The organism is Pseudomonas sp. GL_093, assembly GCF_057837605.1.
This window is the reverse complement of record NZ_CM174448.1, coordinates 6,902,436-7,015,217: the sequence shown is the minus strand read 5'-3', so window position 1 is coordinate 7,015,217 and position 112,782 is coordinate 6,902,436. Positions and strand designations below refer to the sequence as shown.

General features: G+C 59.1%; 103 protein-coding genes (2 of these 103 running past the window's edge). 56 read left to right on the top strand and 47 right to left on the bottom strand.

The genetic code is table 11. The features are described from left to right. The 8 genes from AC3IUE_RS32425 to glmS form a co-directional block, all read left to right on the top strand. Positions 1-339, top strand: the 3' portion of a protein-coding gene (locus AC3IUE_RS32425; protein ID WP_033059683.1) for a F0F1 ATP synthase subunit delta. The gene continues 198 nt to the left of window position 1, outside the view; 339 of the gene's 537 nt are visible here — the last part of the coding sequence; the start codon falls outside the window, past its left edge; the stop codon is at positions 337-339. 21 nt (positions 340-360) lie between these two features. Then, positions 361-1,905 carry a F0F1 ATP synthase subunit alpha gene (gene atpA / locus AC3IUE_RS32420; protein ID WP_033059681.1) on the top strand — a complete coding sequence of 515 codons (1,545 nt, stop codon included), beginning with the start codon at positions 361-363 and terminating at the stop codon, positions 1,903-1,905. 50 nt (positions 1,906-1,955) lie between these two features. Beyond that, complete coding sequence (atpG, locus tag AC3IUE_RS32415; RefSeq protein ID WP_033059680.1) at positions 1,956-2,816, top strand: F0F1 ATP synthase subunit gamma; 861 nt, start codon at positions 1,956-1,958, stop codon at positions 2,814-2,816. Positions 2,817-2,843: 27 nt separating this feature from the next. Beyond that, positions 2,844-4,223, top strand: a complete 1,380-nt coding sequence (gene atpD, locus AC3IUE_RS32410) for a F0F1 ATP synthase subunit beta (protein WP_056738513.1) — start codon at positions 2,844-2,846, stop codon at positions 4,221-4,223. 45 nt (positions 4,224-4,268) lie between these two features. Next, positions 4,269-4,694, top strand: a complete 426-nt coding sequence (locus AC3IUE_RS32405) for a F0F1 ATP synthase subunit epsilon (protein WP_008155716.1) — start codon at positions 4,269-4,271, stop codon at positions 4,692-4,694. A 116-nt stretch (positions 4,695-4,810) separates the two neighbouring features. Next, positions 4,811-6,178, top strand: coding sequence for a bifunctional UDP-N-acetylglucosamine diphosphorylase/glucosamine-1-phosphate N-acetyltransferase GlmU (gene glmU / locus AC3IUE_RS32400; RefSeq protein ID WP_056738515.1), 1,368 nt, complete (start codon positions 4,811-4,813; stop codon positions 6,176-6,178). 200 nt (positions 6,179-6,378) lie between these two features. Beyond that, the gene (locus tag AC3IUE_RS32395; protein ID WP_415758534.1) at positions 6,379-7,155 is read left to right on the top strand and encodes a DeoR/GlpR family DNA-binding transcription regulator; all 777 of its coding nucleotides are present in this window, start codon (positions 6,379-6,381) and stop codon (positions 7,153-7,155) included. A 1-nt stretch (position 7,156) separates the two neighbouring features. After that, entirely contained in the window at positions 7,157-8,989 is a 1,833-nt protein-coding gene (gene glmS / locus AC3IUE_RS32390) for a glutamine--fructose-6-phosphate transaminase (isomerizing) (protein WP_489264815.1), read from the top strand. Positions 8,990-9,190: 201 nt separating this feature from the next. Here glmS and AC3IUE_RS32385 read toward each other — a convergent pair whose 3' ends face one another. The 8 genes from AC3IUE_RS32385 to AC3IUE_RS32350 all read right to left on the bottom strand — a co-directional run bounded on the left by AC3IUE_RS32385 (position 9,191) and on the right by AC3IUE_RS32350 (position 16,083). Next, positions 9,191-10,369 carry a spermidine synthase gene (locus AC3IUE_RS32385; RefSeq protein WP_489264813.1) on the bottom strand — a complete coding sequence of 393 codons (1,179 nt, stop codon included), beginning with the start codon at positions 10,367-10,369 and terminating at the stop codon, positions 9,191-9,193. Positions 10,370-10,417: 48 nt separating this feature from the next. Beyond that, positions 10,418-11,794 (bottom strand): MFS transporter, encoded by a 1,377-nt coding sequence (locus tag AC3IUE_RS32380; protein WP_489264811.1) that lies wholly within the window; start codon positions 11,792-11,794, stop codon positions 10,418-10,420. Next, positions 11,769-12,896 carry a molybdopterin-synthase adenylyltransferase MoeB gene (moeB, locus tag AC3IUE_RS32375; RefSeq protein ID WP_489264809.1) on the bottom strand — a complete coding sequence of 376 codons (1,128 nt, stop codon included), beginning with the start codon at positions 12,894-12,896 and terminating at the stop codon, positions 11,769-11,771. The genes AC3IUE_RS32380 and moeB overlap by 26 nt, the downstream gene beginning before the upstream one ends. Before the next feature lies 1 nt (position 12,897). Further along, positions 12,898-13,170 (bottom strand): MoaD/ThiS family protein, encoded by a 273-nt coding sequence (locus AC3IUE_RS32370; protein WP_489264807.1) that lies wholly within the window; start codon positions 13,168-13,170, stop codon positions 12,898-12,900. 3 nt (positions 13,171-13,173) lie between these two features. Next, entirely contained in the window at positions 13,174-13,890 is a 717-nt protein-coding gene (locus tag AC3IUE_RS32365) for a hypothetical protein (RefSeq protein WP_489264805.1), read from the bottom strand. A 60-nt stretch (positions 13,891-13,950) separates the two neighbouring features. Beyond that, entirely contained in the window at positions 13,951-14,619 is a 669-nt protein-coding gene (locus tag AC3IUE_RS32360; protein WP_489264803.1) for a TfuA-like protein, read from the bottom strand. Further along, positions 14,600-15,817: a YcaO-like family protein gene (locus AC3IUE_RS32355; RefSeq protein WP_489264801.1), complete on the bottom strand. Its 1,218-nt coding sequence runs from the start codon at positions 15,815-15,817 to the stop codon at positions 14,600-14,602. Before AC3IUE_RS32355 ends, AC3IUE_RS32360 begins: the two co-directional genes overlap by 20 nt. An 89-nt stretch (positions 15,818-15,906) precedes the next feature. Further along, positions 15,907-16,083 (bottom strand): hypothetical protein, encoded by a 177-nt coding sequence (locus tag AC3IUE_RS32350; protein ID WP_489264799.1) that lies wholly within the window; start codon positions 16,081-16,083, stop codon positions 15,907-15,909. A 730-nt stretch (positions 16,084-16,813) separates the two neighbouring features. On the opposite strand from AC3IUE_RS32350, the gene AC3IUE_RS32345 reads away from it, so the two are divergent. The 5 genes from AC3IUE_RS32345 to AC3IUE_RS32325 all read left to right on the top strand — a co-directional run bounded on the left by AC3IUE_RS32345 (position 16,814) and on the right by AC3IUE_RS32325 (position 24,050). Further along, positions 16,814-17,716: a LysR family transcriptional regulator gene (locus AC3IUE_RS32345; protein WP_489264797.1), complete on the top strand. Its 903-nt coding sequence runs from the start codon at positions 16,814-16,816 to the stop codon at positions 17,714-17,716. A gap of 131 nt (positions 17,717-17,847) precedes the next feature. Further along, complete coding sequence (locus tag AC3IUE_RS32340) at positions 17,848-18,474, top strand: glutathione S-transferase family protein (RefSeq protein WP_489264795.1); 627 nt, start codon at positions 17,848-17,850, stop codon at positions 18,472-18,474. A gap of 63 nt (positions 18,475-18,537) precedes the next feature. Further along, on the top strand, positions 18,538-20,568 hold the full coding sequence (locus tag AC3IUE_RS32335) for a 2Fe-2S iron-sulfur cluster-binding protein (RefSeq protein WP_489264793.1): 2,031 nt from the start codon (positions 18,538-18,540) through the stop codon (positions 20,566-20,568). A gap of 184 nt (positions 20,569-20,752) precedes the next feature. Next, positions 20,753-21,949, top strand: a complete 1,197-nt coding sequence (locus tag AC3IUE_RS32330; protein ID WP_489264791.1) for a DUF3142 domain-containing protein — start codon at positions 20,753-20,755, stop codon at positions 21,947-21,949. Further along, the gene (locus AC3IUE_RS32325) at positions 21,936-24,050 is read left to right on the top strand and encodes a hypothetical protein (protein WP_489264789.1); all 2,115 of its coding nucleotides are present in this window, start codon (positions 21,936-21,938) and stop codon (positions 24,048-24,050) included. Before AC3IUE_RS32330 ends, AC3IUE_RS32325 begins: the two co-directional genes overlap by 14 nt. 3 nt (positions 24,051-24,053) lie before the next feature. Here the strand turns inward: AC3IUE_RS32325 and AC3IUE_RS32320 are convergent, their stop codons facing one another. Then, on the bottom strand, positions 24,054-24,683 hold the full coding sequence (locus tag AC3IUE_RS32320) for a LysE family translocator (RefSeq protein ID WP_156400782.1): 630 nt from the start codon (positions 24,681-24,683) through the stop codon (positions 24,054-24,056). Between the two features lie 145 nt (positions 24,684-24,828). On the opposite strand from AC3IUE_RS32320, the gene AC3IUE_RS32315 reads away from it, so the two are divergent. After that, positions 24,829-25,302: an Lrp/AsnC family transcriptional regulator gene (locus AC3IUE_RS32315; protein WP_046044944.1), complete on the top strand. Its 474-nt coding sequence runs from the start codon at positions 24,829-24,831 to the stop codon at positions 25,300-25,302. Positions 25,303-25,416: 114 nt separating this feature from the next. On the opposite strand, the gene lpdA is transcribed toward AC3IUE_RS32315, so the two are convergent. Further along, entirely contained in the window at positions 25,417-26,817 is a 1,401-nt protein-coding gene (lpdA, locus tag AC3IUE_RS32310; protein ID WP_489264786.1) for a dihydrolipoyl dehydrogenase, read from the bottom strand. Between the two features lie 216 nt (positions 26,818-27,033). Here lpdA and hflK (AC3IUE_RS32305) point away from each other — a divergent pair, with 216 nt between their 5' ends. The 5 genes from hflK (AC3IUE_RS32305) (at position 27,034) to cfaB (ending at position 34,397) form a co-directional block, all read left to right on the top strand. Beyond that, positions 27,034-28,992 (top strand): protease modulator HflK, encoded by a 1,959-nt coding sequence (gene hflK, locus AC3IUE_RS32305; protein WP_489269006.1) that lies wholly within the window; start codon positions 27,034-27,036, stop codon positions 28,990-28,992. Then, entirely contained in the window at positions 28,989-30,023 is a 1,035-nt protein-coding gene (gene hflC / locus AC3IUE_RS32300) for a protease modulator HflC (protein WP_056738533.1), read from the top strand. The genes hflK (AC3IUE_RS32305) and hflC overlap by 4 nt, the downstream gene beginning before the upstream one ends. Further along, positions 30,020-31,078 carry a protease modulator HflK gene (gene hflK, locus AC3IUE_RS32295; RefSeq protein WP_489264784.1) on the top strand — a complete coding sequence of 353 codons (1,059 nt, stop codon included), beginning with the start codon at positions 30,020-30,022 and terminating at the stop codon, positions 31,076-31,078. The genes hflC and hflK (AC3IUE_RS32295) overlap by 4 nt, the downstream gene beginning before the upstream one ends. Further along, positions 31,075-32,985, top strand: a complete 1,911-nt coding sequence (locus AC3IUE_RS32290; RefSeq protein WP_223431338.1) for a cation-translocating P-type ATPase — start codon at positions 31,075-31,077, stop codon at positions 32,983-32,985. The genes hflK (AC3IUE_RS32295) and AC3IUE_RS32290 overlap by 4 nt, the downstream gene beginning before the upstream one ends. 227 nt (positions 32,986-33,212) lie before the next feature. Next, positions 33,213-34,397 (top strand): C17 cyclopropane fatty acid synthase CfaB, encoded by a 1,185-nt coding sequence (gene cfaB, locus AC3IUE_RS32285; RefSeq protein ID WP_489264781.1) that lies wholly within the window; start codon positions 33,213-33,215, stop codon positions 34,395-34,397. On the opposite strand, the gene cls is transcribed toward cfaB, so the two are convergent. Beyond that, the gene (cls, locus tag AC3IUE_RS32280) at positions 34,394-35,833 is read right to left on the bottom strand and encodes a cardiolipin synthase (RefSeq protein ID WP_489264779.1); all 1,440 of its coding nucleotides are present in this window, start codon (positions 35,831-35,833) and stop codon (positions 34,394-34,396) included. The two genes, cfaB and cls, sit on opposite strands and share 4 nt — an antisense overlap. A gap of 131 nt (positions 35,834-35,964) precedes the next feature. Here cls and AC3IUE_RS32275 point away from each other — a divergent pair, with 131 nt between their 5' ends. Then, positions 35,965-36,486 carry a DUF3617 domain-containing protein gene (locus AC3IUE_RS32275; RefSeq protein ID WP_462000287.1) on the top strand — a complete coding sequence of 174 codons (522 nt, stop codon included), beginning with the start codon at positions 35,965-35,967 and terminating at the stop codon, positions 36,484-36,486. Between the two features lie 24 nt (positions 36,487-36,510). Here AC3IUE_RS32275 and AC3IUE_RS32270 read toward each other — a convergent pair whose 3' ends face one another. Genes AC3IUE_RS32270 through folE2 form a run of 7 tightly spaced genes read right to left on the bottom strand, consistent with a single transcriptional unit; the run spans position 36,511 to position 42,621 of the window. After that, positions 36,511-37,392 carry a His/Gly/Thr/Pro-type tRNA ligase C-terminal domain-containing protein gene (locus AC3IUE_RS32270; protein WP_489264777.1) on the bottom strand — a complete coding sequence of 294 codons (882 nt, stop codon included), beginning with the start codon at positions 37,390-37,392 and terminating at the stop codon, positions 36,511-36,513. 17 nt (positions 37,393-37,409) lie between these two features. Then, positions 37,410-38,747 carry a dihydroorotase gene (locus tag AC3IUE_RS32265; protein WP_489264775.1) on the bottom strand — a complete coding sequence of 446 codons (1,338 nt, stop codon included), beginning with the start codon at positions 38,745-38,747 and terminating at the stop codon, positions 37,410-37,412. A 2-nt stretch (positions 38,748-38,749) separates the two neighbouring features. Further along, positions 38,750-39,310, bottom strand: a complete 561-nt coding sequence (locus tag AC3IUE_RS32260; protein WP_489264773.1) for a gamma carbonic anhydrase family protein — start codon at positions 39,308-39,310, stop codon at positions 38,750-38,752. Further along, entirely contained in the window at positions 39,307-40,182 is an 876-nt protein-coding gene (locus AC3IUE_RS32255) for a metal ABC transporter substrate-binding protein (RefSeq protein WP_489264771.1), read from the bottom strand. Before AC3IUE_RS32255 ends, AC3IUE_RS32260 begins: the two co-directional genes overlap by 4 nt. An 11-nt stretch (positions 40,183-40,193) precedes the next feature. Further along, complete coding sequence (locus tag AC3IUE_RS32250) at positions 40,194-41,060, bottom strand: metal ABC transporter permease (protein ID WP_489264769.1); 867 nt, start codon at positions 41,058-41,060, stop codon at positions 40,194-40,196. Next, positions 41,060-41,728, bottom strand: coding sequence for a metal ABC transporter ATP-binding protein (locus AC3IUE_RS32245; protein ID WP_489264767.1), 669 nt, complete (start codon positions 41,726-41,728; stop codon positions 41,060-41,062). The genes AC3IUE_RS32250 and AC3IUE_RS32245 overlap by 1 nt, the downstream gene beginning before the upstream one ends. Beyond that, positions 41,725-42,621 (bottom strand): GTP cyclohydrolase FolE2, encoded by an 897-nt coding sequence (folE2, locus tag AC3IUE_RS32240; RefSeq protein WP_489264765.1) that lies wholly within the window; start codon positions 42,619-42,621, stop codon positions 41,725-41,727. The genes AC3IUE_RS32245 and folE2 overlap by 4 nt, the downstream gene beginning before the upstream one ends. Positions 42,622-42,707: 86 nt before the next feature. On the opposite strand from folE2, the gene AC3IUE_RS32235 reads away from it, so the two are divergent. Next, positions 42,708-43,904 (top strand): N-acetylmuramoyl-L-alanine amidase, encoded by a 1,197-nt coding sequence (locus AC3IUE_RS32235; RefSeq protein ID WP_489264763.1) that lies wholly within the window; start codon positions 42,708-42,710, stop codon positions 43,902-43,904. Here the strand turns inward: AC3IUE_RS32235 and AC3IUE_RS32230 are convergent. Further along, entirely contained in the window at positions 43,901-44,278 is a 378-nt protein-coding gene (locus AC3IUE_RS32230) for a glutamine synthetase (RefSeq protein ID WP_489264761.1), read from the bottom strand. The two genes, AC3IUE_RS32235 and AC3IUE_RS32230, sit on opposite strands and share 4 nt — an antisense overlap. A 143-nt stretch (positions 44,279-44,421) precedes the next feature. On the opposite strand from AC3IUE_RS32230, the gene zigA reads away from it, so the two are divergent. Beyond that, positions 44,422-45,630 carry a zinc metallochaperone GTPase ZigA gene (zigA, locus tag AC3IUE_RS32225; RefSeq protein ID WP_489264759.1) on the top strand — a complete coding sequence of 403 codons (1,209 nt, stop codon included), beginning with the start codon at positions 44,422-44,424 and terminating at the stop codon, positions 45,628-45,630. Beyond that, entirely contained in the window at positions 45,630-46,280 is a 651-nt protein-coding gene (locus AC3IUE_RS32220; RefSeq protein ID WP_489264757.1) for a DUF1826 domain-containing protein, read from the top strand. Before zigA ends, AC3IUE_RS32220 begins: the two co-directional genes overlap by 1 nt. A 4-nt stretch (positions 46,281-46,284) precedes the next feature. Here the strand turns inward: AC3IUE_RS32220 and AC3IUE_RS32215 are convergent, their stop codons facing one another. Continuing rightward, a complete protein-coding gene (locus AC3IUE_RS32215; RefSeq protein ID WP_489264755.1) occupies positions 46,285-46,641 on the bottom strand; it encodes an NADH:ubiquinone oxidoreductase in 357 nt (118 codons plus the stop codon). A gap of 27 nt (positions 46,642-46,668) precedes the next feature. On the opposite strand from AC3IUE_RS32215, the gene AC3IUE_RS32210 reads away from it, so the two are divergent. Next, complete coding sequence (locus tag AC3IUE_RS32210; protein ID WP_489264753.1) at positions 46,669-47,640, top strand: CobW family GTP-binding protein; 972 nt, start codon at positions 46,669-46,671, stop codon at positions 47,638-47,640. 1 nt (position 47,641) lies between these two features. Here AC3IUE_RS32210 and AC3IUE_RS32205 read toward each other — a convergent pair whose 3' ends face one another. Beyond that, complete coding sequence (locus AC3IUE_RS32205) at positions 47,642-48,055, bottom strand: DUF3301 domain-containing protein (RefSeq protein ID WP_462000277.1); 414 nt, start codon at positions 48,053-48,055, stop codon at positions 47,642-47,644. 120 nt (positions 48,056-48,175) lie between these two features. Between AC3IUE_RS32205 and pdxY the strand changes: the two genes are divergently transcribed. Further along, positions 48,176-49,048: a pyridoxal kinase PdxY gene (gene pdxY / locus AC3IUE_RS32200; protein WP_033059627.1), complete on the top strand. Its 873-nt coding sequence runs from the start codon at positions 48,176-48,178 to the stop codon at positions 49,046-49,048. A 99-nt stretch (positions 49,049-49,147) separates the two neighbouring features. Here pdxY and AC3IUE_RS32195 read toward each other — a convergent pair whose 3' ends face one another. Next, complete coding sequence (locus tag AC3IUE_RS32195) at positions 49,148-49,630, bottom strand: acyl-CoA thioesterase (protein ID WP_489264751.1); 483 nt, start codon at positions 49,628-49,630, stop codon at positions 49,148-49,150. 205 nt (positions 49,631-49,835) lie between these two features. Here AC3IUE_RS32195 and AC3IUE_RS32190 point away from each other — a divergent pair, with 205 nt between their 5' ends. Continuing rightward, positions 49,836-51,599, top strand: a complete 1,764-nt coding sequence (locus AC3IUE_RS32190; protein ID WP_489264749.1) for a cation:proton antiporter — start codon at positions 49,836-49,838, stop codon at positions 51,597-51,599. 151 nt (positions 51,600-51,750) lie between these two features. Here the strand turns inward: AC3IUE_RS32190 and AC3IUE_RS32185 are convergent, their stop codons facing one another. From AC3IUE_RS32185 to uvrD, 4 genes are all read right to left on the bottom strand, one after another. After that, positions 51,751-52,158, bottom strand: coding sequence for an SMI1/KNR4 family protein (locus AC3IUE_RS32185; RefSeq protein ID WP_008156656.1), 408 nt, complete (start codon positions 52,156-52,158; stop codon positions 51,751-51,753). 136 nt (positions 52,159-52,294) lie between these two features. Next, positions 52,295-53,170, bottom strand: a complete 876-nt coding sequence (locus AC3IUE_RS32180) for a Tim44 domain-containing protein (protein ID WP_056738576.1) — start codon at positions 53,168-53,170, stop codon at positions 52,295-52,297. 179 nt (positions 53,171-53,349) lie between these two features. Then, positions 53,350-53,790, bottom strand: coding sequence for an EamA family transporter (locus tag AC3IUE_RS32175; RefSeq protein WP_046053914.1), 441 nt, complete (start codon positions 53,788-53,790; stop codon positions 53,350-53,352). 160 nt (positions 53,791-53,950) lie between these two features. After that, on the bottom strand, positions 53,951-56,134 hold the full coding sequence (uvrD, locus tag AC3IUE_RS32170; RefSeq protein ID WP_046044969.1) for a DNA helicase II: 2,184 nt from the start codon (positions 56,132-56,134) through the stop codon (positions 53,951-53,953). Positions 56,135-56,392: 258 nt separating this feature from the next. On the opposite strand from uvrD, the gene AC3IUE_RS32165 reads away from it, so the two are divergent. The 3 genes from AC3IUE_RS32165 (at position 56,393) to AC3IUE_RS32155 (ending at position 60,840) form a co-directional block, all read left to right on the top strand. Then, positions 56,393-59,266, top strand: a complete 2,874-nt coding sequence (locus AC3IUE_RS32165) for an EAL domain-containing protein (protein ID WP_489264746.1) — start codon at positions 56,393-56,395, stop codon at positions 59,264-59,266. Between the two features lie 270 nt (positions 59,267-59,536). Beyond that, positions 59,537-60,403 carry a transcriptional regulator HexR gene (hexR, locus tag AC3IUE_RS32160; RefSeq protein ID WP_008156648.1) on the top strand — a complete coding sequence of 289 codons (867 nt, stop codon included), beginning with the start codon at positions 59,537-59,539 and terminating at the stop codon, positions 60,401-60,403. A 227-nt stretch (positions 60,404-60,630) separates the two neighbouring features. After that, entirely contained in the window at positions 60,631-60,840 is a 210-nt protein-coding gene (locus AC3IUE_RS32155; RefSeq protein ID WP_046044971.1) for a PA3496 family putative envelope integrity protein, read from the top strand. Here the strand turns inward: AC3IUE_RS32155 and AC3IUE_RS32150 are convergent. After that, the gene (locus AC3IUE_RS32150; protein ID WP_046044972.1) at positions 60,782-61,744 is read right to left on the bottom strand and encodes a LysR family transcriptional regulator; all 963 of its coding nucleotides are present in this window, start codon (positions 61,742-61,744) and stop codon (positions 60,782-60,784) included. The two genes, AC3IUE_RS32155 and AC3IUE_RS32150, sit on opposite strands and share 59 nt — an antisense overlap. A gap of 190 nt (positions 61,745-61,934) precedes the next feature. Between AC3IUE_RS32150 and AC3IUE_RS32145 the strand changes: the two genes are divergently transcribed. Further along, the gene (locus tag AC3IUE_RS32145) at positions 61,935-63,350 is read left to right on the top strand and encodes an acetyl-CoA carboxylase biotin carboxylase subunit (protein WP_008156643.1); all 1,416 of its coding nucleotides are present in this window, start codon (positions 61,935-61,937) and stop codon (positions 63,348-63,350) included. An 11-nt stretch (positions 63,351-63,361) separates the two neighbouring features. After that, positions 63,362-65,170, top strand: coding sequence for a sodium-extruding oxaloacetate decarboxylase subunit alpha (gene oadA, locus AC3IUE_RS32140; protein ID WP_489264742.1), 1,809 nt, complete (start codon positions 63,362-63,364; stop codon positions 65,168-65,170). A gap of 77 nt (positions 65,171-65,247) precedes the next feature. Here oadA and AC3IUE_RS32135 read toward each other — a convergent pair whose 3' ends face one another. Then, positions 65,248-67,593, bottom strand: a complete 2,346-nt coding sequence (locus AC3IUE_RS32135; RefSeq protein ID WP_489264740.1) for an autotransporter outer membrane beta-barrel domain-containing protein — start codon at positions 67,591-67,593, stop codon at positions 65,248-65,250. 426 nt (positions 67,594-68,019) lie between these two features. On the opposite strand from AC3IUE_RS32135, the gene AC3IUE_RS32130 reads away from it, so the two are divergent. The 3 genes from AC3IUE_RS32130 to AC3IUE_RS32120 all read left to right on the top strand — a co-directional run bounded on the left by AC3IUE_RS32130 (position 68,020) and on the right by AC3IUE_RS32120 (position 70,308). Continuing rightward, complete coding sequence (locus AC3IUE_RS32130; protein ID WP_489264738.1) at positions 68,020-69,372, top strand: HipA domain-containing protein; 1,353 nt, start codon at positions 68,020-68,022, stop codon at positions 69,370-69,372. After that, on the top strand, positions 69,369-69,647 hold the full coding sequence (locus tag AC3IUE_RS32125; RefSeq protein ID WP_095126854.1) for a helix-turn-helix domain-containing protein: 279 nt from the start codon (positions 69,369-69,371) through the stop codon (positions 69,645-69,647). The genes AC3IUE_RS32130 and AC3IUE_RS32125 overlap by 4 nt, the downstream gene beginning before the upstream one ends. A 391-nt stretch (positions 69,648-70,038) precedes the next feature. Then, the gene (locus tag AC3IUE_RS32120) at positions 70,039-70,308 is read left to right on the top strand and encodes a hypothetical protein (RefSeq protein ID WP_046044975.1); all 270 of its coding nucleotides are present in this window, start codon (positions 70,039-70,041) and stop codon (positions 70,306-70,308) included. Between the two features lie 72 nt (positions 70,309-70,380). On the opposite strand, the gene AC3IUE_RS32115 is transcribed toward AC3IUE_RS32120, so the two are convergent. Beyond that, on the bottom strand, positions 70,381-71,217 hold the full coding sequence (locus AC3IUE_RS32115) for an amino acid ABC transporter permease (RefSeq protein WP_046044976.1): 837 nt from the start codon (positions 71,215-71,217) through the stop codon (positions 70,381-70,383). Next, on the bottom strand, positions 71,214-72,035 hold the full coding sequence (locus AC3IUE_RS32110; RefSeq protein WP_489264735.1) for an ABC transporter substrate-binding protein: 822 nt from the start codon (positions 72,033-72,035) through the stop codon (positions 71,214-71,216). Before AC3IUE_RS32110 ends, AC3IUE_RS32115 begins: the two co-directional genes overlap by 4 nt. A 112-nt stretch (positions 72,036-72,147) precedes the next feature. On the opposite strand from AC3IUE_RS32110, the gene AC3IUE_RS32105 reads away from it, so the two are divergent. Further along, positions 72,148-73,047, top strand: coding sequence for a homocysteine S-methyltransferase family protein (locus AC3IUE_RS32105; protein ID WP_489264733.1), 900 nt, complete (start codon positions 72,148-72,150; stop codon positions 73,045-73,047). Positions 73,048-73,182: 135 nt separating this feature from the next. Here the strand turns inward: AC3IUE_RS32105 and AC3IUE_RS32100 are convergent, their stop codons facing one another. Genes AC3IUE_RS32100 through AC3IUE_RS32090 form a run of 3 tightly spaced genes read right to left on the bottom strand, consistent with a single transcriptional unit; the run spans position 73,183 to position 74,951 of the window. After that, positions 73,183-73,854, bottom strand: coding sequence for a GNAT family N-acetyltransferase (locus AC3IUE_RS32100; RefSeq protein ID WP_489264731.1), 672 nt, complete (start codon positions 73,852-73,854; stop codon positions 73,183-73,185). Between the two features lie 17 nt (positions 73,855-73,871). Further along, entirely contained in the window at positions 73,872-74,318 is a 447-nt protein-coding gene (locus AC3IUE_RS32095; protein ID WP_489264729.1) for a GNAT family N-acetyltransferase, read from the bottom strand. A 9-nt stretch (positions 74,319-74,327) separates the two neighbouring features. Next, a complete protein-coding gene (locus AC3IUE_RS32090) occupies positions 74,328-74,951 on the bottom strand; it encodes an FMN-binding negative transcriptional regulator (protein ID WP_489264727.1) in 624 nt (207 codons plus the stop codon). Positions 74,952-75,041: 90 nt separating this feature from the next. Here AC3IUE_RS32090 and pdxR point away from each other — a divergent pair, with 90 nt between their 5' ends. Beyond that, positions 75,042-76,592 (top strand): MocR-like pyridoxine biosynthesis transcription factor PdxR, encoded by a 1,551-nt coding sequence (gene pdxR, locus AC3IUE_RS32085; protein WP_489264725.1) that lies wholly within the window; start codon positions 75,042-75,044, stop codon positions 76,590-76,592. Between the two features lie 15 nt (positions 76,593-76,607). Here pdxR and AC3IUE_RS32080 read toward each other — a convergent pair whose 3' ends face one another. The 6 genes from AC3IUE_RS32080 to aspA all read right to left on the bottom strand — a co-directional run bounded on the left by AC3IUE_RS32080 (position 76,608) and on the right by aspA (position 84,554). Further along, entirely contained in the window at positions 76,608-77,708 is a 1,101-nt protein-coding gene (locus AC3IUE_RS32080) for a polyamine ABC transporter substrate-binding protein (protein WP_489264723.1), read from the bottom strand. Between the two features lie 13 nt (positions 77,709-77,721). Next, positions 77,722-78,753 carry a histone deacetylase family protein gene (locus AC3IUE_RS32075; protein ID WP_046044984.1) on the bottom strand — a complete coding sequence of 344 codons (1,032 nt, stop codon included), beginning with the start codon at positions 78,751-78,753 and terminating at the stop codon, positions 77,722-77,724. 168 nt (positions 78,754-78,921) lie between these two features. After that, the gene (locus tag AC3IUE_RS32070; RefSeq protein ID WP_489264721.1) at positions 78,922-79,914 is read right to left on the bottom strand and encodes an AraC family transcriptional regulator; all 993 of its coding nucleotides are present in this window, start codon (positions 79,912-79,914) and stop codon (positions 78,922-78,924) included. A gap of 161 nt (positions 79,915-80,075) precedes the next feature. Beyond that, complete coding sequence (locus tag AC3IUE_RS32065; RefSeq protein WP_489264719.1) at positions 80,076-81,080, bottom strand: asparaginase; 1,005 nt, start codon at positions 81,078-81,080, stop codon at positions 80,076-80,078. 99 nt (positions 81,081-81,179) lie between these two features. Further along, a complete protein-coding gene (locus AC3IUE_RS32060) occupies positions 81,180-82,631 on the bottom strand; it encodes an alanine/glycine:cation symporter family protein (protein ID WP_489264717.1) in 1,452 nt (483 codons plus the stop codon). Positions 82,632-83,129: 498 nt separating this feature from the next. Continuing rightward, a complete protein-coding gene (aspA, locus tag AC3IUE_RS32055; RefSeq protein ID WP_046044988.1) occupies positions 83,130-84,554 on the bottom strand; it encodes an aspartate ammonia-lyase in 1,425 nt (474 codons plus the stop codon). A 180-nt stretch (positions 84,555-84,734) separates the two neighbouring features. Here aspA and AC3IUE_RS32050 point away from each other — a divergent pair, with 180 nt between their 5' ends. The 5 genes from AC3IUE_RS32050 to AC3IUE_RS32030 all read left to right on the top strand — a co-directional run bounded on the left by AC3IUE_RS32050 (position 84,735) and on the right by AC3IUE_RS32030 (position 88,539). After that, on the top strand, positions 84,735-85,643 hold the full coding sequence (locus AC3IUE_RS32050; RefSeq protein ID WP_489264715.1) for a LysR substrate-binding domain-containing protein: 909 nt from the start codon (positions 84,735-84,737) through the stop codon (positions 85,641-85,643). A gap of 330 nt (positions 85,644-85,973) precedes the next feature. After that, positions 85,974-86,465 carry a 5-(carboxyamino)imidazole ribonucleotide mutase gene (gene purE / locus AC3IUE_RS32045; protein ID WP_046044990.1) on the top strand — a complete coding sequence of 164 codons (492 nt, stop codon included), beginning with the start codon at positions 85,974-85,976 and terminating at the stop codon, positions 86,463-86,465. Positions 86,466-86,476: 11 nt separating this feature from the next. Further along, positions 86,477-87,559: a 5-(carboxyamino)imidazole ribonucleotide synthase gene (locus AC3IUE_RS32040; protein WP_046044991.1), complete on the top strand. Its 1,083-nt coding sequence runs from the start codon at positions 86,477-86,479 to the stop codon at positions 87,557-87,559. A 108-nt stretch (positions 87,560-87,667) separates the two neighbouring features. Beyond that, positions 87,668-87,913: a GlsB/YeaQ/YmgE family stress response membrane protein gene (locus tag AC3IUE_RS32035; RefSeq protein ID WP_008030708.1), complete on the top strand. Its 246-nt coding sequence runs from the start codon at positions 87,668-87,670 to the stop codon at positions 87,911-87,913. 89 nt (positions 87,914-88,002) lie between these two features. Next, positions 88,003-88,539, top strand: coding sequence for a DUF3299 domain-containing protein (locus tag AC3IUE_RS32030; protein ID WP_046044992.1), 537 nt, complete (start codon positions 88,003-88,005; stop codon positions 88,537-88,539). 114 nt (positions 88,540-88,653) lie between these two features. Here AC3IUE_RS32030 and AC3IUE_RS32025 read toward each other — a convergent pair whose 3' ends face one another. Both AC3IUE_RS32025 and AC3IUE_RS32020 read right to left on the bottom strand, forming a co-directional pair. Then, complete coding sequence (locus AC3IUE_RS32025) at positions 88,654-89,553, bottom strand: D-hexose-6-phosphate mutarotase (protein WP_489264711.1); 900 nt, start codon at positions 89,551-89,553, stop codon at positions 88,654-88,656. Between the two features lie 56 nt (positions 89,554-89,609). Next, on the bottom strand, positions 89,610-90,014 hold the full coding sequence (locus AC3IUE_RS32020) for an acyl-CoA thioesterase (protein ID WP_003177184.1): 405 nt from the start codon (positions 90,012-90,014) through the stop codon (positions 89,610-89,612). A 364-nt stretch (positions 90,015-90,378) separates the two neighbouring features. On the opposite strand from AC3IUE_RS32020, the gene AC3IUE_RS32015 reads away from it, so the two are divergent. From AC3IUE_RS32015 to AC3IUE_RS31980, 8 genes are all read left to right on the top strand, one after another. Beyond that, positions 90,379-91,677: an MFS transporter gene (locus tag AC3IUE_RS32015; RefSeq protein WP_056738607.1), complete on the top strand. Its 1,299-nt coding sequence runs from the start codon at positions 90,379-90,381 to the stop codon at positions 91,675-91,677. 242 nt (positions 91,678-91,919) lie between these two features. Next, the gene (locus AC3IUE_RS32010; RefSeq protein WP_489264708.1) at positions 91,920-92,921 is read left to right on the top strand and encodes a phosphate ABC transporter substrate-binding protein PstS; all 1,002 of its coding nucleotides are present in this window, start codon (positions 91,920-91,922) and stop codon (positions 92,919-92,921) included. A gap of 230 nt (positions 92,922-93,151) precedes the next feature. Further along, positions 93,152-95,434, top strand: coding sequence for an ABC transporter permease subunit (locus AC3IUE_RS32005; protein WP_489264706.1), 2,283 nt, complete (start codon positions 93,152-93,154; stop codon positions 95,432-95,434). Between the two features lie 15 nt (positions 95,435-95,449). Further along, the gene (gene pstA, locus AC3IUE_RS32000) at positions 95,450-97,120 is read left to right on the top strand and encodes a phosphate ABC transporter permease PstA (RefSeq protein ID WP_489264704.1); all 1,671 of its coding nucleotides are present in this window, start codon (positions 95,450-95,452) and stop codon (positions 97,118-97,120) included. Positions 97,121-97,250: 130 nt separating this feature from the next. Next, positions 97,251-98,084 (top strand): phosphate ABC transporter ATP-binding protein PstB, encoded by an 834-nt coding sequence (gene pstB / locus AC3IUE_RS31995; protein ID WP_033059285.1) that lies wholly within the window; start codon positions 97,251-97,253, stop codon positions 98,082-98,084. A 71-nt stretch (positions 98,085-98,155) separates the two neighbouring features. Next, the gene (phoU, locus tag AC3IUE_RS31990) at positions 98,156-98,917 is read left to right on the top strand and encodes a phosphate signaling complex protein PhoU (RefSeq protein ID WP_008150055.1); all 762 of its coding nucleotides are present in this window, start codon (positions 98,156-98,158) and stop codon (positions 98,915-98,917) included. 167 nt (positions 98,918-99,084) lie between these two features. Beyond that, positions 99,085-100,035: a response regulator gene (locus AC3IUE_RS31985; RefSeq protein WP_489264701.1), complete on the top strand. Its 951-nt coding sequence runs from the start codon at positions 99,085-99,087 to the stop codon at positions 100,033-100,035. Between the two features lie 221 nt (positions 100,036-100,256). Continuing rightward, positions 100,257-101,153, top strand: coding sequence for a peptidoglycan DD-metalloendopeptidase family protein (locus AC3IUE_RS31980; RefSeq protein ID WP_489264699.1), 897 nt, complete (start codon positions 100,257-100,259; stop codon positions 101,151-101,153). Between the two features lie 128 nt (positions 101,154-101,281). Here AC3IUE_RS31980 and AC3IUE_RS31975 read toward each other — a convergent pair whose 3' ends face one another. From AC3IUE_RS31975 to phoB, 3 genes are all read right to left on the bottom strand, one after another. Further along, positions 101,282-102,622, bottom strand: coding sequence for a hemolysin family protein (locus AC3IUE_RS31975; RefSeq protein WP_033059291.1), 1,341 nt, complete (start codon positions 102,620-102,622; stop codon positions 101,282-101,284). A 123-nt stretch (positions 102,623-102,745) separates the two neighbouring features. Beyond that, complete coding sequence (phoR, locus tag AC3IUE_RS31970) at positions 102,746-104,032, bottom strand: phosphate regulon sensor histidine kinase PhoR (RefSeq protein WP_236713220.1); 1,287 nt, start codon at positions 104,030-104,032, stop codon at positions 102,746-102,748. An 81-nt stretch (positions 104,033-104,113) separates the two neighbouring features. Beyond that, positions 104,114-104,803, bottom strand: a complete 690-nt coding sequence (phoB, locus tag AC3IUE_RS31965; protein ID WP_046045002.1) for a phosphate regulon transcriptional regulator PhoB — start codon at positions 104,801-104,803, stop codon at positions 104,114-104,116. 153 nt (positions 104,804-104,956) lie between these two features. On the opposite strand from phoB, the gene AC3IUE_RS31960 reads away from it, so the two are divergent. Beyond that, entirely contained in the window at positions 104,957-105,340 is a 384-nt protein-coding gene (locus AC3IUE_RS31960) for a COG4315 family predicted lipoprotein (protein WP_462000253.1), read from the top strand. A 181-nt stretch (positions 105,341-105,521) separates the two neighbouring features. Here the strand turns inward: AC3IUE_RS31960 and ubiA are convergent, their stop codons facing one another. Together ubiA and AC3IUE_RS31950 are read right to left on the bottom strand one after the other, a co-directional pair. Further along, positions 105,522-106,412: a 4-hydroxybenzoate octaprenyltransferase gene (gene ubiA / locus AC3IUE_RS31955; protein ID WP_056738620.1), complete on the bottom strand. Its 891-nt coding sequence runs from the start codon at positions 106,410-106,412 to the stop codon at positions 105,522-105,524. Then, positions 106,412-106,975 (bottom strand): chorismate--pyruvate lyase family protein, encoded by a 564-nt coding sequence (locus tag AC3IUE_RS31950; RefSeq protein ID WP_056738622.1) that lies wholly within the window; start codon positions 106,973-106,975, stop codon positions 106,412-106,414. Before AC3IUE_RS31950 ends, ubiA begins: the two co-directional genes overlap by 1 nt. A 199-nt stretch (positions 106,976-107,174) precedes the next feature. Between AC3IUE_RS31950 and AC3IUE_RS31945 the strand changes: the two genes are divergently transcribed. The 3 genes from AC3IUE_RS31945 to AC3IUE_RS31935 all read left to right on the top strand — a co-directional run bounded on the left by AC3IUE_RS31945 (position 107,175) and on the right by AC3IUE_RS31935 (position 108,982). After that, positions 107,175-107,345, top strand: coding sequence for a rubredoxin (locus tag AC3IUE_RS31945; RefSeq protein WP_046045006.1), 171 nt, complete (start codon positions 107,175-107,177; stop codon positions 107,343-107,345). A 20-nt stretch (positions 107,346-107,365) separates the two neighbouring features. After that, positions 107,366-108,514 carry an NAD(P)/FAD-dependent oxidoreductase gene (locus tag AC3IUE_RS31940; protein WP_056738624.1) on the top strand — a complete coding sequence of 383 codons (1,149 nt, stop codon included), beginning with the start codon at positions 107,366-107,368 and terminating at the stop codon, positions 108,512-108,514. A 192-nt stretch (positions 108,515-108,706) separates the two neighbouring features. Then, the gene (locus AC3IUE_RS31935; protein WP_003213368.1) at positions 108,707-108,982 is read left to right on the top strand and encodes an HU family DNA-binding protein; all 276 of its coding nucleotides are present in this window, start codon (positions 108,707-108,709) and stop codon (positions 108,980-108,982) included. 89 nt (positions 108,983-109,071) lie between these two features. On the opposite strand, the gene AC3IUE_RS31930 is transcribed toward AC3IUE_RS31935, so the two are convergent. Continuing rightward, entirely contained in the window at positions 109,072-109,467 is a 396-nt protein-coding gene (locus tag AC3IUE_RS31930) for a DUF6124 family protein (protein ID WP_489264694.1), read from the bottom strand. A gap of 904 nt (positions 109,468-110,371) precedes the next feature. On the opposite strand from AC3IUE_RS31930, the gene tssA reads away from it, so the two are divergent. The 3 genes in view from tssA to tssC are tightly spaced (at most 32 nt apart) and all read left to right on the top strand, a layout consistent with a single transcriptional unit that may run on beyond the window. Then, the gene (tssA, locus tag AC3IUE_RS31925) at positions 110,372-111,928 is read left to right on the top strand and encodes a type VI secretion system protein TssA (RefSeq protein WP_462000248.1); all 1,557 of its coding nucleotides are present in this window, start codon (positions 110,372-110,374) and stop codon (positions 111,926-111,928) included. A gap of 32 nt (positions 111,929-111,960) precedes the next feature. Then, the gene (tssB, locus tag AC3IUE_RS31920) at positions 111,961-112,464 is read left to right on the top strand and encodes a type VI secretion system contractile sheath small subunit (protein WP_046045012.1); all 504 of its coding nucleotides are present in this window, start codon (positions 111,961-111,963) and stop codon (positions 112,462-112,464) included. A 28-nt stretch (positions 112,465-112,492) separates the two neighbouring features. After that, positions 112,493-112,782 carry the 5' end (the start) of a type VI secretion system contractile sheath large subunit gene (gene tssC, locus AC3IUE_RS31915; protein ID WP_046053879.1) on the top strand. The gene runs 1,186 nt beyond the window's last position, so only the first 290 of its 1,476 coding nucleotides appear in the window; it begins with the start codon at positions 112,493-112,495; its stop codon lies off the right edge, out of view.

Below are 112,782 nucleotides of genomic sequence, written 5' to 3'. Positions count from 1 at the left end.
GGCGACAAGTTCGATGCCAAGGCACAGAATTTCATTCACGTCGTTGCCGAAAACGACCGTCTCCCGCTTTTGCCGGAGATCGCCGCTCTGTTTGACCTGTACAAGGCCGAACAAGAGAAATCGGTAGACGTGGACGTAACCAGTGCTTTTGCATTGAACCAAGAACAGCAAGACAAACTCGCCAAGGTTCTCAGTGCACGGCTCGGCCGGGAAGTGCGACTGCACGCTGCGGAGGATGCCACCCTCATTGGTGGTGTCATCATCCGCGCCGGCGACCTGGTAATCGATGGCTCGATTCGCGGCAAACTCGCGAACCTTGCCGAAGCATTGAAATCTTGAGTTTGAAGGGGCAGCAGAGCAATGCAGCAACTCAATCCTTCCGAAATAAGTGAAATTATCAAGGGCCGCATCGACAAGCTCGATGTGACCTCCCAAGCCCGTAACGAAGGCACTGTCGTCAGCGTATCTGACGGTATCGTGCGGATTCACGGTCTGGCCGACGTAATGTACGGCGAGATGATCGAGTTTCCGGGCGGCGTCTTCGGTATGGCTCTCAACCTGGAGCAAGACTCTGTAGGTGCCGTTGTATTGGGCTCTTACCAGTCTCTGGCTGAAGGCATGAGCGCCAAGTGCACTGGCCGCATCCTCGAAGTTCCGGTTGGTAAGGAACTGCTGGGTCGCGTAGTCGACGCACTGGGTAACCCAGTTGACGGCAAAGGTCCGCTGAACAACACCGAGACCGATGCGGTCGAGAAAGTTGCTCCAGGCGTGATCTGGCGTAAGTCGGTAGACCAGCCTGTACAGACTGGCTACAAGGCTGTCGATGCCATGATTCCTGTCGGCCGTGGCCAGCGTGAGCTGATCATCGGTGACCGTCAGATCGGTAAAACCGCTCTGGCGATCGACGCGATCATCAACCAGAAAAACAGCGGTATTTTCTGCGTCTACGTAGCGATCGGTCAGAAACAATCGACCATCGCTAACGTGGTTCGCAAGCTGGAAGAAAACGGCGCACTGGCTAACACCATCGTCGTTGCCGCGAGCGCTTCGGAATCTGCAGCACTGCAATTCCTGGCACCGTACTCCGGTTGCACCATGGGTGAATTCTTCCGCGACCGCGGTGAAGACGCGCTGATCGTTTATGACGATCTGTCCAAGCAAGCAGTGGCTTACCGCCAGATTTCCCTGCTGCTGCGCCGTCCACCAGGCCGTGAAGCTTACCCAGGCGACGTGTTCTATCTCCACTCCCGTCTGCTGGAGCGCGCATCCCGCGTTTCGGAAGAATACGTAGAGAAGTTCACCAACGGCGCAGTGACCGGCAAAACCGGTTCCCTGACCGCACTGCCGATCATCGAAACCCAGGCTGGCGACGTTTCCGCGTTCGTTCCGACCAACGTGATTTCCATCACCGACGGTCAGATCTTCCTGGAATCGGCCATGTTCAACTCCGGGATCCGTCCTGCTGTGAACGCCGGTGTTTCGGTATCCCGTGTGGGTGGTGCCGCTCAGACCAAGATCATCAAGAAGCTCTCCGGTGGTATCCGTACCGCTCTGGCTCAGTACCGTGAACTGGCGGCATTCGCCCAGTTCGCTTCTGACCTGGACGAAGCGACCCGTAAGCAACTTGAGCATGGTCAGCGCGTTACCGAGCTGATGAAGCAGAAGCAATACGCACCAATGTCGATCGCTGACATGGCGCTGTCGCTGTATGCCGCTGAGCGTGGGTTCCTGACTGACGTTGAAATCGCCAAGATCGGCAGCTTCGAACAAGCGCTGATTGCTTTCTTCAACCGCGATCACGCCGAATTGATGGCGAAGATCAACGTGAAGGGTGACTTCAATGACGAAATCGACGCTGGCATGAAAGCCGGTATCGAGAAGTTCAAGGCCACCCAAACCTGGTAAGCCGCAGCGGGAGCCGCAAGGCTCCCGCTTGCTAACCTGATAGGTGTTACATGGCAGGCGCAAAAGAGATTCGCAGTAAGATTGCGAGCATCAAAAGCACGCAAAAGATTACCAGCGCCATGGAAAAAGTGGCGGTCAGTAAAATGCGCAAGGCACAAATGCGCATGGCTGCTAGCCGTCCTTACGCGGAGCGCATCCGCCAGGTTATTGGTCATTTGGCCAACGCCAACCCGGAATATCGCCACCCCTTCATGATCGAGCGTGAAATCAAGCGCGTCGGTTATGTCGTAGTGAGCAGTGACCGTGGTCTGTGTGGTGGCTTGAACACCAACCTGTTCAAGGCCCTGGTCAAGGACATGGCGGTAAACCGCGAAAACGGCGTCGAGATCGATCTGTGTGTTGTTGGTAGCAAGGGTGCGGCTTTCTTCCGCAACTTCGGCGGCAACGTCGTTGCAGCTATCAGCCACCTGGGTGAAGAGCCGTCGATCAATGATCTGATTGGCAGCGTCAAGGTGATGCTGGATGCCTACCTGGACGGCCGTATTGATCGCCTGTCCGTGGTGTCCAACAAGTTCATCAACACCATGACGCAACAGCCTACTGTGGAGCAGTTGATTCCACTGGAGGCAACCCCGGATCAATCGCTCAAGCACCACTGGGACTATCTCTACGAACCGGATGCCAAAGAGCTGCTTGACGGCTTGATGGTCCGTTACGTCGAGTCGCAGGTCTACCAGGCGGTGGTCGAGAACAACGCGGCTGAACAAGCTGCGCGGATGATCGCGATGAAGAACGCTACCGACAACGCCGGTGATTTGATCAGCGATTTGCAGCTGGTCTACAACAAGGCGCGTCAGGCTGCGATCACCCAAGAGATCTCGGAAATCGTCGGCGGCGCTGCCGCGGTTTAACGGTTCAAATATTCAGAGGATCCAGCTATGAGTAGCGGACGTATCGTTCAAATCATCGGCGCCGTTATCGACGTGGAATTTCCACGCGACAGCGTACCGAGCATCTATAACGCGCTGTTGGTACAAAGCGCGGCAGGGACCACTCTGGAAGTTCAGCAACAGCTGGGCGACGGCGTGGTTCGTACCATTGCGATGGGTTCCACCGAAGGCTTGAAGCGCGGTCTGGAAGTCAAGGACTCTGGCGCAGCCATCTCCGTACCGGTCGGTAAAGCGACCCTGGGCCGGATCATGGACGTTCTGGGCAACCCGATCGACGAAGCTGGCCCGATTGACACCGAAGAGCGCTGGGGCATTCACCGTCCTGCGCCAACCTTCGCTGAACAAGCTGGCGGCAACGACCTGCTGGAAACCGGCATCAAGGTTATCGACCTGGTTTGCCCGTTCGCCAAGGGTGGTAAAGTCGGTCTGTTCGGTGGTGCCGGTGTAGGCAAAACCGTAAACATGATGGAACTGATCCGTAACATCGCCATCGAGCACAGCGGTTATTCCGTGTTCGCCGGTGTGGGTGAGCGTACTCGTGAGGGTAACGACTTCTACCACGAGATGAAGGATTCCAACGTTCTGGACAAAGTGGCACTGGTTTACGGTCAGATGAACGAGCCGCCGGGTAACCGTCTGCGCGTAGCACTGACCGGCCTGACCATGGCCGAGAAGTTCCGTGACGAAGGTAACGACGTTCTGCTGTTCGTCGACAACATCTATCGTTACACCCTGGCCGGTACTGAAGTATCCGCACTGCTGGGCCGTATGCCTTCCGCAGTAGGTTACCAGCCGACCCTGGCCGAAGAGATGGGTACTCTGCAAGAGCGTATCACTTCGACCAAAAACGGTTCGATCACCTCGATCCAAGCGGTATACGTACCTGCGGATGACTTGACTGACCCGTCGCCAGCGACCACTTTCGCCCACTTGGACGCCACTGTCGTTCTGTCCCGTGACATCGCTTCCCTGGGTATCTACCCAGCGGTCGATCCACTCGACTCGACTTCGCGCCAGCTGGACCCGAACGTAATCGGCCAGGACCACTACGACACCGCTCGCGGCGTACAGTATGTTCTGCAACGTTACAAAGAACTGAAGGACATCATTGCGATCCTGGGTATGGACGAGCTGTCGGAATCCGACAAGCAGTTGGTAAACCGTGCTCGTAAGATCCAGCGTTTCTTGTCGCAGCCGTTCTTCGTGGCTGAAGTCTTCACCGGTGCTTCGGGTAAATACGTTTCCCTGAAAGACACCATTGCTGGCTTCAAAGGCATCCTCAACGGTGACTACGACCACCTGCCAGAACAAGCGTTCTACATGGTCGGCGGCATCGAAGAAGCGATCGAGAAAGCCAAGAAACTGTAATCCCGGCGCCCGGCAACGGGCGCTAATTTAGGTTGAGGCAATCAGATGGCTATGACAGTCCATTGCGATATCGTCAGTGCGGAAGGGGAAATCTTCTCCGGCCTGGTCGAGATGGTGGTTGCGCACGGTGCACTGGGTGATCTTGGTATCGCTCTGGGTCACGCGCCGCTGATCACTAATCTCAAGCCGGGCCCGATCCGCCTGATCAAGCAGGGCGGGGAAGAGGAGGTGTATTACATCTCCGGCGGTTTCCTCGAGGTTCAGCCGAACATGGTCAAGGTACTTGCCGACACTGTGCAACGTGCTGCCGACCTGGACGAAGCCTCCGCTCAGGAAGCCGTTAAGGCTGCCGAGAAGGCCTTGCATGACCGTGGTGCAGAATTCGATTACGGTTCTGCTGCCGCACGTCTGGCCGAGGCTGCAGCTCAGCTGCGCACCGTCCAGCAGATCCGCAAGAAGTTCGGCCACTAATAGGCCACCGCTTGTTGTGCGATTGATTAAAAAGGGTAGCCTCGGCTACCCTTTTTTCTTTTTAGATATTCAAAACCTGGTCGCAGCCGCTGACCTCCCAGGATTGGTAGCCAGTCATGTCTTTAGAAATCGTTATCCTCGCTGCTGGTCAAGGCACTCGCATGCGTTCGGCACTGCCGAAAGTTCTGCATCCGATTGCCGGCAACTCGATGCTCGGCCATGTTATCCACAGCGCCCGGCAACTTGATCCACAGCGCATCCACGTAGTGATCGGCCATGGCGCCGATGCAGTGCGCGAGCGTCTGGCGGCTGATGATCTGAATTTCGTCCTGCAGGACAAACAGCTTGGGACTGGTCACGCGGTTGCTCAAGCGGTGCCTTTCATTGAGTCCGACACCGTCCTGATTCTTTATGGTGACGTGCCATTGATCGAAGTCGAGACCCTGCAGCGTCTGCTCAAGCAAGTAGCGCCGCAGCAACTGGGTTTGCTGACCGTAGAACTGGACGACCCGACCGGCTATGGCCGCATCGTCCGCAACGCCGACGGCAAAGTAACAGCCATCGTCGAGCAGAAAGACGCCAACGAAGCCGAACGAGCGATCACTGAAGGCAACACCGGCATTCTGGCACTGCCGTTCGCGCAATTGGCTGGCTGGATGAGCCGGCTTTCGAACAACAACGCCCAGGGTGAGTACTACCTGACCGACGTGATCGCGATGGCAGTCAGCGACGGTCTGGTGGTGGCCACCGAGCAACCGCATGACGCCATGGAAGTGCAGGGCGCCAACGACCGCAAGCAGCTTTCCGAGCTTGAGCGTCACTATCAGCTGCGCGCCGGTCGTCGGTTGATGGCCCAGGGCGTGACCCTGCGTGACCCGGCTCGTTTCGATGTGCGCGGTGAAATCACCGTCGGCCGCGACGTGCTGATCGACATCAACGTGATCCTCGAAGGCAAGGTCGTTATCGAGGACGACGTGGTGATCGGCCCGAACTGCGTGATCAAGGACAGCACCCTGCGCAAAGGTGTGGTGATCAAGGCCAACAGCCACATCGAAGGCGCGATTCTCGGCGAAGGCAGCGATGCCGGCCCGTTCGCTCGTTTGCGTCCAGGTACTGTGCTGGAAGCACGAGCGCATGTGGGTAACTTTGTTGAGCTGAAGAACGCTCATCTCGGCGAGGGCGCCAAGGCCGGTCATCTGACCTATCTGGGTGATGCCGAGATCGGCGCGCGTACCAACATCGGCGCGGGCACCATCACCTGCAACTACGATGGCGCCAATAAGTGGAAAACCGTGCTGGGTGAAGATGTGTTCATCGGTTCCAACAACTCGTTGGTTGCGCCTGTGGATATCTCTTCGGGTGCAACCACGGCGGCGGGTTCGACCATTACGCAGAATGTGGATAACGCGCAGTTGGCCGTGGGTCGTGCGCGGCAGAAGAATATCGATGGCTGGAAGCGGCCTGAGAAAATCAAGAAGAGCTGAGTTATCCACAGATTGAAAGATCAAAAGATCGCAGCCTTCGGCAGCTCCTACAGAGTGAACACGAACTCCCTGTAGGAGCTGCCGCAGGCTGCGATTTTTTTTGGTTATCCACAGGTCTTTTTATCGGCCTACGCTTGACGAAGTTTCGCCAATAGGTTTTTATTGCTTTCGTTATCTTTCGAATCGAAACTTGCCAAGCCATGTCGAAACGCAATACACCTCAACGCCGTCACAACATCCTCGCCTTGCTCAATGAGCAGGGCGAAGTCAGTGTGGATGAGCTGGCCAAGCGCTTCGAAACGTCGGAAGTTACGATCCGCAAGGATCTCGCGGCGCTTGAGACCAATGGTTTGCTGCTGCGCCGTTATGGCGGAGCGATTACCCTGCCTCAAGAGCTGGTGGCCGATCTTGGTCAGCCGGTGTCCAAATACAAACAGGCTATCGCCCGCGCCGCCGTTACGCGGATTCGCGAGCATGCGCGGATCATCATCGACAGCGGCAGCACCACGGCGGCGATGATTCCAGAACTCGGCCAGCAGCCGGGCCTGGTCGTGATGACCAACTCCCTGCATGTCGCCAATGCCTTGAGCGAACTTGAGCATGAGCCGGTGCTGTTGATGACCGGCGGCACCTGGGACCCGCATTCCGAGTCCTTTCAGGGGCAGGTGGCCGAGCAGGTACTACGCTCTTACGATTTCGACCAGTTGTTCATCGGTGCCGACGGCATCGACCTGGTTCGCGGTACCACCACCTTCAACGAACTGCTGGGGCTGAGCCGAGTCATGGCTGAAGTCGCCCGGGAAGTGGTTGTCATGGTGGAGGCCGACAAGATCGGCCGCAAGATCCCCAACCTGGAGCTGCCCTGGAGCAGCGTCCATACCCTTATTACCGATGATCGCCTGCCGCTTGAGGCACGGGATCAGATACAGGCCCGCGGAATCAACTTGATCCTCGCGGCTGTCAGTCAGGAGAAATAGCATGTGTGGAATTGTCGGCGCAGTCGCAGAACGTAACATCACCGCCATCCTGCTCGAAGGCCTGAAGCGCCTGGAATACCGTGGCTATGACAGTGCAGGTGTAGCGGTCTTCACCAATGACCAAAAGCTTGAGCGTCTGCGACGTCCGGGCAAGGTCAGTGAATTGGAACTGGCGCTGGCCGAAGAACCGCTGGTCGGTCGTCTGGGTATCGCCCACACCCGCTGGGCCACTCACGGTGCGCCGTGCGAGCGCAACGCTCACCCGCATTTCTCCGGTGATCTGGCGGTGGTGCACAACGGCATCATCGAGAACCACGAAGCCCTGCGCGAGCAACTGAAAGCCTTGGGTTATGTGTTCACTTCCGACACCGACACTGAAGTCATTGCTCACCTGTTGAACCACAAACTCAAGGATCTACCTGATCTGACCGTGGCCCTGAAAGCGACTGTCAAAGAACTGCACGGTGCTTACGGCTTGGCGGTCATCAGCGCGCAGCAACCGGATCGTCTGGTCGCGGCCCGCAGCGGCAGCCCGTTGGTCATCGGTCTGGGCATGGGTGAAAACTTCCTGGCTTCCGATCAGTTGGCCCTGCGCCAGGTCACTGACCGCTTCATGTACCTGGAAGAAGGCGATATCGCCGAACTTCGCCGCGACAGCGTGCAGATCTGGGACGTGAGCGGCCAAGTCGTCGAACGTGAGTCGGTGCAGTACCGCGATGGTGCCGAAGCCGCCGACAAGGGCAAATTCCGCCACTTCATGCTCAAGGAAATTCACGAGCAACCGGCTGTGGTGCAGCGCACTCTGGAAGGTCGCATTAGCCAGAATCAAGTGCTGGTGCAAGCGTTCGGTCCACAAGCTGCCGAGCTGTTCGCCAAAGTGCGTAACGTGCAGATCGTCGCGTGCGGCACCAGTTACCACGCCGGCATGGTTGCCCGTTACTGGCTCGAAGAACTGGCCGGTATCCCGTGCCAGGTCGAAGTCGCCAGCGAGTTCCGCTACCGCAAGGTAGTGGTGCAGGCCGACACGCTATTCGTGACCATCTCCCAGTCCGGTGAAACCGCCGACACCCTGGCAGCCCTGCGCAACGCCAAGGAGTTGGGTTACCTCGCCAGCCTGGCGATTTGCAACGTCGGCATCAGCTCGTTGGTGCGTGAATCCGATCTGACTCTGCTGACCCAGGCCGGTCGCGAAATCGGCGTGGCCTCGACCAAAGCCTTTACCACTCAGTTGGTCGGTCTGCTGCTGCTGACTCTGTCCTTGGGTCAGGTTCACGGCACGTTGGCCAAAGGCGTCGAAGCCACATTGGTTGAAGAGCTGCGTCGCCTGCCGACCCGCCTCGGCGAAGCCCTGGCCATGGACGGCACCGTCGAAAAAATCGCCGAGCTGTTCGCCGAGAAAAACCACACCCTGTTCCTCGGTCGTGGTGCGCAATTCCCGGTGGCGATGGAAGGAGCGCTCAAGCTCAAGGAAATCTCCTACATTCACGCTGAAGCCTATCCGGCTGGCGAGCTGAAACACGGTCCGTTGGCGCTTGTGGATAACGACATGCCAGTGGTCACCGTGGCACCGAACAACGAGCTGCTGGAGAAGTTGAAATCCAACCTCCAGGAAGTCCGCGCCCGGGGTGGCGAGCTGATCGTCTTCGCGGACGAACAAGCTGGCATGACCAATGGCGAAGGCACGCACGTTGTGCAAATGCCACACATCCACGACATCCTGTCGCCGATCCTCTACACCATTCCGCTGCAGTTGCTCTCGTATTACGTTGCTGTGTTGAAGGGCACCGACGTTGACCAACCGCGTAACCTGGCGAAGTCGGTGACGGTGGAATAAGTTATCCACAGGTGATGGAAACATTAAAAATCGCAGCCTACGGTTGCGATTTTTTTTATCTGAATTGAGGACACGCCCTTCTGGAGGCTTCATGGCTGTTGAATTATTCACAGCACTCAATTGGCTGGAACCAATCATGCCATCGTTTCCCGCTGAAACTCTTGAACAAGCGGCTCGGTATTTTGACGTCTGATAGCTGAACTATCCTGATATAGGTTTCATTTGTCGTGGGAGCGTGATGGGAGCATTTGGTGATAATCGCTCTAGCGCCCGCCGAAAACCTTCCACTTTGGCTGTATCTCCTCGAGTTCTGTGGGTAATGACGCCATAGGCATAAGGAAGTAAACCTTCCAGCCAATCTCGTGGGTGGATTTCTACACTGTTCTCCAATGTCGACACGACCCAGTCGGGCAGCCACGACATATCGCGGTCCGAGAAGTTGACTTCGCCTGCGACCAGCAACGCCAGCGTGGTACGCAGCGAAGACTTGTCCTTCAATAATCTCTCTTGCAGCGCTTGGCAAGCGTCCGGGTCATCCAGTAACACGCGAAGATCGTTGGGTTTGCTCAGCTTCAGCGAGGCTGGAAGCAGCGCAGACAAGGCCGGTAACGAGTCCATCCAGCGTTTTTGCACCTCCAAATCAATTCCGACGAAATCCAGCGCCGGAGGCACAAGCGTCGCGTAACGGATAACCGTAGGTGTCAGGTAGCGCAGGCGAAGGCTCATGATGTCCATAAAGAGCCGGTCACTTGCGCATAAAGACTCCAGGGCCGGTGCGGTGCGCGTAGTGATTGATGGAGGTGGGCCGATAATGAACGTCGCATTGCGTCGGTGTGGCAGGTAATGAATGTCGCCCCAGCTGTCGTTCAGGCAGTGTGCTAGCCAAGCCTGGGGCGTAGGGCCGTTGAACGGGTCCAGATTCATGGGGACGCCAAAACCGTTGAACACCACATGACCGAGGGGATTGAGGCGGCTCTTCAATAGTTGGTGGAACCCGTGATCAAACACTATCGGGGTATAACCGCTCTGGGTGTAGAGGTCGACAATAATGACGTCGTACCGGTCGGGGGTGACGTCCAGGAAGTGCGCGGCATCGGCGACCACACTGTCAAAGACGATATTCGCTGCAAGTCGGTTCCGGTTGTCGAGGCTGCGCGAGAATGCGGTCTCGTCCAGATCAACGGCCAACAGACTGGCCACTCTCGTGCTGGCTGCGATCGGCGTCAGCGCCACACCGTCCGAAAGCCCCAGCATCAGAACCGAGATTCGATCCTTGGACGGATCCCCCAGGAAACCGGTACATCCCATGTCATCATAATATTGGCCGCAGAAGATCTGTTCATGTCGAGCAGACTCAGGTCGATCCTTGAAGTCCGGCATGGTGAAAGGCAACTCCATTTGTAATAGGCGGGGGGACGGCGAGGCGCGTCAGTGCGCAAACGCTTCAGGGTATTTGTCCAGGTAGGCATCATTGAGCTGCGTATCCGGGGAACGCATGAAAGTTTTGAAATCGGGTACCAGAAAGACCAGCAGAGACAACAGCAACACCATGGCGCCCAGCAGCGTGATTGTTAGTGCGACCCCCAGATAGGCGATTAGGGTGTTCATCGCAAAACTGCCCAAGGGGCTGGCCGCCGCAGACAGAAATGAAACCGTGGCAAAAATCCGGTTGCGATGGAGCTTGGGCGTCGCCAGCAGCCTCACTGCGGAGGTGGGGATGTTGATCAACATCAGGCCTACGCCGCCGCAGAAAAAGGCTGCGGGTACGATGAACGACGATGAAACGGTGCCGACAACCACCAGGTTGCACCCTAGTAATGCAAAACCTGCGGACACACACATGTCACGGGGAACCCGGTCGGATAACCAGCCGATGATCTTGTAACTGCCCGCCAGAATGCCCAGCCCGAAGCATGAATCCAGAAGACCGATGTAAGTGACCGGGTAATGGATGACGTCCTTTACGTACAGTGGAATCAGAATGGTAAAGAACGGAAACAGGGCAAAGTTGATCAGCATTGCAATGATGGCCAGGTAAAACTCGACTTTCACTCCGTAAACCACTTTGAAACCGGAATAGATCATGCTGAAGCCGCTGGCAACCGGGGCTTTTTCGCCTTGGCCGGTGGCACCGATGTGGCTCGGGATGGTCGCGATCAACGCCCCGGCGATGAGAATCGCAAAAAAATCGGCAGCAAAGGCGAACGTGATACCGAACCCGTAAATCAACCCACTGGCCAGTACCGGCCCCAGCAGAATCGAAAAGGACGACATCACGCTTTTGGTCCGAAAGGCCAGGGAGACTTTATCGTCGTCTGCGAACAAAGGAATGATCGACGCTTGGAGAGGGTCGCGCACTCCGACGATCGCACTGCTGATCATCATCAGCGCGCCCACCGTCCAGGGGTTGAACGACCCCGTGGCGGAAAGCACCACCATCAACAGCGCTGTCAGCAGGCTGATCCATGAGGCCAGCTTGATGATCAGGATTTTGTTGTACTTGTCCCCCAGCCATCCCAACAGTGGTTTGGCTAACACCTCCGCCGCAATGGAACAGGCAATCATGTTGGCGAAGTAGAGCGCAGAGCCTGTTTCCTGCAAGGCCCACCAGGCCACCGCCAGTTGATTGCACCGTCCCCCCAGAACCATAAGCAAAAAGCTGAATTGCACTTTCAGCAGACGCCGGTCGATGCCGGGAAAGCCCCACGTAATGCCTGAAAAATTTGCACTCATTGACGTACCTTTGATCCAGATAGGGCGACTGTGAAAGCAAAGGCGTTCAAGAAACGACCGGGTGACGCTCATCAGGGTAGATCGAGAGATATCGCTCGATGCCTCCCTCAAGGCTATAGAGTTCCGCTTCGTGGGCGACGCTGCGAACTGCCAGTAGGGCTGCCTTGCTCCTGACACCGGATTTGCAATAGAAAACGATACGGCGGGTGGTATCGAGCTCTTCCTGGCGCTTGATGATGTCTTTGAGTGGAATCAGTCCGCCGCCCAGCGAACCTTGATGATGCTCGCTGATGTCGCGCACATCGACCAATTGAAATGGCGCTTGTGTCGCTATCCAGTCATGCAGTGTGTCGGGTGACAGCCAGTCGCTGTCGCGCCACGCAGGTGTGGTCGTGGCGCCAAGTGTTCTAGCAGGGGGCCGGCTCCGTGTTTTTTTGTTGATGCTCAACAGGTGGAAAGTGTTGTCCAGGCCGTCGATAGACAACAATTGCCCGCTCAATGGCTCCCCGGCACGGAGGATGAGCTTGAGTACTTCATTGGCTTGAAAGCAACCGAGCAAACCAGGTATGACGCCAAGAACTCCCGCTTCCGAGCAGTTTTGTGTCAAGTGCGGTGGAGGCGGTGTTTCGAACAGATCCCTGAAGCAGGGCCCCCGTTGTTGGGTGTGTCGGTTGTAATAATTAAATACCGACACCTGCCCTTCGAACTGACTGATCGAGGCATAGACCATTGGTTTTTCGCACTCGATACAGGCGTCACTGATGAGGTATTTGGCGCCGAAGTTATCAGTGGCGTCGACGATGATGTCGTATTCCGCCAGCAGCGACAGGACATTGTCCGGGTTCAGCGTCGTCGCAACGGTGTGGACGACGATGTCGGGGTTCAACTGGTTGATGCGGCGCTTGGCTGCCAACACTTTCAGTTCGCCTACATCGGCAATCGAATAGAGAATTTGTCGGTGCAGATTGCTCACGTCGACGATGTCGTTATCAATGATGCCGATCGTCCCGACGCCAGCACCTGCCAGATACAGGAGTACCGGGCAGCCTAGCCCCCCGGCGCCGACCACCAGCACCTTGCTGTCGTTGAGACGCTGCTGCCCCACAGCACCGATCTCGCTGAGGATTATCTGGCGGGCGTAACGGGAGGTGTCCGTCTTCAGGTTGCATTGCATGTCAGCCACCTGCCACAGCGTTGATCAGAATCAATTGCGCGTTACTGTCCAGAGGACAACTGCGGTCATGCTCACTGGTCACGGGCATGCCGTCGACGAACAATCCCACGAACGGCAGCGGGTACAGGTCCTCAGAGAAGACCGGGCCAATCAGGTCGGGAAACCGTGCGGTCAGGTTGCTTAGTACATCGTTGACACACAGGCCCTCAGTGGCGTGTGTTTTATGCTGATCGGTGTACGACATGAATTGTCGGGGAAAGTGTACGACTGCCATGGGTCATCCTTGAACGGTGTCAGTTGTCAGGTCGCTGGAAAACGCATCCAGCCTAGAGGTGATCAGTTTTCCGATTTCGGATAGTTCAGCCGAAGCCTGGAGAGTGGCCAGACTTTTGAGGAAATACTGATGCAAGTAGTGGAGTCGTTCGGGACGAGCTCGCACGGAACCGCTGGCCAGTAACCTCTGGTGGTAGTTCACGGCGCTGACCGCAAACAAACATGCCAGCAAAACACCCCTAGGATTCTTGCCGCCGGTTCCTGATGGGAGTATGTAGTTGTTCGAACTATCCTTGAGCTGGAAGTCGTAAATCTCGGCGATCAAACTGGACCAGATATGGGACAGTTCATGCACCAGTAACTCTTCAAGGTCTGTAATGCTGGTAAACGCGGCTTCGCCCAGAAACATTTGTTGAGGCAGCACGGGATTGGTCAGGCTGACTTGTTGAGTCAGCAACTTATGTATTTTAACTGGCAGATCCAATAGCCCAGTCCATTCCGGCAGCAAGGCTTTGAGGTTGCTCTTCGCTTCGGCCAACATGACCTGCTCGGCGTTACCGAGCGCTTGATGAGGTGGAAATTCGGGTGCACCTTCGACGTGCCGGTTATACAGGCTGGTGGCAAAGTCTGGTTGCAAATAGGCGGTTAAAGGTAACTCGCCGCCCTCGATATTTTTACGTACAACAGCGACAAGCGTTAAAAGTTTTATGCTGTTGAACATGGGGTGCACAAAGGGCAAACCGTTTATTTCACACAGTATCTCTGATGGCGACATTCTGTTTTACCGTCTTGTCCATGGTTGCAGTTTGAGAAAATCGATCAAGTCCAAGCTCTTTATTCTGTAGGCAGAAAAGTTGGCCAGGGCGCTGTCTATTTGTTTCGCCGCGACAGGGAGTACCAGCAAGGCTTCTTTCAAACAATTTAGAGTTCGATGTCCGTACCACATGTTTTTCAGGTAATGAAGTAGGTGTTGTTCTTGCTCTAGCGTAATGATCTGTTCGGTCGCCCACTGTCTTAAAAACTTCCTGATATGAATAAGTGGTTCGCTGAGTGAAAGAAAAGGCTCTTGTGCTTGATGTATCAGGGTCACTTCGTCGTCGGACATGTCTGGGTCGCTGGCGAATTGTCGATACACTTCACCAAAACCTGTCATTCCCAGCGTATCCATTTCACAGGCGCGAATGGCCCCCATAGACGACAATCCCCAAATGCGCCAACCCGCAGCCAGGGCGTCGAGTATCTCGGCATGGCCGACAGCAGGATGTGCATGGAACACGCCATCGACAATTGCCAGATTCGAGGGGGGCAATTGCGCCACCAGGCGTTCGATATCGCCGCGTTTGACGGGCGGGCGTAACACCAGGCCATCACTGCACAGTAGCTGACTGTCTATTCCTTGCAGAGAGGGACCAGCAAACAGTGTGCAAACCTCAAGCGCTTTGTTTGACATATGTACTCAACCTCGGACCGACCCTTTTCAAGCCGGGTTCAAAGGCTTCAAGCCCCGGAATAATAATTCTGACCACAGTAATGTCGTCCGTCGCTTTGCTGAGCAAGACCCTTAGCACGGTACTGAGCCCGACACGCTGCAACCGCTCGATGAGCAACTCCCAGGCCGATTCGATCGTGGGGATTGCGGTTTCCTGGCAGTCGATGGAGGAGTAATCGATCATCTGGTCCCGGGAGGTAGCCACGGTACGCAAGCGTGAGATGGCCTGAAGTTCGGCCGAACGGCCCTTTTTCTCGAAATATTTGACGCGCTCGATGATGTCGTCCCGGCCGCCGTGTATGTGGCTTAAACGGCTTTGGGCCGCCTCACAGATGGCCCGGATCAAGGCGATTTCCTTGATGGGATGTAACCCTGAGCCGGTGGCCACAGAGATGGGCGCTTGGGAGGACTCTTCCATGATAAAAGCCTGAAAGTAGGCCAGGCCAAAACAGTTCTCGGTGTAACGGACCGACAGGCTCAACCCCGCGTCATTGATTTTATTGATCAGAGCGTCGGTTTCTAAACTGTGGCGGTCCAGATTGATGAGGCGGGAGCAGTCATGCAGGTGATTAAAGGCTTGAACATCGCGCTCCATGAGTTCGCAAACAGCGTGTACCGAGGCTTCCACCAAGTCATTGCCTGAAGCCAGGCCACTGGAGCTTTCCCCGAAGAGTTGTTGCCCGGGGTTTTTGGGGTATGGAATGAACACCAGTTCGGCGGGTGCAAGCACCTTTTGCTTGCGCAATACATCTTCAACTTCGATGGCCATGATGAGCGAGTCGGCGTCGGCAGAGATGCCATACAACATGCAGAACTGATTGAACGCTATTCGTCCTTCGTGGCTTTCAATGAGTTGCCTCGGCGTAGTTTTTAACAGTTTCAGTTGCGCCGTGTTGTATTGCGCAAGGCTAAACTCAATGGCTTCCATGTACGCGCCTATCTTGGCTTCTGCTGATCTGAGGCCTTTACCAGCATTTACGCACAGCGAACCCCTCAATGCATCGGGTCGAATGCTGGCAAACACTGGAATGCCGATACGGTCCAGCCAGGTTGTATCGGTCACTCGGGTAATGCCCAAACGCGGGGCAATATCGTTGACGATAGTTTTTAATGTTTCTTCGGCACTGCGGCGACGAAGGCTCGAACTAAGCCTTTGCATACTGGGGCACCTTTGAGTGATGAAAGATATAAAACAAGCATCATGTTCGACACAATAAAACGGGAGGGAATTACTTCCCTCCCGTTTTTTCAGGCTGCGATTTTTACGTCTTCAGCCAGAGCCAGCGTCAACACGTTGTTGTTCGACTGATGTGCCACAAAACCGGCGTGCATGAGGCTTTCATCGTTCAGAATAACGGAAAATTTTTCCGCAGTTTCTGGGTCCAGTTGAAGCTCGAAGGTTACATCATTAACTTTAGAATCCATTACTGTTACTCCATCCTTAGTATTGCGTTTGAGAAGGTCTGTTGCGCAACACCTAGATTTTTTGCAGATGAGGACGGGAATGTCAAAGAATTAATTTATATCCTCAATCGGATCTGGTTTAACTGTAATTGTCTTTCGGACGGTGCCTGCACGAATAAGAGAATATTCTTACAGGGCGGCGGGTAATCCGAGGAAATTTTAATTACGTTTTTTGTCTGCCGAAAAATAGAGTTGTTGCATAGACCCATGATTAATAACTGGTAATTGATACTCTTGAATGGTCTTAATGTGGTTTATCACAGATTCTTATTTTTCTCCCTTGAAGGAGCTTCGGTAGGAACAAGCTAAACGATTTATTTTTCGTAATGGCCCCCGGCGATATCGTCGATTTTTTCAATCTCGAAGAATTTGCCTACAGTCTCGTCATCGCATTATTTAAGAGCATCCTAGATTGCGATCGGAATTCGGTTGCGTAGCAGGACCAGACGGTAAGTGAAAGATGCGGTTGTCCAGCGACCTGATTTATCCATCGGCATGTGCAGAACCCCCTGGATACTCTGATCACCGCTCGGGCTGATACCGGATAGTTTCGATAAAGCTTGGCTGATTTAAATTGTCGCCAGAAAGCATGTAGGTCCATAACCTAGGCGTGATCTCTTCCTCTGGATCAGGTCAACCTACAAGAAGCTGCCGTGACTGCAATCTTTTGATTTTCAATGAGGACACGCCCATGGACCGATTCCAGGAAATGCAGGTCTTCGCTGCCGTCGCCCAAGACCAAGGCTTCTCGGCAGCGGCTCGGCGTCTGGGCCTGTCTGCAGCCAGCGTGACTCGTGCAGTGGCAGCGCTGGAGAAACGCATCGGCACGTTGCTGCTGACGCGCACTACTCGCAGTGTGCATTTGAGCGAGGCGGGTCAGCGTTACCTGGAAGACTGTCGGAGGATTCTCGCCGAGGTGCAGGAAGCCGAGGATTCGGCGGCGGGCAGTCACGCTCAACCGCGTGGGCAACTGACAATCACCGCGCCGGTGTTGTTTGGTGAGCTGTTTGTCACGCCAGTGATGGTGAATTATCTGACGCAATTTCCTGAGGTCAGCATCAATGGGTTGCTGGTCGATCGAGTGGTCAGCATGGTCGAGGAGGGAATCGATGTCGCCGTGCGGATTGGTGAGTTGCCCGACAGTAATCAGCACGCGATTCGCGTGGGTGAGGTTCGGCGGGTTGTATGCGGCTCCCCGGACTTCCTGACAGCCCACGGTCGACCTCGACATCCTCAGGATCTGGCTCAGGCGCCGGTTATTGCGACGTCCTCTATTGGTCAGTCGAGAACCTGGCCGTTCCTCGAAGGGGGAGAGCCGCTGAGTGTTCGACCCGCGCCGCGCCTGGTGGTGACGGCCAATCAGGCGGCTATTACGGCGGCATGCCTGGGTTTGGGGCTGACCCGGGTTCTGTCTTATCAGGTCGCGAGTAAAGTCGCCTCCGGTGAGCTGGAAATCGTTCTGGCGGACTTCGAACTGCCGCCATTGCCTATCCATGTGGTCTATCAGGGCGGGCGCAAGGCCCCTGCGCGGATTCGCAGCTTTGTGGATTTTGCGGTGAGCGCGCTACGTGAGCATCCGTCCTTGCAGGCGTGAGGGTTTATTTCACCTGGTGAAATAATGGATTGCGTTGGCTGGTTATTCTGTTGTTTTGGTTGCGGGTGGAAGATAGCTCCCCATCGGTGCCGAACACTGTTCAACAGCGCCACCACCCAGCGGAGTCGACTATGCAAGCGATCAAACTCTACAACTTCCCTCGTTCCGGCCACGCTCATCGTGTAGAGCTGATGCTGTCCCTGCTGCATCTGCCGACCGAGCTGATCTTTGTCGACTTGCCGAAGGGCGCGCACAAGCAGCCGGATTTCCTCGCGCTCAACGCGTTTGGTCAAATTCCGGTCATCGATGATCAAGGCGTGGTGCTGGCCGACTCCAACGCGATTCTGGTTTATCTGGCGCAAAAATATGGCGACGGCCGCTGGCTGCCAACCGATCCGGTCGGGGCGGCCAAGGTTCAGCGCTGGTTGTCGATTGCCGCTGGGCCGATTGCCTTTGGCCCCGCCAGAGCGAGGCTGATCACGGTGTTTGGGGCGGCTTACAACGCTGAAGAGGTGATCGCTTATTCCCACACCGTGCTCAAAGTGATCGATCAGGAACTGGCAGCAACGCCGTATCTGGCTGGCGCCGAGCCAACCATTGCCGACGTTTCGGCCTACAGCTACATCGCCCATGCGCCAGAAGGCAACGTGTCCCTGGAGGACTACGCCAACATCCGCGCCTGGCTGGCGCGGATCGAAGCGTTGCCAGGGTTTGTCGGCATGCCGCGTACCGTTGCCGGTCTGCAAAAAACTGCCTGATGCTTACGGCCCGACACTCTCGGGTCGTTCACACTGCGCCGATGGCGCAGGGGAGAAGTCGTTGTGGACCGTTCACCCTGGCACGCCGGCGAGAAACAATTGCAGGCTCATGTAGGTATTGCCGAGCGAATGGAGGCGCTCGGTCGTAAGGTGATTCGCAGCGAGATGCCGGATCAGCACCGCACGTTCTATGAGCAATTGCCGTTCATGCTGTACGGGGCGGTGGATGCCGACGGTAATCCTTGGGCCAGTATTCTTGAAGGGCTACCGGGTTTCGCTCATTCGCCCACGCCGGGTGCGCTGCAATTCAGCAGCCTGCCGGGCGCTGATGATCCGGCGCAATTGACGGAGGGCGCAGCCATCGGCCTGTTGGGGATCGAACTGCACACCCGTCGCCGTAACCGCCTCAATGGCCGAGTCGGCGCGATGACGGCAAGCGGCTTCGATGTGACAGTTGAGCAGTCCTACGGCAATTGCCCGCAATACATTCAATTGCGGCAGTTTCGCTCGGTGCCGTTGGCGGATCCGTCGCCTCGCATCGCGCAACACCTCAACGGGCTGGATGATGCGGCGAAAGCCCTGATCGCGGGAGCCGATACCTTCTTTGTCGCCAGTTACGTGGACATTGATGGGCAACGCTCGGTGGACGTTTCTCACCGCGGCGGCCAGGCCGGTTTCGTACAAGTAGAAGGCAATCGCCTGACCATTCCGGATTTCGCCGGCAACCTGTTCTTCAACACCTTGGGCAACCTGCTGCTCAATCCCCGGGCCGGTTTGCTGTTTATCGATTTCAATTCGGGAGACCTGCTGCACCTCAGCGGTCGCACCGAAGTCATTCTTGAAGGCCCACAGGTCGAGGCGTTTCAAGGGGCCGAGCGCTTGTGGACGGTCGAGGTGGAAAGCCTGGTACGTCGGCCCGCCGCGCTTGCTCTGCGGTGGCGTTTCGACGGTGTGTCGCCCACCAGTTTGCTGACCGGCACCTGGGCGCAGGCCAACGCCCGTCTGCAAGCCCAGGCCCTGGGCGATCGTTGGCGGCCGCTGCGAGTGACGCGGATCAAAGAGGAAAGCCACAACATCCGCTCGATCTATCTGGAGCCTGCTGATGGGGCGGGGTTGCCAGTGTTTCAGGCCGGGCAGCATTTGCCGCTGCGCTTTAACATTGCCGGCGAGGTGCACATCCGCACTTACAGCCTGTCGAGCGCGCCGTCCGATGATTTTTTCCGCATCAGCGTGAAGCGTGACGGCTTGGTGTCTTCGCACCTGCATGAACAGGTGCGTGTCGGTGATCTGTTGGAGGCCCGTGCGCCTCAGGGACATTTCACCGTCGCGCCTAATGAGCGTCGTCCGCTGGTGCTTCTGGCTGCCGGTGTCGGCATCACGCCGCTGCTGTCGATGCTGCGCGAAGTGGTTTACCAAGGCCTGCGCACCCGCCGCATCCGGCCGACCTGGTTCTTCCAGAGTTCGCGCACGTTGGCCGATCAAGTATTTCGTCCTGAGCTGGATCGTTTGCTCGAAGATGCCGGTGATGCGGTCAGGGTGTTGCGCTTGCTAAGTCAGCCGGAAGCCGGGGCCTTGGAGGGTGAGGATTTCGACCTGACGGGGCGGATCGACACCGCGCTGCTCAAGACCCTCCTTGAAGTGGAGGACTACGATCAGCTGGATTTTGTCCTCTGTGGTCCGAGCAGTTTTACCCAGGGGCTGTACGACGGCCTACGGGAACTGGACATCCGTGACGCAAGGATTCACGCCGAAACCTTTGGCCCCTCGACCTTGCGCCGGGTATCGGACCCCGACGCGGTGATCATCGAGCAACCGCCCGCGGCGACGACCTCGGTGCCGGTGGTGTTTCAGCGCTCGGCTAAAGAGGCTCGCTGGCAACCCGACGGTGGCAGTTTGCTGGAGTTGGCGGAAAGCCGTGGGCTGCGCCCGGAATTCAGTTGCCGCGGCGGTTCCTGCGGGACCTGCAAGACTCGCCTGATCAGCGGCCAAGTGAATTATCCACAGCCGCCAGCCGAAGTGCCGGATGACGGACACGTGCTGATTTGTTGTGCGATTCCGGCGCAGGGGTCGCAGCCTTTGGTCCTCGATTTGTAGCAGCTGCCGAGCCTGCGAGGCTGCGTTCGAGTGCGAAGCAGTCGTAAAATCCGATACAGCGGTTCTTCAGATACACCGTGCACGTAGTATTGGCGACTGCTGCGCCCGCGCGCGGACCGAGCCGAACGCAGCCTCGCAGGCTCGACAGCTGCTACAAAGGATCTGATTCGGCTCAAGGGGCTTTATGTATTTTTTCGCTCGTCTGTCGGCGTTGATTGTCGCGGTGGTGTTGCTCAACGGTTGCGAACGGCAGGATGCGCCACCGCTCGATCAGCAACTCTACGTCTGGCAACGGCAATGGACACCGGGCCACGAAGCGGCGCTGAGGGACAGCCGCGCTGACTTTTCCACCCTGCGGGTGCTGGCCTTGCAGGCATTCCCTGGGGCGGGTTGGAGCCGGGCGCGGATTGATCCAGCGCTGCTCAAAGGCGATGGTCGGCCGCTGATCGCGGTGATTCGTCTCGACGGCCAGCTCAAGTCGCTGGATCGGGACGCAGTCACCGCGCAGATCCTGCAGGTACTCGGCGATTGGCAAGGGCAGGGGTTGAATCTCTCCGGCGTGGAAATCGACCACGATGCCGGTAATGCTCGGCTACCGGCCTACCGCGAATTTCTTACGCAGCTGCGCGCAGTTCTGCCGGCCACTATTGCGCTGAGCATCACCGCGTTGCCGGCCTGGCTCGACAGTCCCGAATTGCCGGCATTGTTATCCACAGTCGACAGCAGCGTGTTGCAGGTGCACGCGGTGAGCGATCCGCGTCTTGGCTTGTTTAACCCGGATCAGGCCCGACAATGGACCAAGGCCTGGAGCCGCATCACTTCGAAACCTTTCTATCTGGCGCTGCCGGCCTATGGTGTGGCGTTGTTGCCGCGCGGCACCGGTGCGCCGTTAGTGGAAAGCGAAGTGCCGATCGAACAGGGCGGCAAACGTCGGGAATTACTCGCCGATCCGCAGCAACTGAGCCGACTCGGGACCGAGTTGCGCAACGATCCACCGGCTCATCTGGCGGGCCTGATCTGGTTTCGCCTGCCGCTGGCCAGCGACCGCCGGGCCTGGAGCCTGACGACCTTGGGCGCCGTGGCGCGTGGCGATGCCCTCGACAGTCGACTGGCGTTGAAACTCTCGGTGCAGAACGACCTCTATGACATCAGCCTCAGCAATCAGGGCAACCTCGACAGCGCCTGGCCCGAACGCCTGACTCTCGCGGTGCAGGGTTGTGACGGTGCCGACGCGCTGGCCGGTTATGCATTGCAACAGCGCCCGGATCTGCTTACCTTCACCCGCCTGCGCGACGGTCGAATACCGGCCGGCGGGCAGCGCGCCGTGGGTTGGGCTCGTTGCGCACATATTGATCAAGGAGGTTCGAATGTTGACCCGTAACTGGCCCCGCCATCTGCTTTGCCTGAGCCTCAGCCTGCCGCTGGGTTCGGCGCTGGCCTGTGGGCCGGATTTCCCGATGCGTCTGCTGGACAACCGCGGCCAGTCGCTGGCGGAACTGCCGGAAGGTAATTTCAGATTTGAAATCAGTCGCCTCGGGCATGCGGTCGCCGGGCTGAAGAACGTCAGCGAAACCGCCTATAACATGGATGCGCCCGACTACGCAGAACAGCGGGATAAGGCTGAGCAATCCGGTTTGACGGCTGAGCAGCAAGCGCTGGTGAAACAGCTACGCAGCCTGACCGATGCGCATGAGGTCGAGAGTCAGGGCGCGAGCCTGCCGGCGGAACTCAAGCTTTATCTGGCCGGCGCGGTGGCATTCAATGCGGGTGATCATGGACTGGCAGCCGAGTACTTCCAGAAGGTGCTGGCGTTGCCGGCGGATCAACGGGCGTTACGCAGTACCTGGGCGGCTTACTCGTTAGGTCGGGCGCTGTTTGCCATGAGCTCCGAAGCGGACGCTGGCCCTGACTTGTTGGCTCAGTCTCGAAAGGCCTTCGAGCAGACCCGCCAACTGAGCATCGACGGCTTCAGCGACCCACTGGAACTGGGCGTCGCCAGCCTCGGTGAAGAGGCCCGCGTGGCCCGCACCGCTGGCGACTGGAACAGCGCCATCGAACTCTACGCCACGCAAAACCTTCAGGGTTCGGCGGTGGGTTATACCTCGCTGAAACTGTTGGTGGCCGACCTCGCGGCGATGCCTGACGATCAACTGGCCGAGTTGCTCAAGGGCAAACCGGTACAGCAACTGGTGACGGCGTCGTTGATCAGCCGACTGGGCTGGTCATTCGGCGATCAACCGCCGAACGAATTGAAACTGATCAAACTGCTGCAAAACAGCACCCACGGTAGCCTCGACAACGCGGATCGTCTGGCGGCTGTGAATTATCAACAGGGTGATTACGCCAGCGCCAAGGCGTTCCTCGAACATGCCGGTGATGGCGGACTGGCGTGGTGGCTGCGGGCCAAACTGGCCGTGCGCGATGGCGATAAAAACGCGGCTGCCGCGGCGTATGCCAAGGCTGCCCAGGCCTTCCCGCAGAACGAGTCGTGGGGTGAGCGGCGCACGCCAGACTGGGACTTCGAAACGCTTCAGCCCAAGTGCCGGGTCGAGGGTGAAAGCGCAATCCTGGCGTTGCAACGCGGGGACTATCTGCAAGCGTTCGATCAGCTTTATCGCAGTAAAGATATCTATTGGTTCGACGCCGCCACGGTCGCCGAGCGGGTGCTGACCGTCGATGAGCTCAAGCAATACGTCGACACTCAAGTGCCGGCGCCGCCCCCTCTGACTCAGCAGGATCGCGATAACTACGTGCAGTTACCGGTGGCGGCGAAACTGCGTAATTTGCTCGGGCGGCGCTTGCTGCGCGAAGAGCGGTACGACGAAGCGCCAGCCTATTTCGATAACGCCGACTTGCAGGCCAAGGCCAAGTGGTACGGGCAGTTGCGCCACGACGCCGAATCAAAATGGTGGCCGACCAAACGGGCATTCGCTTATTACCATGCCGCGACACTGGCCCGTTTCGACGGAATGGAGTTGTTGGGCTACGAGTTGTCCCCGGATTACGCGAGCTTCGGTGGCAATTACAGTCTCGAAAGCGCGGAACTCAAGGTCGGGCCGCTGATGGCCGAGGGTGAAGTGCAGCGCCAGCAAGCCACCGTGGCGCAGCCCGATGAGCGTTTCCACTACCGTTTTGTCGCCACGGCTTTGGCAAGCAAGGCCGCGGATCATCTGCCCCACAGCAGTCAGGCGTTTGCTTCGGTGTTGTGCAAGGCTTCGTCGTGGGGCACCAGCCTGCAAGAGCAAAGCGCGTTCTACCGTCGTTATGTCGAGGAAGGCCCGTATGTGGTCTGGGCCGGCGATTTTGGTCATCAATGCCAGGATCCGGACTTTCAGAGCGCCGACAAGCGCTATGTGACCCAGGTCACCGACACCGCGCGCTCGCAACTGCGGCCCTACAAAACGCCGTTGCAGATTGGCGGTGTGATAGCGGTCACGGCAGCGGCGCTGTTGCTGATCAATCGCCGCCGTAAAACGCGGTAAGGCTCAAGCCTGTTGCACAAAGGTCAGCCGCACGGCGAAGCCGATCAGCAGACTGCCAAACAGCCACTGCTGCAGGCGCTGGGCCGAAGGACTGCGTTGCAGCCAACGGCCCAGCGCTGCGCCGGTCAGTGCGTAAGCGCTGTCGAACAGCAAGCCGACACCGACCAGCACAACTCCGAGGGTCGCAAATTGCGCGAGCACCGGCCCGGCGTGCGGATCGATGAACTGCGGCAGCAACACCGAGCAGAACAGCAATGCCTTGGGGTTGAGCAGGTTGGTCAGCAAACCGCGCTGGATCGCTGCACGCCAGCGAGGTTTCTCGGTGGTGGCGTCTGTTCCATTCAAGTTCGGCAGCATGGTGGTTCGCAGGCATTGAATGCCGATCCATAGCAGATACGCGGCCCCGGCCAGGCGTACCACGTCGAACGTCCAGGGCGCAGCCTTGAACAGTGCCGCCAACCCCAACGCTGCCAAGGCCACATGGCATCCCCGGGCCACACCCAAACCCACCGCAGTCGCCAGCGCCGCGCCTTTGCCCTGACGAGCACCAGTCTGCAACAACAGGATCATGTCCGGGCCCGGCAACAAATAAACCACCGCCAGCGCCATGAAAAACACCCAGAGTCCTGCCACGTTGCACCCCATTCGTTGTCGATTCGGTACGGCTAGTCTAGGGCTGAAGGGCAGGGCAGGTGGTTGCGTAGTTCGCTTCTAAAATGCTTCTGATTGGCATAACCTGCCACTCAATTGCGGGAAAACCATCAGGATCTACCAAGCCATGAAACTCGACGCCTACGACCGCAAGATTCTCGCCGCGCTGCAACGGGACGGTCGCCTGAGCAATGTGCAACTGGCCGACGAGATCGGTCTGTCCGCCTCGCCTTGTTTGCGCCGGGTTCGGATGCTTGAAGAAGCCGGGGTGATACGCGGTTACCAGGCCAATCTGGATCGCGACGAAGTAGGGCTTGGGCTGACGGTGTTTGTCGGGGTCAAGGTTGAGCGGCATAACGATGAGCAGGCCGAATCCTTTCGCCTGGCCGTGACGGCATTACCCGAAGTGATTTCGGCCTTTCTGGTGTCAGGGGAATCGGATTTTCTGCTGCAAGTGGTGGTGCCGGACCTGCGCGCCTATGACCGTTTCCTCACGGGGCGCTTGCTGAAATTGCCGGGTGTGAGCGACATTCGCAGCAACTTTGCGATTCATACGGTGAAGACGCCGGGGGCGTTGCCGCTGGAGCATTTACCGGTCTGAGACCGCTATCGCGAGCAAGCTCGCTCCCACATTTGATCTGTGGCGTTCACAAAACCAATGTGGGAGCGAGCTTGCTCGCGATAGCGGTAGACCCGCCACCGCCAACCTCCAGGCTTACATTTGTGTCGCCATCCCCTCCACATTCATCGCTGCCTGGCGCAAGGCCTCGGAGCGGGTCGGGTGTGGATGGCAGGTCAGGGCAATGTCTTCGGCGGAGGCGCTGAACTCCATGGCCACGCAATATTCGCCAATCATTTCACTGACGCTTGGACCCACAAGGTGCACGCCGAGAATCTCGTCGGTGCGCTCATCGGCCAGCACTTTGGCGAAGCCTTCGGTTTCGTGATTGATCTTTGCCCGGCTGTTGGCGGTGAAGGGAAATTTGCCGACCTTGTAGGCACGACCTTCGGCCTTCAGTTGTTCTTCGGTCTTGCCGACGCTGGCCAGTTCGGGTTTGGTGTAGATCACGTTGGGGATCAGGTCGTAGTTGACCTCGGCCGCTTTGCCGACAATCTGCTCGATGCAGACCATGGCCTCGTCTTCGGCCTTGTGGGCGAGCATCGGCCCGGACGTAACGTCGCCGATCACCCAAATGCCAGCGGCTTCGGTGCGATGACCCTTGTTGGCGAGCATGCCGCGCTTGTCCGTGGCGAGGCCGACGTTTTCCAGCCCCAGGCCTTGGGTGTAAGGCCGGCGTCCGATGGATACCAGCACGTAATCCGCTTCAATCGTTTCGGCCGTTCCACCGGCGGCGGGCTCGACGCTGAGCTGAACGCCGGTCGCCGAGGTTGTGGCGCTGGTGACTTTGGAACTCAATTTGAAGTTGATGCCCTGTTTACTCAACGAGCGTTGCAGGGTTTTGCCTGCTTCACTGTCCACACCGGGGCAGATCCGGTCGAGAAACTCGATCACCGTCACCTGAGCTCCCAAACGCCGCCACACCGAACCCAGCTCCAGACCGATCACCCCGGCGCCGATCACCACCAGATGCTTGGGTACTTCGGTCAGCGACAACGCGCCCGTCGAATCGAGGATGCGTTTGTTGTCGATGTCCACACCGGGCAGGGGAGTGGGCTCGGAACCGGTGGCGATGATGATGTTCTTGGTGTTCAGTTCGGTCTTGCCGCCCTGGCTGTCGGTCACCGTCACTTTGCCGGGCCCGTCGATGTGGCCCCAGCCCTTGACCCAATGGACTTTGTTTTTGCGAAACAGAAACTCGATGCCCTTGGTCAACCCGGCAACGCTTTCATCCTTTTGCTTCATCATCTGCGCGAGGTTGAGTGTGGGTTTGACTTCAATCCCCAGGTTGGCGAATTCCGCGCCCATGGCGGCGTCGTAGAGTTCGGAGGCGTGCAGCAACGCTTTTGATGGCATGCAACCGACGTTCAGGCAGGTGCCGCCGAGCGTGGCGCGTCCTTCTACGCAAACCGCTCTGAGGCCCAACTGACCGGCGCGGATCGCCGCGTTATAACCACCGGGGCCTCCGCCCAGAATCACGACGTCATAGATGCTCATGGTGTACTCCTGGAGTGAATCGGATCGGAATGGGTAAAACGTAGTCCTTGGGTAAAATTACGAACGTAATATGTGCGTTCCGCAGCATTTCGGTCAAGGCTTCAGCCAAGCGACAGGTTGAGCGCCTTTAGATACAGCATTTAAGAACGGAAATTTCACGGCTTTCGTTATACCGTAACGTATTGCGATATGAGCAACGATAAACACTGGGGTGGTATGCAAGTCGATCTCGATGTCGATGGGACGCAAGTAGCCGGGCTGCCGCGTTTCCAGCAGGCGGTTTTTCAAGGGCGACGATTGCGTCAGTTCGCAATCGGTCTGGGCGCTCTTGCGGCGGCAGGTTGGTTGCTGGCGTTTTTCGTCGGGCTGTTTGCGCCGCAGTCGCTCTGGCCAGCATTGCTGGTCAATCAGAGCGCCGGTTTGCTGGTGCTGGTCGCCGGTTTGCAATCGGCCTGGTGGGTGACGCAGTGGCGCGCGCGGGCGTTGAACCCGGTCGTGCAGGTCGTCGTTGCTGACGAAGTCGTTGCCCCGGTGGGCTGGTACGAACGGCTGCTGGATCGGCTCAGTCAGCGATGGCTGCGAATGCTGGTGCAGATCGGCGCCCCGACGCTGTGGCTCGCGGGTTGGTCGCTGTTGACGTTATTGAGCATCGAACAAGTCTGGAACCTTGCACTGCCGCCAACCGCACTGGGAGTGTCGGCCAGTGTCGGTGCGGCGCTGTCGTTGTTGCTGGCCTTCGGTTTACTGGTGCTGGAGCGTCAACTGGCGCAGGAAAACGTCGCGCAATGGCCCGAGGCAGCGTCGTTGGCGCAGCTGACACGGGTGGCGATCATTGGCCTGGTGCTCAGCGCTTTGTGCCTGTTGTTGGGTAGCGAAACCTCGGTATGGCCGGTGCGTCTGGCGGTACTGATTGGCTTGCTGCCAGGGTTGGTCGCCGCCGAGCTGCTGTTGCGCGCCCTGCTGTCGTTGTTCAGTCCGCAGCGCGAACAACTCGAACCTGCCTTGCTGGCGCGCAGCTTCGTCGCCGACATGCTGCGCTGGCCGCCGCAACCCTTGTTGGCGTTGCAGCACGAATTGCATAACCGCTTCGGCATCGACCTGCGACAGATCTGGGCCTTCACCTACATGCGTCGGGCATTTTTGCCGGTGCTGGCCGTGGTCTCGATAGTGGGTTGGTCACTGACCGGCATTCACGAAATCCCCATGCAAGGGCGGGGCATCTACGAGCGATTCGGCAAACCGGTGGAGGTATTCGGTCCTGGTTTGCACGCAGGTTTGCCTTGGCCGCTGGGCCGAGTGTTGAGCGTCGAGAACGGTGTAGTCCACGAGTTGGCCACCAGTGTTGGCGACACACCGGCACCGGTCGTGGCTGAACCCGCCGAAGGCCCGGCGCCCGCGATTGCCAATCGCTTGTGGGACGCCAGCCATGTGAACGACAAATCCCAAGTCATTGCCAGCAGCCGAGCCGACAGGCAGAGCTTCCAGATCGTCAACATGGACGTGCGTTTCGTCTACCGCATCGGCCTGAGCGATCAAGCAGCATTGGCCGCGACCTACAACAGCGCTGATGTCCCGACACTGATCCGCAGCACCGCCAGCCGAATTCTGGTCCACGATTTCGCCTCGCGAACCCTCGACGGTTTGCTCGGTGAAGACAGGGTAGGGCTTGCCGAAGAGATTGGTCGGGCGGTACAGGCTGACTTGCAGAAACTCGACAGCGGCGTGGAAATTCTCGCCACCGTGGTCGAGGCGATTCATCCGCCGGCCGGTGCTGCCAATGCCTATCACGGCGTTCAGGCTGCGCAGATTGGCGCCCAGGCATTGATTTCCCGCGAGCGCGGTGCGGCGGCGGAAGCCACCAACCAGGCGCAATTGCAGGCCAGCATCGCTCGCGATCAAGCGACCGCCAGCGCTCGTGAAATCAACGCTACCGCTCAAGCGGCGGATCTGCGGTTCAGCGCCGAGCAAAAAGCCTACGCCAGCGCTGGCCAGGCCTTCGTGCTGGAGCAGTACTTCAGCCAACTGTCCCAGGGCCTGGCCAATGCCAGATTGCTGGTGCTCGATCATCGTCTGGGCGGCAGCAGTAACGCGCCGACCATCGACCTTCGTACGTTCACGCTGCCGGCTGACCCTGCGCCGGCGCGTAAAACCGCTCAGCCAGGAGCTGCCAATTGAGCCAGTCGCACACTCACGATCACGATGACCACACTGGCCACGATCACGGCCATGGCGGGCATCACCACGGCCATCACCACCACGGTGATCCCCAAGAAGCGGGCCCGTTCCCATGGCGGCGAATGGGCTGGGCAGCGTTGCTGGTAGCGTTCGCCATCGCGGCGGCGAGCCTGGTGCAAGTGCGTTCGGGGGAGGCGACGGTGATCACCCGTTTCGGTAATCCGTCGCGGGTATTGCTGGAACCAGGTCTTGGCTGGCGTTGGCCTGCTCCTTTTGAAGCGGCGATTCCTGTCGATCTGCGACTGCGCACAACCTCGAGTGGTTTACAGGATGTGGGTACGCGGGACGGTTTGCGCATCATCGTTCAGGCTTACGTGGCCTGGCAGGTTCAGGGCGATCCGGACAACGTGCAACGCTTCATGCGCGCCGTACAGAATCAGCCAGACGAAGCAGCGCGGCAGATTCGTACGTTTGTTGGCTCTGCGCTGGAAACAACGGCCAGCAGTTTTGATCTGGCTAACCTGGTGAACACCGATGCCAATCAAGTTCACATCGCCGATTTTGAAGCGCAGTTGCGTCAGCAAATCGATCAGCAGCTGCTCACGACTTATGGTGTGCGGGTGCTGCAAGTCGGTATCGAGCGTCTGACTTTGCCGTCGGTAACCCTCACCGCTACGGTCGATCGCATGCGTGCCGAGCGTGAAACAATTGCCACCGAACGCACGGCCATCGGCAAGCGCGAAGCGGCGCAAATCCGTTCCGCTGCCGAGCGTGATGCACGAATCGTACAAGCCGATGCGACGGTGAAAGCTGCCGATATCGAAGCTCAGTCGCGCGTTGAAGCGGCGCAAATTTATGGTCGCGCCTATGCCGGATCACCACAGCTCTACAACCTGCTGCGCTCCCTCGACACACTAGGCACCATCGTCACGCCCGGCACTAAACTGATTCTGCGCACCGATGCCGCGCCGTTCCGGGTGTTGGTTGACGGTCCGCCGACCCTTGATAACAAGTCCGGGTCGCAGCCATGAAATTAGTTCCACGTGGAACAAATGAGTTGAGCAGTCCCTGGATTCAGGCGGGGCGATTGGCTTTTTTGGCCCTTTACGCCGTGACAGTGTTAGCCGCTTTAGCGTGGGCATTTTCCAATGTGCGGCAGATTGATCCGCAAAATCGTGCTGTGGTTTTGCACTTTGGCGCGCTGGATCGCATCCAGAATGCTGGCCTGCTATTGGCTTGGCCACGTCCGTTTGAGCAGGTGATTTTATTGCCTGCGGCGGATCGGGTGATTGAGCGTCGGGTGGAAAATCTGCTGCGCACAGATGTCGCGTTGCAGGCAGACCGGGCAGCGAGTTTCGCCACACCGATCAGCGATGCACTCGCCGGCTCCGGTTATTTGCTCACCGGTGACGCGGGCGTGGTGCAACTGGATGTGCGGGTTTTCTACAAAGTGACCGAGCCGTACGCCTTCGTTCTTCAAGGCGAACATGTGTTGCCGGCATTGGATCGATTGGTGACTCGCAGCGCGGTGGCCCTCACTGCCGCACGAGATCTGGACACTATTCTGGTTGCCCGACCGGAGCTGATCGGCGCCGATAGTCAGGCTGCTGAACGCCGCGAACGGTTGCGCGGTGATCTGGTGCAAGCCATCAATCAGCGCTTGGCGGACCTGACCGCGACCGGTCAGGGGTTAGGCATTGAAGTGACGCGGGTCGACGTGCAATCGAGTCTGCCCGGCCCAGCGGTCAACGCCTTCAACGCTGTTCTGACTGCCAGTCAACAAGCCGATAAAGCTGTGGCCAATGCTCGCACTGAAGCCGAGAAACTGACTCAGACCGCCAACGAACAAGCCGATCGCACGCTGCAAGTCGCTCACGCCCAAGCGAGCGAACGTCTGGCCAAAGCCTCGGCTGACACGGCCACGGTATTGAGCCTGGCCAAGGCGCAACAACAGGGCACCGACCCGCAAATGCTGCTGCGCATCTACCGCGAGCGGATGCCGAAGATTCTCGGCCAGGCCGGCTCAGTGACCACGGTCAACCCGAAAGACGATTCCCGCCTGATCATTCAGGGAGCTGCACAATGACCACCCAAACCGCCGCCGCACCGAGCATGTTGTCCTCGGCTGAACAACGCAGCGCCGCACGTCAATTGACCCTGGCCATGCTCGCATTGGGCCTGCTCGCGCTCGGCTTGACCTGGCGCTGGTTGTCGCCGGAGCAAACGGGCGTCAGTCAATTGCTGCTGGGCTTTGCTTCGTTATTGGTGGCCGTGCCGGTGATGCGTTCAGCCTGGTACAGCCTGCGTTATCCGAGCCTGCACGGGATCACTGATCAATTGATCGCCCTGGCCATGCTCGGGGCGTGGGCCACGGGTGATCTGCTGACCGCGGCGTTGCTGCCGATCATCATGATCTTCGGCCACGTGTTGGAAGAGCGCAGCGTGATCGGCTCGCAGGAGGCGATTCGCGCCCTCGGCAAACTGACACGCAGCCACGCGCGCAAAGTTCAGGCCGATGGCTCCATCGTCGAAGTCGATAACGGCACACTCAAGGCCGGCGACCTCGTCGAGGTGCGCGCGGGTGATCGGGTGCCGGCGGATGGTCGGGTGTTGTCCGGTCAGGCGAGCCTGGACACCGCTTCGATTACTGGCGAATCGGTGCCGATGGAGGCGGGCGTCGGCATGCAAGTCTTCGGTGGCGCGATCAACCTCGACGGTCTGCTGCGCATCGAAGTGACCCGCACCGGCAATGAGTCGACCCTCGGCAAAGTCATTGCGCTGATGCAAAGTGCCGAGCGTTCCAAACCACCGATCACGCGTTTGCTGGAACGCTACGCCGGCAGCTACATGGTGCTGGTGTTGCTGCTGGCCGCCGTGACCTGGTTCGTCACTAACGATGCTCAGGCCATGCTCGCGGTGTTGGTGGCGGCCTGTCCTTGCGCGCTGGTGTTGTCCGCGCCGGCCACGGCGATTGCCGGCGTGGCGGTGGCGGCTCGTCACGGAATTCTGATTCGCAGCTCCGCGTTCCTCGAAGAGTTGGCAGACCTGACTTCGCTGGTGGTCGACAAGACCGGAACCCTGACCTTTGGCACCTTGCGTTTGCAATCCATCGACAGCCCAATCGAGGATCGCAGCCACGTCCTCAAGCTCGCTGCCAGCCTCGGGTCCGCCAGCAGTCATCCGGTCAGCCGCGCGCTCGCCGGGCTGGTCACCCAGGAACATTTTCTGCTGCTCTCCGACATTCACGAGCGTCAGGGGCTGGGTGTGGTGGCGATGACGGAGCAGGGCGAGGCGGCGCTCGGTCGTCCGGAGCTATTCGCGCAATTGGGCATCGCCACTTCAAGTGTCCCCGACCACGATGGCCCGATTGCCGGGCTGGCGCTCAACGGTGAATTCCTCGCCTGGCTGTTGCTGGCCGACAGCGTCAAACCCGAGGCTCGATTTGCCTTGAGCGAGCTACGTGAATTGGGGTTGGGCCGGCAGTTACTGCTTACCGGAGATCGACAAAGCGTCGCGCACACATTGGCGCGGGATGTCGGGATCAGCGACGTTGAAGCTCAAGCCTTGCCCGAGGACAAACTCAATCGCGTGCTGAAGGAAATCGGCAGCGGCTTCCGGCCGATGGTCGTGGGAGATGGGATCAACGATTCGCTGGCGCTCAAGGCCGGTGTGGTCGGCGTCGCCATGGGCGCGGGTGGGGCGGACATCGCGCTGGCGTCGGCCGATATCGTCCTGATCGGCAGCGACCTGCGTCGACTCGGCACGTGTGTGCGCTTGAGTCGCCAATGCCGGCACACGTTGCAGGTTAACGTGATCATCGGTCTGGGCTGGACGCTGGCGATTGTAGCCTTCGCCGCCTTCGGTTGGCTTGGCGCTGCGGGAGCGATGATTGCTGCGCTGTTGCACAACTTCAGCACCTTGCTGGTGTTGGGGAATGCCGGGCGTTTACTGCGTTTTCAGGAACCATTGCTCAAGCTTGAGGATGAGGATTGAGTACGCCGGGTGAATGCTCTAAACAGCGCGATCACGGTCGATTTCAAGTTTTCAGAACTGTGCGATGAATTCGTAGTCATCTAGGGTGAGGGCAATCACTTTTGTGAATTCGCGACGGTGGGTTCGAGCGTTACGGATTATAGAAAAGGGCTATCAATTCGATAGCCAGCTATTTTTCAAGGATGGACTACCCTCACATCAGACGTCTGAAACAAGAGGGTCTATCCATGCTCGCGCATCTTCCTCCGGCCTTACAGAATCTGCAGTTACCGCTACGCCTGCGACTCTGGGACGGCCATGAATTCAATCTGGGGCCGACGCCTAGCGTCACTATTGTGGTCAAGGACCCACAAATGGTTACCCAGTTCACTCACCCAAGCCTGGACGCGCTCGGAGCGGCGTTTGTCGAAGGTAAACTTGAGCTGGAAGGCTCCATCAGCGACGTGATCCGCGTCTGCGATGAGTGGAGCCAGGCGTTGCTTGGTGATCAAGACAGTCAACCGGTGCGCACCGCTCACGACAAAGAAGCCGACGCCAAGGCGATTTCCTACCACTACGACCTTTCCAATGAGTTTTATCAGCTGTGGCTCGACAGTGACATGGCGTATTCCTGCGCCTATTTCGAGACCGGCAGTGAAACGCTGGAGCAGGCCCAGCAAGCCAAATTCCGTCACTTGTGCCGCAAGCTGCGGCTGCAACCAGGGGAATATCTGCTGGATGTTGGCTGCGGTTGGGGCGGACTGGCACGGTATGCGGCCCGGGAGTTTGGCGCGAAGGTATTCGGGATCACACTCAGTAAAGAGCAACTGGCACTTGCCCGTGAACGGGTGACTGCCGAAGGCCTGGACGATCTGGTCGAACTGCAACTGCTCGACTACCGCGACCTGCCTCAGGACGGTCGCTTCGACAAAGTGGTCAGTGTCGGCATGTTCGAACACGTTGGCCACGCCAATCTGGCCGAGTACTGCAAGACCTTGTTCGGTGCGGTGAAAGAGGGCGGGCTGGTGATGAACCACGGGATCACCGCCAAACACATCGACGGCCGTCCGGTGGGGCGCGGTGCCGGCGAATTCATCGAGAAGTATGTGTTCCCCAATGGCGAGCTGCCGCATCTGTCGATGATCTCTGCCGAGATCAGCGAAGCAGGGCTGGAAGTCGTCGACGTCGAGAGTCTGCGCCTGCATTACGCGCGTACGCTGGACCATTGGAGCGAACGCCTGGAAGACAATCTGGAAGCGGCTTCCAGGCTGGTGCCAGAGCAGGCTTTACGGATCTGGCGGCTGTACCTGGCGGGATGCGCTTATGCGTTCGCCAAGGGCTGGATCAATCTGCACCAGATTCTCGCGGTAAAAGCCCACCCCGATGGCAGCCATGAACTGCCATGGACGCGCGACGATATCTACAATCCTTAAAGTATCGGTGAAATAAGCCGGGCGACCCGCATGCCGACCTGTTGCAGGCGGTGGGTCTCCCGGCTTTCTTCTTTGGCGATCTCGTGAGCCTGGGCAAAGTCATCGTTGAGCATCTGTTCTACTTCGGCGGCAAACGCGCTGTCGACCGTCAACAACATCACTTCAAAATTCAGCCGGAACGAGCGGTTGTCCAGATTGGCACTGCCAATGGCGCTGATTTCGCTGTCGATCAACACCACTTTCTGATGCAGGAATCCCGGCTCATAGCGGAACACCCGCACGCCAGCGCGCACGGCTTCAAAGGCATACAGGCTGGAGGCGGCGTAGACGATTCGGTGGTCCGGTCGTGAGGGCAGCAGCAGCCGCACATCCACACCTCGCAGAACCGCCAGCCTTAACGCAGCGAACACGGCTTCGTCGGGGATGAAATACGGGCTGGTGATCCACACCCGCTCGGTTGCCGCATGGATGGCTTCGACGAAGAATAACGAACAGGTTTCGTAGGAATCCGCCGGACCGCTGGCGAGTAATTGGCAGAGCACGCCGTCGTCCGGGTAAACGTCCGGCAGGATCAGCGGCGGCAATGAGCGGGCAGCCCAAAACCAGTCTTCAGCAAACGATTCCTGCATGCAGGCCACCACCGGCCCGCGTACTTGCACATGGGTATCGCGCCACGGCGCGAGGGGTGGTTTCTCGCCCATGTACTCGTCGCCGACGTTGTGCCCACCGACGAAACCCAGCACTCCATCGACCACCACAATCTTGCGGTGGTTGCGGAAGTTGACCTGGAAGCGGTTGAGCCAGCCGCTACGGGTGGCAAAGGCTTTGACCTCGACGCCGGCATCGCGCAGCGGCTGCACGTAACTGTGAGGCAGGGAATGGCTGCCGATGCGGTCGTACAATAAATAAACCGCCACGCCTTCGGCGGCTTTCTGCAGTAGCAAGGTTTGCAGGCGTTGACCGAGGCGATCGTCGTGGATGATAAAAAACTGAATCAGCACCGCTTCCTTCGCGTTGCTGATGGCTTCAAATATTGCGTTGAAGGTGGCCTGGCCGTCGATCAGCAAACGCACCTCGTTGTTCGCCAGGCACGGCATGCGCCCCAGTTTCGGCATGGCCCTCAAGGACGCGTAAGCATTTGAGGCGCGAGCGGTCAGCGCCTCTTCTACCCAGGGGCGCCAGTTGAGCTCGGAGATTGCCTTGCGCATTTCTTCGTTGGCCTGGCGCCGAGCCTTGATGTAGCCATCGAAGGTACTGCGGCCGAAGACCAGATAGGGGATGAGCGTGAGGTAGGGAATAAACAGCAACGACAGGGCCCAGGCGATCGATCCCTGGGCGGTCCGGACGGTGAGCACGGCGTGGATGGCAGCGATCAGGCCCAGCGTGTGAAGCAGTGCAATCATGTAGCCGAAAATATGCGGTCCAAAGTAATCCATGGGGCAGCCTTGCTCCTGAAGATTCAATGCTTAACAGACCATGTTCCGTGCAGAATGTCGCTATTTAATTGGCCCATGAACCGAAGCCATTGGCTGACGTCTAACGGCCACTACTGATCAGGAGTTACTCGATGAACGTTCGTCTGCTGGGTTTGGCCATGGCTATTGGTTTGTCACTTCCTGTGGCCGCTCAGGCGCAGATGTTGCAGCCCGGTTTGTGGGAAATGACCACAAGCAACATGAAGGTCGATGACCAGAATCTCCCGGATTTGCAGCTGATCCTTGGCCAGTTACAGAGCCAGATGACCCCTCAACAGCGCGCGCAGCTCGAAAAGCAGGGCATCACCATGGGCGGCAAAGGGATTCGGGCTTGTCTGACGCCGGAGCAGGTGAAGACCGACAATATTCCGCTGACCGATCCACAGTCGGGCTGCAAACAGGAAATCACCGACCGCACCGGGAATCAGTGGAAATTCCGCTTCAGCTGTCCGAAAGCGCAGGGCACCGGTGTCGCCACGTTCCTCAGTGATCGTGAGTTCACCACCAAGGTTAACGGCACGTTCAACGCCACCGGCATTCAGCAGAAGGGCAGCCTCGATAGCCGCGCCGTGTGGTTGGGACAGGATTGCGGGACCGTCAAACCGAGAGCTTAAAAGCTCGCCAGCAGGCCCGCGCCCTTACATGACTGTGTGGGAGCGGGCCTGATTCAACCACTCACACACCGTCTCAACGCTCATCCTGCCGAAATCCTCTCCAGTGCGGCTGCGCACACTGACAAACCCGCCTTCTTTTTCTTTCTCCCCGATCACCACCAGATACGGCACGTGCAGACTGTGCTCGCGAATCTTTTGGCGGACTTTCTCGTGACGCAGATCCGCGCGGGCGCGCACGCCACTTCTGCGCAATGCCTCGGTTACCGACTGCGCGTAATCCGCCTGACGTTGGTCCATGCTGACGATCATGACGTGTGGCGGTGTCCGCCAGCTATCAAGCTCCTGTTGGCAGGACCAGCACGTCCCGTAAATCCGTTGCGGCAACGTATCGCTGATGTGGTCGAGGGTGAACGCTTGCAACACTCTGGTCGCGGGGACATGCGGGCCAGCGGTCGTAGATTCGAAGTTCCCCAGGCGGTACAGCGGCGTCTTTCCTTGACGGCGAATCGAGTGATTGGTCGCCGCCAGAGCCTGCATGCGGGCTTCGATCAGTGGCAGGTCTGCCTGTGTTAAGGATCGCTCGACAGAAAACTCATGAAAGAACCCGTCGCCCAGCGCCGTTCCTGCGTGAAGTTGCACCTGTGGATGGAGTTGCTTAACGGCCATGGCCAGCATCAGCACGCAGGAGCGTCGCAGGATCTCCAGCCCGTCGGGCTCTTGAGGCGTGACGATGCTGACCCGGGCGTCGGCCTCGATCATGTACTCACAGTCCACCAGGACGCCGTCCACTCGGCCGGCCACCGCCGCTTTTGCCAGCCCGGGTCCGATACTCGCGGCGAGCTCGTACACCGACAGTGGCTGGTCGTATTCACGCAATGAACCATCGCTCAGGGTGATATGAATCATGTCGGTGCTCTCGAGTGCTAGCGCATAAACCGTAGTGGTAAACCCAGGCAGTTGTCATTAAGACGTTTGTCGTGCCAGGCAATTTGCCCCGACACGATCGTGGTGCTGACGCTGTGCCGGAATCGCTGTCGGGCAAAAGGCGTCCAGCCGCATTGAGACAGGATCGGCTGCTGGGAAACGGCGACACCGCCGGGTTCCGGTTTGATCAGAACGAGGTCGGCCCAATAGCCTTCGCGCAGATAACCGCGGTCGGGAATGGCGAACAGATCGGCGACCCGGTGACTGGTCTTGGCCACGAGTGTAGTGATCGGCAACACTTCATCCGCGACCAGTTCCAGCAACGCGGGCAGGGCGTGTTGCACCAACGGCAAACCGGAAGGTGCCTGACTGTACGGCCGCTGTTTTTCGGCCCAGGTGTGGGGCGCATGATCGCTGCCGATCACGTCGAGCCTATGGCTCAGCAATGCTTCGCGCAAGGCGTCGCGGTCGGACTGGGTTTTGATCGCCGGGTTGCACTTGATCAGGTTGCCGAGGCTCGGGTAATCCCGGTCATCGAACAGCAAGTGGTGCAGGCAGACTTCGGCGGTGATGCGTTTCTGGGCCAGCGGCTTGTCCTCGAACAACGCCAGTTCGCGGGCGGTGGTCAGGTGCAGAACATGCAGTCGGGTGCCGTGACGCCTGGCCAGGTCCACGGCCATAGAGGAAGAGCGAAAGCAGGCCTCGGCGTTACGGATCAGCGGGTGGGCCGCAGCTGGAATGTGTTCGCCGAACAAGTCACGCAGGTTCGCGGCGTTGGCGTCGATGCTGGGCGTGTGTTCGCAGTGGGCCAACAGAATGGTCGGCACCTCGGCGAATAGCCGCTCCAGAATCTGTGGGTCATCGACCAGCATGTTGCCGGTGGAAGCGCCCATGAACACTTTGACGCCGGCTACTTCACAGGGATTCAGCGCGGCGACGGTGTCGAGATTGTCGTTGCTCACGCCGAAATGAAAGCCGTAATTGGCGACTGAGTTGATCGCCGCTCGACGCTTTTTGTCGGCCAGTGCGCTGAGGGTCAGGGTCGCCGGATTAGTGTTGGGCATGTCCATGAAGCTGGTGATGCCACCGGCCACCGCAGCCCGGGATTCGGTGTAGAAGCTGCCCTTGTCTGGCGAGCCTGGATCGCGGAAGTGCACTTGGTCGTCGATCATTCCGGGCAGCAGCCATTGCCCTTGTGCATCGATTTCCACGTCGGCATTTTCACCGTGGATGCTGCTGGCGATCTTCACGATTCGACCGTTGCTCACCAGCAAATCACCGTCAAACTCGCGATCTTCATTCACCAGCCGGGCATTGCGAATCAGCACGCTGCTCATGGTCAGAACTCGTTCTGCAGGGCTTTGTAGCCGCGCACCAGGTCGACGTTGGTACGCGCCACATCCTCGGAAAACTCCGAGGCGCTGACGCTCACCGGCGGGAACTGCGACAGATCTGTCTTCGGGCCGATGCGGGTGGTGGAGGGCACATAGAAGTCTTCGGGCAAGTCGCGACCATCGACCACCGAGTTGTGCCGCACCACGCAACCGTCACCGACTGCGCAGTTGAACAGCACGCTGTTGAACCCGATAAACACCCGATCGCCAACCGTGCACGGCCCATGAACGATCGAGCGGTGGGCGATCGAACTGAACTCGCCGATGGTCACTGCCGCGCCGGACTTGGAGTGGATCACCACGCCATCCTGGATGTTCGAGTTGGCGCCAATGGTGATCGGCTCCATCTCGCCAGAGGCATCCACTTCGTCGGCACGAATCACCGCGTAAGGACCGACGAAGACGTTCTCGCCGATCACCACTTTGCCGCAAATGATGGCGGTTTTATCCACGTAGGCAGATTCGGCTATCACCGGCAAATCACCGGAAGGATTCTTGCGGATCATGGCTTGCTCAACGCGTCGTATAGGGTGTTGAGGTTGTACTCGAACAACCCGATGAAGGTGCTGGCCGGCCCGCTGGCCGCGAGCGCATCGGAGTACAACGTGCCACCGATGTGCGCGCCGCTTTCATCGGCAATCTGCTTGAGCAGGCGTGCATCCTTGATGTTTTCCATGAACACGGCTTTGACCTTGGCCTGGCGTATCTGTGTGATCAGTGCGGCGACTTCCGCGGCTGACGGTTCGCGCTCAGTGGACAGACCTTGAGGGGCCATGAAGTCGATGCCATAAGCCTGGCCGAGATAACCGAAGGCGTCATGGGACGTCACGATTTTGCGATTGCCCGGTGGCAGCGAACCGAGTTTGGTCTTGGCTTCGGCGAGCAGCGCGTAGATCTGTTTCAGGTAGGCCTGACTGTTGCGTTCGTAGTCGTTTTTATTCGTCGGGTCGGCGGCGATCAGTGCCTTGGTGATGTTGCTGATATACAGCTCAGCGTTCGCCAGATTGTGCCAAGCGTGCGGGTCGGGAATCGTCTCGCCATCTTCATCCAGGGAACGCGGGATGACGCCGTGGCTCGCGCTGATCACTGGCGCTTTGGTCTCGGTGCTGGTCACCAGACGGTCCAGCCATGGCTCGAAACCCAAGCCGTTTTTGATGATGAGTTTGGCTTTGAGCAACGCCTTGGCATCGTCAGGTGTCGGCTCATACGTGTGGGCATCTGCATCCGGGCCGACCATGTTGATGATCTGGATATGGTCGCCGCCGACTTGATGGGTCATGTCGGCGAGGATGCTGAAACTGGTGACTACCTGAAGTTTTTCCGCAGCAGACAGCGACATCGACACCAGCAAACTGAACAGCACGAGTAGAACGCGCATCGGGTAACACCTCATTGGGATGTGAGCAAAGGCGGGCGGCGGAGCAAACCGTGCACCGGTCCGAACACCACGGACAGCAGATACAAACCGCCAGCCACCAGCACGATCGCCGGGCCGCTGGGCAGCGAGAAGTAGAACGACAGCAACAGTCCGAGCCACACCGAGAGGCAGCCGAGCAGGGCGGCGATGGCCATCAACGTCGGTAAGCGACGACTCCAGAAGCGAGAAGCGGCGGCGGGCAACATCATCAAACCGACCACCATCAGCGCGCCGATGGCCTGGAAACCAATCACCAGATTCAGCACCACCAGGGTTAGAAATACGCCGTGTGCCAAGGGACCAAGTCGGCTGACGGTTTGCAGAAAGAGTGGGTCGAGGGTGTCCAGCAACAGCGGTTTGTAGATGAAGGCCATGGCGATCAGGCTGAAGCCTGAGACCCAGAGCATGCCCGTCAACGTCGGGCCATCGACTGCCAGCGCCGAGCCAAACAACAGGTGCAACAGGTCCAGACGTTTGCCGGCGATGCCGAGGATCAGCACACCGCAGGCAAGGGAGATCGGGTAGATCGCGGCGAGGCTGGCGTCTTCCCGCAGGCCGGTGCGACGGGTGATCCAGGCGGCGAGTCCGGCCATGCCGAGACCGGCACCGAGGCCGCCGACGGTCAGCGCCGGCAGACTCAATCCGGCGAACCAGAAGCCCAAAGCGGCCCCCGGCAGAATGCCGTGAGCCACCGCGTCGCCGATCAAACTCATGCGGCGCAGGATCAGAAACACGCCCAACGGTGCGGTACTGCATGCCAGAACCAACCCGCCGAGTAGTGCTCGACGCATGAACACGAACTCGTGGAACGGTTGCCAAAGCTGAGCGGCCGCGAGCATCAGGCCACCCGCGTATGGGGTTGTTGATGGATCAGTTCAACGCTCGATCCGATGACGCAGCCGGTGCTTTTGATCAGCAACGTTTGAGGAATGTGTTGGCGAACGGCGGCCAGGTCATGGCATACGATCAGCTGGGTTCGGCCTTCGGCATGCCAGGCGTGAATGTGTTTCCAGAGCAGTGCCTGACCGAGCTCGTCGAGGGCGGCGTGGGGCTCGTCGAGCAACAGCAGTGGCGCCTCCGCGAGGCTCAAACGGGCGAGCAGGGCACGCTGTAATTCGCCGCCGGACAAGGCCATCAACGGGCGCTGTTCCAGTCCGCTCAGACACCAGTTTTCCAGCACGGCTTTGAGGCGTTGTCTGCGTATCTCGGGAGACTGCGTGCTACCCCAGAAACCGGCGGCCACTAACTCTTGCAAGCTGATGGGGAATTGGCGATCCAGGTGTTGTTGCTGAGGTAGGAACGAGAGCTTGCCCTTGCGTGGAACATCCAGGATGACTTTGCCGGTCAGCGGTTTTTGCAAACCCGCGATGACTTTAAGCAGGCTGCTTTTACCCGAACCGTTCGCACCGATTACGGCGGTGAGACTTCCTTTGGTCAGTTCGAAATCCACGGGTGGAGTCAGTGGTTGGCCGGGTGCACCCCATCGCAAGGCTTGGCAATGAATCATGCGGCCTCCCAATTCCAGCGGCTTTCGGCGACAGCATCGTGTGCGTGGAGGCTTTCCGCGTGGACGACTCGTAGGTGGAAGGCGTTGATGCCGGGGGAGCGTTTCAGGGCCAGGTTCAAACGTCGTGCGGCGTCTTCGCAGAACATCAGGTTCTGCCCGTTGGCCAGCGCGAAGGCTTGTTCGTCGGCGCGTTTTACGGCGGTTTGTACGGCGGTGCCGAGGGCCGCTTCGGCGTCGTTGATGATCGCGATCAGCGGCAGGTCATCCAAGAAGTCATCCAGTCGAAGCCGCAATTCAGCATTGCTCCGTTGGCTGTGAGGCGTTGCAACAATGCCTTTTGTGGAGCCGAGCCAAGCCAACACATCGGCGTGTTGCAACGGCTTATTGGCGAAGTCATCGACGAATTGCTGCTGAATCAGCTGCCGGGAAAGCGCAGCTGAACACGGACAAGTCGAGGAATAAGGCACGTCGATTTTTAGTTCCACGTGGAACATCGCGTTTTTCAAACGTGCTTCGATGCTCACTGGATAGGTTTTCCAGCCGGCCAATGGACTGACCAGCGCCGGTCTTTTGAGCAGTAAATCGGTGTGGATTTTTAAGTACGCGCTGTTGGACAGACCTTCATGCGTCTCGAGAAAACTTTGCAAAACTTTCCGCAACAAGGCCGGCGTCAGGTTTTCTCGCTCGAGAATTTCCAGCGCCAAGTACAGCCGCGACATATGAATACCGCGCGCCTCTCCATCATCAAGGCTAACGCCGGCGTCGGCTTTCGCACTCAGCCGTTGGCCATCGAACAAAACAGGAAGAGCAATGCCACACATACCCACCCACTCAAGTGGCAGGGCTTGGCGTGCGGCCTGCGCGGCGATATCCGGCAGAGTCAGCGCATTCATGAGCAGGTCCATCGTGGGAGTCGATTCTGTATGTTATGTTATTACATTAGAATCGACCATGCCTTTTTCATGAACAGGCTTTCATCATGTACAGACGTCACTTGCTCAATCTGATCCTGGCCAGCGCGGCCTTCGCTTTACCGTTTGGCGTCTCGGCCACTCAGATTCGCAATGCGCGGCTCTGGCGTTCGGATGAAAAGTTGCGATTGGTGTTCGATCTGAGCGGGCCGGTGCAATACAAGACGTTTTCCCTGAGCGCTCCCGAACGGCTGATCATCGATCTGAGTGGCGCCAACCTCAGTGGCGACTTCAGTCAGTTGGCGCTCAGCAACACAGTGATTCGTTCGATCCGCTCTGGGCCCTTCGGCCAGGGCGATACGCGAATCGTCCTCGACCTCAGCAGTCCGGTGCAGCTCGCCAGTTTTTTACTGCCGCCACAGAACGGTCAGGGCCATCGACTGGTACTCGATCTGAAGACGGCTGCGCCGTTACAAATGGCGGCAGCGACCGAGACGACCGTCGACAAGGCTCACCCCAAGCGCGACATCATCGTCGTGGTCGACCCTGGTCACGGTGGCAAAGACCCCGGCGCGGTCGGCGCCAAAGGTGAGCGTGAGAAAGACGTGGTGCTGTCCATCGCCCAGCTATTGGCCAAACGGCTGAAACGCGAGAAGGGCTTCGACGTGAAACTGGTGCGCAACGACGACTTCTTCGTCCCGTTGCGCAAGCGTGTGGAGATCGCCCGCAAGCACAACGCCGACATGTTCATCTCGGTGCATGCGGACGCGGCACCACGTCTGACGGCGTCGGGCGCGTCTGTCTACTGCCTCTCTGAAGGCGGCGCAACGTCGGCGACGGCGCGTTTCATGGCGCAACGTGAGAACGGCGCAGACCTGCTGGGCGCTACCAGCCTGCTCAATCTCAAAGACAAGGACCCGATGCTTGCCGGGGTGATTCTCGACATGTCGATGAACGCGACCCTCGCCGCCAGTTTGCAGTTGGGCAGCACGGTGCTCGGCAGTCTGGCGGGCATCACCACATTGCATCAGAAGCGCGTGGAACAAGCGGGATTTGCGGTGCTGAAGTCGCCGGATGTGCCGTCGATCCTGGTGGAAACCGGCTTCATCTCCAACGCTCGCGACAGTCAGCGACTGGTCACCGCACGCCACCAGCAGGCCGTAGCCGATGGCTTGTTCGAAGGATTACAGCGCTACTTCCAGAAAAATCCGCCGGTAAACAGTTACATCGCCTGGCAGCAAGAGCAGAAAAAATCCCAGGCCTAACACCCGGTAATTCGGCTACAGGTGAACTTGCCACTGCTACCACCGGAACTAGAAAACCGATTGATCGTGGTCCAGCCGACGCGACGGTTGTAGCCGACCCAGGCCTCGCCATCGGAAGCGAGCCCAGTGAAGAACGTGAGTTGCCCGTAGCGACTGTTGGTCTGCGCCCAGTGGCGTTTTCCGGCCGCTTCGAAGCCCCGCAGATAGATCGTGCTTCCGACGGTGTTGACGCTGTAGGCATTGCCGTCGCCATCCACGCAGGCCAGCAGATTGGCGCTTCGGGTGCATTTGGCCAGGCTCGGGATTTGCGCCCAGGCATCGACAGCGACCAGCAGCGAAAAGCTCATCAGCGCTATTTTCAGGGCTGCACGCATAGGATTTCTCACGGACCGAACGGGCTTGAGCATCGTGCCTTTTGTCATCGTGGACAAGAGGAGAGTGGCTTGATTGTGTTGTTATACTATAACATCAAGTTAAGCCCGACACTGCGACCGGGCATCTCTATGAGGAATACCTGATGCCCAATCGTCTCCCCGTCACCGTCCTGTCGGGCTTTCTCGGCGCTGGCAAAAGCACGCTGCTCAACTACGTGCTGCGCAATCGCGAGAAGCTGCGCGTCGCCGTGATCGTTAATGATATGAGCGAAATCAACATTGATGGCGGCGAAGTCCAGCGCGATGTCAGCCTGAACCGCGCGGAAGAAAAACTGGTGGAGATGAGCAATGGCTGCATCTGCTGCACCTTGCGCGAAGACTTGCTGGAAGAGGTGAGCAAACTCGCCAAGGAGGGTCGCTTTGATTATTTATTGATCGAGTCCACTGGCATTTCCGAGCCGCTGCCCGTGGCGGAAACCTTCACCTTCCGCGATGAAGAAGGGCAGAGCCTGGCCGACATCGCCCGGCTCGACACCATGGTCACCGTGGTCGATGGTATGAACTTCCTGCTCGACTATCAGGCCGCCGAAAGCCTCGCATCCCGTGGTGAAACCTTGGGCGAGGAAGACGAACGCTCGATCACCGACCTGTTGATCGAGCAGATCGAATTCGCCGACGTGATTCTGATCAGCAAGATCGACTTGATCAGCAGCAGAGAACGCCAGGAGCTGATCGCGATCCTTGAGCGGCTTAACGCCCAGGCGGAAATCATCCCGATGGTCATGGGCGAAATCCCCTTGGAGAAGATCCTCAATACCGGTCGTTTCGACTTCGAGAAGGCCGCTCAGGCGCCGGGCTGGTTACAGGAACTACGTGGCGAACACGTGCCGGAAACCGAGGAATACGGCATCGCCTCGACAGCCTACCGAGCACGCCGACCGTTTCATCCGCAGCGCTTTTACAGCTTCATCGACCGCCCGTGGCTGAACGGTAAACTGCTGCGCTCCAAGGGCTTCTTCTGGCTGGCCAGCAAGCACATGGACGCCGGTAGCTGGTCCCAGGCCGGCGGATTGATGCGCCATGGTTTCGCCGGACGCTGGTGGCGTTTCGTGCCGAAAACCCAGTGGCCGCAGGACGAAGAAAGCACCGCCGGGATCATGGAAAACTGGACCGCAACCACTGGCGATTGCCGCCAGGAACTGGTGTTCATCGGCCAGAACATCGACTTCGCGCAACTCATCAGCGAACTCGACAATTGCCTGCTGACCGACGATGAAATGGCGTTAGGCATCGAGGGCTGGCGACTACTGCCAGACCCATTTGGCCCATGGCATGAAGAGGTGGCAGCCTGATGTTGGCACCCAGTCTGAAACTGCGACCGATCATTCATCAGGTTCAAGGTGAGACGCCGCAAGCGCTCCCCCGAATACTGGATGACGGCGTAAACCTCGCCGTTTGGCAGCGCCAACTGCCGGCGCACATCGCTGATTTCGGGCGTTTGCTGCTGTCACTGAACGAGCCGTTGGCCGAGTCGCTGGTTCTGGAATTGCCCAGCGATGACACCAAACCCAATCTTCATGGATTAGCCTCAGGTTTCAGTGATCTCGAAGGTTACGAAGGTTTCATCGCCGACGTTTCCTGGCTGGTCAGTGCTTTCGCCTGTTTGATGGGCGCCAAGCGTGTCGGCCTGCGCTTGCGGGTCCTGGACAAGGCTATGTGCCCGCGTTTCCATGTGGATCACGTGCCGGTGCGGCTGATCACCACGTATTCCGGGATCGGCAGCCAGTGGCTGAAGGAAGGTGCGATGGATCGCCGACAACTGGGTAAAGCCGAAGCCGAACCCCAGGACGGTCCGCTGATCGAGCAGATCGCCAGCGGCGAAGTCGCGTTACTCAAAGGCGAGAAATGGCATGGCAACGAAGGCTTCGGACTTATTCACCGCTCGCCACAGCTTGCGTCCGGTGAGCGGCGGCTGATCCTGACGCTCGACTGGCTGAGCTAGCGGCTCACGGTTTGAGCCAGGTTCCCTGGCTCTGAGCTTCGCAAAATGGTTTCAAATACGCCGCATCCGTGGCTACGCCGTAATAGTGAATATCCTGCCGGTAAGGCATATTGGCGACTTGGGCGTTGCTGCACACGCCGAACGCGCCGGTGGGGCATTGGTCGACGTACTGCACTTCGACTTTCTGGCCAGGAAGGCTCGGCTGGCAGAAACCATCGGCGAATAGCTTTTCCGGGATGTTGCGGTTCTGCTGGCAGACTTTCACGTCGAGTCGCGCAGCCGTGCTATGTACCACGCAAGCTTGGGCCAGCGCGTCGCCGGACATGAGCGCCAAGAGCACCGACAACCCCATCAACCGCATCCTTTACCTCCTCAGAAATCTTCGACCATGTTGCAGAACATTCCCACTCACGTCATTGCTGGCCCCTTGGGTGCCGGCAAGACCAGCCTGATCAAGCACCTGCTGGCGCAGCGGCCGGCGAATGAGCGTTGGGCGGTACTGATCAACGAGTTCGGCCAGATCGGCCTCGACGCTGCGTTGCTGACCCAGGACGCCGATGGTATCGCACTGGGTGAAGTGGCCGGGGGCTGTTTGTGTTGCGTGAATGGTGCACCGTTTCAAATCGGCCTCGGGCGTTTGTTGCGCAAGTCGCGGCCGGATCGACTGTTTATCGAGCCCTCCGGGCTGGGACATCCGGCGCAATTGCTCAGGCAATTGAGTGAGGCGCCGTGGCAAGGCGTGTTGGCTGTTCAACCCTGCGTGCTGGTGCTGGACGCCCAGGCGCTTGCTGCCGGCAAACCGCTGCCGGTGGCGCAACAGGAAGCGCTCAAGAGCGCCGGGTTGTTGCTGATGAATAAAGCCGAAAATATCGACGATACTGATCGCCAGCGAATCGCCGCACAGTTGCCGGCGCGTCCGTTGTACTGGACGCAGCAAGCCGCGTTGCCATTGAGTGAGTTACCAGGGCTTGGGGTTCAGGCTGTAGCGGGTGTGGATAACTTCGTTGCGCCCAAAGGATTGGCACAGCTGCCGGCCATCTGGACCGATCCTGCGCTGCCAATTTGCTTGAGTCAGGAACAGGAGGGCGGCTGGAGCGTGGGGTGGCGCTGGCATCCGATTCAGACTTTCGATGCGACGCTCCTTGGCTGTTGGCTTGAAAGCCTTGCCTGGCGGCGGGCGAAGCTGGTTATCCACAGCGTCGACGGTTGGGTTTCGGCGAATGCGCTGGAAAACTCGGTGCTGGACTGGCAGCCCAGCGAATGGCGGCGTGATTCGCGCATCGAGCTGATTTTCAGTGAGCCGCAGGATGTTGATTCATTGCAAAGAGAGCTAGCCGACTGCCGGTCGAGCGCGACTTGAATCAAGGACGCCATTTAGTGTGTTCTTGCCGCCACTGGCTCATCTCGATCACCTCGGCGCGCGGTTTCACTGCATCGGTCACCGCAGGCGTGTCGTCGAACGGCATCGGGTAGGGCGCCAGCTCAATCTGCGCACTGTGGGCGCCGAACTGGGTGATGGTGCCGTTGTGACGGCTTTCACCGGTCACGGTGAATTCGAAGTTATACACACGGGCGAGGCGCCGCCGGCCGTTGGCGTCTTTAATGAACGCTATCTTCTTCAAGGCCACGTTGCCGTCCAGCAGCTCGATTCCGAGCTTTGTGCAATGCAGCTTGACCCGCTCCAGCGCGCGCTCGCGCAAGCCATGGTTGTGCCATACCCACGCGCCACCGGTGGCAAGCAGCATCAGGACGAAGATATTTCCAAGGGTCAGCATCAACACGTTGCTCCAACAAGATAGTGTCAGCTTAACTGCGTCACCGGTCTGTCGTACAGGCTGCGTTTAGTCGCATACTGCGCGGCTTGAATTTCAATCGTTTGACGGAAAACTCACCGCATGAAACGTACGCCCCATCTGCTCGCCATCCAGTCCCACGTGGTGTTCGGCCACGCTGGCAACAGCGCCGCGGTTTTCCCGATGCAGCGGGTCGGGGTGAATGTCTGGCCGCTCAATACGGTGCAGTTCTCCAACCACACCCAGTACGGCCAGTGGGCCGGTGAAGTGCTGGCGCCGCATCAGATTCCCGACCTGGTCGAAGGCATCGCGGCAATTGGCGAGCTGGGCAACTGCGACGCTGTGTTGTCCGGCTATCTCGGCAGTGCTGCCCAGGGCCGGGCGATCCTGACAGGTGTGGCGCGGATCAAGTCGATGAATCCCAAGGCACTGTATCTGTGTGACCCGGTGATGGGCCATCCGGAGAAGGGTTGCAGCGTGCCCGCGGAAGTCAGCGATTTCCTGCTGGAGGAGGCGGCTGCCGTGGCGGACTTCATGTGCCCGAACCAGCTGGAGCTGGACAGTTTTTCGGGGCGCAAGCCGCAATCGTTGTTCGATTGCCTCGCCATGGCGCGAGCGCTGCTGGCGCGTGGTCCGAAGGCTGTGCTGGTCAAGCATCTGGACTATCCCGGTAAACCGGGGGATGTTTTCGAGATGTTGCTGGTGACGGCCGAAGACAGCTGGCATCTGCGCCGTCCGCTGCTGGCGTTCCCGCGTCAGCCGGTGGGCGTCGGCGACCTGACCTCTGGACTGTTTCTGGCTCGCGTACTGTTGGGCGATAGCCTGGTGGCGGCTTTTGAATTCGCCGCGTCGGCGGTGCATGAAGTGCTGCTGGAAACCCAGGCCTGCTCCAGCTATGAGCTGGAACTGGTGCGGGCTCAGGACCGGATTGCCCACCCGCGGGTGCGGTTCGAAGCGACAGCAATCAGTCTCTGAGTTCCGCGTCGAAGCCATTCGCGAGCAGGCTCGCTCCCACATAGATCTCCTGTGGGAGCAAGCCTGCTCGCGAAAGCTATCTGAAGCTGATAACAGGTTTCAGGCGTCGCCCTTGATGTCCTGATAACGCTTTTCCAGTTCCTGGCGAATCTGCCGACGTTGCTGGGCCTGCATGAAGCGGCGTTTATCTTCGCTGTTCAGCGGTTGCAGTGGCGGGACAACAGCCGGTTTACGGTCGTCATCCACGGCGACCATGGTGAAGAAGCAGCTGTTGGTGTGGCGCACCGAGCGCTCGCGGATGTTTTCGGTCACTACCTTGATGCCCACCTCCATGGAGGTGTTGCCGGTGTAATTGACCGAGGCCAGAAAGGTCACCAGTTCGCCGACATGAATCGGCTCGCGGAAAATCACCTGGTCCACCGACAGGGTCACCACGTAGCGGCCGGCATAACGGCTGGCACAGGCGTAGGCCACTTCGTCGAGGTATTTGAGCAAGGTACCGCCGTGGACATTGCCAGAGAAGTTGGCCATGTCGGGGGTCATCAATACCGTCATCGACAGTTGTGCGTTTCCGGGTTCCATAGCGTTCTCACGGTTCAAGGCAGAATTTCGGGAGGGCGGCACCTCTGCGGGTGCCTTGTCAGCTTTTTCAAACCAACAGTTATCGGGACGCCGGGCGGCTGGCTGCCGTCACGCCCGGATCGATCTGTTTCCATATATTGCACCGCCTTTGCAGCGGAAGTCGTGGTGTTAACCTCCAAAAGTCCCCCTTAAGGAGCCCCACGCCATGCATGCCATCAGTTTTATTCAAGATCTGGCAGTGATCATGTTGATCGCAGGTGTGGTGACTGTGCTGTTTCATCGCTTAAAACAACCGGTGGTGCTCGGCTACATCGTTGCCGGCTTCATCATCGGCCCGCACACCCCGCCGTTCAGCCTGATCCACGATGAAGAAACCATCAAAACCCTCGCCGAACTCGGGGTGATTTTCCTGATGTTCTGCCTGGGCCTGGAGTTCAGCCTGCGCAAGCTGTTCAAGGTCGGCGCCACCGCGTTCATCGCGGCGTTCCTGGAAATCGTGCTGATGATCTGGATCGGTTACGAGATCGGTCGCTGGTTCGACTGGAACACCATGGACTCGCTGTTCCTCGGCGCGATTCTGGCGATTTCCTCAACCACCATCATCGTCAAGGCGCTCAACGATCTGAAGATGAAGAACGAGCGCTTTGCGCAGCTGATTTTCGGCGTGCTGATCGTTGAAGACATCCTTGGCATCGGCATCATCGCCTTGCTGTCGAGCATCGCGGTCAGCGGTACGGTCAGTTCCGGCGAAGTGTTTTCCACGGTCGGCAAGCTCTCGCTGTTCATGATCGTCGCACTGGTCATCGGCATCCTGCTGGTGCCGCGATTGCTGGCCTACGTGGCGAAGTTCGAAAGCAATGAAATGCTGCTGATCACCGTGTTGGGGCTGTGTTTCGGCTTCTGTTTGCTGGTGGTCAAACTCGAGTACAGCATGGTGCTCGGCGCCTTCCTGATTGGCGCGATCATGGCTGAATCTCGGCAATTGTTGAAAATCGAGCGCTTGATCGAACCGGTTCGCGACCTGTTCAGTGCGATCTTCTTTGTCGCCATTGGGCTGATGCTCGATCCGATGATCCTGCTGCAGTATGCGTGGCCAATTGCGGTGATCACCGTGGCCGTGGTGTTGGGCAAGATGTTGTCTTGCGGCCTTGGTGCCTTTATCGCTGGCAATGATGGACGTACCTCACTTCGCGTCGGGATGGGGCTTTCGCAGATTGGCGAATTTTCTTTCATCATCGCGGCGCTGGGTATGACGTTGCAGGTCACCAGCAACTTCCTTTACCCGGTCGCCGTTGCCGTCTCGGTGATCACCACGTTGCTGACGCCTTACCTGATCCGCGCGGCTGATCCGCTGTCGATCAAGCTTGCCGCGGTGGTGCCGAAGCGACTGGGCAGGGTATTGGGGATGTACGGCGAATGGCTGCGTAGCATCCAGCCTCAGGGCGAGGGCGCGCTGTTGGCGTCGATGATTCGGCGGATTCTGTTGCAGGTGGGCGTCAATCTGGCGCTGGTGATCGCGATCTTCTTCTCGGGCGCTTATTTCGCCGAGCGCATGTCCGCTTACCTGCAAGACTGGATCAGCGACCCGAGCTGGCAGAAAGCGTTGATTTGGGGCGGGGCGTTGCTGTTGTCGCTACCGTTCCTGATCGCCGCCTATCGCAAGCTCAAGGCGCTCTCGATGCTGTTGGCGGAGATGGGCGTGAAGCCGGAGATGGCTGGCCGCCACACGCAGCGAGTGCGTCGGGTGATCGCCGAAGTGATCCCGATCCTCTCGCTGCTGGTGATTTTCCTGCTGCTGGCAGCCTTGTCGGCCAGTATTCTGCCGACCAACAAGTTGTTGGTGCTGATCGTCGTCGTCGCGGCCGCTGTAGTGGCGCTGCTCTGGCGCTGGTTCATCCGCGTACACACACGGATGCAGGTAGCGTTGCTCGAAACATTGGACAACCACAAGGACTCGTCCAGCCACTGAGACCTCTGTAGCAGCTGCCGAAGGCTGCGTTCGACTGCGAAGCAGTCGCAAAATCGGACAATGAGATTTCCAGGTAAACCGAGTCTTTAGGGTTTACGACTGCTGCGCAGCCGGACGCAGGCTACGCCAGCTGCTACAAAGTCGCGCTTGCTCAGCTTTCCAGCCAGACGTCCCGCGCCCAGTGCCACACCGATTCCCAGGTTTCTTCGGCAATCAGCTCTTCTTCGGCCAGCCACAGCACCACGGTGCCGTCTTCTTCGACCAGGTAGTAGTTGTCACCGTCCTGGCAGATCGGAATCATGCTGCGATCAACACCCGCATCCCAGGCGTTGGCGGCAACGTCCGGCAGGTAGGTGTGGGATTGCGGGTCGGTAACGGTTACCGGCTCCAGGCTGCCGTAGACGACGTCGCTGACGGTCAGCAAAAACTCTCTGAAGACAAACGGAATGTCGATGAACAGCTGTTCTTCGATTTCCACCAATTGATCTTCGTCGGGCAATTCCAAGGGGACCGGTACCGGTTCGTTGGCTTCACGCAGTTGTTCGATGATTTCTTCCACGTCCGGGATCCTCTTGCTTGATGGCGCGGTTTAGTTGGGGCGGTTTATACAGTAGCTCGCTATAGATGCAACTGCGAAATAGAAAACCCCAGCCGAGGCTGGGGTTTTTATTACAGCATGCTTAACGCAGAAGGGATCAGCCGTTCTGGCGGATACCGGCGACCAGCCAAGGCTGGTTCTCGCCCTGCGGACGTTCCATGTTCCAGCTTTCGCTGAACACTTCGCCCTGGTCGAAACGCGAGGTCTTCGACACACCGGTGAAGGTCAGGGTGGCGATGGTCTTGTCGGCACGGTCATCCACGCCGTCCAGTTGAACATTGAGGTTATCAATGTAGGTGGACTGGAAACCGTCGCCCAGATCGGCACGTTCGCGCTTGAGGAACTCCAGCAGTTGCGGGGTCACGAACTCGGCGATCTTGTCCATTTCGTTGGCGTCCCAGTGTTGCTGCAGGGACTGGAAGTGGTTGCGGGCCGCTTCAATGAAGTTCTTTTCATTGAACCAGGCCGGAGCGTTGATCACCGGACGAGCGGCAACCGGTGCTGCCGAGCCGCCGAAGATCGAGCCCATGGCCGCTGGCTTCTGCTCGAACACTTCACGCTGCATCGGTGCGCCGGCTGGAGCCATGTGCTCTTGCTGTTTGCGACGACGAGCGGCGATGAAACGGAAGATCAGGAAGGCGATGACCGCCATGATCAGGATGTCGAAGATCTGCATGCCCTGGAAGCCGCCGCCCATGAACATGGACGCCAGCAGGCCACCGGCAGCGATACCGGCCAGAGGGCCGAGCCAGCGCGAAGCACCGCCAGCCTTGGCAGCAGCGCCCGCGGCACCGGCCGCACCGGCAGTGGCAGCAGCACCGCCTACGCCAGGAGAAGAAGGAGCCATTTGGCTGGTCTGGTGAGTCGGCGCAGCGCCGGAGCTCTTGCCGCCACCAAAGCGCTTGGCGTTGGCGTCGAGGCTCATCGTCAGGCCGATGCACAACGCCATGGCGATGCTAAGAAAACGTTTCATAAAGGGAATTCCCATTTGTGGATGGCACGCGCGCCATGTTGCACAGCTGAAGTGTTACTGGCTAGCGGCAGAGTGTTTCGGGCTTTTGCCTGACAGGTTGTGTTCAGCTTCAATCAGCGCAATAAGGCCTGTTAACTTTGGTCCGTAGGACGAGTGGGTAAGGTCTGTAGGAAGGATTTCTAGCGTCGCAGCGCCAGCATGACCACACCGGCCGTAATCAGGCCGATTCCGCCCCATTGGCGCAGGTCGAGTTTTTCGCCCAGCAGGATCACGCCGAGCACCGCCACCAGCACCACGCTGAGCTTGTCCACCGGAGCGACCAGCGAGGCCGGCCCCAGTTTCAGTGCGCGGAAGTAGCAGATCCACGAGGCACCGGTGGCCAGTCCCGACAGCAGCAGGAACAGGTAGCTCCTGGCAGAGATCGATCCTAATGACTGATATTGGCCCGTGGCGTACAAAATCAAGGCCAGGCTGACCAAAACCACCACGGTACGCAGCAGGGTGGCGAAGTCGGAGTTGACGTTTTCGATACCGATTTTGGCGAAGATCGCGGTCATGGCGGCAAATGCCGCTGACAACAGGGCCCAGAATGTCCAGGAAGAAAAGAAGCCTGAGCCCATGTTTTACGCCTTTTGTCAGATCAACCCGTTGAGGCAGGTTCAACACAAAACCCTGTGGGAGTGAGCCTGCTCGCGATAGCCACACCGCGATTTAACAGATACACCGCAGCGATCCCAATCGCGAGCAGGCTCACTCCTACAGAAAAGCTATCAGGTAGCTTTAAACAGCTTCGAGCTTCGCGTAGCCCAACATCAGCCACTTGCTGCCTTCGCTGAAGTTCACCTGCACCCGAGCCTGAGCCCCGGCGCCTTCGAAGTTCAGGATCACGCCGTCGCCGAACACCGAATGCCGTACGGCCTGGCCGAGGCTGAACCCGGTGTCCGGGATTTCGCTACCGCCAAACAGGCTGCTGGAGCTCTGCTGCTGACCACCGCCGAACGGACGGCTGACGCTGTTGGACAGCCGCACTTCCTGGATCAGGCCTTTCGGCACTTCACGTACGAAACGCGACACCTTGTTGTAAGTCTCGCTGCCGTACAGGCGTCGGGTTTCAGCATAGGTCATCACCAGGTTCTGCATCGCCCGGGTGATACCGACGTAGGCCAAACGGCGCTCCTCTTCAAGACGACCCGGTTCTTCAAGGCTCATCTTGTGCGGGAACAGGCCTTCTTCCATGCCCACCAGGAACACATAAGGGAATTCCAGACCCTTGGCGCTGTGCAAGGTCATCAACTGAATGCTGTCTTCGTGCTCGTCAGCCTGAGTGTCCCCGGCCTCCAGCGACGCATGACCGAGGAACGCCGCCAATGGCGTCAGGTCTTCGTCTTCTTCAGCGTTTTCGAAGTTGCGCGCGGCGCTGACCAATTCCTCAAGGTTTTCTACCCGGGCCTGGCCTTTCTCGCCTTTTTCCGCTTCGTGGTAGGCGATCAGCCCCGACTGCTCGATGACGGTCTGGGTCATCAGATGCAGCGGCATCTCCATGCACTTGGCGGCGAGGTTCTCGATCAGCTCAATAAATGCGCCCAGCGCGCCGGCCGCGCGACCGGTCAGGCCTTTGTTAGCCACCAGCAGGCGCATGGCTTCCCACATCGACACATCGCTGTGACGGGCGTGGTCGCGGATCGCTTCAACGGTTTTCTCACCGATACCACGGGCCGGAACGTTGATCACCCGCTCCAGCGCTGCATCGTTGCCACGACCTTCCAGCAAGCGCAGGTAGGCCATGGCGTTTTTGATTTCTGCCCGTTCGAAGAAGCGCTGACCGCCATAGATGCGGTACGGAATACGCTCACGCAGCAAAGCTTCTTCCAAAACGCGTGATTGGGCGTTGGAGCGGTACAAAATCGCGATATCACTGCGGGCCAAGCCGGTTTTCAGCGCGCTTTCGATGGTTTCTACCACGTAACGTGCTTCATCGTGTTCGTTGAACGCGGCGTACAGATTGATCGCTTCGCCTTCGCCGCCGTCGGTCCACAGCTCTTTGCCCATGCGTCCGGTGTTATTGGCGATCAGGGCGTTGGCCGCTTTGAGGATGCCGGCGGTGGAGCGGTAGTTCTGCTCCAGACGAATGGTTTCAGCATCCGGGAAATCATCGGAGTACTGATAGATGTTCTCGATTTTCGCGCCGCGCCAGCCGTAGATCGACTGATCGTCGTCGCCGACCACCATCAGGCTGTCGCCGCCCTTGGCCAGCAGACGCAACCAGGCGTACTGCACGGCGTTGGTGTCTTGGAACTCGTCCACCAAAATGTGCCGGAAGCGTTTCTGATAGTGCGCCAGCAGGCCCGGATGATCGCGCCATAGATCGAGGGCGCGCAGCAGCAATTCGGAGAAGTCGATCACGCCAGCGCGCAGGCACGCCGCCTCATAGGCTTCATAAATGCTGCGCATGGTCGCCAGGAACAGATCGCCGCTGGCTTGAATGTGTTGCGGACGCAGACCTTCGTCTTTCTGCCCGTTGATGAACCACTGGGCCTGACGGGCCGGCCAGCGTTGCTCGTCCAGACCCAGCTCGCGGATCACCCGCTTGACCAGTCGTTGCTGGTCGTCGCTGTCGAGAATCTGGAAAGTCTGGCTCAGGCCGGCTTCCTGCCAGTGCGCCCGCAACAAGCGGTGCGCCAGGCCGTGGAAGGTGCCGACCCACATGCCGGCCGGGTTGATACCCATCAGCTGCTCGATGCGATGACGCATCTCGGCAGCGGCCTTATTGGTGAAGGTCACCGACAGGATGGAGTGGGGCGAGGCGTTTTCGACCTGGATCAACCAGGCGATACGGTGCACCAGCACTCGGGTTTTACCGGAACCAGCACCGGCCAGGACCAACTGACGACCCACGCGGGCAGCTACGGCCTGGCGTTGGGCATCGTTGAGGGAGTTCAGCAGAAGGGAGAGATCATCGCGCATCGGGGCATTCTAGGGTGCGCCGTCACACCGGGCAAACCGAGCTTTGCATTAGCCGATGAAAGAAGCACGGATGACGACCGGTCGGTCACTGGCTGCAGGCGTTGGCGGGGTTCGCTCCAAGGCTTTTCAGCGGGTCAGGGGTGCTGCAGTTTTTGTCGATTTTATGATCTGGAGCAGTTTGGTCCGGGCATTTGCTTGTGTATGCTCCTTCGACGTTTCGGGCTCATGCTCACCATTATAAGAACAAGAACATTGCCTATGACCCTCAGCACCGACCTGTCGGGCCCCGTTGTGGAGCCCCGGGTTATCCGCAAACAGTACGCCATGGAAATGGCGGTCGAACGCACGCGTCTGCTTTATCAGGGCTCATTGCTGCCCACATTATTCATGTTGATCAATGGTCTGGTCTGCGCTGGCTTGCTTTGGAGTCCGCAGCGTTACTTCCTGGTGAGCGTCTGGCTGGTGTGGCTGTTGTCGCTGGTGGCGTTGCGGGTGATTCAAGTCGCGGCCTTCGATTCGGCGATACCCAACCGTCAGGCCCATCCGATCTGGCGCCGCATGTTTTTGCTGGGTTCGGCCATGACCGGTCTGACCCTGGCCGGCGCCGGCATTGCGCTGGTACCCGCCGATAACTTCATGCAACAAGCCTGGGTGTTCGGCCTGATCGGTGCCGCAGCGCTTTCGGCCAGCGTTGCCTACGCGGTCAGTCTTCCGGCGTTCCTGTCCTTTACCTTGCCCTGTTTGTTGCCGGCCATCGGCTATCTGTTCTGGGGCGGCGATGAACAGAGTCAGGGCTGGGGCTGGTTTGGTCTGATTTTGCTCGGCGCGTTGAGTGTGGTCGCCTGGCAGGTCAATCGGCTCATCGATAGTGGATTGTTGCGGCGCTTCCAGAATCAGGCATTGATCGAGCATTTGCAGCAAGCTCAAAGCTGCAGCGACCAGCTCAATCAAAAGCTGGCCAAGGAAATCGACCAGCGCCGTCGTGCTGAAGACGAGCTGCGGCAAATTCAGATCGAGCTGGAAAGCCGTGTTGCCCAGCGCAGCCTGGAGCTGGACGCTGCCAACCAGGCCCTGAGCAAGAGTGAAGCGCGTCTCGCCCTGGCGTTGAAGGCCAGTGAGCTCGGGTTGTGGGACTGGAACCTGCAAACCGACGAAGTCCATCACACCCAGCTTCAGGAGCTGTTCGGCCTGGAGCCGGAACTCGTGACGGCGATGCTTCGCCACCTCAAGCCGCGCCTGCACCCTGATGACTTGCCGTCGCTCAAGCGTGCGCTGGTCGAGCATCTGAAGGGCCGCAGCGAGGATTACCAGATTGAGTACCGCGTGCGCCACGGCGATGGCCATTGGGTCTGGATCGAGGACCGCGGTCGAGCGGTTGAGCGCGGCGAAAATGGCCGGGTGATCCGCATGGTCGGCACCCGTCGCGACATCAGCGTCAGCAAGGCTCTGGAAGAGCAACGGCAACTGGCCGCGACGGTGTTCGAAGCCGCCAGCGAAGGCATCGTGATTTTCGATCCGGATTACGCGCTGATCGCGGTCAATCAGGCCTTCAGCCGAGTCACTGGCTATGACATTGAAGACATGATCGGACGCAACGTGGTCGAGTTGCCGTGCAGCCGGGATGCCCGCCGGCACTACACGGCGATTCATCAGGCGCTGGAGCAGCACGGCAGTTGGCAGGGCGAGCTGGTAGAAACCCGCAAGAATGGCGAGTTGTATCCGCAGTGGTTGCAACTGAACGCTGTGCGCGATGCTCGGGGAAATGTGAGCCATATCGTGGGCTTCTTCGCCGATCTATCGGCTCGGCGCGAATCTGAAGAGCGCATGCGTTACCTGACGCATTACGACGAATTAACGGGCCTGGCCAACCGTTCTCTGTTCCGCGAACGGCTAAGCGAAGCTCATCAGCGGGTGCGCCAGGGCGGCTACCGCAGTCTGGCGTTGCTGCACATCAATCTGGATCGCTTCAAGCTGCTCAACGACAGCCTTGGCCATGAAATCGCCGACCAGCTCTTGCAGAAAATGGCCCGGCGGTTGGTCAATGCGTTGCCTGAGGCGGATACCATCGCTCGCTTATCCGGCGATGAGTTTGCCGTGTTGTTCAATGCCTACGGCAACCTGTCGAGCCTGGCGCGGGTGGCGACCCGACTGTCGACCAAGCTGCGCTTGCCGATCACTGTCGAGGGCCATGAACTGGTGGTTAGCGCGTCCATGGGCATCAGTATGTTGCCGGACAACGCGCGAGAAATTTCCGCGCTGGTCCATCAGTCAAATATGGCCATGCAGCACGCCAAGCACTTGGGCGGAAATAACTTCCAGTTCTACACCGACAGCCTGCAAGCCAGCACGCTGGAGCGCTTGCAGCTGGAAAATCAGCTGCGCAAGGCTATCGAAGAGAAACAGTTGATGGTGTTTTATCAACCGAAGCTGTGCCTCGCCACGGGTCGGTTGAATGCCGCCGAAGCGCTGGTGCGCTGGGATCACCCGACCATGGGCCGTGTGCCGCCTGGGGACTTCATCGGTCTGGCCGAGGAAACCGGGTTGATCGGCCCGATCGGCGAGTTCGTGTTGCGTCAGGCCTGCTGGCAAGCCTGTGAGTGGCAGCGTCAGGGGCTTGAACCGATTCGAGTGTCGGTCAATCTGTCGGTGCATCAATTGCGTCAGGGCAAACTGGTCAGCCTGGTGCGTCAGGTGCTGGAGGAAACCGGTCTGGCGCCGCACTACCTCGAGCTGGAACTCACCGAAAGTCAGTTGCTGGACAGCGTCGAGCACATCATCGCGACCTTCCAGCAATTGCGTGATTTGGGGGTGAAGCTGGCCATCGACGATTTCGGCACTGGCTATTCGTCTCTTAGCTATCTCAAGCGCATTCCCGTGGACTACGTGAAAATCGATCAGGCATTTATCCGCGGTCTGGGGGAGAGCAGTGAGGATGCTGCGATCACCCGGGCGATCATTGCCATGGCGCACGGCTTGTCGCTCAAAGTGGTGGCTGAGGGTGTGGAGCGGGCAGAGCAGTTGGCGTTTTTGAAAGCCGAGCACTGCGATGAAGTGCAGGGCTATTTGATTAGCCGCCCGGTCGAAGCCGATGGCCTGGCTGCACTTTTACGTCAGGACGCAAACTCCCTGTAGCAGCTGCCGAAGGCTGCGTTCGGCGGCGCAGCCGTCGTAAAACCTGAGAACCGGATTATCCGGTAACCGTGTAACGCCCTTTCACGACGGCTGCGCCGCCGAACGCAGCCTTCGGCAGCTGCTACAGGGTCTCGGGGGCTACATGGAGCGCATGTGGCGTGAAATGGGGACATCGAGTTACGCATTGAGCAGGCAAAAAGCCGATTCATGTAGTATAACTACAAGCGTGCTACATCCCCGGCACCTGCCAATAACAAAGAGTCCAGCCCTTTGAATCTGCTGCAACACATCGCCCAGTCACGCCACCTCTTACGCAAGTCGGAGCTCAAGGTCGCCGACCACGTGCTGCTTGATCCTGCGGCGGTGATGCACAGCTCCATGGCCGACCTGGCCCACAACGTGGGCATCAGCGAACCGACCATCGTGCGCTTCTGCCGCGCCATCGGTTGCTCCGGTTTCCAGGACTTGAAGCTGAAGCTGGCACAGAGCCTGGCTGCTGGCGCGAGCTTCGGGCAATTCGCGATTCATGAAGACGATTCGGTCGCTGACTACAGCCTGAAAATCTTCGACACCACCCTGCACACGCTGATGGAGGTTCGCGAGAAGCTTGATCCGGTGGAGTTGCAGCGTGCTGTGTCGCTCATGTCTCAGGCTCAGCGGGTCGAGTTCTATGGCTTTGGTGCGTCGGGTGCAGTGGCGGCCGATGCCCAGCACAAGTTCTTCCGTTTGTTGCTGACGGCGGCGGCGTATTCCGACCCGCACATGCAGGCGATGTCGGCGGTCACGTTGAAACCGACCGACGTGGCGATCTGTATTTCCCAGTCCGGGCGTTCCAAAGATTTGTTGATCACCGCCAACCTGGTGCGCGAAAGCGGCGCTTCGCTGATTACCTTGTGCCCGAGCCAGACACCGCTGGCCGAACTGTCGACCGTCAACCTGGCGATCGATGTGCACGAAGACACTGAGATCTATACGCCGCTGACCTCGCGCATCGCTCACCTGGTGGTGATCGACGTGTTGGCGATGGGCGTGGCCATGGCGCGCGGGCCGAGCCTGGTCAATCACCTCAAGAGCGTCAAGCGCAGCCTGCGCAGCTTGCGGCTGTCACCTAAATCGGTAAAAGCGCTGGACGATTGATTCTGCTGGAAGGTCGTTCCGACCTTATCGCGAGCAAGCTCGCTCCCACAGGTTCTGTGGTGTGCGCACAATTTGTGCAACACCGCTGATCAAATGTGGGAGCGAGCTTGCTCGCGATGGCATCCTGGAAAGCGCCGAAAATTCACATCTCTGTAACCCGCCCGCCGCCAAACCGTCATCCCTCGCGCCTATCTTGAAACTCCCGTAATCGCCTTGGGAGACTCGAAATGGCCCAGCCCTACGAAGAACGCAACAGCGCCGCCAGAACCCGTCGTCAGCAGGAAGACCAGCGTCGCATGGAATTTCGCCGCGCTATCGAAGATCGCTGCGAACGTCGCCAACTGCTGGCCGAGATCGGTGATTTCCCTGAGCTGGAGCTCAACTACTGGCAGGCGGCACCGGCAACTTCCCGTCGAAACGCTCAACCAGCACGCTGATCTGCACCCGCTCGCTGCGAATAAACGCAAGGAACGCGTGCGCCACCGGTGACAGTCGTTTCGCCTTGGCTTGCACCAGGCACCAGCTGCGGTACAGCGGCAGCTCTTCGACCGGCAACTCGATCAATCCGCCGGTCGCCAACTCAAGGTTCAGGGCGTGACGCGTCAACAGCGCCACGCCCAGACCCGCCAGCACACATTCACGCTGGGCTTCGGCTGACGAGACTTCCTGGGTCTGGTTGAAGTGCACGCGCTTCTCTTTGAAATATTCTTCGCAAGCCAGCCGCGTCCCGGAGCCGGATTCGCGCATCAGCAGTGTGTAGGGTTCAAGATCCTGCAAACGCAGCGGGCCCATGTGGCACAGCGGATGATCCGGTGGCGCCACGGCAACGATCGGGTTGTTGAGGAATGGCAAGAACTCCAGCCCCATATCCTGCGGCACCATGGACATGATCACCAGGTCGTCGCGGTTGTCCGACAGTCGTCGAATGACCTGCCCGCGATTGACCACCGTCAGTTGCAGGTTCACTTCCGGATGTTGGCGCTTGAACGCGGCAAACAGGTGTGGCACGAAATACTTGGCGCTGGATTCCACCGCCAGTTTCAGCTGTCCTTGCAGCGATCCCTGCATGTCTGAAAGCTGCATGTCGAGGTTTTCCAGGCGTCCGAAAATGTCCCGGCTGGCGCGTTGAAGGGCTTCGGCCGCCTCGGTCATGTAGAGCTTTTTGCCGACGTAATCGAACAAAGGCTGACCAATCAGCTCTTCAAGTTGACGAATCTGTAGGCTCACGGCAGGTTGTGTGAGAGACATTTCATCGGCTGCGCGGCTGTAGGACCGCAAATCACAGACTTCATTAAAGATCTGCAATTGACGCAATGTCATACGCATCAAGGACTTACGCATTATCTAAGGACTCTGGTCGCAGGCTGATGAGCCAACTATAAGTCTTTGCTTATGCCTGACCCAATTATTATTCATTTTTGTTAATCCCTTGTGGGGGCTAGTGTGGGGCTGCGACTGAATTGAAACATTTGGTCACGCGTCGACCTGGTCTAGCAGGTCGTGGGTACCACCGGCTCAAGGGAACCTCCAAGTGATAAAAAAGATCCTGATCGCCAACCGTGGTGAGATTGCCGTACGAATCGTACGTGCCTGCGCCGAGATGGGCATTCGCTCGGTCGCGATCTATTCCGACGCCGACCGCCATGCGCTGCATGTGAAGCGTGCGGACGAGGCCCACAGCATCGGTGCCGAGCCACTGGCCGGCTACCTGAATGCGCGCAAGCTGGTGAATCTGGCGGTAGAAACCGGTTGCGATGCGCTGCACCCCGGCTACGGTTTCCTCTCGGAAAACGCTGAACTGGCGGATATCTGCGCCGAGCGCGGCATCAAGTTCATCGGTCCATCGGCTGAAGTGATTCGCCGCATGGGCGACAAGACTGAAGCCCGTCGCAGCATGATCAAGGCTGGCGTACCCGTCACCCCGGGGACCGAAGGCAACGTCGCGGATATCGCGGAAGCCTTGATCGAAGGCGACCGCATCGGTTATCCGGTGATGCTCAAGGCGACTTCCGGTGGTGGTGGTCGTGGTATCCGTCGCTGCGACAGCCGGGAAGAACTTGAACAAGCATTCCCGCGGGTCATTTCCGAAGCCACCAAGGCCTTTGGTTCCGCGGAAGTGTTCCTGGAAAAATGCATCGTCAATCCAAAACACATCGAAGCGCAGATCCTCGGCGACAGCTTTGGCAACGTGGTGCATTTGTTCGAGCGTGACTGCTCGATCCAGCGTCGCAACCAGAAGCTCATCGAGATCGCCCCGAGCCCGCAACTGACCCCTGAGCAGCGCGCCTACATCGGCGACCTGTCGGTGCGCGCAGCCAAGGCCGTGGGTTACGAGAACGCTGGCACCGTGGAGTTCCTGCTCGCCGAGGGCGAGGTGTACTTCATGGAGATGAACACCCGGGTGCAGGTGGAACACACCATCACCGAAGAAATCACCGGCATCGACATCGTTCGCGAGCAGATTCGCATCGCGTCAGGCCTCCCGCTTTCGGTGAAACAGGAAGACATCCAGCACCGCGGTTTCGCGCTGCAATTCCGGATCAACGCCGAAGACCCGAAAAACAACTTCCTGCCGAGCTTCGGCAAGATCACCCGGTACTACGCCCCCGGCGGCCCCGGCGTGCGCACCGACACGGCGATCTACACCGGTTACACCATTCCACCGTTCTACGACTCCATGTGCCTGAAACTGGTGGTCTGGGCGCTGACCTGGGAAGAGGCGATGGACCGTGGCTTGCGTGCCCTCGACGACATGCGTCTGCAAGGGGTCAAGACCACCGCCGCGTACTACCAGGAAATCCTGCGTAATCCGGAATTCCGTAGCGGCCAGTTCAACACCAGCTTCGTTGAAAGCCACCCTGAACTGACCAACTACTCGATCAAGCGCAAACCCGAAGAGCTGGCCCTGGCCATCGCCGCCGCCATCGCCGCCCACGCAGGCCTGTGAGGAATAGAACAATGAGCAAACAAATCTACGTTACCGACACAATCCTGCGCGACGCCCACCAATCGCTGCTCGCGACCCGCATGCGCACCGAAGACATGCTGCCGATCTGCGACAAGCTCGACAAAGTCGGCTACTGGTCGCTGGAAGTCTGGGGCGGCGCGACTTTCGACGCCTGCGTACGCTTTCTGAAAGAAGACCCGTGGGAGCGTCTGCGCCAGCTGCGCGCGGCGTTGCCTAACACTCGCCTGCAAATGCTCCTGCGTGGCCAGAACCTGCTGGGCTACCGCCACTACAGCGACGACGTGGTCAAAGCCTTCGTCGCCAAGGCTGCGGTCAACGGCATCGACGTGTTCCGCATCTTCGACGCCATGAACGACGTGCGTAACCTGCGAGTGGCCATCGAAGCGGTGAAAGCCGCCGGCAAACACGCTCAAGGCACCATCGCTTACACCACCAGCCCGGTGCACACCATCGAGGCGTTCGTGGCGCAAGCCAAGCAGATGGAAGCCATGGGTTGCGACTCGGTGGCGATCAAGGACATGGCTGGCCTGCTGACTCCTTACGCTACCGGCGAACTGGTCAAGGCGTTGAAATCCGAGCAATCGCTGCCAGTGTTCATTCACTCGCACGACACCGCTGGTTTGGCCGCGATGTGCCAACTCAAGGCCATCGAAAACGGTGCCGACCACATCGATACCGCGATCTCCAGCTTCGCCTGGGGCACCAGCCACCCGGGCACCGAGTCGATGGTTGCCGCCCTTAAAGGCAGCGAGTTCGACACCGGCCTGAACCTGGAACTGCTGCAAGAGATCGGTCTGTACTTCTACGCCGTGCGCAAGAAGTACCACCAGTTCGAAAGCGAGTTCACCGCCGTCGATACCCGCGTTCAAGTCAACCAGGTACCGGGCGGGATGATTTCCAACCTGGCCAACCAGTTGAAAGAGCAGGGCGCCCTGAACCGCATGAGCGAAGTGCTGGCCGAAATCCCGCGCGTTCGTGAAGACCTCGGCTTCCCGCCGCTGGTGACCCCGACCTCGCAGATCGTCGGCACCCAGGCGTTCTTCAACGTGCTGGCCGGCGAGCGCTACAAGACCATCACCAACGAAGTGAAGCTTTACCTGCAAGGCGGCTATGGCAAAGCGCCGGGCACCGTGAACGAAAAACTGCGTCGCCAGGCCATCGGCAGCGAAGAAGTGATCGACGTGCGTCCGGCCGATCTGCTCAAGCCGGAAATGACCAAACTGCGTGCCGAAATCGGTAACGTGGCCAAGTCTGAAGAAGACGTGCTGACCTACGCCATGTTCCCGGACATCGGCCGCAAGTTCCTCGAAGAACGCGCCGCCGGCACCCTGACGCCTGAAGTGCTGCTGCCGATTCCTGAAGCCGGCGGCGTGACCTCGGCCGGTGGCGAAGGCGTGCCGACCGAGTTCGTCATCGACGTCCACGGCGAAACCTACCGCGTCGACATCACCGGTGTCGGCGTCAAGGCTGAAGGCAAGCGTCACTTCTACCTGTCTATCGACGGCATGCCGGAAGAAGTGGTGTTCGAACCGCTCAACGAATTCGTCAGCGGCGGCAGCAGCAAGCGCAAGCAAGCCACTGCACCGGGCCACGTCAGCACCACCATGCCGGGCAACATCGTCGACGTGCTGGTCAAGGAAGGCGACACCGTGAAAGCCGGCCAGGCCGTGCTGATCACCGAAGCGATGAAGATGGAAACCGAAGTGCAGGCGGCCATCGCCGGCAAAGTCACCGCCATCCACGTGGCCAAGGGCGACCGGGTGAACCCGGGCGAAATCCTGATCGAGATCGAAGGCTGAGTTAACAGCCTCGATACACCGCTTTAAACCTCGGGGGGGCATGTGCTCCCCTTTTTTTCGCCCCGAATTTGTGGCCGTTAGAAACGCATTCGCCACTGACCCGTCACGCCGTGGTTTCGGCTGTCGGTGCCGATCTCGCCGGTGAGACCGACGCCCAGGGTGTGTTTTGCTGACAATCCAAGGTCCAGCCCAGCATCGACCAGCAGACTGTCACGATCCAGCGGCGCGCCAGAAACGGTGAAGTTTTTTCCGCCCGTCACTAATCGTTGGCGGGTATCGCTGTAGACGTCCCCGTAAGTGTGTTTCCAGCCAGCACTGAACCGCGGCGTCAGTCGCATGCCGTTATCCAGCGTGTTGAGCTTCGCCAGCCGCAGGCCGAATGTACTGTTCAAATTGTTCTGCGTTTGGCCGTGTACCTTCAGTGCCGCTGCGCCACCTTTTTCCGTGTAAGTGTCGCGCTGATAGCGTTGGTAGCCCAGGCTGGCAAACGGTTCGATGCTGACGTTCGCCTGGCCCAGGTTGTAACCCAATTCCGCAAAGGCCTGCTGGGTGTTGGCATCGTAACGGCCTTCGGGGCGGTCACTGAAACCTTTGAAGGCAACCCGGCGTTTAGTGCTGCCGTCGTGGTTGCTATAGGTCGCGCCCAGGCGCAGCGACATTGGTCCGTTTTGACGCAGGGCATAAGCTCCCACATGCCAGCTGTCGAGATCGCCGTCGAGTCCACGGCTGTCCAGGCGCGTTTCGGATTTACCGCTCATTACACCGATGCGCCATTCCTCATCAATTCCCCAATCTGCACCCAAAACCAGGCCTTGGGTGGAGTGTTTCAGCGCGTCGTAGTCGCGATCCAGCGTCCCGCCGTGACCCAATGCTTGAAGCCAGACTCGGCCATTGTCTTCGCTGCCGGCGGCCAGGCGTGGTGCATTTCGCTTGGTGGATTTGCTGTAGCTACTGGCGCTGTCCAGCTGACGCATGGCCGAGAGCATGGTCGCGCTGATTGGGCTGTCACTGTTCAGGGTCGCTTTCGCAAGGTTGGCGTTGTTGCCGCCGGCCAGCTGTTCGATGGCAACAGATGCCGTCTGTTTGTCAGCGCTGAGCAGGGCTGCGACAGCAGCGTTTGTGGGGCTGGATGCCTTTGGCACTGTGGCGACGGAATGGGCAGCTGGGGGGGGCGTCGAGGCTGTGACTGGCTGGTCGGTGGTGGTTGGAGTTGCGGCAGTGACGGGCTGGTCGGTGGTGGGTGGAGTTGCGGCAGTGACGGGCTGGTCGGTGGTAGGTGGTATTGCGGCTATCGAAGGTTTTTCAGCGGTGGTTGTCGGTGTGGAGACCGGAACGGATATGTCGGCAGGTGGATTCGGGGCTTCAGCGACGGAGGGTGCTTGAGGTATGTCCTTCGGCTCTTCAATGCTTTGGGCGACTTCCTTCCCGTTATCCGTGGTTGCGACAGCATCCAACGGCACATCGTTACGGACGAGGATCAGGCCGACACTCTTGTCTTGGTAGTCGAGATTGGGCGTTAAAAAGGCAAGGTTGTTGAGGACTTTCCCAAACTCCCCTTCGACTTTATCGGCAAAAAGGATTTTGTTTTCGCTGATTAGCGAGTAGTCACCCGGTGCTGCAACGATGTTCAGTGTGGCGCCGCCAAGGCTGGCGGTGCCACCGACCAATATCGTTTCACTTTTGCGGTCGGCATTGACCTCGTAAGTTAGCTCGGCAGTTTTGGAGAGATTCAAGTCACCTTTAACTTTCGGTGCGCCGTGCAAACTGTCGACAGAAAGTTTTCCGTTTACCTTCAGGGAACCCGTTAAACCGTTGCCCGCGAAAGCACCTTTTTCATGGATAACGACGTCGCCTTCGATAGTCCCCGGGTTGTTCAGGGAGCCTCCTGATTGCACGGTCGCTCCGCCGCCAATCTTTCCGTTGTTGACAAGCGTTCCTTGGGTCAACGCCCCACCCTGGATATGCCCATTATTTATTAGCGTTGCCTTTGAACGTATCAAGACACCAGTATTGAAATCACCGGAACCATTCATGGTCCAAGTGCTTCGTTTGAGCTCCAGGCCTTCAAAACGACGGCTCTCGCCTAACGTGCCACCGCTCGCGGTATCAAGTTGCAGGAAGTTGACACCGTCACCACCGTCGATAAATCCGGAAAGGACTCCGCGGCCAGACACAATGACCAGATCATCTCCATCGCCGAATGTCCGATCAGTACCATCCGCTGCTTTGTTGATGGGAATCTTGTTGGTGGTGGGGGCATTTGTAAATGCGTCCAGCGCCGCTATGAGCTGCTCCGGCGTTGCACCCGAAGGAATGGTGTCATCGATGGATACTTGCTGGGCAAGCGAAATTTCAGCGCCACCCAGCGCAAGCGCAACGGCCAGCGCCAGGTGTTTTGGTCGGTATTTATGTTGAACGGACATTGAATTCGGCCTCTGTTGATAGGAGGCCAAACTCTAAGAGGGAGGCTATAGGTGCCGATGTCAGCTGCTTCCCGCAGGTTTGCGGGGGTTGTCAGAAGGTTGTGTAGAAAATTGCCGGCCCCCTGAGGAAGGCTGTTTTTACCCGTTCGGGCTGACGCTTTTTCTTACAGCAAATCAAGACACGGTCGGCTATCGCAAACTCGGAAACTCATCTGCCACTGACTGGGCAACCCAGACTCCGTCTGTTGCTGCCGATACTAGTATTGGTTCGAATCTGCATTATTTTGCGCATTTTCTACATTAGGTTGAATTCATCTGCATTTTAATGCGTATTGATACAGTGTTTGGTGATAATAAATGCACTATATTGCAGTTAAAGTACGCGCTAGCTTCTGAGAGATGCATTTAAACGCAGGTGATGACGATATGTACGACCTGACTTTACAGATCTTTACCTCCGGGAATTGGCACGACGCCATGGTCTTAAGCTTTGACAGCCCTGAAAAAGGTTTCGAAAGTCGATGCAACTTTGGCTACGAAACCCCCTATCTCGTCGAAAACATTGAGGGTATTGGAACACCCTTTGCCAAAGCCGTAAGTGCCAGGTTTCCTTTGGACTGGGAGGGTAAGCGATCCAACGCGCCAGCATTTCTGCATGACATCGCACCTGCCGGTGCCGCCAAGAAATTTCTGCTGACACACATAGGTCGTGACAAGCCTGCTGACGTCAGTGTCGACCTTTATTTACTGGCCAGAAGCACTCCGGCACCGATTGGCAATATGCGCATAAAGGAATCCGCCGAGGCAGTAGATCAGCGCGAGCCTATAGGGTTTAAACGCCAAGACGTCATTAGTCGTGATAACCGGTTTCTCGAATATGCCTATGAGCAGGGCGCTGCAATTGGTGGAGCAACGGGGGCAGGTGGCGAGGCGCCAAAACTTTTGTTAGCTGAGTGTAAGGGCGCAGATCTATACCCCGATGCAGTATTGGACGATGCAGACGTTACCCAGCACTGGTTCGTGAAGTTCTCTCGCAATAAAGGAACCCGGAACGATCAGGACATTCTTAGAAGCGAGTACCACTACTACAAGGCACTACAAAAACTAGGCATCGAAACGGTGGCAGAAAAGGGCTTGGCCTTGGAGGAGGCGACCAAACCTAGCTTGTGGATGCAGCGTTTTGATCGGCAAGTGACCCCTCAGGGTGTCGAGCGTTTTGCCGTGGAGTCGATCTACTCTCTGGCGCAAATCACCACGCCCGGTAGCCCGATGGACCACATGGAAGTTATCCGGCTGCTTGCGGGGCTATGGCGTGATGCGGGGCAGGCGGACCAAATCCCGAATCTCGTTGCTGACTATCTGCGTCGGGATCTGCTCAATAAAATCCTCGGCAACTCAGATAACCACGGGCGCAATACCGCAATCATCCGCGATACGGCCTCGTTTCGCCTGGCACCGATCTATGACTTGGCGCCAATGGTGATGGACGACGAAGGCGTGACAAGAACCACCAAGTGGCCGAAAGAGTTGGAGAGGGCTGGGGACGTAAATTGGCGTGGTGTGTGCCAGGCATTGGCCGACATCGCTGATCCGAATGATCCGCTGGCAGCGCTAATTGATTTGCCGGGTTCTTTTGAACGCCTGCGCGAGGATGCCAAACACCTATTGGCACTCCCGGACATTCTGACTGACAGCGGATTGCCCGACGCCACAATGAATCACCCGCGAATTGCATTGAAAAATCTGGAGCAGCGTTTGAAAGAGTGGGACCTGAAATGAGCATGACGGTTGCCGAGCGCACATTGCTCATAGAAAGCATTCAAGAGGCGCTGGCCCAAGGCACTCTTGAGATTGGTGAGGCAGTCCGTCGCTTGCGGGTGGAAGTCACAGGCCTGCACCAGACCCAGTTTGCAAAGATGTGCAAAGTCTCGGTGCGCACGCTGGTGCATATCGAACATGGAGAAGGCAATCAGACGCTGAAATCGTTGAATTCGGTGTTCCGACCGTTTGGATTGAAGATGGGCGTAGTTCGGATTCGGCGCGATTTCAGCTGAAACTGCACGGACCAATGTGGGAGCGAGCTTGCTCGCGATGGCGACACAGCAGTCAACCAAGTATTGAATTCGTCACTTCATTCGGTGCTTGGTGTAGGACCGCTCTGAGATAAGGGGACCGGGTTTTACATCGAATGAGGGCTCGCCTATAGTTCGCCCGTCGCCGACGAATCGGTGATCGATCTTAGCCGGTCGAACAAAGAGTGCACGGGCGCCCCCTGAAAGGAGGCGCTTTTTGCTGCCTATGTTTTTATGCCTATGGCGGCTGTGCGTGGGACACCTTCGGGTGTGCCGGAGTTCTCTTTGTCCGGTCGGCTAACCCGCGTACAGCTGTCACCTAAATTTGCTTAGCCGCGAACGGTGGGAGCTCTTCACTCAGAGAGAAATCCCCATGTCCAAATATCACCCGCTCCAAGGCAACTTCAGCGTCGGCCCGACGTTGTACATCGACACCGAAGCCCGTGCTTCCGACCTTCTTGAAACTGCCACCCATCGAATCAAAGCCGCACGAAATCTGCTCAACAGCGTCACATGTCTGTGCGTGAAGGATGCGGAAGGTCATGACTTGGAACACTTTGCCAACGCTGCGCATATGTTGATCCAGGATGGCTGTGACGCCTTGGATGCGTTGGGCTGGAAGCTGGATAAAACCACACGTTAAAGATTAAAAGATCGCAGCCTTCGGCAGCTCCTACATGGGATTTGCGTACATTCGAAGGCTGCGAACTTTTCGCTAGCTACGGCTCAAATACGCCTTCCCATAATGCCGCTCCATCCGCGCCTGAATCAGCTCCAACCCAATCGACATCACCCAATAAATCACCGCCGCCGTCGTCAGCATCTCGATGTAGCGATAGCTCGAGCGCCCATACGATTGCGCCAGAAACATCACCTCCCAAACCCCCATCACCGAGATCAGGGACGAGTCTTTGAGCATCGAGATGAATTGGTTGGTGGTCGGCGGGATGATGGTGCGCATGGCCTGGGGCAGGGTGACGCGCCAGAAGATCACGGTTTCGCGCATGCCGAGGGCCAGGGATGCTTCGCGTTGGCCGTGAGGGACGCCGAGGATGCCGGCGCGGAAGATTTCGCTGAGGTACGCGCCGTAGTTGAGCGACAGGGCAATGATGCCAGCGGCGATGGCGCCGGGCACGATGCCGAGTTGTGGCAGGCCGAGGTAGATCAGCAGGATCTGGATCAGTAGCGGTGTGCCACGAAAGAACGAGGCATAGAAGCTCGCAATGCCGAAGGCCACGGCGCTTTTCGACAGCCGTGCCAGGGCGGTGATGAAGCCCAGCAGCGAGGAGGTCACGATCGAGCACAGGCACAGAAACAGCGTCAGCGCTGCGCCTTGCAGGAAGCCGTTGGGCGCCAGGTGCAGACCGATCAGGTTCGGCAGTTTGTCGAGGATGATCGAGAACTTCAGGTCGAAGCTCAGGAAGAAGCTGGCGAACAACCCGAGCATCGCTGCCCAGGTCAGGTACAGCCGCGTGCGGAAACCGAAGATCCGTTGCAACAGCGACTCAGCCACCGGTTGTGGCGGCTGAGGAGGTTTGGGGAAAGAAGTCATTTGCTGATGTCGGCGCCGATCCATTTCTGCGAGAGCTTGCTCAGGGTGCCGTCCTGTTTCAGCTGAGCGAAGACATCACGCACTTTGGCGTTCCACTGGGCGTCGCCTTTTTCAATGGCCACCGAGTTCGGCTCCGAGTACAGCGGCTCGCCGGCGAGCTTGAAGCGCTTGTCTTCGGTCAGGCGCGGTTGGGCGGTGACAAGGTTGGTGAGGATCGCATCCAGTCGAACGCCGGCACCCAGGCCGAGGTCCTGGAACGCCACGTTGTCAGTGTCATACGGCGCGATCTGCACGTCCTCGAACGGGTACTGCAATTGAGTGTCTTCGGCGCCTTCGATCACCAGGTTCTTGTTCAGGTAGCTTTCGTAGCTGGAGGCGCTGGTGAGGCCGACTTTCTTGCCGCTCAGGTCTTTGGCGCTGTGGATGCTGTTGTCCTTGGCGTTGACCACGATCACCGCTGGCGAGGCGTAGTACTCGACCGGGAAGTCGAAGACTTCGGCGCGGGCCTTGCTCGGGGTCATGGAGCAGATGCAGATGTCGTAACGCCCACTCCAGCGGCCGGCGGCGATCACGTCCCAGGACGGGGTTTCCAGGCGCAGTTTGACGCCCAGTTTGTCTGCCACGGCCTTGGCCACTTCGACGTCGAAGCCATCGAGTTGGTTCTGGTCATTGAGGAACGAGAAGGGTGGATAGCTTTCCATCAACACGCCGACCAGTTCTTTCTTTTTTTCTACGCGATCCAGCGTGGCCCCGCCAAAGGCTTGGGTGGAGGCAGCCAGAATCGTCAGGCCCAGGGCCAGGAGTGGTTGGAATTTCACAGTCGATCCCTGATAAAAAAGAGGTTGTTATTAACCGGATGGTGCGTATTAAATAGTTATAAGAACGACTCTGATAGTGAGTTATTTTCATAAGCTTATGAGTGAAAAGCATATGGGCGCAGCAAGCACAGTAATTCTGGATGGCGGCATGGGTCGTGAGTTGCAACGCCGAGGCGCACCGTTCAGACAGCCCGAGTGGTCGGCGCTGGCCTTGAGCGAAGCGCCGCAAGCGGTAGAGGCGGTGCACACGGCTTATATCGAAAGCGGTGCGAACGTGATCACCAGCAACAGTTACGCGGTGGTTCCGTTTCACATTGGCGAAGAGCGTTTTGCAGCAGAAGGGCAGGCGCTCGCGGCGTTGGCCGGTGAGCTGGCTCGGCGCGCGGTAGAGGCTTCGGGCAAAGCGGTGCGTGTGGCCGGTTCATTGCCGCCGCTGTTTGGGTCCTATCGTCCGGACCTTTTCGACGCTGCTCGGGCGGCCGAATTATTGGCGCCGCTGGTGACGGGGCTGACACCTCATGTCGATCTGTGGCTGGCAGAAACCCAGAGTTCGATCGCTGAAGCGCGAGCGATCCATGCCGGTCTGCCAACAGACGGCAAGCCGTTCTGGCTGTCGTTTACCCTGAAGGATGAGGACACGGACGAAGTGCCGCGCTTGCGTTCGGGTGAGCCTGTGGCCGACGCCGCAGCAGTGGCGGCTGAGCTGGGCGTCGAGACGTTGCTGTTCAACTGCAGCCAGCCGGAAGTGATCGGTGCTGCGATTGATGCGGCGCGGGAAACCTTCGAGCGTTTGGGGGTGAAGATTCACATCGGCGCGTACGCCAATGCTTTCCCGCCGCAACCGAAAGAGGCCACGGCCAATGACGGTCTGGACCCGTTGCGTGAAGACCTTGATCCGCCGGGTTACTTGCAGTGGGCGGCGGATTGGAAAGAACGCGGCGCCAGTCATTTGGGTGGTTGCTGCGGGATTGGGCCTGAGCATATTGCGGTGCTTGCCCAGAAATTAGCGTGAAGCCATTCGCGAGCAGGCTCGCTCCCACAGGGATTTTCGGTGAACGCAATATTGGGGATCGCCGCAGATCAATTGTGGGAGTGAGCCTGCTCCGGGCGGCGTTCCGACGATGGCGTCCGTCCAGGCGCGACCGAATCAGGTGCGGCACTCCGCCAACGTTTTCACCTGCCCCGAATCCGTCTGGTTCTCATCGGACAGCCAGCGCTCAAACCCCGCCCCGATCGCCGGCCATTCCGAGTCCAGAATCGAATACCACGCCGTGTCCCGATTCTGACCCTTGACCACCATGTGCTGGCGAAACACGCCCTCAAAACTGAACCCCAGCCGTTCGGCCGCGTATTTGGAGCGGGCATTGCCGTTGTTGCACTTCCACTCCAGACGGCGATAACCCAGCGCAAAGGATTCCTTGGCCAGCAAATAAACCGCCTCGGTGCTTTTCGGCGAGCGCTGCATTGGCGCACCGAAAGTGACATGGCCGATCTCGATCCGACCTTGTGAAGGAACAATCGACATCAAACTGAGGATGCCTTGCACATCGCCGCTGGCACGGTCGATCACGCTGAAGAAATACGGGTCGCTATTGGCCGCATGATTGTTCAGCCAATCGTTGAACGCGCTGCGCTCCGGGAAAGGACCGTATGGCAAATAATCCCAGAGTTTCGGGTCGGCACCCGGGCCTTGCAGGGCTTTCCACAAACCGTCGGCGTGACGCGCCGGGTCGAGTTTTTCCAGGCGGATGAAACGCCCTTCGATGGTTTGAACCGACGGTGCCGGAACGCCTTTCCAGTCGGCGAGTGAAGTCGACATGCTGTTCTCCTTGAACCTTAAATGGCTTTGCGAAACTGGATGAAACCGGGGCGTTCGGCGATGCGCTCGTAGAGCTGGATCGCGGTGGCGTTGGTTTCGTGGGTCAGCCAGTGCACCTTGCAGCAACCGTCCTCTTTGGCGGTGGCATAAACGAATTCGATCAACTGCCGGCCAACGCCAGTGCCACGGGTTTCCGGCGCTACCAGCAAGTCTTGCAGGTAGCAGGAGTTTTCGATGCTCCAGTTCGAACGATGGTAGATGAAATGCACCATGCCCACCGCCTTGCCATCGGCCCAGGCCAGCGCGGCATGGGTCGGTTCGCTCGAGTCGAGCATGCGCTGCCAGGTGCTTTGGGTGACGGCCTCAGGCAGTTCGGTGTTGTAGAAACGCAGGTACGCATGCCACAAAGGCAACCAGGCGGCGTGGTCGTCGGCGGTGACCTGGCGGATGTCGATCTGACTCATGTTCGTTCCTTAACGCATCAAGTGGGCGAGGGCCTGGTCGTGCACATCAGGGCTGGCGGCAAGCCCCTCGCGCACACCGGTGATGTCTGCAGCGTTGCGGTTCTGGCTGAGCTTGCGCTTGCCTTCCAGGCGCTGAATCGGCAAAGCAAAACCGACGATGGCCTTGAGCATCCCGTCAATGTAGTCGGCGGGGGCATCGGCGACTTTCCATGGATTGGCGCGACCCGCTTCATGACGATCAGTCAGCGCGCTGACCAGCGTGCGCAGGCGATCGGCGTCGGTGAACACGTCGGCCGTGCCGTACGCGTGCACGGCGACGTAGTTCCAGGTCGGCACCACTTTGCCGTGCTCGGCCTTGCTCGGGTAAAACCCCGGGCTGACGTAAGCGTCGGCACCGGCAAAAATCACCAGGGCTTCGGCACCGTTCTGCAGTTCCTTCCATTGCGGATTGGCCTTGGCGAAGTGTCCGTAAAGGGTGCCATTCGGTCCCTGGTCCGCACTCAACAGCAGCGGTAAATGGCTGGCTTGCAGACCTTGTTCCCCGTGTGTGACCAACACAGCGAGGCGGGTGCCGAGTATCTGCTGGTGCAGGTCATGCAAATCTTCTATGGCAAAGTTGCTTGGCGTGTACATGGAGATTTTCCTTGGCGAATGCCTGCATCCTAGGCAGGCTAATGGTCTGTTGTAAGAGCCATTAACGAGCAATTTCATAGGTCCATTGCCATGACCAGCGAGCCACTGTCCTTGTCATTCAACCCCGCGGGGATCGAACTCGATCGCCGTCAGGGTTTGAGTCGTCAGCTCTATCAAGCCTTGCGGGTGCGAGTGCTCGACGGTCGTCTGGCCAGCGGTACGCGATTACCCGCCAGTCGCGATCTGGCGGCGGCGTTGTCGATTTCCCGAAACAGCGTGGTCCGGGCCTACGATCAGCTCTACGCCGAGGGCTTTATTGAAGGGCGTGTGGGTGACGGGACGTATGTCGCGCAATTGCCTCAATCAGTGTTGCCGGTGAAAAAACTATCCACAAAAGTATCCACAGGGTTGTCAACAGGGTTACCCACAGCCTTATCCACAAATTGGCTGGATTTACCTGTGGTTTCATCCAGCAAAGTTATCCACAGCGGCGCATTGGGGCGGGTTGAGAGGAACCATTTGGCCCTGCCTCCCGTCGGTCCACCTCGTGCATTTCGCGTGGGTGTTCCGGCTTTTGATCTGTTCCCTTTCGAGGTCTGGGCCAAGCTGAATGCGGCTTTCTGGCGTAAGCCGGATCTCCAGCAGCTGTGTTACGGCGATCCGGCGGGCGATGCGCGATTACGTGGTCTGATTGCCGCGTATTTGCGCAGTTCTCGGGGGATGCAGTGCACGGCTGAGCAAATAGTGATCACCAGTGGCGCGCAGCAGGGGATTAGCCTTTGTGCACAGCTGCTGGTAGAGCCGGGCGATGGCGTGGCGATCGAGAATCCGGGGTATCGGGCGGCGGGTCATGCGTTCGCCGTGGCCGGTGCGCGATTGCATGGGGTGGCGGTGGACAGCGACGGTATCGACTGCACCGAATTGAACGGGCTCAACGATTGTCGATTGGCCTATGTCACGCCGTCGCATCAATACCCGACCGGGGTGGTGATGAGTCTGGCGCGGCGGCTGGAGTTGTTGGCCTGGGCCGAGCGAACCGAGGGTTGGATCGTCGAGGATGATTACGATGGCGAATATCGTTACAGCGGCGCGCCACTGGCACCGCTGGCTGCGCTTGATCGTCACGGGCGGGTGCTCTACGTCGGCACGTTCGGTAAAGTGGCTTTCCCGGCATTGCGCCTGGGCTATCTGGTGCTGCCACCGGCATTGGTGGACGCTTTCGCCCAGCGTCGCGCGGTCGATGTGCGCCACTCCGAGGTGAGCACCCAGGCCGTCATGGCCGAGTTCATGGCGGCCGGGCATTTCCAGCGGCACATCCGCCGCATGCGCCGCGCCGCGTTGAGTCGTCGCAATACGCTTCTGGCCAACTGGCCTTCGGATATCCCAGGGGTGGGCGGCCTGCCGAGTGTGGCGGCAGGGCTGCACCTGACGGTGGCGGTCGACACTCAGGCCCGCGAACGCGAACTGATTGAAGCCGCCGCCAGCGTCGATGTCGAGATCAACGGCCTGAGCAGTTACTGGCTACCGGATTCGACAAACACTGTGGATGAACGCGCCGGGCTGGTGCTGGGCTTTGCGGCGGTGCCCGAGGCGGCGATCAGCGCAGCGCTCGGGCGATTGCAAAAGGCCTGGCGGCCCTGAGATCGAGGACTTCCGTCAGGTACCGGACTTGATCTTGGTCCAGGCCCGGGTCCGTGCCCGTTCGGCATCGCGGGGCAGCGGTTGCAGGGTGTAAAGCGTGCTCATCGCCGTTTCGGTAGGGTATAGATTCGGGTTGTTGCGGATCGCCGGGTCGACCAATTCTGTGGCGTCCTTGTTCGGATTCGGGTAGCCGACGAAGTCGCTGACTGGTGCAATCACCTGCGGCTGCAACAAGTAGTTGATGAAGGTGTAGGCGTCTTCCGGGTTCTTCGCGCCTTTGGGGATCGAGAGCATGTCGAACCAGATCGGCGCGCCTTCTTTCGGCAGGCGCATGTCGACGATCACGCCGTTCTTGGCTTCCTTGGCGCGGTTTGCTGCCTGGGAGAAGCTGCCGGAATAACCGACGGCGACGCAGATGTCTCCGTTGGCGATGTCGGCCATGTACTTCGAAGAATGGAAGTAGGTGACGTACGGACGAATCTTCATCAACAGCGCTTCAGCCTTGTCGTAGTCCGCCGGTTTCTTGCTGTTGGGGTCCAGACCCAGGTGTTGCAGGGCCAGCGGAAGGATCTCCGACGGCGAGTCGAGTAGCGCGACGCCGCACTGCTTGAGCTTGCTGATGTTCTCTTCCTTGAAGATCAGGTCCCAGCTGTCCACGGGTGCGTTGGCACCCAGTGCAGCCTTGATCTTGTCCGGGTTGAAGCCGATCAGGATGGTCCCGTACATGTACGGCACGGCAAATTTGTTGCCCGGATCGTTGGCTTCGATCAGCTTCATCAGCTTGGGATCGAGGTGGTTCCAGTTCGGCAGTTTGCTGCGATCCAGTGGCTGGAAAACGCCGGCCTCGATCTGCTTGGCGAGAAATACGTTGGACGGCACCACCACGTCATAGCCGGAGTTGCCGGTCAGCAACTTGGCCTCCAGCGCTTCGTTGGTGTCGAAGATGTCGTAGACCAGTTTGGTCTGGGTGTTCTGAGCCTTGAAGTCTTCCAGCGCTTTGGGGGTGATGTAGTCGAACCAGTTGTAGACGCGCAACGTTCGCTCTTCGGCGTGGACAGCAGCACTGAGCACCGTGGCGCACAGGGCTGGAGCGATAAAACGCTTGAGACTTTTCATTGTTCTAATTTCCTCATTGGGCGCTTTCAAAACCTTCGAGAACGTTCACGGCATTGATGCCGATTTCTTCTACCGCGTAGCCGCCTTCCATCACGAACAGCGTCGGCTTGCCGAGGCCCGCGATGCGTGCGCCCATGGCCAGGTAATCCGGGCTGTCGAGCTTGAACTGGGAGATCGGATCGTCCTTGAACGTATCGACGCCCAGGGAGACGACGACGATATCGGCGCCGTACTTTTCGATCTCTTTACAGGCTTGTTCGAGTGCGGCGCTCCAGCTGTCCCAGCCGCTACCGGCCGGCAAAGGGTAGTTGAAGTTGAAGCCTTCGCCGGCCCCTTCACCCAGCTCATCTTCATAGCCGAGGAAGAACGGGAACTCGGCTTCCGGATGACCATGGATCGAGGTGAACAGCACGTCGCTGCGCTCATAGAAAATCGACTGGGTGCCGTTGCCGTGGTGGTAGTCGACGTCGAGGATCGCGACTTTTTTATGGCCCTGATCGAGGAACGCCTGCGCAGCGATGGCGGCATTGTTGAGGTAGCAGTAACCGCCCATCAAATCGCTGGCGGCGTGGTGTCCCGGTGGACGGCACAAAGCGAAGGCACTGCGGGCGCCGCGTTGAATGACAGCTTGAGCGGTCAATGCGACTTGCGCCGCGCTGTACGCTGCTTGCCAGGTGCCAGCGGTAATCGGTGCGCCGCCGTCGAAGCTGTAATAGCCGAGCTGGCCGTGCAGGCTGGTGGGGATGATCCGGCGCAGGGTGCGGGCCGGCCAGGTGTAGGGCAGCAAGTCGCCGTCGGTACCGAATTCGGTCCAGCGCGCCCAGGCACCTTTGAAGAAGTCGAGGTAATCGCGGCTGTGGATGCGCGCGATCGGGTCGAGGCCGAAATCCTGGGGCGCCTCCACAGGGCCCAGATCGCGATACTGCACGCGCTGCAGAACATGGTCGGCCCGCGAGGGCATTTCGAAGCAGGGCATCAGTTGCCCGTCCATCAATTCGCAACGGCCGTGGTGCAGGTGGTGATCGTCCGAGTAGATCGTCAGCATTTCTTGTTCTCCGCAGGCTGATTCGGTTGAACACAGTCTTGCGGCGCGCGGCGTTTGAGAGAACGGCAGGAAAGGCCAAAAGGGGATCGATATGGCCAAAAGAATTGACCGGAATTCGCCCCTTATTGGAGCAGGTGCCCCAGCGCAGGGCATGGGAACGATCAGTAGTCAGGGGCGGAACTGACTCGGCGCCACACCGCTCCAGCGCACAAACGCATGGCGGAAACTCGCGGTCTCGCTGAAACCCAATGCTTCGGCGATTTGATAGATCGGCAGTTGGTCCTCGCAGAGCATGCGTTTGGCCTGCTCGAACCGCAGCTCATCAAGCAATTCCTGATAGCTGCAACCCAGGTCATTCAGGTGCCGACGCAAGGTGCGCGCCGAGCAATTCATCTGTTCGGCCAAACCTTCGAGGCCGGGCGCCGCATTCAACTGCGCGCTGAGTAGCTGGCGGATTCGTCCCAGCCACACCTGGCGACCCGTGAACTCGGTGTTCTGTTTGCGGCACCGTTCGGCCATGGCTTGATGGGTGATGGCGTCGGCCAGAGGCAGGGGGTGCTCCAGCCAGGCTTTGTCGAAGGCAAAGGCGTTGGACGCAGCGTCGAACTGCAAGGGGCAATCGAAACGTTCGGTGTAGCGTGCCTGATAGTCCGGTGCCGGGTATTCGAAGCGGGCGCCAAGCAGCGGCAACGGTTGGCCGAGCAGGTCTTCGCAAGTGACCTTCATCGAAACCAGGCAAAACTCGACATTGAATGGCGCCAGCGCAGGGTTTTCCCGATAGTCGCCAGCGGTGAGCCAGATGCGCTCGTTATCCTCTTCCAGGCTCAACTCGAACAGTGTTCCTAATAGCGCCGGATAGTGCAGTGCCAGCCGCAAGGCGTCACCTAAAGTGGCGCTGGTGAGTAAGGCGTACCCGAGCATGCCGTAGGACGAAACATGCATCCGCCGGCCCAATTCAAGGCCGATATCGTTGCGTAACGCGACGGCATTGGCACACACCAGCATTTCCTGGTTGGTGGTGATGCGCGTGTCCGCCCGGCTCAGATCCGCCGCGCTGATGCCGCTTCCCGCGAGCAGTGCTTCGCTGGACAGGCCTTCGGCCTTGAAGGTATTGAGCACCAGGGAGACAGCGTTGAGGGTGGTGAGGTGGGAGTGGAGCATGGGGTGTTCCAGCCTTGGGATGCTGGAACGCAGCAAGTTATATGCCGAGCGAAGAACCTGTAGGAGTGAGCCTGCTCGCGATGGCGTCGGCACATCCAGCATCAATGTGTCAGACATACCGCTATCGCGAGCAGGCTCACTCCTACAGGGGGTGGGTGGTGTCAGATGAGTTCGCCGCACAGGTCGAGTTCTACAAGGCGTCGTACTTCATCGGTGTCGAGTCCTGCTCCGAGCAGTGCGTGCAACTTGCCGAACGCCGCTTCCCGCGTCATCCCGCCACCCGAAAGCACGCCTGCATCGCGCAACCGACTGCCGGCCTCGTAAACATCCAGCACAACGCCACCTTCATGGCATTGGGTGACGGCTACAACCACAACACCCTTGTCCCGCGCCCGTTCCAGGCTGGCGAGGAACTCTGGATTGTCGCTTGGCCCGGTACCGCTGCCGTAGCACTCCAGCACCAGGCCCTGAATGCCGCTGTCGAGCAGGCCGTCCAGTATCTCGGCGCCGATACCGGGGAACAGCGGCAGCACAGCGACTTTCGCCTGTTGCTTGGGCTGGTTGTAGGTCAGCGGCACCGGTATTGAAGACGCCTTCGCACCGCCACCCTGACGCTCAAGACGCTTGAATGGATGACGACCGAAACTGCGCACCTTCGCGCACCGGGTCGGGTCCAGCAGTTCGCCGTGGAAGTACAGATGAACGCCCGGGGCAAGGCCGTGACCCAAAGCAACCAGCGCGCCACTGAGGTTTTCCCAGGCATCGCTGTCGGTCACGCCGGCCGGCAGCATGGAACCGGTGAACACCACGCGGGCATGCAGGCCGAGCAGCTGAAAACTCATGGCCGCAGCGCTGTAGGCGAGGGTATCGGTGCCATGCAGGATCAGGACGCTGTCGCAGCCCTGGACATCGACGGCGTCGACCACCGCTTCACGCAGTTGCTGCCAGTAAGCCGGGCTCATGTTGGCGCTGTCGATCAGCGGCGACATCTCGCGAAAGCGCCACTGCGGTACGACAAGGTCAGGCTGGCTGTGCAGATACTCGCGCATCCGGGCTTCGAAACCGGACGCCGGGGCCAGGCCATGAGCGCTGGCTTGCATACCGATGGTGCCACCGGTGTAGAGCACCATGACGTGCTGGGCGGCAGGGTAGGTCGAGGAATTCATGGGGGTTCTCCGAGAACGATGACAGCATGCGGTCGAGCATGACGCTGACCGCACGCTGTGTCACGCCGGGCGCGGGGGATGCGCCCGGTTTTTTACCGATCAGCGTTGCGCTGCGGGTACGCCTTGCGGCTCGGCTTCAGCCTTGGTGGCGGCCGCTGGCGGATTGGCTGGCCAGGCTTTCAAGTCCAGGTCCAGATCCGGGAATTTGCTCGAATCGAACACAGGCGTCTTGATGCCGGCCGCGCGCTGGTCATCGTAGTCACGCAGGATGCGCATGCCGACTTTGAACAGCAGGAACAGCGCGATCAGGTTCACGAACGCCAGCATCGTCATGGTGATGTCGGCGAAGGCGAACACCGTGCCGAGGTTTTCGATAGCGCCCCAGAAGATCAGCACCAATACCAGCGCGCGGTAGCCGATCAGCGCCTTGCGGTTTTCACCGATCAGGAAACGCAGGTTGCTCTCGCCCAGGTAGTAGTTGTAGAGGATCGAGGTGAACACGAACAACGACAGGGCCACGGAGATGAAGCTCCGGCCCCAGTCACCAACTACGGCCGCGAGCGAGTTCTGGGTCAGGGCAATGCCGTCGCCTTCGAAGCCCGGGGTGTAGAAGCCCGAGAGCAGGATCAGCAACGCGGTGCAGGTGCAGATCACAAAAGTGTCGAGGAACACGCTGAACGCCTGAACCACACCTTGTGCCACCGGGTGCTCGACCGACGCGACTGCGGCCACGTTTGGCGCACTGCCAAGGCCTGCTTCGTTGGCGAACACGCCGCGCTTCACGCCCATGACGATGGCGCTGCCGATCAGGCCGCCGAAGGCCTGGTCGAGACCGAAGGCGCTTTTGACGATGGTCATCAACATGCCCGGCACGTGGTCGAATTGCAGCACGATCACGTAGAGGGTCACGCCGATGTACACCAGGGTTTTCACCGGCACCAGCAGGTCAGCGACCTTGGCGATGCGCTTGATACCACCGATGAACACCAGACCCAGCAACACTGCCAGCGCCAGGCCGGTGTAAGTGGTGTCGAGGCCGAAAGCGTTGTTCAGCGAGTGAGTCACGGCGTGGGATTGCAGACCGTTGAAGGCGAAGCCGAAGGTGATCAGCAGCAGGAACGCCATGATCATGCCCAGCCAGCGTTTCTGCAGGCCGTGCTGGATGTAATAGGACGGGCCGCCACGGTATGTGCCATCGGAGTCGCAGCGCTTGTAGAGCTGGCCGAGGGAGCATTCGAAGAAGCTGCTGGACATGCCGACCAGCGCGGTCACCCACATCCAGAACACCGCACCCGGACCACCCAGGGTTACGGCGATACCGACACCGGCGATGTTACCCGCACCGACGCGGCCGGCGAGGCTGAGCATCAAGGCCTGGAACGAACTGAGTTGGCCGGCGCTGCTTTTCAGGCTGTCGCGGAATACCGCAAACATGTGGAAGAAGTGGCGCAATTGAACGAAACGCGAGCGGATCGTGAAGTAGCTACCGAGCCCGACAATGAGCACGATCAGTACTTTCCCTGAGAGGAAGTCGTTAATGACTTCGAGCATGGATTTTTCCTCGCTGTTTTTTGTGTAGGCAAATGCTGGGCGGGCAGAAACATCGCGTTACACCGGATTGCACGCGGCAAAACAGGTGAGGCGAAGGTTCGTCCCGATTTCATATTGCGGGTTTGTTATTAGTTCGGGTTTCGCATGGGTTTGGGCCTCGTTACCGACGACCGCTCACGCGAAGAGGGGCGGCACTATACCGATGAGTGTGCCGTCCGTCTGCACGATTGTGGTGCAAGCGATAAATCGAAGCCTTTGAAACACCTGACGTTTTAGCGCCGGGCTCGTGTAGGAGTGAGCCTGCTCGCGATGCAGGCACTGCGGTATTTCAGTTACACCGCGTAATCGTTCATCGCGAGCAGGCTCGCTCCCACAGAAGACGGTTGTCCTTTCAATAATTAAAAAAAAGGGCTTGGGGAATAAATCCCCAAGCCCTCAAAAGGTGAGAGGTGTCTAGTCCCTCGACCTGGTGAGCGGTGCCACAAGTAACGCGTCGGATCAGGCTTTAAGCGGAACCAGACGCGGAGCAATCATGTTTTCCGGGCGCAGGATGTCGGCGAGCATTTCGTCGTCGAGCAAGCCTTCTTCGCGCACCAGTTCCAGCACGCCGCGGCCGCTTTCGAGGGCGATACGGGCGATACGGGTGGCGTTTTCATAGCCGATGTACGGGTTCAGCGCGGTGACCAGACCGATCGAGTGCTCGACCAGTTCGCGGCAGCGCTCTTCGTTGGCGGTGATGCCGACGATGCAGTGCTCGCGCAGCATGTCCATGGCGCGTTGCAGCAGGCGGATCGAGTCGAAGATCTTGAACGCGATCAGCGGCTCCATCACGTTCAGTTGCAGTTGGCCGCCTTCGGCTGCGATGGTTAGCGCCAAGTCGTTGCCGATGATCTGGAACGCCACCTGGTTAACCGCTTCCGGGATAACCGGGTTGACCTTGCCAGGCATGATCGAGCTGCCTGGCTGACGCGCTGGCAGGTTGATTTCGTTGATGCCGGTGCGTGGGCCGCTGGACAGCAGGCGCAGGTCGTTGCAGATCTTCGACAGTTTGACCGCGGTGCGCTTGAGCATGCCGGAGAACAGCACGAAGGCGCCCATGTCGGAGGTGGCTTCGATCAGGTCGGCGGCTGGAACCAGCGGTTGACCGCTGATCAGCGCCAGACGCTGAACGGCCAGAAGCTGGTAACGCGGGTCGGCGTTGATGCCGGTACCGATCGCGGTGCCGCCCAGGTTCACTTCGGTCAGCAGTTCAGGTGCCAGTGTTTTCAGACGTGCCAGGTCTTCGCTCAATGTGGTGGCGAAGGCACGGAATTCTTGACCCAGGGTCATCGGCACGGCGTCTTGCAGCTGGGTACGGCCCATCTTCAGGACGTGGCTGAACTCAACACCCTTGGCGGCGAACGCCTGGATCAGGCTGTCGAGGCTGGCCAGCAGCGCGTCGTGACCCAGCAGCAGACCCAGACGGATCGCGGTCGGGTAGGCGTCGTTGGTCGACTGCGCCATGTTCACGTCGTTGTTCGGGTGCAGGTATTGGTATTCGCCCTTCTGGTGACCCATGGCCTCCAGCGCGATGTTGGCGATGACTTCGTTGGCGTTCATGTTGGTTGAAGTGCCAGCGCCGCCTTGAATCATGTCCACCACGAACTCTTCGTGGAAATCGCCGCGGATCAAACGTGCACAGGCTTCGCTGATGGCAGCGTGCTTGGCTTCGCTCAGGTGACCCAGTTCGCGGTTGGCGTCAGCGGCGGCCTGTTTGACCATGGCCAGGCCGACAACCAGCTTCGGGTAATGCGAAATCGGAACGCCGGAGAGACGGAAGTTATTCACCGCTCGCAGGGTCTGGATGCCGTAATACGCTTGAGCAGGTACTTCGAGTACGCCAAGCAGGTCTTTTTCTGTGCGGAAAGATGCAGCGGAGGACATGATAGAAATCATCTCGATATGGACCCGGTCTGTGCCGGAACACTGCAAATGCTAGGCTTGTGGAGAATTTTGGGCCAATGCTGTTAAACACTAGCCTATGCACATTCGGCATAATGCCCGTGTGACGCCGCGTGTGCGGCGAGCGTGTGACCTAAATTGGTGCGTGTCCGGGAGGGCGTGATGAACCTTGAAAGTAAATGGCTGGAGGACTTTAGTGCTCTGGCCGCCACCCGCAGCTTCTCCCAGGCTGCCGAACGACGCTTCGTGACGCAGCCAGCGTTCAGCCGGCGAATCCGCAGCCTCGAAGCCGCGCTCGGCCTGCAACTGGTCAACCGTTCGCGCACGCCGATCGAGCTGACGGCGGCGGGGCAGTTGTTTCTGGTCACCGCGCGAACGGTGGTCGAGCAGCTCGGTGAAGTGTTGCGTCACCTTCATCATCTGGAAGGCGGGCAGGGTGAAGTGATGCAGGTTGCCGCTGCTCACTCCCTGGCGCTGGGTTTCTTCCCGCGCTGGATCGCGCAGTTGCGTAATGAAGGCCTGAACATCGCGACGCGCCTGGTGGCAACCAACGTCGGTGATGCCGTGCATGCGCTACGCGAAGGCGGCTGCGATCTGATGTTGGCGTTCTATGACCCGGATGCCGCGATGCAGATGGACCCGGAGATTTTCCCGTCGCTGCACCTTGGCGACACTGAAATGCTCCCGGTCTGCGCGGCGGACGCCGAGGGCAAGCCGCTGTTTGACTTGGAGGGTGAAGGCAGTGTGCCGCTGCTCGCCTACAGCGCCGGTGCATTTCTCGGGCGTTCGGTGAACATGCTGCTGCGCCAGCGTGCACTGCGCTTCACCACCATTTACGAAACCGCCATGGCCGACAGCCTCAAAAGCATGGCGCTGGAAGGATTGGGCATTGCCTGGGTGCCGCGGCTCAGCGTGCGCGCTGAACTGGCTCGTGGCGAACTGGTGGTTTGCGGCGGCCCGCAATGGCATGTGCCGCTGGAGATTCGCCTGTACCGCTGCGCCTTGGTGCGCAAGGCGAACGTGCGGTTGCTGTGGCGCAAGCTGGAAGGCGGTGCCGCGCAGGGCACTTAAGCACATCGAATAACCCTGTGGGAGCGAGCTTGCTCGCGATAGCGGACTAACATTCAACATCAATGGTGACTGTCCCGACGCCATCGCGAGCAAGCTCGCTCCCACAGGGGATCGGTGTTGTATTTGACTGACTCTTAAGTCAATAAAACCGGCACTTTGCGCCGAATGACAGATGGTCGCTATGGGGGCTGTTTATCTGCTTCATTGAGGTATACTGCGCGGCCTTCGGCCGGTTCGTCCGGCCATAATTCGTACAATCAAGCCACGCATTTTGCGTGGCTTGTTGTTTTTTGACGCGCCTGCGGGCGCCCAGAGAGAAGAGGCACGACGATGAGTGCACTGGTTGGCGTGATCATGGGCTCCAAGTCCGATTGGTCCACCCTTAGCCACACCGCCGATATGCTGGAAAAGCTCGGCATTCCTTACGAGGTGAAAGTGGTCTCTGCCCACCGCACCCCGGACCTGCTGTTCCAGTACGCCGAAGAGGCTGAGGCGCGTGGCATCGAGGTGATTATCGCCGGTGCCGGCGGCGCGGCTCATTTGCCAGGCATGTGTGCGGCCAAGACCCACCTGCCGGTGCTGGGCGTGCCGGTGCAGTCGTCGATGCTTTCGGGCGTCGATTCGCTGCTGTCTATCGTGCAGATGCCCGCGGGCATTCCGGTCGCCACCCTGGCCATCGGCAAGGCTGGCGCGATCAACGCAGCACTGCTCTCGGCGAGCATCCTCGGCGCCAAGCGCCCGCAGTTCCACGCGGTGCTGAAAAAATTCCGCGCTGAGCAGACAGACAGCGTCCTGGAAAATCCAGACCCACGCATCGCCTGAGGTTGTTGACGATGAAGATCGGTGTAATCGGTGGCGGCCAGTTGGGTCGCATGTTGGCGCTGGCGGGCACTCCGCTGGGCATGAACTTCGCTTTCCTGGACCCCGCGCCGGATGCTTGCGCAGCCGCGTTGGGCGAACACCTGCGGGCCGATTACGGCGATCAGGATCACCTGCGTCAGCTGGCCGATGAAGTCGATCTGGTGACTTTCGAATTCGAAAGCGTCCCGGCTGAAACCGTGGCTTTCCTGTCGCAGTTCGTCCCGGTCTACCCGAGCGCCGAAGCCCTGCGCATCGCCCGTGATCGCTGGTTCGAGAAGAGCATGTTCAAGGACCTGGGGATTCCCACCCCGGCGTTCGCCGACATTCAATCGCAAGCCGATCTGGACGCTGCCGTGGCTTCCATCGGTCTGCCAGCCGTGCTGAAAACCCGCACCCTGGGTTACGACGGCAAGGGCCAGAAAGTCCTGCGCAAACCTGAAGACGTGGCCGGTACGTTTGCCGAACTGGGCAGCGTGGCCTGCCTGCTGGAAGGTTTCGTGCCGTTCACCGGCGAAGTGTCGTTGATCGCCGTGCGCGCTCGTGATGGCGAAACCAGGTTCTATCCGCTGGTTCACAACACCCACGACAGCGGCATCCTCAAGTTGTCCGTGGCCAGCACCGACCACCCGCTGCAAGCCTTGGCGGAAGACTATTCCAGCCGTGTGCTCAAGCAGCTGAATTACGTCGGCGTGATGGCGTTCGAGTTCTTTGAAGTCGACGGTGGCCTCAAGGCCAACGAGATCGCCCCGCGTGTGCATAACTCGGGTCACTGGACCACTGAAGGTGCCGAGTGCAGCCAGTTCGAAAACCACCTGCGGGCCGTTGCCGGTCTGCCGCTGGGTTCGACGGCCAAGGTCGGCGAGAGCGCGATGCTCAACTTCATCGGTAAAGTGCCGGAGACCGAGAAAGTCCTGGCCATTGCCGATTGCCATCTGCATCACTATGGCAAGGCGTTCAAGGTCGGTCGCAAGGTCGGTCACGCCAACCTGCGCTGCGCCGACAAGGCCACGCTGGAGCAGCAGATCCTCAAGGTCGAAGCGCTCATCGCCGAATAGTTTCATGTGGCAGCGGCGGAACCATTCAGGGGCCGCCGTTCTCTCATGGCAGGATGCCAAAGTCTGACTAGGCTTTGGGCATATCCAAATCATTCAGAGGGAAATGCCATGGGAATTATCGGAACCATCTTTATCGGCTTGATCGTCGGCCTGCTGGCTCGGTTCCTGAAACCGGGCGATGACAGCATGGGCTGGATCATGACCATCCTGCTCGGTATCGGCGGTTCGCTGGCGGCTACTTACGGCGGCCAGGCTCTGGGCATCTACCAGGCCGGTCAAGGCGCAGGCTTCATCGGTGCGCTGGTCGGCGCGGTGGTGTTGCTGGTGATCTACGGTTTGATCAAAAAGAACTGATCCAAAGCGACAAAGCCCCCTCTGCGCCGCACGCAGAGAGGGCTAGAATGCTCGGCGTTGCACCGTCCTCTCCTTTACCGAGCACCTCCATGCGCCGTCTTTTACTGACTTTCCTTTTACTGGGCTCGGGCCTCGCCCATGCCGGCGAATTGCCGGAAACCGACTGGCTCGAATTGATGCCCAAGTCGGACCAGAAAGCCCTCGAGGCCATGCCTGAAATCGACCACAACTCACCCGAATCCAATGGCACCTTTACAAAAAAGGGTGGGATGAAGCAGAGCAAGGGTTTGCCGGCGGTGATGTATTCGACCAAAACCGTGCCGTCGATGAACGACAAGAACATCCGCATCGGTGGTTATCCGGTGCCGCTGGAATCCGACGCCCAGGGCCGCAGCACGCTGTTCTTCCTCGTGCCGTATCCGGGCGCCTGCATTCACGTGCCGCCACCGCCACCTAATCAATTGGTGTTGGTGCGTTATCCGAAGGGTTTGAAGCTGAATGATATCTACACGCCGCTGTGGGTGACCGGCACGCTGAAGGTCGAGAAGGTCAACAACGACCTGGCTGATGCGGCGTATGCGCTGGATGCGGCGAAAGTGCGGGTGGTAAAAGAATCAGATCTGTAGGTGATCAAAATGTGGGAGTGAGCCTGCTCGCGATGGCGGTGAAACAGTCAACATTGATGTTGGATGTTATGGCCCTATCGCGAGCAGGCTCGCTCCCACATTGGGTATCTGGTGTTAGAGAGGTTTGCTGCCGATGCTGACACCCAGGGTATGGCTCGCACCCGGTGCCAGCGTCACCACATCACCCATCACATTCGCCGTTTCAATGCACAGCATCCGCTGCCAGCCATCGTCGGCCATGTCGCTGAACGCCGCAGCGCGATCAATCCACGGATTCCAGATCACCGCCGAGCGTGAGCCGCTGCTGGTCAGCTCGATGCGTCGTTCCCAGGCCGGATCGACAATACTCAGCTTCGCCGGGGTATTGAGATAGATACGATCGGTCTCGCCGGCAAAACGCAGATCGCCGGTCTGAGTGACGGTTTTCCAGTCGTCCAGGGTTTCGATGTAACTCAAGCCATCCAGCCCTTCGACATGCACTTCGCGTACATCGCTGACCGCGAAATAGCTGTGCAGCGCCTGGCTGATGGTGACGTTGTCAGCGCCCTGGTTATGGCTGGTCAGGCTGATGTGCAGTTGCTCATCCAGACGAATGCTCAGCTTCAAATCCACTTGATGTGGCCAGCCTGGCAAGCCGCCTTCAGGGTAAGGCAGAACAAACTCCACCTTGAGGCTTTCGCCCTCGGTTTCAATGCCGCCCAGTTCCCAGTCCATCGCCCTTACCAGCCCGTGGGCGGTCGGCGCTTCGTTGCTGACGCGCATCGCCTGAACGCTCTGCGGGTTGCGCGGCAGATTGCCGAACCACGGCCAGCACACCGGAACCCCGGCGCGGATGCTCTTGCCAGTCTTGAACACGGCCTCGTCGTTGAGCCAGATCAGCGGCGGTTGCCCGGCCACTTGATAACTGAGGATGTGCGCGCCCTGCTGGGCAACCAGCAATTCGGCCTGCCCGTGGCGGATGCGCCAGCAGTTCAGTTCATCCAGTTTCACGGCTTCAACGTTGGGCGTACTCATGGGCAACTCTCGATCAGGAACAATGACTGCAATGGACCGCAGAAAAGTCGCAGTGTTTAACGAGCTCTCGGCGGAACCGAACGGGTGCGTCCGCTGCCGTCGATGGCGACGAACACAAACACGGCTTCAGTCACCTTACGCCATTCACTGGACAGCGGATCGTCACTCCAGACTTCGACCATCATCTGAATCGAGCTGCGGCCGATTTCCAGCGCCTGGGTATAGAAGGAGAGCTGAGCGCCCACCGCTACCGGAACCAGAAACGCCATGCGGTCGATCGCAACCGTAGCCACGCGGCCACCCGCGACTTTGCTGGCCATTGCGGTGCCGGCCAAATCCATCTGCGACACCAGCCAACCGCCGAAAATATCGCCAAAGCCGTTGGTTTCGCGAGGAAGCGCGGTAATTTGCAGGGCAAGGTCGCCTTGCGGGATTGGATCTTCTTGTTCGAGCTCTATCATGCCGGGGGTGCCTCTGACCCGTGACTCTCATTGGTACTTCAGGTGAATAGCCGTCTCAAGGAAAAACGATTCAGCCCCGAACATACTACGTTCGTCACGTTTTTCGTAAGGCGCCTAAAGGGAAACTCTGCGAAATCGGCTGACGGCTGCCAACGACGTTTTCGCACAGCAACCCCTTACAAGCAGGTGCAGGATTGCGAGTATATCGGTCGGTAGACTCCGAGACGACCGTCCGGTTCTCATTTCGACCGTCAAATACGCACCTCTATGTGCTTTTTCGAACAATTTGCTATCGTGCCGGACCTGCCCAAGCCTCAGCCAGCGTTGTTGGGGTTGCAGATCCGACTATAAGAGAAGCCTTGCCATGACCACAGCGCCTTCGAGCATCGCGCAGCCAACCCAGTCCGCACGTCCGCTGACTCGCAACGACTACAAGACGTTATCGCTGTCTGCCTTGGGCGGCGCGCTGGAGTTTTACGATTTCATCATCTTCGTGTTCTTCGCCACGGTGGTCGGCAAGCTGTTCTTCCCGGCCGACATGCCCGAGTGGCTGCGCTTGATGCAGACCTTCGGGATCTTTGCCGCCGGCTACCTGGCGCGTCCGCTGGGCGGTATCGTCATGGCGCACTTCGGCGACCTGCTGGGACGCAAGAAGATGTTCACCCTGAGCATTTTCATGATGGCGGTGCCGACCCTGATCATGGGTTTGCTGCCGACTTATGCACAGATCGGCATGTGGGCGCCGATCCTGTTGCTGCTGATGCGGGTGATTCAGGGCGCGGCGATTGGCGGTGAAGTGCCGGGCGCGTGGGTATTCGTTTCCGAACACGTGCCGCAGCGGCACATCGGCTACGCCTGCGGCACCCTGACCTGCGGCCTGACGGCCGGTATCCTGCTGGGCTCGTTGGTCGCCACCGCGATCAACAGCATTTACACCCCGGTCGAAGTGTCGGATTACGCCTGGCGGATTCCGTTCCTGCTGGGTGGCGTGTTCGGCCTGTTCTCGGTTTACCTGCGCCGCTGGTTGCACGAGACGCCGGTATTCGCCGAGCTGCAACTGCGCAAGGCACTGGCAGAAGAAGTGCCGCTGCGCGCGGTGTTGCGCGACCATCGCGGGGCGATCCTGATTTCCATGCTGCTGACCTGGCTGCTGTCCGCCGGCATCATCGTGGTCATCCTGATGACCCCGACCGTGCTGCAGACCGTCTACCACTTCTCGCCAACCACCGCATTGCAGGCCAACAGCCTGGCGATCGTGTTTCTGAGCCTGGGCTGCGTCGCCTCCGGTGCACTGGCTGACCGCTTCGGCGCGGGTCGAGTCTTCGTGTTCGGCAGTGCCGCGTTGCTGATCAGTTCGTGGACCTTCTACCACAGCCTGTTCAACCACCCGGACTGGCTGTTCCCGATGTACGCCGTGACCGGCTTGCTGGTCGGCACCATCGGTGCAGTGCCGTATGTGATGGTCAAAGCCTTCCCGGCGGTGGTGCGCTTCAGCGGGCTGTCGTTCTCCTACAACCTGGCCTACGCCATCTTCGGCGGCCTGACCCCGATGGTTGTCACCTTGCTGCTGAAGGAAAGCCCGTTGGGGCCTGCGTATTACGTAGCGATCATCTGCGGTGTCGGGATTCTGGTGGGCGCGTACCTCTGGAAGAAAGGTCGCTAAGCCGACCCTTTGTATCGACTGCACTGGCCCCATCGCGAGCAGGCTCGCTCCCACATTGGTTCTGTGTTCACCGCAGATCCCCTGTGGGAGCGAGCCTGCTCGCGATGAAGGCGACGCGAATCATCCTGCAAAAGATCGAATGCTGGCCTTTCATCCAATTGTCATATTTCAGCCATAGAGTGTTCACACGGCCTGCTGATACTTGGCCCCGACTTAACACACCTATCTGCTAGGAGTAAGGCATGAAACTGAAGCGTTTGATGGCGGCAATGACTTTTGTCGCTGCTGGCGTTGCGACTGCCAACGCGTTCGCCGCTGTTGACCCGTCGATCCCGAGCTACACCAAGACCACTGGTGTGTCGGGCAACTTGTCCAGTGTCGGCTCCGATACCCTGGCCAACCTCATGACCCTGTGGGCTGAGAACTACAAAAAAGAATACCCGAACGTAAACATCCAGATTCAGGCCGCTGGCTCCGCCACTGCGCCACCTGCGCTGACTGAAGGCACCTCTAACCTGGGCCCGATGAGCCGCAAGATGAAGGACACCGAACTGGCTGCCTTCGAGCAGAAGTACGGCTACAAGCCAACCGCTATCCCGGTTGCAGTAGACGCCCTGGCTATCTTTGTTCACAAAGACAACCCGATCCAGCACCTGACCATGGAACAAGTCGACGCAGTCTTCTCGTCCACTCGTCTGTGCGGCGCTAAAACCGACGTGAAAACCTGGGGCGACCTGGGCGTGACCGGCGACCTGGCGAACAAGCCGGTTCAGCTGTTCGGTCGTAACTCGGTATCCGGCACCTACGGCTACTTCAAAGAAGAAGCTCTGTGCAAAGGCGACTACAAGGCAAACGTCAACGAACAACCAGGCTCGGCTTCGGTCGTGCAGTCGATCAGCTCCTCGCTGAACGGCATCGGTTACTCGGGCATCGGCTACAAAACCGCTTCCGTGAAGACTGTGGCTCTGGCCAAAAAAGGCACCACTGAATTCATTGAAGACACCGAAGAAAACGCCCTGAACGGCAAGTACCCGCTGTCGCGTTTCCTCTACGTTTACGTCAACAAAGCCCCGAACAAACCTCTGGCGCCGCTGGAAGCTGAGTTCGTGAAGCTGGTTCTGTCCAAACAGGGCCAGGAAGTTGTAGTGAAAGACGGCTACATCCCACTGCCGGCCAAGGTTGCTGCAAAAGCACTGGCTGACCTGGGTCTGCAGGAAGGCGGCGCTGAAGTCGCAAAAAAGTAAAACCTTGAGTCCGGGATAAACCCGGACTCTGTAGGAGCTGTCGAGTGAAACTAGGCTGCGATCTTTTGATCTGGCCTCTAACCGCAAGATCAAAAGATCGCAGCCTCGGTTCCCTCGACAGCTCCTGCAACCCCCAATTTTTCAGTCCGCTGCCAGTTCCCACAGGCGGCGGATTTGTTGCGTCACTGCATTGTCATCTTTCTGTCATACAGGATCGCTAGGGTGTGCGAATGAATGATCTGGCCAATTCCACCATGACTACTAATCCCCCCAAGCGAATTGACTTCAATACGCCTGAGTTGCAACGCAAGCGCCGCATCCGCGCGCTCAAAGATCGCCTGACCCGTTGGTACGTCCTCGTGGGCGGCCTCGCCGTTCTCGGCGCGATCACGCTGATCTTCTTCTTCCTGGCCTACGTTGTCGCGCCCCTGTTTCAGGGCGCTGACCTGACCGCCAAGGACGCCATCACGCCGGCCTGGATGCAAGACGCCGGCAAGCCGTTGATGATCTCCCTGGAAGAACAGAACCAGGTCGCCATGCGGGTTTCCGACAAGGGCCAGGCGTTGTTCTTCGATATCGACAGTGGCGCTGAACTCAAGCGCGTCGATCTGAAGGTTCCGGCCGGCACTACCGTGACCTCCATCGGTGAAGACCAACCAGGCCATCCATTGGTGGCGGTGGGCTTGTCCAACGGCCAGGCGCTGGTATTCCGTCACACTTATAAAGTCAGCTACCCGGACGGCAAGAAAACCATCTCGCCGGCCATCGAATACCCGTACGGCGAAACGCCGATCGCGCTGAACGAGGCGGGCGGTGCGCTGGAGCACGTCAGCCTTAACGCGACCGATACGACGCTGATGCTGGTCGGTTCCACCGGTTCGCAGCTCAATGTTTTGTCGCTGACCAGCGAAGAAAACATGATGACCGGCGAAGTCAGCAATGAGCAGAAGCGCATCGATCTGCCGCAGATGACGGAGCCGGTGAAGAACATCTTCGTCGACCCGCGTCAGCAGTGGCTGTACGTGATTAACGGTCGCGCCCAGGCCGACGTGTTCAGCCTGCGCGACAAGAGCCTCAATGGTCGCTACAAGCTGCTGGAAGATGGCGAAGCGCAGATCACCGCCAGTACTCAACTGGTGGGCGGCATCTCGCTGATCCTCGGTGACTCCAAGGGTGGTCTGGCTCAGTGGTTCATGGCGCGCGACCCGGACGGCGAGCTGCGTCTGAAGCAGATTCGTACCTTCCAGATGGGCACCGCGCCGATTGTGGAAATCACCGCCGAAGAACGTCGCAAAGGCTTCGTTGCCCTCGACGCGTCCGGCAAGCTCGGCGTCTTCCACAGTACCGCTCACCGCACCTTGCTGGTCGATCAGGTGGTGGAAGGCCAAGGCATTTTCGGTCTGTCGCCGCGTGCCAACCGCATCATCGTCGAGGCCAACGGTAAGGTGCAGCCACTGTTGCTGGACAATCCGCACCCGGAAGTTTCGTGGAGCGCATTGTGGAGCAAGGTCTGGTACGAGAACTACGACGAGCCTAAATACGTCTGGCAATCGACCGCCGCCAACACTGACTTCGAACCGAAGATGAGCTTGTCTCCGCTGACCTTCGGTACCTTGAAAGCCGCGTTCTACGCCATGCTGTTGGCCGCGCCGCTGGCCGTCGCTGCGGCGATCTACACCGCATACTTCATGGCCCCAAGCTTGCGCCGCAAGGTCAAACCGGTGATCGAGTTGATGGAAGCGATGCCGACGGTGATCCTCGGCTTCTTCGCCGGCCTGTTCCTCGCGCCGTATGTGGAAGGTCACTTGCCGGGCATCTTCAGCCTGCTGATGCTCGTGCCGATCGGCATTCTGGTAGCGGGTTTCACCTTCAGCCGCTTGCCTGAATCGATCCGCCTGAAAGTGCCGGAAGGCTGGGAAAGCGCGATCCTGATCCCGGTGATCCTGTTCGTGGGCTGGCTGTCGCTGTACATGAGCCCGTACATGGAAACCTGGTTCTTCGGCGGCGACATGCGCATGTGGATCTCCCACGACCTGGGCATCACCTACGACCAGCGCAACGCACTGGTGGTGGGTCTGGCCATGGGCTTTGCGGTCATTCCGAACATCTACTCCATCGCCGAAGACGCCGTGTTCAGCGTGCCTCGCGGTTTGACCCTCGGCTCTCTGGCCCTCGGTGCCACGCCGTGGCAGACCATGACTCGCGTGGTGATCCTCACCGCCAGCCCGGGCATTTTCTCGGCGCTGATGATCGGCATGGGCCGTGCAGTCGGTGAAACGATGATCGTGCTGATGGCCACCGGTAACACCCCGGTCATGGAAATGAACTTGTTCGAAGGCCTGCGCACCCTGGCGGCCAACGTTGCGGTGGAAATGCCCGAATCGGAAGTCGGCGGCAGCCACTACCGCGTGCTGTTCCTCTCGGCGCTGGTGCTGCTGTTGTTCACCTTCGTCATGAACACCCTCGCAGAACTGATTCGTCAGCGTCTGCGCAAGAAATACTCGTCGCTTTAAGAAAGGTAGAAGTCTGTGAAACAGAACTCCCTGAATGGATGGTTCAAGAGCGGCGCCCCCGGCGTCTGGATCAGCGGTGGCGCGGTGTCCATCGCGGTCATCATGACCATTGGCCTGCTGGCCGTGATTGCCGTGCGCGGTCTGGGCCACTTCTGGCCGGCGGACCTGATCCACGCCAGTTACGACGTGCCGGGCCAGGCCAATCACCTGGTCATCGGTGAAGTGGTACAGAAAGAAGAAGTGCCGCGCGAGCGCCTGAAAAGCGCTGGCCTGCCGGTGCCCGATCAGGGCCCGGAGTTCATGACCCGCGAGCTGATCAAGGTTGGCAACCGTGACTTGAACGGCAACGACTTCACCTGGATCGTCGGCGAGTGGCTGACCAACCAGAAGACGCCGCCAGAGCTGATGACCATCGAGCGTCGCGAATGGGGCAACTTCTACGGCTACCTGGTCAACGTCAAACAGGACGGCAAGGTCATCGCTGAAGGCGAAGCGGCGTGGCCTGAGTTGCAGGCGCGTGTGGAACGCGTCAACAAGCTCGCCGCGCAGCTCAAGAGCCTGGAAAAAACCGACATTGGCGCAATCAACTCGGGTCTGGAGCGTGTGCGTCTGCACGGCCGCAAACTGGAGTTGGCAGGCCAGCTCGACGCTACCGCACAAGCGGACATGGAATCCGAGCGCGCTGAGCTCAATGCGCGCTATCAAGACATCGAAGCCCGTCTGAATGACCTGCACGCCCAATTCAACCGCGACAGCCTCACGGCCCGCGATGCGAACGGCAAAGAAATCGAAATCAGCATCGGTAAAGTGGTACATGCCTACCAGCCGAACGCGATGGGCACCGTTACCAAGATCGGCTTCTACTTCAGCAAGGTGTGGGAATTCCTCAGTGATGACCCGCGTGAAGCGAACACCGAAGGCGGGATCTTCCCGGCGATTTTCGGCACCGTGATGATGACGTTGATCATGGCGATGATCGTGACCCCGTTCGGCGTGCTGGCGGCGGTTTACCTGCGTGAATACGCCAAGCAGAACGCGCTTACGCGGATTATCCGCATCGCCGTGAACAACCTGGCCGGTGTCCCAGCCATCGTTTACGGCGTGTTCGGTCTGGGCTTCTTCGTCTACGTATTGGGCGGCTCGGTTGACCGGTTGTTCTTCCCTGAAGCACTGCCGGCACCGACCTTCGGTACGCCGGGTCTGCTCTGGGCCTCGCTGACCCTGGCGCTGCTGGCGGTGCCGGTGGTGATCGTGGCCACTGAAGAAGGTCTGGCGCGGATCCCTCGCACCGTGCGTGAAGGCTCGTTGGCCCTCGGCGCAACCAAGGCTGAAACCTTGTGGAAGATCGTGCTGCCGATGGCCAGCCCGGCGATGATGACCGGCATGATCCTCGCGGTGGCTCGCGCCGCTGGTGAAGTGGCGCCGCTGATGCTGGTAGGTGTGGTGAAACTGGCGCCGTCGCTGCCGCTGGACGGCAACTACCCGTACCTTCACCTGGACCAGAAGATCATGCACCTGGGCTTCCATATTTATGACGTCGGCTTCCAGAGCCCGAACGTCGAAGCTGCGCGGCCGCTGGTGTACGCCACGGCGCTGCTGCTGGTGCTGGTGATCGCCACGCTTAACCTGTCGGCCGTCTATATCCGTAACCACCTGCGCGAAAAATACAAAGCGCTGGATAGCTGATTTCTTATGTGGGAGCCAGCCTGCTGGCGATGGCATCACCGCGGTTTACAGATTGACCGCGTTGCCTGAATCGCCAGCAGGCTGGCTCCCACAAAAACTGAACCGAATTTGTTAGCACAGGGAGCCTCCCATGCAGCACGAAGCACATACCCACGGCATCAACATGTCGGCGCTGGGTCGCGACAAACAGAGCCTGAGTCTCGAACAGGAAACGGTAGCCATTGAAGTGCCGGGCCTGAGCCTGTTCTACGGTGACAAACAAGCGCTGTACGACGTCAGCATGAACATCCCGAAACAGCGCGTGACCGCCTTCATCGGCCCGTCCGGCTGCGGCAAGTCCACGCTGCTGCGCACCTTCAACCGCATGAACGATCTGGTGGATGGCTGTCGTGTCGAAGGCGAGATCAACCTCTACGGCAACAACATCTACCGTAAGGGCGAAGACGTAGCCGAGCTGCGTCGTCGCGTCGGCATGGTGTTCCAGAAGCCTAACCCGTTCCCGAAAACCATCTACGAGAACGTGGTCTACGGCCTGCGCATCCAGGGCATCAACAAAAAGCGCATCCTCGACGAAGCCGTCGAGTGGGCGTTGAAAGGCGCGGCACTGTGGGACGAAGTCAAAGACCGTCTGCATGAGTCGGCGCTGGGCCTGTCCGGTGGTCAGCAACAACGTCTGGTGATCGCTCGCACCATCGCCGTGGAGCCGGAAGTGCTGCTGCTCGACGAACCGTGCTCGGCACTCGACCCGATCTCCACGCTGAAAGTCGAAGAGCTGATCTACGAACTGAAATCCAAGTTCACCATCGTCATCGTGACCCACAACATGCAACAGGCCGCGCGGGTTTCCGATTACACGGCGTTCATGTACATGGGCAAACTGGTGGAATTCGGCGACACCGACACCCTGTTCACCAATCCGGCGAAGAAGCAGACCGAAGACTACATCACGGGTCGCTACGGCTAGGAAGCTGTTGTTGCTCACTGAACTGACGCTGCGGTCCACCGCACCTTACCGGACGCTCCAAGGACGCCAACATGATTAGCAAAGAAGGCCTTACCCATCACATCTCCGCGCAGTTCAACGCTGAGCTCGAGGAGGTGCGCAGCCACCTCCTGGCCATGGGCGGGCTGGTGGAAAAGCAGGTCAACGACGCGGTCACCGCGCTGATCGAGGCCGACTCCGGCCTGGCCCAGCAGGTTCGCGAGATCGACGACCAGATCAACCAGATGGAACGCAACATCGACGAAGAATGCCTGCGCATTCTGGCTCGCCGTCAGCCGGCAGCGTCGGACTTGCGTTTGATCATCAGCATCTCCAAGTCGGTCATCGACCTGGAGCGCATCGGTGACGAAGCGACCAAGATCGCCCGTCGCGCCATCCAGTTGTGCGAAGAAGGCGAAGCCCCGCGGGGTTACGTCGAGGTTCGCCACATCGGCGACCAGGTCCGCAACATGGTTCGCGATGCACTGGACGCCTTTGCCCGCTTCGACGCCGACCTGGCGTTGTCGGTGGCCCAGTACGACAAGATCATCGACCGCGAATACAAAACCGCGCTGCGCGAGCTCGCCACCTACATGATGGAAGACCCGCGCTCTATCTCGCGGGTCTTGAGCATCATTTGGGTGTTGCGTTCGCTGGAACGGATCGGCGACCACGCACGCAATATCTCGGAGCTGGTGATTTACCTGGTGCGCGGCACCGACGTGCGGCACCTGGGCCTCAAGCGCATGAAAGAAGAAGTTGAAGGCACAAGTGGCGAAACCGCTAATGTTCCGGGCAAAGCTGACGATAAGTAAGATTGCCTGAGAAAAGCGCCCGGCCTTTTGGCCGGGCGTTTTTGTTTGTGGTTGATGAATTCGAAAGCAGCACCCGCGAACGAAAAGTCCCGGCGTGACTGAAGGTTTTTGGCAATGTGCCATCAGCAAAGCGGTATGCTTGCCGGGATTTTTTAAAGGGGTGATGGATGAGTAAGGTCAGTGTGTTGGTCGTGGACGATGCGTCGTTCATTCGTGACCTGGTGAAGAAGTGCTTGCGCAACTACTTCCCGGGGATCCGGATCGAAGACGCGGTCAACGGCAAAAAGGCTCAGGCCTTGCTGGCACGGGAAGCGTTCGACCTGGTCCTGTGCGACTGGGAAATGCCGGAAATGTCCGGCCTGGAACTGCTGACCTGGTGCCGCGAGCAGGACAACCTCAAGACCATGCCGTTCGTGATGGTGACCAGCCGTGGCGATAAAGAGAACGTCGTTCAGGCGATCCAGGCCGGTGTTTCCGGCTACGTCAGCAAGCCGTTCACCAACGAGCAACTGCTGACCAAGGTCAAGCAGGCCCTGAACAAGGTCGGCAAGCTCGACACCTTGATGAACAGCGCGCCGACCAAAATGAACTCGGCGTTCGGCAACGACTCCCTGAGCGCATTGACCGGTGGCAAAGCTGCCGTGGTCGCGCCTGCAGCGGCGCCGGTCAACCCGTTCGCCAAACCTGTCGCCGCCGCGCTGGCTCCGGCGGCTGCTCCGTCTCGCGGTCTGCTCAACAGCCCGCCGATCAAGCCTCCAGCGTCCTCCGCAGCGCCAACGGGCGGTCGTGGCCAGGGCCAATTGCGCCTGCCGAACGGCATTCAGCAATGTGTGATCAAGGCCTTGAGTCTCAAGGAAGCACTGCTGGTGGTGAAGCGTACCGACGCCCTGCCGCAAGTGCTCGACAGCGCCGTGCTCGACCTGGAGCAGGGCGATAACGCCGAAACCGCCCGTCTGAACGGCTACCTGCACGCCATCGTCGCCCACGAGCCGAAGCCCGACAGCGACTGGTTGCAACTGACCTTCCGCTTCGTCGACCAGGATGCGCAGAAGCTTGATTACATTTCCCGTTTGATAGCACGTGGTACGGCGCAGAAGCATTTCGTACCCGGCGCTTAAGTTCGGTATCGTCTGTTAGGCCGCCATCGCGAGCAATCGAGCGTCGACCGGCTGCTCCCACATTGGAATGCGTTCCCTTGTGGGAGCGAGCTTGCTCGCGATGAGTTCTTCGAACTCACCACACATCCGCTGAACGGCCCATTTTGAAACATCTGCCGACTACCCGGGTCCATTGCAGCTGCTAGGCTCCTACCCAGGCCTTACTCGACAGAATCTTGCCCATGCTCGCGCGCCTGCTGTTTTTCTGCGGTCTTTTCATGGCATCCGCCTCGGCGATGGCCCTGACGATCTACAAGTCCACCGACGCCAATGGCGTGGTCTCCTACAGCGACCGCCCCACGACGGGCTCCAAGGTGTTCGTTTTTCGTGATCGCATGGTCGAGAATCTAGAGCGTCAGGTGTACCTCGTCATCACGAAGAAGAAGGGCGTGGACAGCGTTTACGTGCGCAATGACTTGTATGCGCCGGTAGAAATCGAATTGAGCTTCGGCGGGCTGAAGAACGTCAGTGGTGCGCCGAGCCGCCCGATCCGCCGGGTGATGCCGGCACGCAGCAGTATTCGTCTGGCGCTGCTCACGGCCACGCAGCCCGAAAGGCCGCTCGCGTATGTCCCCAAATTTGAATACTCCCTGGGCGACCCCTCAGGGGCCGCCCAGGCCTATCGGTACCCGCTGCCGTGGCGTGGCGGACCGTTTCGGCTGAGTCAGGGCGCCAACGGTCAATACAGCCACTTCGGTCCAAAGAACCGCTACGCCATGGACATCGCCATGCCCGAAGGCACGCAGATCATCGCGGCGCGTGGCGGTGTGGTGGTGAAAACCGAGAATGCCCAGACCGGGCGCGGCAACGATCCGTCGGGTAATTTCGTGCGGGTGCTGCACGATGACGGGACGATGGGCGTGTACCTGCACCTCAAACAAGGTTCGGTGAGCGTTCGCGAGGGGCAACGGGTGTCGGTGGGGAGTCCACTGGCCTTGTCGGGCAATACCGGCAACAGCAGCGGGCCGCACCTGCATTTCGTGGTGCAGCGCAATACCGGGTTGGGGCTGGTGTCGATCCCGTACCAGTTCAATCAACCGGTGGGCGCGTTGCCCAACTTTGCGTTGGGCAAGCAGTGAGGTGTTGCCTGTTCTGACGCCTTCGCGAGCAAGTCGAATCGTCGCACCGCCGCTCCCACAAGGTCTGTGCAAAACCTGTGGGAGCGAGCCTGCTCGCGAAGGGATCGACGCGGATCCGGATCAGCGTATCAATCGAGCATCAACACCTTGGCCAGAATGATCTTCGGCCCTTTCATCTTCTTGATGATGATCCGCAAGCCCTCGACTTCCAGCACTTCTTCCTCTTCCGGCACCCGTTTCAGGGTTTCGTAGACCAGCCCGGCGAGGGTTTCGGCTTCGATGTGGTCCAGATCGATGCCCAGCAGGCGCTCGACCTTGAACAGCGGCGTGTCGCCGCGCACCAGCAGCTTGCCCGGCTGGTACGCGAGGATCCCGCGCTCAGCCTTGCGGTGTTCGTCCTGAATGTCGCCGACCAGTACTTCCAGCACGTCTTCCATGGTCAGGTAGCCGATGATGTTGCCATCGGCTTCTTCGACCAGGGCGAAGTGCGAGCCGCCTTTGCGGAATTGCTCCAACAACTGCGACAGCGGCATATGGCGCGAAACCCGCTCCAGCGGCCGGGTCAGTTCGGCGAGGTTGAACGACTCGGGAATGTGGTCCAGGGCTGCCAGTTCCAGCAGCAAATCCTTGATGTGCAGCAGGCCGACGAACTCCTGACGATCGCTGTCGTACACCGGATAACGGCTGAACTTGTGGCGACGGAACATCGCCAGGATTTCCTTCAGCGGCGCGTTGAACTCCAGCGTCACCAGGTCTTCCCGGGAGTTGGCCCAGTCGACCACTTCCAGCTCGCCCATTTCCACGGCGGAAGCCAAAACACGCATGCCTTGGTCGCTCGGGTCCTGGCCACGGCTGGAGTGCAGGATCAATTTCAGTTCTTCACGGCTGTAATGGTGCTCGTGATGAGGGCCGGGTTCACCTTGGCCGGCGATCCGCAGGATCGTGTTGGCGCTGGCGTTGAGCAGGTAAATCGCCGGGTACATCGCCCAGTAAAACAGGTACAGCGGCACGGCGGTCCAGAGCGATAGCAGCTCGGGTTTGCGGATGGCCCAGGATTTCGGGGCCAGCTCACCGACCACGATGTGCAGGTACGAGATGACGAAGAACGCAGCGAAGAACGACACGCCTTTGATCACTTCGGCCGATTGCACGCCGACGGCTTCAAGGATCGGCTCGAGGATGTGCGCGAACGCCGGCTCACCGACCCAGCCGAGGCCGAGGGAGGCGAGGGTGATACCCAATTGGCACGCCGAGAGGTACGCATCGAGCTGACTGTGAACGGTGCGCAGGATGTGTCCGCGCCAGCCGTTTTTATCAGCGATGGCCTCTACACGGGTCGAGCGCAGTTTGACCATGGCAAATTCCGCCGCAACGAAAAAACCGTTGAGCAAAACCAGGATCAGAGCAAAAAGAATCATGCCGAAATCGGCGAAGAGTGTCGCGAGGGTCAAGCCAGGGGAAGGGTCCATGATGGAGTTTTGCGGTTTCCGTGTATTCGAAAGGAAAGAAAAAAGTGCGCCTGAAGGGCAGGCGCAAGTCAGCCAATGTAGCGGCTGACCGGGCGATTGCCTAGTGGCGCGTGCCGGCCGGTATCAGTCGGTGGCGCTGATGACCCGGGATTTGGTGACCTGGGCCGGCGCAAAATGGCAGGTAAAGGTGCTGCCATGGCCCGGCACGCTGCTGATTTCCATCCGCGCGCGGTGGCGCAGCAGCACGTGTTTGACGATCGCCAGGCCGAGCCCCGTACCGCCGGTGTTGGAGTTGCGGCTGGAATCGACGCGGTAGAAGCGTTCGGTCAGGCGCGGCAAGTGTTTGCTATCGATGCCGATGCCGGAATCCTGCACGCTCAGGTGTGCGCCTTGCTCATCACCCCACCAGCGGATGCGGATATTGCCTTCGGCCGGTGTGTATTTCACCGCGTTGAACACCAGATTGGAAAACGCGCTGCGCAACTCGGCTTCGCTGCCCTTGAGCAGAATTGTCGGATCGGCTTCCAGGGTGATCTTCTGATTGCGCTGGGCGGACAGTTGCTGAGCGTCGCTCTTGATCGATTGCAGCAAGCCGTCGATGGCCACCGGCTGGTTGTCCGACGGGTAATCGGTGGCTTCCAGTTTGGCCAACAGCAGCAAGTCGTTGAGCAAGGTCTGCATGCGCCCACCTTGCTGCTGCATCTGCTGCAAGGCACGGGACCAGCGCGGGTTCACGTCCTCGACGTTGTCGAGCAGGGTCTCCAGGTAGCCGCAAATCACCGTCAGCGGCGTGCGCAGTTCATGGGAGACGTTGGCGATGAAGTCTTTGCGCATCTGTTCCAGTTGATGGATACGCGTCACGTCGCGCACCAGCATCAAGTGTTCGTTGTTGCCGTAGCGGGTGATGTACAGCTGAATGCGCAGGCGATCATTGATCGGTGACGGGATTTCCAGCGGCTCGGCGTAGCTGTTCTGCTCGAAGTATTCCTTGAAGCGCGGATGGCGGACGAGGTTGGTCACCGGCTGGCCACTGTCTTGCGGGGTCTTGAGGCCGAGCAGGGTTTCGGCGGCGCGGTTCCACCATTCGAGGTTGCCGTCGCTGTCGAGCATGATCACTGCGTCTTTCAGCGCGGCAGTCGACTCCTGGACCCGATCGATCACTGCTTGCAGGCGCCCACGCACACGTTGGTCGCGACGTTGCAGGTGGTAGATGCTGTCGAACACTTCGCCCCACAGGCCATAGCCATCGGGCGGTGCCTCATCGGGTTTGTGCAGGCGCAACCATTCGTGCAGACGCAGCAGTTGCTTGAGCGTCCAGGCCAGGTAAAGGCCCAGGCCCGCGGCGAGGCTCCAGCCGTAGTAGCCGGTAATCAGGCCGATCACCAGGCAACCGGTCACCAGCAAAAGCATGTGGCGGATCAGGGTGCCATGCCAGTTTTGGTTCACTTGAACGCGCGTCCTTGTCAGCTTGTCGGGCGGGAAAGGTCCGGATCAGGCCTTGGTGGAGAACCGATAGCCGGTGCCGCGCACGGTTTGTACCAGATTTTCGTAAGCATCACCGAGGGCTTTGCGCAGGCGGCGGATGTGCACGTCGACGGTGCGCTCTTCAACATAGACGTTGCCGCCCCAGACCTGGTCCAGCAACTGGCCACGGGTGTAGGCACGTTCCTGGTGGGTCATGAAGAATTGCAGCAGGCGGTATTCGGTCGGGCCCATCTCGGCGGGTTTGCCGTCGATGGTCACGCGGTGGCTGATCGGGTCCAGCAGCAGGCCGCCGACTTCGATCGGCGTCTCGCCATCGGTAGGACCGGCACGGCGCAGCACGGCTTTCAGGCGCGCGACCAGCTCTCGTGGTGAAAAGGGTTTGGTGATGTAGTCATCGGCGCCGACTTCCAGGCCCTGGATCTTGTTGTCCTCTTCACCCTTGGCGGTGAGCATGATGATCGGGATGTCCCCGGTCAGCTCATCGCGCTTGAGGCGTCGGGCCAGCTCGATGCCGGACGTGCCGGGCAGCATCCAGTCGAGCAGGATCAGGTCCGGCTTGCGGTCGACAATGATGGCGTGGGCCTGCTGCGAGTTCTCAGCCTCCATGCAGTCATAGCCGGCCATTTCCAACGCAACGGCGATCATTTCGCGAATGGGCGCTTCGTCGTCGACGATCAGAATGCTCCTGCCAACCATGCCTTTAATCCTCTTGTCATTTAACTGTCTTGCGCCGCATTAGATAACGGAATTATTGCAGTCGTGTGACAGTATTTTAGTCGCCCGGCGATTGTCATGATCCTGAACTAAGCTCTAATTCCGAATCCTGACAACCACAAAAGGAAGGTTTCCATGAAACACATTGCTCAAACCTGGAAGGCGCTGCTGGTCACGGCTGCGCTAACGCTGCCGACACTGGCCTTCGCCGCCGACCCGGCGATGATGAAAGACGGGATGATGGTCGATCATAAGGGCATGACGGTGTACACATACGACAAGGACTCTGGCGCTAAGTCGATGTGCAACGGCGAGTGCGCTGAATACTGGCCGCCAATGATGGCGCCGGCGGGCGCCAAGCCCGAAGGCAAGTGGAGCACGATCAAGCGTGACGACGGTAAGATGCAGTGGGCCTATGACGGCAAGCCGCTTTACACGTTCATGAAGGACAAAAAACCCGGTGACATGGCAGGCGACAATATGAAGGACGTCTGGCACGTCATGCGCGAGCATAAGTAAGCGATTCGCTTAAGGCTGCCGCAGAGTTGTAGCCCTGTAGCAGCTGACGCAGCCTGCGTCCGGCTGCGCAGCAGTCGTAAAGCCTGCTCACGCGGTATCTCTGATGAACTGCGGGCTCAGGATTTACGACTGCTGCGCAGCCGGACGCAGCCTTCGGCAGCTGCTACATAAAGCGTGTCAGTCAACGCAGCGCGTAATCCAGCACAATCCCGACAAAAATCGCCAACCCGGCCCAATGGTTGTGCAGAAACGCCTTGAAGCAACGCATCCGGTCCTTGCCGCGGGTGTACCAGAACTCCCACGCAAAACAGCCCGCCGCCGCCAGCAACCCGAGGTGGAACCAGCCACCGAGCTCGAATTTCGACCCGGCCAGCAGCAGGCAACCCAACGCCAACCCTTGCAGCGTCAGGATGATCACCCGATCCGCCTCGCCAAACAGAATCGCCGTGGATTTCACCCCGATCTTCAAGTCGTCGTCGCGGTCGGTCATGGCGTAGTAGGTGTCGTAGCCCACCGTCCACAGCAGGTTCGCGATCCACAGCAACCACGCCGCCGCCGGCAGTTCACCGGTTTCGGCGGTGAACGCCATTGGCATACCCCAGGAGAACGCCGCGCCCAGCACCACTTGCGGGTAATAGGTGTAGCGCTTCATGAACGGGTAAGTGAAGGCCAGCGCCAAGCCACCGAACGACAGCCAGACCGTGGCCGCATTGGTGCACAACACCAGCAGGAAACTCACGCCCATCAGCAGCGCGAAGAACACCAGCGCTTCTTTGGAGCTGATCTTGCCGCTCACCAATGGCCGCTGTTCGGTGCGTTTCACGTGGCCGTCGACCTTGCGATCCGCCCAGTCATTGATCACGCAGCCGCCGGCGCGGGTCAGCACCACGCCCAGGACGAAAATCACGATGTTGGCCAAGGAAGGCGACCCCTTGCCGGCAATCCACAATGCCCACAGCGTCGGCCACAGCAGCAGATAAATGCCGATCGGTTTGTCCATGCGGGTCAGCTGAATGAAATCCCAGGCCCGTGGATTCAAGCGATTCAGGGACTTGAGCAGGCTCTGATACATCAGCAGTTCTCCGGATGGGCGCGGGTAGCGTTCCACAAGGTCGGCAAGAAAATTTCGGCCACCAGCACGCTCAAGGCGCCGCGGTCGAAACGCGAACGGCGGCCCCACAGTTCAGGTGCCCGGGACTCCATCGGCAGCCACTCCTGAGGATAGTGACAAACCTGAATGGCGCGCCGTTGGAACGCCTGATCGCAAAACAGCAATTCGCCAAGGGAGCGGCTGCCCAATTCGTCCATGTGCAATCCGTCGCCCTGCAATGCACTGCGCGCTGCCACGCTGCGCGCAAATACCCAGGCTTCGCCGTGGCCGCGCAGATACACCTCGCGAACCCAGCCTTCGCTGCCTTCGGCCAGGTCCAGCGCGGCACATTCGTCGGCGCGCAGCGGTTGCCAGCCTTCGAAGAGAGGCGTGACGCTGAAGCCGTCATTCGACAAACGGATCAGCCGTCGGGTCAAAGAGCCTTCATCGAACAGCCAGTCAAGGGTAGACGTGTCGGGGAGGGGCGTCAGTTGGCTTCGAGGGAGCCAAAGCGGGGGCGCTGCAGGGGATTTTGAGTGCGGCACAGTGAGTCATTATTGGCAGCAAATGAGGCGGCGAGCTTACCATGTCAGCCTGTGATTTTGATTGATCCGGCCGGCCATTGCGTCGAACAGGCTTGCATCTGCCGGGCCCGATCAGTACAAAACGCGCTGAGCCGGACGGCAGCGCTCCAATCATCGACCGTTCGCGCCGGCAAAAGCCTGAATCTTGAGGATGAACCCAATGAAAAAGTGGCAATGTGTGGTCTGTGGCCTGATCTATAACGAAGCCGAAGGCTGGCCGGACGACGGCATTGCGCCGGGCACACTGTGGCAAGACGTGCCGGAAGACTGGCTGTGCCCGGACTGCGGCGTGGGCAAAATGGATTTCGAAATGATCGAAATCGCTGCTTAAAACAATTAGAGGAGTAAGGAATGAACGCACCTGTCGTGATCGTCGGCACCGGGCTGGCTGGCTACAACCTGGCCCGGGAGTTTCGCAAACTCGATGGCGAAACCCCGCTGCTGCTGATTACTGCCGATGACGGACGCTCCTACTCCAAGCCGATGCTCTCCACCGGCTTCGGCAAAAACAAAGACGCCGACGGCCTGAGCATGGCCGAACCCGGCACCATGGCCGAGCAGTTGAAGGCCGAAGTGCGTACGCACACGCGCATCAGCGGCATCGACCCGGGCCACAAGCGCTTGTGGATCGGTGAGGAAGCGGTGTTTTATCGTGACCTGATCCTCGCCTGGGGCGCAGAAACCGTACGAGTGCCGATCGAAGGCGACGCAGCTGACGCCGTTTTCCCGATCAACGATCTGGAAGATTACGCGCGTTTTCGCGCAGCGGCGGCGGGCAAGCGTCGGGTGTTGCTGCTCGGCGCCGGTCTGATCGGCTGCGAGTTCGCCAACGACCTGATCCTCGGCGGCTACGAGGTGCAACTGGTTGCACCGTGCGAGCAGGTGATGCCGACCTTGCTGCACCCGGCGGCGGCCGCTGCGGTCCAGGCCGGGCTGGAAAGCCTGGGCGCACGCTTCCACCTCGGGCCGGTGCTCAATCGCTTGCAGCGCGTTGCTGACGGACTGGAAGCGCATCTGTCCGATGGCCAGGTGATCCCTTGCGATGTGGTGGTGTCGGCCATTGGCCTGCGTCCGCGCATCGACCTGGCGGCGGCGGCCGGTGTGCAGGTCAATCGCGGCGTGGTGGTCGATCGCCACCTGAAAACTTCCCACGCCAATATCTATGCCTTGGGCGACTGCGCCGAAGTCGATGGGCTGAATCTGTTGTACGTGATGCCCCTCATGAGCTGTGCGAGAGCGCTGGCCCAGACCCTCGCCGGAAACACGACGGCGGTGAGTTATGGCCCGATGCCCATCACCGTTAAAACGCCGGTCTGCCCCTTGGTGGTTTCACCGCCACCACGGGGTTTGGAGGGCGTCTGGACAGTCGAAGGGCAGGGCGCGGACATCAAGGTATTGTGCCGCGATGCCAGCGGCAAACTGCTGGGTTATGCCCTGACAGGCGCGGCGGTGATGGAAAAACTGGCCCTGAACAAAGAGCTTCCGGCACTGCTGGCGTAAATACCGGTCGTTCTGTCGGAATCACCCCTCTTTTGCCCATACAAAGGTCGCGCCGAGACTGGCGCGGCTCTTCGCTGCGTGCCATCCTCACTCCCGTCTGCCGCAGAGTAGAGCATCTGCGGCGCTTTGGGCGCTGTTCCAACGAGAACAGCACGGACATAACAACAAAAAACCGTCAAAGGGGCTTCACTAATGCGTAAACCAGAACTCGCCGCTGCAATTGCTGAAAAAGCAGACCTCACCAAAGAGCAGGCCAACCGCGTTCTCAACGCCGTTCTCGAAGAAATCACCGGCGCTCTGCACCGCAAGGACAGCGTTACGCTGGTGGGCTTCGGTACCTTCCTGCAACGCCACCGCGGTGCCCGCACCGGCAAAAACCCGCAAACCGGTGAGCCCGTCAAAATCAAGGCCAGCAACACCGTTGCGTTCAAGCCAGGCAAATCGTTGAAAGACAGCGTTAATCCGTAACACGCACCGACTTCCCGCGTAGCGGGTGAGCGGGATAAAAAATGGGCACGCCAACATGGTTGGGTGCCCATTTTTTTATGGGTGGCGGATTAAATGACGCGGCTTTGTTGCTTGGCGAAAATCGCCGCCATCTCCGGCTCATCCAGATAATCCAGCGTTCGCTCCACCAACAAATGCACGCCGTCGGCCATGCGGCTGAGCGCCAGGGCTACGGAGCGGCGGGAACCGTCCACATCGTCGGCGAGGTTGGCGGCGATGGCGCTGATGGACAGCAAATCTTCCGAGGCATTGGCGAGAAGGGTTTCAGGGTGGATGCCCGAGCAGACGCTGAAGAGCTGGCCGTTGCGTTTTGGTGGTTTGGGGTCGGCTGGCGGGAAGTGATGGTTGAGGGCGCGCTCGGCGGCTTCGTTGAGTTTGTTTGAATCGGGGCTTTCGTAGGGAGAGACCGGATCTGTGTCCGGCGGATTTGGAGTTACCTTGAACATGATCTTCAATTCCTTGAATGATGCTGACAACACTTCGCCGACTAAACGAAGGGGTGGCAGCTGTACGCAGGTTAGTCGGACCGGGGAATTGAAGAAGCCGGCGCACCCGAAGGTGCCCTACGCACAGCCACCATCAAACTCAGGTACGAATACCTGTCTGACGGATGCTCATGCATCTTCAATTACCAGCGAGCGACTAAACCCGATCACTGATGGGCAGTGACAGGAACCAAGTTACCGACCGCCCCCAAGGCGCACAAGCCGGCGGATTCTGGCGTAGCCGTAGGCAACGGCGCAAGGTGTTGTAGCTCTCAGGAAGTAACCTTGAAGTGTTTTAAACAAACGCGATCGAGCGGTGTTTAATCATCGTAAATGTAGGTACTCCTTAAATCCGGTATGAAATTTCCGCGATACCGAAAGTTCCATTGTGGAACTTTGTTTTTTGTATGGGCTGCCATCATTATGATGGCACTTTTTATTCGGGCTGTTGTCGCTCCCATTTTGTTGAAAGATGACAGCGACTTTCGGAAGCCTCCTACATTTAATAATTTTTATTTTGGTCATGATTCAGACGCGTGGCAGCGATTCAATCGGCAGCGACCACGGGTGATTGACAGCGATGGCTCTAAGCCGGTGCTTTCCGATCGATACGCTGGGTGAGGAAACATTAAACTGATATCAGGGAATCCCTTGCAATATATAAGGAGATCTCCTACGGGCAATAGAGACACTTCGTCTTGTTGTTTAACCAGATGCTTGCTAGTGGCCATCATCGTGAGTACGATGCGCGCACTTGAAAGAGCACGAACTCAATTGGATGAGACTCATCGCAGCTCTTTGATTCTGTCTCGCGTCGTTGGAATTCCAATAGACGTATGACTGTAATCCTAATTAAAGGCCATGGATGTCCTACTCAAGCAAACTTTCCGCTCATTACCTCGAACTCGCAAAAGCCTCTGTTTCCAAAGAGAATTTCGCGGGCGAGGACGTTCGCTTTTCGAGCGAATATGAGGCGCTGGAAAGCGAGCTGGGCAAAGCCCAATCCATGCACGAAAGCGGTCAGATCGACTGGCTGAAAATCCGCGAAAACAGTGAAAACCTACTGCGCACCCAGTCCAAGGACTTGCGGGTTGGTGCCTGGCTGACTTGGGCCCTGTACCAGCGCGAATCCTTCCAGGGGCTGCTGGCCGGCCTCGGTTTGCTGCACTACCTGTGCGAAAGCCACTGGGCCGAAGTCCACCCGAACAAGGCCCGCACCCGCTCCGCTGCCATCAGTTGGTTGGTACCGCGTCTTGAGCAGGTACTGACCGAAAACGTCGCAATCAAAGAGCAGTTGCCGATGTTCCGGCGGCTGGTCGAACACCTTGAAGGTCTCGATGCCGCTTGCACCGAGCACTTGGGCGACGATGCGCCGTTGCTGCTGCCGATCTCCCGCCGCCTGAAGAACATGGTCCAGCGTGCCGCCGACAATCAGCCGGAACCTGGCGTCGTCGGCGCAGCGGTGGCTCAGGTCAAACAAGCCGCCACGCAACTGTTCACCCCCGGCGCACCCATCGACAACGAAAAAGAAGCCCATAAAGCCCTGCGCGCCCAGCAGGAAAGCGCGCGGCCGTTGTGTGCCTGGTGGCTCAAGCAGAAAGCCACCGACCTGCGCGCGTTGCGCCTCAATCGCACACTGTTGTGGTTGCCCATCGACGCGGTGCCCGAGCGCAACGCTGAGCAGATCACCGTTCTGCGCGGGTTGCCAGCCGACAAGCTCAAGGCCTACCAGGACCGTTACGACCAGGCCAAATACGCTGACCTGCTGGTGGAATTGGAGGCGAGCCTGGCGAAGGCGCCGTTCTGGTTCGATGGCCAGCGAATGGTTTGGGAGTGCCTCCAGGGGCTCAACGCCGAGATGGCTATGCGCGAAGTGGAAATCCACTTCGCGCTTTTGATTCAGCGCCTGCCCGGCATCATCGAATTGCGATTCCATGATGGCGCCCCGTTTGCCGATCCGGCCACCCGCGCCTGGGTCAGCGCCCACGTCATGCCGCACCTGCAAAGCGCCAGTGCGCCGCGCAAGGTCGAAGTCGCTGACAGCCAGCCGGCCTGGGAACTGGCCCTGGAAGAAGTCTTGCCGATCCTGCGCAAGGACGGCCTCAAGGCCGCCGTGCAGATCCTCAAGCAAGGCCTGCAAAGCGCCCAAGGCGGACGCGTCCGGTTCTTCTGGCAGTTCGCCCTCGCGCGGTTGTGCTTCATGGCCAAGAAATACGAACTGGCCAGGACCCAACTCGAAACCCTGGACCAAACATTACAGGACTCAGGCCTGAACGCCTGGGAGCCCGATCTTGCGCTGGAAGTGCTGCATTTACTGCATAGCTGCTGCGAGTTGTTACCGCAGAACCATGCCGTACGTGAACGCAAGGAAGAGATTTATCGCAGGCTGTGCCACCTCGATCTCGAAGTGGTACTCGAATAGGCCCCCGGGCCACAACCGCAAGGAGAATAGCCATGGCCAAAGAAGGCTCGGTAGCCCCCAAGGAACGCATCAACGTCACTTTCAAACCTGCCACCGGTGGTGCTCAGGAAGAGATTGAACTGCCGTTGAAACTACTGGCAATCGGTGACTACACCCACCGCAAGGACGAACGTAAAGTCGAAGATCGCAAGCCGATCAGCATCGACAAGATGACCTTCGACGAAGTGCTGGCCAAACAAGAGCTGCAGCTGACGTTGAGCGTACCGAACCGTCTTCAGGAAGAAGGCGACACTGAAGAATTGGCCGTGAAACTGCGCGTCAACTCGATGAAGGACTTCAACCCGGCCAGCCTGGTCGAGCAAGTGCCTGAGCTGAAAAAACTGATGGAACTGCGCGACGCGCTGGTGGCCCTCAAAGGTCCGCTGGGTAACGCGCCTGCGTTCCGCAAAGCCATCGAAGGCGTGCTCGCCGACGACGAATCCCGCGGTCGTGTACTGGGTGAGCTGGGCTTGAACGCCGCAGCCCAGGACGCCTGAGTCTCCATCAGCCAAGGAAGCCAACACAATGAGCACTAGCGCAGCACAGCAAAAGAGCAAAGAGAACGGCGAATACAGCATTCTCGACAGCATCATCGCCGAAACCCGCCTGACGCCGGACGACGAAGCCTACGACATCGCCAAGCGTGGTGTGTCGGCCTTCATCGAAGAGCTGCTCAAGCCGCAGAACAACGGTGAGCCAGTCAAGAAGGCCATGGTTGACCGCATGATCGCCGAGATCGACGCCAAGCTCAGCCGTCAGATGGACGAAATTCTGCACCACCCGGCGTTCCAGTCCCTGGAGTCGTCGTGGCGTGG

What these genes read in the sequence shown, in the direction of transcription:
- atpA (WP_033059681.1), top strand. Translation starts at nt 361, where the DNA reads ATGCAGCAACTCAATCCTTCCGAAATAAGTGAAATTATCAAGGGCCGC.
- atpG (WP_033059680.1), top strand. Translation starts at nt 1,956, where the DNA reads ATGGCAGGCGCAAAAGAGATTCGCAGTAAGATTGCGAGCATCAAAAGC.
- atpD (WP_056738513.1), top strand. Translation starts at nt 2,844, where the DNA reads ATGAGTAGCGGACGTATCGTTCAAATCATCGGCGCCGTTATCGACGTG.
- AC3IUE_RS32405 (WP_008155716.1), top strand. Translation starts at nt 4,269, where the DNA reads ATGGCTATGACAGTCCATTGCGATATCGTCAGTGCGGAAGGGGAAATC.
- glmU (WP_056738515.1), top strand. Translation starts at nt 4,811, where the DNA reads ATGTCTTTAGAAATCGTTATCCTCGCTGCTGGTCAAGGCACTCGCATG.
- AC3IUE_RS32395 (WP_415758534.1), top strand. Translation starts at nt 6,379, where the DNA reads ATGTCGAAACGCAATACACCTCAACGCCGTCACAACATCCTCGCCTTG.
- glmS (WP_489264815.1), top strand. Translation starts at nt 7,157, where the DNA reads ATGTGTGGAATTGTCGGCGCAGTCGCAGAACGTAACATCACCGCCATC.
- AC3IUE_RS32385 (WP_489264813.1), bottom strand. Translation starts at nt 10,369, where the DNA reads ATGCCGGACTTCAAGGATCGACCTGAGTCTGCTCGACATGAACAGATC.
- AC3IUE_RS32380 (WP_489264811.1), bottom strand. Translation starts at nt 11,794, where the DNA reads ATGAGCGTCACCCGGTCGTTTCTTGAACGCCTTTGCTTTCACAGTCGC.
- moeB (WP_489264809.1), bottom strand. Translation starts at nt 12,896, where the DNA reads ATGCAATGCAACCTGAAGACGGACACCTCCCGTTACGCCCGCCAGATA.
- AC3IUE_RS32370 (WP_489264807.1), bottom strand. Translation starts at nt 13,170, where the DNA reads ATGGCAGTCGTACACTTTCCCCGACAATTCATGTCGTACACCGATCAG.
- AC3IUE_RS32365 (WP_489264805.1), bottom strand. Translation starts at nt 13,890, where the DNA reads ATGTTCAACAGCATAAAACTTTTAACGCTTGTCGCTGTTGTACGTAAA.
- AC3IUE_RS32360 (WP_489264803.1), bottom strand. Translation starts at nt 14,619, where the DNA reads ATGTCAAACAAAGCGCTTGAGGTTTGCACACTGTTTGCTGGTCCCTCT.
- AC3IUE_RS32355 (WP_489264801.1), bottom strand. Translation starts at nt 15,817, where the DNA reads ATGCAAAGGCTTAGTTCGAGCCTTCGTCGCCGCAGTGCCGAAGAAACA.
- AC3IUE_RS32350 (WP_489264799.1), bottom strand. Translation starts at nt 16,083, where the DNA reads ATGGATTCTAAAGTTAATGATGTAACCTTCGAGCTTCAACTGGACCCA.
- AC3IUE_RS32345 (WP_489264797.1), top strand. Translation starts at nt 16,814, where the DNA reads ATGGACCGATTCCAGGAAATGCAGGTCTTCGCTGCCGTCGCCCAAGAC.
- AC3IUE_RS32340 (WP_489264795.1), top strand. Translation starts at nt 17,848, where the DNA reads ATGCAAGCGATCAAACTCTACAACTTCCCTCGTTCCGGCCACGCTCAT.
- AC3IUE_RS32330 (WP_489264791.1), top strand. Translation starts at nt 20,753, where the DNA reads ATGTATTTTTTCGCTCGTCTGTCGGCGTTGATTGTCGCGGTGGTGTTG.
- AC3IUE_RS32325 (WP_489264789.1), top strand. Translation starts at nt 21,936, where the DNA reads ATGTTGACCCGTAACTGGCCCCGCCATCTGCTTTGCCTGAGCCTCAGC.
- AC3IUE_RS32315 (WP_046044944.1), top strand. Translation starts at nt 24,829, where the DNA reads ATGAAACTCGACGCCTACGACCGCAAGATTCTCGCCGCGCTGCAACGG.
- lpdA (WP_489264786.1), bottom strand. Translation starts at nt 26,817, where the DNA reads ATGAGCATCTATGACGTCGTGATTCTGGGCGGAGGCCCCGGTGGTTAT.
- hflK (WP_489269006.1), top strand. Translation starts at nt 27,034, where the DNA reads ATGCAAGTCGATCTCGATGTCGATGGGACGCAAGTAGCCGGGCTGCCG.
- hflK (WP_489264784.1), top strand. Translation starts at nt 30,020, where the DNA reads ATGAAATTAGTTCCACGTGGAACAAATGAGTTGAGCAGTCCCTGGATT.
- AC3IUE_RS32290 (WP_223431338.1), top strand. Translation starts at nt 31,075, where the DNA reads ATGACCACCCAAACCGCCGCCGCACCGAGCATGTTGTCCTCGGCTGAA.
- cfaB (WP_489264781.1), top strand. Translation starts at nt 33,213, where the DNA reads ATGCTCGCGCATCTTCCTCCGGCCTTACAGAATCTGCAGTTACCGCTA.
- cls (WP_489264779.1), bottom strand. Translation starts at nt 35,833, where the DNA reads ATGGATTACTTTGGACCGCATATTTTCGGCTACATGATTGCACTGCTT.
- AC3IUE_RS32275 (WP_462000287.1), top strand. Translation starts at nt 35,965, where the DNA reads ATGAACGTTCGTCTGCTGGGTTTGGCCATGGCTATTGGTTTGTCACTT.
- AC3IUE_RS32270 (WP_489264777.1), bottom strand. Translation starts at nt 37,392, where the DNA reads ATGATTCATATCACCCTGAGCGATGGTTCATTGCGTGAATACGACCAG.
- AC3IUE_RS32265 (WP_489264775.1), bottom strand. Translation starts at nt 38,747, where the DNA reads ATGAGCAGCGTGCTGATTCGCAATGCCCGGCTGGTGAATGAAGATCGC.
- AC3IUE_RS32260 (WP_489264773.1), bottom strand. Translation starts at nt 39,310, where the DNA reads ATGATCCGCAAGAATCCTTCCGGTGATTTGCCGGTGATAGCCGAATCT.
- AC3IUE_RS32255 (WP_489264771.1), bottom strand. Translation starts at nt 40,182, where the DNA reads ATGCGCGTTCTACTCGTGCTGTTCAGTTTGCTGGTGTCGATGTCGCTG.
- AC3IUE_RS32250 (WP_489264769.1), bottom strand. Translation starts at nt 41,060, where the DNA reads ATGCTCGCGGCCGCTCAGCTTTGGCAACCGTTCCACGAGTTCGTGTTC.
- AC3IUE_RS32245 (WP_489264767.1), bottom strand. Translation starts at nt 41,728, where the DNA reads ATGATTCATTGCCAAGCCTTGCGATGGGGTGCACCCGGCCAACCACTG.
- folE2 (WP_489264765.1), bottom strand. Translation starts at nt 42,621, where the DNA reads ATGAATGCGCTGACTCTGCCGGATATCGCCGCGCAGGCCGCACGCCAA.
- AC3IUE_RS32235 (WP_489264763.1), top strand. Translation starts at nt 42,708, where the DNA reads ATGTACAGACGTCACTTGCTCAATCTGATCCTGGCCAGCGCGGCCTTC.
- AC3IUE_RS32230 (WP_489264761.1), bottom strand. Translation starts at nt 44,278, where the DNA reads ATGCGTGCAGCCCTGAAAATAGCGCTGATGAGCTTTTCGCTGCTGGTC.
- zigA (WP_489264759.1), top strand. Translation starts at nt 44,422, where the DNA reads ATGCCCAATCGTCTCCCCGTCACCGTCCTGTCGGGCTTTCTCGGCGCT.
- AC3IUE_RS32220 (WP_489264757.1), top strand. Translation starts at nt 45,630, where the DNA reads ATGTTGGCACCCAGTCTGAAACTGCGACCGATCATTCATCAGGTTCAA.
- AC3IUE_RS32215 (WP_489264755.1), bottom strand. Translation starts at nt 46,641, where the DNA reads ATGCGGTTGATGGGGTTGTCGGTGCTCTTGGCGCTCATGTCCGGCGAC.
- AC3IUE_RS32210 (WP_489264753.1), top strand. Translation starts at nt 46,669, where the DNA reads ATGTTGCAGAACATTCCCACTCACGTCATTGCTGGCCCCTTGGGTGCC.
- AC3IUE_RS32205 (WP_462000277.1), bottom strand. Translation starts at nt 48,055, where the DNA reads ATGCTGACCCTTGGAAATATCTTCGTCCTGATGCTGCTTGCCACCGGT.
- pdxY (WP_033059627.1), top strand. Translation starts at nt 48,176, where the DNA reads ATGAAACGTACGCCCCATCTGCTCGCCATCCAGTCCCACGTGGTGTTC.
- AC3IUE_RS32195 (WP_489264751.1), bottom strand. Translation starts at nt 49,630, where the DNA reads ATGGAACCCGGAAACGCACAACTGTCGATGACGGTATTGATGACCCCC.
- AC3IUE_RS32190 (WP_489264749.1), top strand. Translation starts at nt 49,836, where the DNA reads ATGCATGCCATCAGTTTTATTCAAGATCTGGCAGTGATCATGTTGATC.
- AC3IUE_RS32180 (WP_056738576.1), bottom strand. Translation starts at nt 53,170, where the DNA reads ATGAAACGTTTTCTTAGCATCGCCATGGCGTTGTGCATCGGCCTGACG.
- AC3IUE_RS32175 (WP_046053914.1), bottom strand. Translation starts at nt 53,790, where the DNA reads ATGGGCTCAGGCTTCTTTTCTTCCTGGACATTCTGGGCCCTGTTGTCA.
- uvrD (WP_046044969.1), bottom strand. Translation starts at nt 56,134, where the DNA reads ATGCGCGATGATCTCTCCCTTCTGCTGAACTCCCTCAACGATGCCCAA.
- AC3IUE_RS32165 (WP_489264746.1), top strand. Translation starts at nt 56,393, where the DNA reads ATGACCCTCAGCACCGACCTGTCGGGCCCCGTTGTGGAGCCCCGGGTT.
- AC3IUE_RS32155 (WP_046044971.1), top strand. Translation starts at nt 60,631, where the DNA reads ATGGCCCAGCCCTACGAAGAACGCAACAGCGCCGCCAGAACCCGTCGT.
- AC3IUE_RS32150 (WP_046044972.1), bottom strand. Translation starts at nt 61,744, where the DNA reads ATGCGTAAGTCCTTGATGCGTATGACATTGCGTCAATTGCAGATCTTT.
- oadA (WP_489264742.1), top strand. Translation starts at nt 63,362, where the DNA reads ATGAGCAAACAAATCTACGTTACCGACACAATCCTGCGCGACGCCCAC.
- AC3IUE_RS32135 (WP_489264740.1), bottom strand. Translation starts at nt 67,593, where the DNA reads ATGTCCGTTCAACATAAATACCGACCAAAACACCTGGCGCTGGCCGTT.
- AC3IUE_RS32130 (WP_489264738.1), top strand. Translation starts at nt 68,020, where the DNA reads ATGTACGACCTGACTTTACAGATCTTTACCTCCGGGAATTGGCACGAC.
- AC3IUE_RS32125 (WP_095126854.1), top strand. Translation starts at nt 69,369, where the DNA reads ATGAGCATGACGGTTGCCGAGCGCACATTGCTCATAGAAAGCATTCAA.
- AC3IUE_RS32120 (WP_046044975.1), top strand. Translation starts at nt 70,039, where the DNA reads ATGTCCAAATATCACCCGCTCCAAGGCAACTTCAGCGTCGGCCCGACG.
- AC3IUE_RS32115 (WP_046044976.1), bottom strand. Translation starts at nt 71,217, where the DNA reads ATGACTTCTTTCCCCAAACCTCCTCAGCCGCCACAACCGGTGGCTGAG.
- AC3IUE_RS32105 (WP_489264733.1), top strand. Translation starts at nt 72,148, where the DNA reads ATGGGCGCAGCAAGCACAGTAATTCTGGATGGCGGCATGGGTCGTGAG.
- AC3IUE_RS32100 (WP_489264731.1), bottom strand. Translation starts at nt 73,854, where the DNA reads ATGTCGACTTCACTCGCCGACTGGAAAGGCGTTCCGGCACCGTCGGTT.
- AC3IUE_RS32095 (WP_489264729.1), bottom strand. Translation starts at nt 74,318, where the DNA reads ATGAGTCAGATCGACATCCGCCAGGTCACCGCCGACGACCACGCCGCC.
- AC3IUE_RS32090 (WP_489264727.1), bottom strand. Translation starts at nt 74,951, where the DNA reads ATGTACACGCCAAGCAACTTTGCCATAGAAGATTTGCATGACCTGCAC.
- pdxR (WP_489264725.1), top strand. Translation starts at nt 75,042, where the DNA reads ATGACCAGCGAGCCACTGTCCTTGTCATTCAACCCCGCGGGGATCGAA.
- AC3IUE_RS32080 (WP_489264723.1), bottom strand. Translation starts at nt 77,708, where the DNA reads ATGAAAAGTCTCAAGCGTTTTATCGCTCCAGCCCTGTGCGCCACGGTG.
- AC3IUE_RS32075 (WP_046044984.1), bottom strand. Translation starts at nt 78,753, where the DNA reads ATGCTGACGATCTACTCGGACGATCACCACCTGCACCACGGCCGTTGC.
- AC3IUE_RS32070 (WP_489264721.1), bottom strand. Translation starts at nt 79,914, where the DNA reads ATGCTCCACTCCCACCTCACCACCCTCAACGCTGTCTCCCTGGTGCTC.
- AC3IUE_RS32065 (WP_489264719.1), bottom strand. Translation starts at nt 81,080, where the DNA reads ATGAATTCCTCGACCTACCCTGCCGCCCAGCACGTCATGGTGCTCTAC.
- AC3IUE_RS32060 (WP_489264717.1), bottom strand. Translation starts at nt 82,631, where the DNA reads ATGCTCGAAGTCATTAACGACTTCCTCTCAGGGAAAGTACTGATCGTG.
- aspA (WP_046044988.1), bottom strand. Translation starts at nt 84,554, where the DNA reads ATGTCCTCCGCTGCATCTTTCCGCACAGAAAAAGACCTGCTTGGCGTA.
- AC3IUE_RS32050 (WP_489264715.1), top strand. Translation starts at nt 84,735, where the DNA reads ATGAACCTTGAAAGTAAATGGCTGGAGGACTTTAGTGCTCTGGCCGCC.
- purE (WP_046044990.1), top strand. Translation starts at nt 85,974, where the DNA reads ATGAGTGCACTGGTTGGCGTGATCATGGGCTCCAAGTCCGATTGGTCC.
- AC3IUE_RS32040 (WP_046044991.1), top strand. Translation starts at nt 86,477, where the DNA reads ATGAAGATCGGTGTAATCGGTGGCGGCCAGTTGGGTCGCATGTTGGCG.
- AC3IUE_RS32035 (WP_008030708.1), top strand. Translation starts at nt 87,668, where the DNA reads ATGGGAATTATCGGAACCATCTTTATCGGCTTGATCGTCGGCCTGCTG.
- AC3IUE_RS32030 (WP_046044992.1), top strand. Translation starts at nt 88,003, where the DNA reads ATGCGCCGTCTTTTACTGACTTTCCTTTTACTGGGCTCGGGCCTCGCC.
- AC3IUE_RS32025 (WP_489264711.1), bottom strand. Translation starts at nt 89,553, where the DNA reads ATGAGTACGCCCAACGTTGAAGCCGTGAAACTGGATGAACTGAACTGC.
- AC3IUE_RS32020 (WP_003177184.1), bottom strand. Translation starts at nt 90,014, where the DNA reads ATGATAGAGCTCGAACAAGAAGATCCAATCCCGCAAGGCGACCTTGCC.
- AC3IUE_RS32015 (WP_056738607.1), top strand. Translation starts at nt 90,379, where the DNA reads ATGACCACAGCGCCTTCGAGCATCGCGCAGCCAACCCAGTCCGCACGT.
- AC3IUE_RS32010 (WP_489264708.1), top strand. Translation starts at nt 91,920, where the DNA reads ATGAAACTGAAGCGTTTGATGGCGGCAATGACTTTTGTCGCTGCTGGC.
- AC3IUE_RS32005 (WP_489264706.1), top strand. Translation starts at nt 93,152, where the DNA reads ATGAATGATCTGGCCAATTCCACCATGACTACTAATCCCCCCAAGCGA.
- pstB (WP_033059285.1), top strand. Translation starts at nt 97,251, where the DNA reads ATGCAGCACGAAGCACATACCCACGGCATCAACATGTCGGCGCTGGGT.
- phoU (WP_008150055.1), top strand. Translation starts at nt 98,156, where the DNA reads ATGATTAGCAAAGAAGGCCTTACCCATCACATCTCCGCGCAGTTCAAC.
- AC3IUE_RS31985 (WP_489264701.1), top strand. Translation starts at nt 99,085, where the DNA reads ATGAGTAAGGTCAGTGTGTTGGTCGTGGACGATGCGTCGTTCATTCGT.
- AC3IUE_RS31980 (WP_489264699.1), top strand. Translation starts at nt 100,257, where the DNA reads ATGCTCGCGCGCCTGCTGTTTTTCTGCGGTCTTTTCATGGCATCCGCC.
- AC3IUE_RS31975 (WP_033059291.1), bottom strand. Translation starts at nt 102,622, where the DNA reads ATGGACCCTTCCCCTGGCTTGACCCTCGCGACACTCTTCGCCGATTTC.
- phoR (WP_236713220.1), bottom strand. Translation starts at nt 104,032, where the DNA reads ATGCTTTTGCTGGTGACCGGTTGCCTGGTGATCGGCCTGATTACCGGC.
- phoB (WP_046045002.1), bottom strand. Translation starts at nt 104,803, where the DNA reads ATGGTTGGCAGGAGCATTCTGATCGTCGACGACGAAGCGCCCATTCGC.
- AC3IUE_RS31960 (WP_462000253.1), top strand. Translation starts at nt 104,957, where the DNA reads ATGAAACACATTGCTCAAACCTGGAAGGCGCTGCTGGTCACGGCTGCG.
- ubiA (WP_056738620.1), bottom strand. Translation starts at nt 106,412, where the DNA reads ATGTATCAGAGCCTGCTCAAGTCCCTGAATCGCTTGAATCCACGGGCC.
- AC3IUE_RS31945 (WP_046045006.1), top strand. Translation starts at nt 107,175, where the DNA reads ATGAAAAAGTGGCAATGTGTGGTCTGTGGCCTGATCTATAACGAAGCC.
- AC3IUE_RS31940 (WP_056738624.1), top strand. Translation starts at nt 107,366, where the DNA reads ATGAACGCACCTGTCGTGATCGTCGGCACCGGGCTGGCTGGCTACAAC.
- AC3IUE_RS31935 (WP_003213368.1), top strand. Translation starts at nt 108,707, where the DNA reads ATGCGTAAACCAGAACTCGCCGCTGCAATTGCTGAAAAAGCAGACCTC.
- AC3IUE_RS31930 (WP_489264694.1), bottom strand. Translation starts at nt 109,467, where the DNA reads ATGTTCAAGGTAACTCCAAATCCGCCGGACACAGATCCGGTCTCTCCC.
- tssA (WP_462000248.1), top strand. Translation starts at nt 110,372, where the DNA reads ATGTCCTACTCAAGCAAACTTTCCGCTCATTACCTCGAACTCGCAAAA.
- tssB (WP_046045012.1), top strand. Translation starts at nt 111,961, where the DNA reads ATGGCCAAAGAAGGCTCGGTAGCCCCCAAGGAACGCATCAACGTCACT.